This is a genomic window from Pseudomonas sp. Yb2C2 (assembly GCF_052112325.1).
GTDB classification, from domain to species: Bacteria; Pseudomonadota; Gammaproteobacteria; order Pseudomonadales; family Pseudomonadaceae; genus Aquipseudomonas; species Aquipseudomonas marginalis.
Map to the genome: position 1 here is coordinate 1 of NZ_JAVAJK010000027.1, position 88,777 is coordinate 88,777.

At 61.2% G+C, this 88,777-nt stretch carries 93 protein-coding genes and 2 pseudogenes; 46 read left to right on the forward strand and 49 right to left on the reverse strand.

The genetic code is table 11. The annotated features are described in order from the left end of the window. Positions 1–312: GlcG/HbpS family heme-binding protein (locus tag Q8X51_RS27855; protein WP_407694987.1), on the reverse strand; the 312-nt coding region annotated here is incomplete at its 3' end. A 256-nt stretch (positions 313–568) separates the two neighbouring features. Between Q8X51_RS27855 and gcl the strand changes: the two genes are divergently transcribed. The 8 genes and pseudogenes from gcl (at position 569) to Q8X51_RS27895 (ending at position 8,678) form a co-directional block, all read left to right on the forward strand. Continuing rightward, positions 569–2,344: a glyoxylate carboligase gene (gene gcl / locus Q8X51_RS27860; RefSeq protein WP_065924479.1), complete on the forward strand. Its 1,776-nt coding sequence runs from the start codon at positions 569–571 to the stop codon at positions 2,342–2,344. Positions 2,345–2,354: 10 nt separating this feature from the next. After that, entirely contained in the window at positions 2,355–3,137 is a 783-nt protein-coding gene (hyi, locus tag Q8X51_RS27865; RefSeq protein ID WP_074844700.1) for a hydroxypyruvate isomerase, read from the forward strand. A gap of 152 nt (positions 3,138–3,289) precedes the next feature. Further along, on the forward strand, positions 3,290–4,180 hold the full coding sequence (locus Q8X51_RS27870; RefSeq protein WP_074844696.1) for a 2-hydroxy-3-oxopropionate reductase: 891 nt from the start codon (positions 3,290–3,292) through the stop codon (positions 4,178–4,180). A gap of 55 nt (positions 4,181–4,235) precedes the next feature. Then, the gene (locus Q8X51_RS27875) at positions 4,236–5,516 is read left to right on the forward strand and encodes a glycerate kinase type-2 family protein (RefSeq protein ID WP_065924476.1); all 1,281 of its coding nucleotides are present in this window, start codon (positions 4,236–4,238) and stop codon (positions 5,514–5,516) included. Beyond that, positions 5,506–5,691: pseudogene (locus Q8X51_RS27880) on the forward strand (pyruvate kinase); the annotation flags it as partial. The gene Q8X51_RS27875 and the pseudogene Q8X51_RS27880, both read left to right, overlap by 11 nt. 154 nt (positions 5,692–5,845) lie before the next feature. Next, a complete protein-coding gene (locus Q8X51_RS27885; RefSeq protein WP_065924474.1) occupies positions 5,846–6,721 on the forward strand; it encodes an urea transporter in 876 nt (291 codons plus the stop codon). A gap of 31 nt (positions 6,722–6,752) precedes the next feature. Continuing rightward, complete coding sequence (locus Q8X51_RS27890) at positions 6,753–7,577, forward strand: ion transporter (RefSeq protein WP_065924473.1); 825 nt, start codon at positions 6,753–6,755, stop codon at positions 7,575–7,577. 96 nt (positions 7,578–7,673) lie between these two features. Next, positions 7,674–8,678 carry a sulfate ABC transporter substrate-binding protein gene (locus tag Q8X51_RS27895; protein WP_065947265.1) on the forward strand — a complete coding sequence of 335 codons (1,005 nt, stop codon included), beginning with the start codon at positions 7,674–7,676 and terminating at the stop codon, positions 8,676–8,678. A gap of 55 nt (positions 8,679–8,733) precedes the next feature. On the opposite strand, the gene Q8X51_RS27900 is transcribed toward Q8X51_RS27895, so the two are convergent. Beyond that, positions 8,734–9,348: a DUF5666 domain-containing protein gene (locus Q8X51_RS27900; protein ID WP_065947264.1), complete on the reverse strand. Its 615-nt coding sequence runs from the start codon at positions 9,346–9,348 to the stop codon at positions 8,734–8,736. A gap of 141 nt (positions 9,349–9,489) precedes the next feature. Between Q8X51_RS27900 and Q8X51_RS27905 the strand changes: the two genes are divergently transcribed. Further along, complete coding sequence (locus Q8X51_RS27905; RefSeq protein ID WP_407693947.1) at positions 9,490–10,686, forward strand: MFS transporter; 1,197 nt, start codon at positions 9,490–9,492, stop codon at positions 10,684–10,686. On the opposite strand, the gene Q8X51_RS27910 is transcribed toward Q8X51_RS27905, so the two are convergent. From Q8X51_RS27910 to ccmA, 14 genes are all read right to left on the reverse strand, one after another. Beyond that, positions 10,683–11,087, reverse strand: a complete 405-nt coding sequence (locus Q8X51_RS27910; RefSeq protein WP_407693946.1) for a type II toxin-antitoxin system HicB family antitoxin — start codon at positions 11,085–11,087, stop codon at positions 10,683–10,685. The genes Q8X51_RS27905 and Q8X51_RS27910 overlap by 4 nt on opposite strands. 11 nt (positions 11,088–11,098) lie before the next feature. Beyond that, positions 11,099–11,287 (reverse strand): type II toxin-antitoxin system HicA family toxin, encoded by a 189-nt coding sequence (locus Q8X51_RS27915; RefSeq protein ID WP_407693945.1) that lies wholly within the window; start codon positions 11,285–11,287, stop codon positions 11,099–11,101. A gap of 242 nt (positions 11,288–11,529) precedes the next feature. Continuing rightward, a complete protein-coding gene (locus Q8X51_RS27920; RefSeq protein WP_407693944.1) occupies positions 11,530–13,026 on the reverse strand; it encodes a M10 family metallopeptidase C-terminal domain-containing protein in 1,497 nt (498 codons plus the stop codon). Positions 13,027–13,390: 364 nt separating this feature from the next. Next, a complete protein-coding gene (phnN, locus tag Q8X51_RS27925; protein WP_065924466.1) occupies positions 13,391–13,963 on the reverse strand; it encodes a phosphonate metabolism protein/1,5-bisphosphokinase (PRPP-forming) PhnN in 573 nt (190 codons plus the stop codon). Positions 13,964–14,560: 597 nt separating this feature from the next. After that, a complete protein-coding gene (locus Q8X51_RS27930) occupies positions 14,561–14,956 on the reverse strand; it encodes a hypothetical protein (protein ID WP_065924465.1) in 396 nt (131 codons plus the stop codon). 16 nt (positions 14,957–14,972) lie between these two features. After that, positions 14,973–16,163, reverse strand: a complete 1,191-nt coding sequence (ccmI, locus tag Q8X51_RS27935; protein ID WP_407693943.1) for a c-type cytochrome biogenesis protein CcmI — start codon at positions 16,161–16,163, stop codon at positions 14,973–14,975. Next, complete coding sequence (locus tag Q8X51_RS27940; protein WP_065924463.1) at positions 16,156–16,629, reverse strand: cytochrome c-type biogenesis protein; 474 nt, start codon at positions 16,627–16,629, stop codon at positions 16,156–16,158. Before Q8X51_RS27940 ends, ccmI begins: the two co-directional genes overlap by 8 nt. Further along, positions 16,626–17,162: a DsbE family thiol:disulfide interchange protein gene (locus Q8X51_RS27945; RefSeq protein WP_407693942.1), complete on the reverse strand. Its 537-nt coding sequence runs from the start codon at positions 17,160–17,162 to the stop codon at positions 16,626–16,628. Before Q8X51_RS27945 ends, Q8X51_RS27940 begins: the two co-directional genes overlap by 4 nt. Continuing rightward, positions 17,159–19,147 carry a heme lyase CcmF/NrfE family subunit gene (locus Q8X51_RS27950; RefSeq protein ID WP_065947259.1) on the reverse strand — a complete coding sequence of 663 codons (1,989 nt, stop codon included), beginning with the start codon at positions 19,145–19,147 and terminating at the stop codon, positions 17,159–17,161. Before Q8X51_RS27950 ends, Q8X51_RS27945 begins: the two co-directional genes overlap by 4 nt. Positions 19,148–19,150: 3 nt before the next feature. Further along, positions 19,151–19,606, reverse strand: a complete 456-nt coding sequence (gene ccmE, locus Q8X51_RS27955) for a cytochrome c maturation protein CcmE (RefSeq protein ID WP_027607026.1) — start codon at positions 19,604–19,606, stop codon at positions 19,151–19,153. Further along, entirely contained in the window at positions 19,603–19,779 is a 177-nt protein-coding gene (ccmD, locus tag Q8X51_RS27960; RefSeq protein ID WP_065924460.1) for a heme exporter protein CcmD, read from the reverse strand. The genes ccmE and ccmD overlap by 4 nt, the downstream gene beginning before the upstream one ends. Continuing rightward, a complete protein-coding gene (locus tag Q8X51_RS27965; protein WP_027607025.1) occupies positions 19,776–20,531 on the reverse strand; it encodes a heme ABC transporter permease in 756 nt (251 codons plus the stop codon). The genes ccmD and Q8X51_RS27965 overlap by 4 nt, the downstream gene beginning before the upstream one ends. A gap of 86 nt (positions 20,532–20,617) precedes the next feature. After that, a complete protein-coding gene (gene ccmB, locus Q8X51_RS27970) occupies positions 20,618–21,286 on the reverse strand; it encodes a heme exporter protein CcmB (RefSeq protein WP_065924458.1) in 669 nt (222 codons plus the stop codon). Then, on the reverse strand, positions 21,283–21,918 hold the full coding sequence (gene ccmA, locus Q8X51_RS27975; RefSeq protein WP_065947258.1) for a cytochrome c biogenesis heme-transporting ATPase CcmA: 636 nt from the start codon (positions 21,916–21,918) through the stop codon (positions 21,283–21,285). The genes ccmB and ccmA overlap by 4 nt, the downstream gene beginning before the upstream one ends. A gap of 200 nt (positions 21,919–22,118) precedes the next feature. Between ccmA and fliK the strand changes: the two genes are divergently transcribed. Both fliK and Q8X51_RS27985 read left to right on the forward strand, forming a co-directional pair. After that, entirely contained in the window at positions 22,119–23,696 is a 1,578-nt protein-coding gene (fliK, locus tag Q8X51_RS27980) for a flagellar hook-length control protein FliK (protein ID WP_407693941.1), read from the forward strand. Continuing rightward, a complete protein-coding gene (locus Q8X51_RS27985; RefSeq protein ID WP_027607021.1) occupies positions 23,693–24,022 on the forward strand; it encodes an EscU/YscU/HrcU family type III secretion system export apparatus switch protein in 330 nt (109 codons plus the stop codon). Before fliK ends, Q8X51_RS27985 begins: the two co-directional genes overlap by 4 nt. A 34-nt stretch (positions 24,023–24,056) precedes the next feature. On the opposite strand, the gene Q8X51_RS27990 is transcribed toward Q8X51_RS27985, so the two are convergent. Next, positions 24,057–25,283 carry a molybdopterin molybdotransferase MoeA gene (locus tag Q8X51_RS27990; RefSeq protein ID WP_407693940.1) on the reverse strand — a complete coding sequence of 409 codons (1,227 nt, stop codon included), beginning with the start codon at positions 25,281–25,283 and terminating at the stop codon, positions 24,057–24,059. Beyond that, the gene (moaB, locus tag Q8X51_RS27995; protein WP_027607019.1) at positions 25,267–25,806 is read right to left on the reverse strand and encodes a molybdenum cofactor biosynthesis protein B; all 540 of its coding nucleotides are present in this window, start codon (positions 25,804–25,806) and stop codon (positions 25,267–25,269) included. Before moaB ends, Q8X51_RS27990 begins: the two co-directional genes overlap by 17 nt. 76 nt (positions 25,807–25,882) lie before the next feature. On the opposite strand from moaB, the gene mobA reads away from it, so the two are divergent. After that, on the forward strand, positions 25,883–26,485 hold the full coding sequence (gene mobA / locus Q8X51_RS28000; protein WP_065924550.1) for a molybdenum cofactor guanylyltransferase MobA: 603 nt from the start codon (positions 25,883–25,885) through the stop codon (positions 26,483–26,485). An 81-nt stretch (positions 26,486–26,566) separates the two neighbouring features. After that, entirely contained in the window at positions 26,567–26,788 is a 222-nt protein-coding gene (locus Q8X51_RS28005) for a YgdI/YgdR family lipoprotein (protein WP_010211805.1), read from the forward strand. Positions 26,789–26,843: 55 nt separating this feature from the next. Here Q8X51_RS28005 and Q8X51_RS28010 read toward each other — a convergent pair whose 3' ends face one another. The 3 genes from Q8X51_RS28010 to Q8X51_RS28020 form a co-directional block, all read right to left on the reverse strand. Then, positions 26,844–27,734, reverse strand: coding sequence for a pseudouridine synthase (locus Q8X51_RS28010; RefSeq protein ID WP_065924549.1), 891 nt, complete (start codon positions 27,732–27,734; stop codon positions 26,844–26,846). 67 nt (positions 27,735–27,801) lie between these two features. Continuing rightward, entirely contained in the window at positions 27,802–28,137 is a 336-nt protein-coding gene (locus tag Q8X51_RS28015) for a hypothetical protein (protein WP_010565034.1), read from the reverse strand. A 74-nt stretch (positions 28,138–28,211) separates the two neighbouring features. After that, entirely contained in the window at positions 28,212–28,448 is a 237-nt protein-coding gene (locus tag Q8X51_RS28020; protein ID WP_027607016.1) for a glutaredoxin family protein, read from the reverse strand. Between the two features lie 324 nt (positions 28,449–28,772). On the opposite strand from Q8X51_RS28020, the gene Q8X51_RS28025 reads away from it, so the two are divergent. Continuing rightward, positions 28,773–30,509, forward strand: a complete 1,737-nt coding sequence (locus tag Q8X51_RS28025) for a cation:proton antiporter (protein ID WP_137212966.1) — start codon at positions 28,773–28,775, stop codon at positions 30,507–30,509. On the opposite strand, the gene Q8X51_RS28030 is transcribed toward Q8X51_RS28025, so the two are convergent. Continuing rightward, positions 30,496–31,704, reverse strand: coding sequence for an ammonium transporter (locus tag Q8X51_RS28030; RefSeq protein ID WP_074844674.1), 1,209 nt, complete (start codon positions 31,702–31,704; stop codon positions 30,496–30,498). The two genes, Q8X51_RS28025 and Q8X51_RS28030, sit on opposite strands and share 14 nt — an antisense overlap. Before the next feature lie 345 nt (positions 31,705–32,049). Between Q8X51_RS28030 and Q8X51_RS28035 the strand changes: the two genes are divergently transcribed. From Q8X51_RS28035 to Q8X51_RS28070, 8 genes are all read left to right on the forward strand, one after another. Then, the gene (locus Q8X51_RS28035; RefSeq protein WP_012723021.1) at positions 32,050–32,364 is read left to right on the forward strand and encodes a DUF883 family protein; all 315 of its coding nucleotides are present in this window, start codon (positions 32,050–32,052) and stop codon (positions 32,362–32,364) included. Positions 32,365–32,366: 2 nt separating this feature from the next. Beyond that, positions 32,367–32,750 (forward strand): phage holin family protein, encoded by a 384-nt coding sequence (locus Q8X51_RS28040; protein ID WP_012723020.1) that lies wholly within the window; start codon positions 32,367–32,369, stop codon positions 32,748–32,750. Beyond that, a complete protein-coding gene (locus tag Q8X51_RS28045; protein WP_027607013.1) occupies positions 32,747–33,085 on the forward strand; it encodes a hypothetical protein in 339 nt (112 codons plus the stop codon). Before Q8X51_RS28040 ends, Q8X51_RS28045 begins: the two co-directional genes overlap by 4 nt. Before the next feature lie 89 nt (positions 33,086–33,174). Next, positions 33,175–34,338 carry an EAL domain-containing protein gene (locus Q8X51_RS28050; protein WP_027607012.1) on the forward strand — a complete coding sequence of 388 codons (1,164 nt, stop codon included), beginning with the start codon at positions 33,175–33,177 and terminating at the stop codon, positions 34,336–34,338. A 71-nt stretch (positions 34,339–34,409) separates the two neighbouring features. Next, entirely contained in the window at positions 34,410–35,741 is a 1,332-nt protein-coding gene (locus tag Q8X51_RS28055) for a deoxyguanosinetriphosphate triphosphohydrolase (RefSeq protein WP_065924453.1), read from the forward strand. A gap of 171 nt (positions 35,742–35,912) precedes the next feature. Continuing rightward, a complete protein-coding gene (locus Q8X51_RS28060) occupies positions 35,913–36,308 on the forward strand; it encodes a response regulator (protein ID WP_065924452.1) in 396 nt (131 codons plus the stop codon). Positions 36,309–36,564: 256 nt separating this feature from the next. Then, positions 36,565–37,185, forward strand: a complete 621-nt coding sequence (locus tag Q8X51_RS28065) for a response regulator transcription factor (RefSeq protein WP_065924451.1) — start codon at positions 36,565–36,567, stop codon at positions 37,183–37,185. Between the two features lie 8 nt (positions 37,186–37,193). Beyond that, positions 37,194–40,829, forward strand: a complete 3,636-nt coding sequence (locus tag Q8X51_RS28070) for a transporter substrate-binding domain-containing protein (RefSeq protein WP_074844672.1) — start codon at positions 37,194–37,196, stop codon at positions 40,827–40,829. A 26-nt stretch (positions 40,830–40,855) separates the two neighbouring features. On the opposite strand, the gene Q8X51_RS28075 is transcribed toward Q8X51_RS28070, so the two are convergent. Continuing rightward, entirely contained in the window at positions 40,856–41,338 is a 483-nt protein-coding gene (locus Q8X51_RS28075; protein WP_065924449.1) for a GAF domain-containing protein, read from the reverse strand. Beyond that, complete coding sequence (locus tag Q8X51_RS28080; RefSeq protein ID WP_027607006.1) at positions 41,335–42,225, reverse strand: ATP-binding protein; 891 nt, start codon at positions 42,223–42,225, stop codon at positions 41,335–41,337. Before Q8X51_RS28080 ends, Q8X51_RS28075 begins: the two co-directional genes overlap by 4 nt. Positions 42,226–42,388: 163 nt before the next feature. Here Q8X51_RS28080 and Q8X51_RS28085 point away from each other — a divergent pair, with 163 nt between their 5' ends. Further along, the gene (locus Q8X51_RS28085; RefSeq protein WP_065924448.1) at positions 42,389–44,698 is read left to right on the forward strand and encodes a hybrid sensor histidine kinase/response regulator; all 2,310 of its coding nucleotides are present in this window, start codon (positions 42,389–42,391) and stop codon (positions 44,696–44,698) included. Here the strand turns inward: Q8X51_RS28085 and Q8X51_RS28090 are convergent. The 3 genes from Q8X51_RS28090 to msrB form a co-directional block, all read right to left on the reverse strand. Continuing rightward, complete coding sequence (locus tag Q8X51_RS28090) at positions 44,652–45,143, reverse strand: MarR family winged helix-turn-helix transcriptional regulator (RefSeq protein ID WP_065947252.1); 492 nt, start codon at positions 45,141–45,143, stop codon at positions 44,652–44,654. The genes Q8X51_RS28085 and Q8X51_RS28090 overlap by 47 nt on opposite strands. Further along, entirely contained in the window at positions 45,140–45,625 is a 486-nt protein-coding gene (locus tag Q8X51_RS28095; RefSeq protein ID WP_027607003.1) for a glutathione peroxidase, read from the reverse strand. Before Q8X51_RS28095 ends, Q8X51_RS28090 begins: the two co-directional genes overlap by 4 nt. A 218-nt stretch (positions 45,626–45,843) precedes the next feature. Further along, a complete protein-coding gene (gene msrB / locus Q8X51_RS28100; RefSeq protein ID WP_065924446.1) occupies positions 45,844–46,236 on the reverse strand; it encodes a peptide-methionine (R)-S-oxide reductase MsrB in 393 nt (130 codons plus the stop codon). Between the two features lie 202 nt (positions 46,237–46,438). Here msrB and Q8X51_RS28105 point away from each other — a divergent pair, with 202 nt between their 5' ends. Next, positions 46,439–47,650 (forward strand): pyridoxal phosphate-dependent aminotransferase, encoded by a 1,212-nt coding sequence (locus Q8X51_RS28105; RefSeq protein WP_065924445.1) that lies wholly within the window; start codon positions 46,439–46,441, stop codon positions 47,648–47,650. A gap of 303 nt (positions 47,651–47,953) precedes the next feature. Continuing rightward, the gene (gene htpX, locus Q8X51_RS28110; protein WP_027607000.1) at positions 47,954–48,841 is read left to right on the forward strand and encodes a protease HtpX; all 888 of its coding nucleotides are present in this window, start codon (positions 47,954–47,956) and stop codon (positions 48,839–48,841) included. Positions 48,842–48,894: 53 nt separating this feature from the next. On the opposite strand, the gene Q8X51_RS28115 is transcribed toward htpX, so the two are convergent. Continuing rightward, a complete protein-coding gene (locus tag Q8X51_RS28115) occupies positions 48,895–49,551 on the reverse strand; it encodes a thiopurine S-methyltransferase (protein ID WP_407693939.1) in 657 nt (218 codons plus the stop codon). A 105-nt stretch (positions 49,552–49,656) separates the two neighbouring features. Here Q8X51_RS28115 and Q8X51_RS28120 point away from each other — a divergent pair, with 105 nt between their 5' ends. Then, positions 49,657–50,424, forward strand: coding sequence for a DODA-type extradiol aromatic ring-opening family dioxygenase (locus Q8X51_RS28120; protein WP_407693938.1), 768 nt, complete (start codon positions 49,657–49,659; stop codon positions 50,422–50,424). Between the two features lie 68 nt (positions 50,425–50,492). On the opposite strand, the gene Q8X51_RS28125 is transcribed toward Q8X51_RS28120, so the two are convergent. After that, a complete protein-coding gene (locus tag Q8X51_RS28125) occupies positions 50,493–52,166 on the reverse strand; it encodes a DEAD/DEAH box helicase (RefSeq protein ID WP_027606997.1) in 1,674 nt (557 codons plus the stop codon). A gap of 422 nt (positions 52,167–52,588) precedes the next feature. Between Q8X51_RS28125 and Q8X51_RS28130 the strand changes: the two genes are divergently transcribed. Next, complete coding sequence (locus Q8X51_RS28130; protein WP_065924442.1) at positions 52,589–53,380, forward strand: crotonase/enoyl-CoA hydratase family protein; 792 nt, start codon at positions 52,589–52,591, stop codon at positions 53,378–53,380. 1 nt (position 53,381) lies between these two features. Here the strand turns inward: Q8X51_RS28130 and Q8X51_RS28135 are convergent, their stop codons facing one another. Further along, a complete protein-coding gene (locus Q8X51_RS28135; protein WP_065939972.1) occupies positions 53,382–54,137 on the reverse strand; it encodes a spermidine synthase in 756 nt (251 codons plus the stop codon). A gap of 124 nt (positions 54,138–54,261) precedes the next feature. Between Q8X51_RS28135 and Q8X51_RS28140 the strand changes: the two genes are divergently transcribed. Further along, on the forward strand, positions 54,262–55,608 hold the full coding sequence (locus tag Q8X51_RS28140; RefSeq protein WP_027606994.1) for a class II 3-deoxy-7-phosphoheptulonate synthase: 1,347 nt from the start codon (positions 54,262–54,264) through the stop codon (positions 55,606–55,608). Here the strand turns inward: Q8X51_RS28140 and Q8X51_RS28145 are convergent. After that, entirely contained in the window at positions 55,598–56,818 is a 1,221-nt protein-coding gene (locus tag Q8X51_RS28145) for a winged helix-turn-helix domain-containing protein (RefSeq protein ID WP_315871336.1), read from the reverse strand. The two genes, Q8X51_RS28140 and Q8X51_RS28145, sit on opposite strands and share 11 nt — an antisense overlap. A gap of 45 nt (positions 56,819–56,863) precedes the next feature. After that, positions 56,864–57,070, reverse strand: a complete 207-nt coding sequence (locus Q8X51_RS28150; protein WP_407693937.1) for a DUF1127 domain-containing protein — start codon at positions 57,068–57,070, stop codon at positions 56,864–56,866. 70 nt (positions 57,071–57,140) lie between these two features. Between Q8X51_RS28150 and Q8X51_RS28155 the strand changes: the two genes are divergently transcribed. Next, on the forward strand, positions 57,141–58,022 hold the full coding sequence (locus Q8X51_RS28155; RefSeq protein ID WP_407693936.1) for a LysR family transcriptional regulator: 882 nt from the start codon (positions 57,141–57,143) through the stop codon (positions 58,020–58,022). Here the strand turns inward: Q8X51_RS28155 and Q8X51_RS28160 are convergent. Continuing rightward, on the reverse strand, positions 58,012–58,761 hold the full coding sequence (locus tag Q8X51_RS28160) for a sulfite exporter TauE/SafE family protein (RefSeq protein WP_074844663.1): 750 nt from the start codon (positions 58,759–58,761) through the stop codon (positions 58,012–58,014). The two genes, Q8X51_RS28155 and Q8X51_RS28160, sit on opposite strands and share 11 nt — an antisense overlap. Positions 58,762–58,869: 108 nt before the next feature. Between Q8X51_RS28160 and Q8X51_RS28165 the strand changes: the two genes are divergently transcribed. The 4 genes from Q8X51_RS28165 to Q8X51_RS28180 all read left to right on the forward strand — a co-directional run bounded on the left by Q8X51_RS28165 (position 58,870) and on the right by Q8X51_RS28180 (position 62,052). Next, a complete protein-coding gene (locus Q8X51_RS28165; protein WP_065924436.1) occupies positions 58,870–59,820 on the forward strand; it encodes a LysR family transcriptional regulator in 951 nt (316 codons plus the stop codon). Positions 59,821–59,899: 79 nt separating this feature from the next. Then, positions 59,900–60,352: a MarR family winged helix-turn-helix transcriptional regulator gene (locus tag Q8X51_RS28170; RefSeq protein WP_027606988.1), complete on the forward strand. Its 453-nt coding sequence runs from the start codon at positions 59,900–59,902 to the stop codon at positions 60,350–60,352. 236 nt (positions 60,353–60,588) lie between these two features. Beyond that, complete coding sequence (locus Q8X51_RS28175) at positions 60,589–61,008, forward strand: organic hydroperoxide resistance protein (RefSeq protein ID WP_027606987.1); 420 nt, start codon at positions 60,589–60,591, stop codon at positions 61,006–61,008. A 27-nt stretch (positions 61,009–61,035) separates the two neighbouring features. After that, complete coding sequence (locus tag Q8X51_RS28180; RefSeq protein ID WP_074844657.1) at positions 61,036–62,052, forward strand: alpha/beta hydrolase; 1,017 nt, start codon at positions 61,036–61,038, stop codon at positions 62,050–62,052. A 65-nt stretch (positions 62,053–62,117) separates the two neighbouring features. Here Q8X51_RS28180 and Q8X51_RS28185 read toward each other — a convergent pair whose 3' ends face one another. Both Q8X51_RS28185 and earP read right to left on the reverse strand, forming a co-directional pair. Further along, positions 62,118–62,690 carry an elongation factor P gene (locus tag Q8X51_RS28185; RefSeq protein ID WP_003172723.1) on the reverse strand — a complete coding sequence of 191 codons (573 nt, stop codon included), beginning with the start codon at positions 62,688–62,690 and terminating at the stop codon, positions 62,118–62,120. 48 nt (positions 62,691–62,738) lie between these two features. After that, positions 62,739–63,872 carry an elongation factor P maturation arginine rhamnosyltransferase EarP gene (earP, locus tag Q8X51_RS28190; protein WP_065924433.1) on the reverse strand — a complete coding sequence of 378 codons (1,134 nt, stop codon included), beginning with the start codon at positions 63,870–63,872 and terminating at the stop codon, positions 62,739–62,741. A 168-nt stretch (positions 63,873–64,040) separates the two neighbouring features. Between earP and Q8X51_RS28195 the strand changes: the two genes are divergently transcribed. Next, positions 64,041–64,412 carry a hypothetical protein gene (locus Q8X51_RS28195; protein ID WP_065947246.1) on the forward strand — a complete coding sequence of 124 codons (372 nt, stop codon included), beginning with the start codon at positions 64,041–64,043 and terminating at the stop codon, positions 64,410–64,412. A 5-nt stretch (positions 64,413–64,417) separates the two neighbouring features. Then, complete coding sequence (locus Q8X51_RS28200; protein ID WP_065924547.1) at positions 64,418–64,900, forward strand: GreA/GreB family elongation factor; 483 nt, start codon at positions 64,418–64,420, stop codon at positions 64,898–64,900. Positions 64,901–64,905: 5 nt separating this feature from the next. Here the strand turns inward: Q8X51_RS28200 and cysB are convergent, their stop codons facing one another. The 5 genes from cysB to Q8X51_RS28225 all read right to left on the reverse strand — a co-directional run bounded on the left by cysB (position 64,906) and on the right by Q8X51_RS28225 (position 68,808). Continuing rightward, complete coding sequence (gene cysB, locus Q8X51_RS28205) at positions 64,906–65,880, reverse strand: HTH-type transcriptional regulator CysB (protein WP_003189876.1); 975 nt, start codon at positions 65,878–65,880, stop codon at positions 64,906–64,908. 104 nt (positions 65,881–65,984) lie between these two features. Beyond that, entirely contained in the window at positions 65,985–66,485 is a 501-nt protein-coding gene (locus Q8X51_RS28210) for a universal stress protein (RefSeq protein ID WP_065924431.1), read from the reverse strand. A 53-nt stretch (positions 66,486–66,538) separates the two neighbouring features. After that, on the reverse strand, positions 66,539–67,456 hold the full coding sequence (locus Q8X51_RS28215) for a 5'-nucleotidase (RefSeq protein WP_027606981.1): 918 nt from the start codon (positions 67,454–67,456) through the stop codon (positions 66,539–66,541). Positions 67,457–67,471: 15 nt separating this feature from the next. Next, complete coding sequence (locus tag Q8X51_RS28220) at positions 67,472–68,425, reverse strand: putative 2-dehydropantoate 2-reductase (protein WP_074844648.1); 954 nt, start codon at positions 68,423–68,425, stop codon at positions 67,472–67,474. Beyond that, positions 68,422–68,808 carry a thioredoxin family protein gene (locus Q8X51_RS28225; RefSeq protein ID WP_027606979.1) on the reverse strand — a complete coding sequence of 129 codons (387 nt, stop codon included), beginning with the start codon at positions 68,806–68,808 and terminating at the stop codon, positions 68,422–68,424. Before Q8X51_RS28225 ends, Q8X51_RS28220 begins: the two co-directional genes overlap by 4 nt. Here Q8X51_RS28225 and Q8X51_RS28230 point away from each other — a divergent pair. After that, positions 68,807–69,241 carry a PilZ domain-containing protein gene (locus tag Q8X51_RS28230; protein ID WP_407693935.1) on the forward strand — a complete coding sequence of 145 codons (435 nt, stop codon included), beginning with the start codon at positions 68,807–68,809 and terminating at the stop codon, positions 69,239–69,241. The two genes, Q8X51_RS28225 and Q8X51_RS28230, sit on opposite strands and share 2 nt — an antisense overlap. Positions 69,242–69,371: 130 nt before the next feature. Continuing rightward, positions 69,372–70,448, forward strand: a complete 1,077-nt coding sequence (locus Q8X51_RS28235; protein ID WP_065947244.1) for a 3-deoxy-7-phosphoheptulonate synthase — start codon at positions 69,372–69,374, stop codon at positions 70,446–70,448. 77 nt (positions 70,449–70,525) lie between these two features. Here Q8X51_RS28235 and Q8X51_RS28240 read toward each other — a convergent pair whose 3' ends face one another. Continuing rightward, positions 70,526–70,807, reverse strand: coding sequence for a GNAT family N-acetyltransferase (locus Q8X51_RS28240; protein WP_027606976.1), 282 nt, complete (start codon positions 70,805–70,807; stop codon positions 70,526–70,528). Between the two features lie 611 nt (positions 70,808–71,418). Here Q8X51_RS28240 and oprI point away from each other — a divergent pair. Then, entirely contained in the window at positions 71,419–71,670 is a 252-nt protein-coding gene (gene oprI / locus Q8X51_RS28245; protein WP_003172710.1) for an outer membrane lipoprotei OprI, read from the forward strand. 137 nt (positions 71,671–71,807) lie between these two features. Here the strand turns inward: oprI and Q8X51_RS28250 are convergent, their stop codons facing one another. The 3 genes from Q8X51_RS28250 to Q8X51_RS28260 form a co-directional block, all read right to left on the reverse strand. Further along, on the reverse strand, positions 71,808–72,776 hold the full coding sequence (locus tag Q8X51_RS28250) for a L,D-transpeptidase family protein (protein WP_027606975.1): 969 nt from the start codon (positions 72,774–72,776) through the stop codon (positions 71,808–71,810). A 73-nt stretch (positions 72,777–72,849) separates the two neighbouring features. Then, positions 72,850–73,143, reverse strand: a complete 294-nt coding sequence (locus Q8X51_RS28255) for a hypothetical protein (RefSeq protein WP_003172705.1) — start codon at positions 73,141–73,143, stop codon at positions 72,850–72,852. Positions 73,144–73,201: 58 nt separating this feature from the next. Further along, the gene (locus Q8X51_RS28260) at positions 73,202–73,807 is read right to left on the reverse strand and encodes an arylesterase (RefSeq protein ID WP_027606974.1); all 606 of its coding nucleotides are present in this window, start codon (positions 73,805–73,807) and stop codon (positions 73,202–73,204) included. A gap of 10 nt (positions 73,808–73,817) precedes the next feature. Between Q8X51_RS28260 and Q8X51_RS28265 the strand changes: the two genes are divergently transcribed. Both Q8X51_RS28265 and Q8X51_RS28270 read left to right on the forward strand, forming a co-directional pair. Beyond that, a complete protein-coding gene (locus tag Q8X51_RS28265; protein ID WP_005786391.1) occupies positions 73,818–74,501 on the forward strand; it encodes an ABC transporter ATP-binding protein in 684 nt (227 codons plus the stop codon). Further along, positions 74,501–77,011 (forward strand): ABC transporter permease, encoded by a 2,511-nt coding sequence (locus Q8X51_RS28270; protein WP_407693934.1) that lies wholly within the window; start codon positions 74,501–74,503, stop codon positions 77,009–77,011. Before Q8X51_RS28265 ends, Q8X51_RS28270 begins: the two co-directional genes overlap by 1 nt. A gap of 45 nt (positions 77,012–77,056) precedes the next feature. On the opposite strand, the gene greB is transcribed toward Q8X51_RS28270, so the two are convergent. Next, the gene (gene greB, locus Q8X51_RS28275) at positions 77,057–77,530 is read right to left on the reverse strand and encodes a transcription elongation factor GreB (RefSeq protein ID WP_027606972.1); all 474 of its coding nucleotides are present in this window, start codon (positions 77,528–77,530) and stop codon (positions 77,057–77,059) included. A 113-nt stretch (positions 77,531–77,643) separates the two neighbouring features. Next, positions 77,644–78,627: a hypothetical protein gene (locus tag Q8X51_RS28280; protein ID WP_027606971.1), complete on the reverse strand. Its 984-nt coding sequence runs from the start codon at positions 78,625–78,627 to the stop codon at positions 77,644–77,646. A gap of 210 nt (positions 78,628–78,837) precedes the next feature. Between Q8X51_RS28280 and Q8X51_RS28285 the strand changes: the two genes are divergently transcribed. From Q8X51_RS28285 to Q8X51_RS28295, 3 genes are read left to right on the forward strand one after another with little or no spacing between them, the layout of a single operon-like run. Further along, positions 78,838–79,764 carry an ATP-binding cassette domain-containing protein gene (locus tag Q8X51_RS28285; RefSeq protein WP_407693933.1) on the forward strand — a complete coding sequence of 309 codons (927 nt, stop codon included), beginning with the start codon at positions 78,838–78,840 and terminating at the stop codon, positions 79,762–79,764. Beyond that, a complete protein-coding gene (locus tag Q8X51_RS28290) occupies positions 79,761–80,486 on the forward strand; it encodes an ABC transporter permease (protein ID WP_407693932.1) in 726 nt (241 codons plus the stop codon). Before Q8X51_RS28285 ends, Q8X51_RS28290 begins: the two co-directional genes overlap by 4 nt. Positions 80,487–80,501: 15 nt before the next feature. After that, positions 80,502–82,247 carry a Gldg family protein gene (locus Q8X51_RS28295; RefSeq protein ID WP_407693931.1) on the forward strand — a complete coding sequence of 582 codons (1,746 nt, stop codon included), beginning with the start codon at positions 80,502–80,504 and terminating at the stop codon, positions 82,245–82,247. Positions 82,248–82,249: 2 nt separating this feature from the next. Here Q8X51_RS28295 and Q8X51_RS28300 read toward each other — a convergent pair whose 3' ends face one another. The 3 genes from Q8X51_RS28300 to Q8X51_RS28310 all read right to left on the reverse strand — a co-directional run bounded on the left by Q8X51_RS28300 (position 82,250) and on the right by Q8X51_RS28310 (position 84,780). Further along, a complete protein-coding gene (locus Q8X51_RS28300; protein ID WP_065924423.1) occupies positions 82,250–82,558 on the reverse strand; it encodes a hypothetical protein in 309 nt (102 codons plus the stop codon). A gap of 264 nt (positions 82,559–82,822) precedes the next feature. Next, complete coding sequence (locus Q8X51_RS28305) at positions 82,823–83,257, reverse strand: DoxX family protein (RefSeq protein WP_027606966.1); 435 nt, start codon at positions 83,255–83,257, stop codon at positions 82,823–82,825. A gap of 104 nt (positions 83,258–83,361) precedes the next feature. Continuing rightward, complete coding sequence (locus tag Q8X51_RS28310) at positions 83,362–84,780, reverse strand: transglycosylase SLT domain-containing protein (RefSeq protein WP_407693930.1); 1,419 nt, start codon at positions 84,778–84,780, stop codon at positions 83,362–83,364. 236 nt (positions 84,781–85,016) lie between these two features. On the opposite strand from Q8X51_RS28310, the gene Q8X51_RS28315 reads away from it, so the two are divergent. From Q8X51_RS28315 to Q8X51_RS28325, 3 genes and pseudogenes are all read left to right on the forward strand, one after another. Beyond that, complete coding sequence (locus tag Q8X51_RS28315; protein ID WP_065947238.1) at positions 85,017–85,823, forward strand: TatD family hydrolase; 807 nt, start codon at positions 85,017–85,019, stop codon at positions 85,821–85,823. 96 nt (positions 85,824–85,919) lie between these two features. Beyond that, a complete protein-coding gene (locus tag Q8X51_RS28320) occupies positions 85,920–87,401 on the forward strand; it encodes a methyl-accepting chemotaxis protein (RefSeq protein WP_065947237.1) in 1,482 nt (493 codons plus the stop codon). 198 nt (positions 87,402–87,599) lie between these two features. Further along, a pseudogene (locus Q8X51_RS28325) lies at positions 87,600–88,777 on the forward strand (type IV secretion protein Rhs); the annotation flags it as partial.

Sequence of the window (88,777 nt, forward strand, 5' to 3'; positions counted from 1 at the left end):
AATCAACACCCCACCCGGCGCCGGCACCACACTGCCCTGCCCCAGGCTGTTCAACGCTGCGATAAACGCCGGCCGTTGCTGTGCGTCCAGCGCCAGCAAGCGCGAGCCCTTGCCCAGCGCAATCGCACCCCAGGCCTTGCCGATGGCAATCTGCGGGCGCAGCAGGCTGGCGCCGTCTTCGCGCTGCAGAGTGATCAAGTGGCCGCCGCAGTCGAGGACCGCAACGGTCAGCGGTGCGGCTGAGATCGTGCGCCCTGCGCTGAGGGCCTGGCCGGCCAGTTGGGTGGCAATCTTCAAGGTTAAAGCGCTCATGGTGCCGTCCTTCTTTTGTTATTGGGAAAGCGGTGGAAGTCTGTTTGATCAGATGCTCGACCAAACAAATAGAACACAATGACATTTATTTTTGTATACAATATTTTCAAACAAAGACTCCACACGTCGAAAAAAGCCGTTCCGACGAACGCAAAGACCAATCAACAAAATGGATTGACCTGCGCAGCCCGCCGTGAATACACTTTGGAAAGACACCACTTGTATACAATTACAAAACGCAAGAGGCACCAAAATCATGAGCAAAATGAGAGCAATCGAAGCCGCCGTCCTCGTCATGCGCCGTGAAGGCGTGGACACCGCCTTCGGTATCCCAGGCGCTGCGATCAACCCGCTGTACTCAGCCTTGCAGAAGGTGGGTGGCATCGATCACGTCCTTGCTCGCCACGTTGAAGGCGCCTCGCACATGGCCGAGGGTTACACCCGCACCAAGGCCGGCAATATCGGCGTGTGCATCGGCACCTCGGGCCCGGCGGGCACCGACATGGTCACCGGCCTCTACAGCGCCTCGGCCGACTCGATCCCGATCCTGTGCATCACCGGCCAGGCGCCACGGGCCCGCATGCACAAGGAAGACTTCCAGGCCGTGGACATCACCAGCATCGTCAAGCCGGTGACCAAGTGGGCGACCACCGTCCTCGAGCCGGGCCAAGTGCCGTACGCGTTCCAGAAAGCTTTCTATGAAATGCGCTCCGGCCGCCCTGGCCCGGTGCTGATCGACCTGCCGTTCGATGTGCAGATGGCCGAGATCGAATTCGACATCGACGCCTACCAGCCGCTGCCACTGGCCAAGCCACTGGCCACGCGCATCCAGGTCGAAAAGGCCCTGGCCCTGCTGGATCAGGCGGAACGCCCGTTGCTGGTGAGCGGCGGCGGCGTGATCAACGCCGATGCCAGCGAGCTGCTGGTGGAGTTCGCCGAACTGACCGGCATCCCGGTGATCCCGACGCTGATGGGCTGGGGCACCATTCCCGACGATCACCCCCAGATGGTCGGCATGGTCGGCCTGCAGACGTCCCACCGCTACGGCAACGCAACGCTGCTCAAGTCCGACGTGGTGCTGGGGATCGGTAACCGTTGGGCCAACCGCCACACCGGTTCAGTGGAGGTATACACCGAAGGGCGTAAATTCATTCACGTCGACATCGAACCAACCCAGATTGGTCGCGTATTCACCCCGGACCTGGGCATCGTGTCCGACGCCGGCTCCGCGCTGACGATGTTCATTGAAGTGGCCCGCGAGTGGAAAGCCGCCGGCAAGCTCAAGGACCGCAGTGCCTGGCTGCATGACTGCCAGCAGCGCAAGGCGACCCTGCAGCGCAAGACCCACTTCGACAACGTGCCGGTCAAGCCGCAACGGGTGTACGAAGAGATGAACCAGGTGTTCGGCAAAGACACCTGCTACGTCAGCACCATCGGCCTGTCGCAGATTGCCGGCGCGCAGTTCCTGCATGTGTACAAGCCCCGCCACTGGATCAACTGCGGCCAGGCCGGCCCGTTGGGCTGGACCATTCCGGCGGCGCTGGGCGTGGTCAAGGCCGACCCGAGCCGCAAGGTGGTGGCGCTGTCCGGCGACTATGACTTCCAGTTCATGATCGAAGAGCTGGCGGTGGGCGCACAGTTCAAGCTGCCGTACATCCATGTAGTGGTGAACAACTCCTACCTGGGGCTGATCCGCCAGGCCCAGCGCGGGTTTGAAATGGACTACTGCGTGCAGTTGTCTTTCGACAACCTCAACGCTCCCGAGCTGAACGGCTATGGCGTCGACCACGTCGCAGTTGCCGAAGGCCTGGGTTGCAAGGCCCTGCGCGTGTTCGAACCGGGACAGATCGCGCCGGCGTTGCGCAAGGCCGAACAAATGATCGAGGAGTTCAAGGTACCGGTGATCGTCGAGATCATTCTGGAGCGCGTGACCAATATTTCCATGGGCACCGAAATCAACGCCGTCAACGAATTCGAAGACCTGGCCCTGGTCGGCAACGATGCACCGACTGCCATTTCCCTGCTCGATTAAGGAGAACCCTATGCCGCGCTTTGCCGCCAACCTGTCCATGCTGTTTACCGAGCAGGACTTTCTCGCTCGCTTCAAAGCCGCTGCCGATGCCGGTTTCCAGGGTGTCGAGTACCTGTTCCCCTACGAATTCAGCTCGGCTGACATCAAGGCCCAGCTCGACGCCCACGGCCTGACCCAGGTGCTGTTCAACCTGCCGGCCGGTGACTGGGCCAAGGGCGAACGCGGCCTGGCGTGCCACCCGGACCGGGTCGAGGAATTCCGTGCTGGGGTCACGCTGGCCATCGCCTACGCCCAGGTGCTGGGCAATACCCAGATCAACTGCCTGGCGGGGATTCGGCCCCAGGGTGTGGATGATGAAACCGTGGAAAAGACCTTTGTCGCCAACCTCAAGTACGCCGCCGACAAGCTGCAGGCGGCGGGCATCAAGCTGGTGATGGAAGCGATCAACACCCGCGACATTCCGGGTTTCTACCTCAACAACACTGCACAGGCCCTGTCGATTCGCGAACAGGTGGGCAGTGACAACCTGTTCCTGCAGTACGACATCTACCACATGCAAATCATGGAAGGCGACCTGGCCCGGACCATGGCGGCGCACCTGGAGGAGATCAATCACATCCAGCTGGCGGACAACCCTGGGCGCAATGAGCCGGGAACCGGGGAGATCAACTACCGCTTCCTGTTCGAACATCTGGACCGCATCGGGTACGCGGGTTGGGTCGGCTGTGAATACAAGCCGCTGACCACCACCGAAGCGGGTTTGGGCTGGCTTAAAGCCCACAACACCATCTAACCGACACCACACAAAACCTTGTGGGAGGGGGCTTGCTGTGGTGAGGGGGGCTTTACCACTGACCCCATGGGGCTGCTACGCAGCCAGCGCGGGACAAGCCCGCTCACCACAGCAAGCCCAGCGCCCACAGAGAATAAAAAGAGGACTTCATCATGGCTAAAATCGGATTTATCGGCACCGGCATCATGGGCCAGCCCATGGCCGCGAACCTGCAGAAAGCCGGTCATCAACTGTTTCTTTCCGAACACCACGGCAAGGCGCCGGCCGAGCTGATCAGCGCCGGCGCCGTGGCCCTGGCCACCCCGCAGCAAGTGGCCCAGGAAGCCGAGTTCATTATCGTCATGGTCCCCGACACGCCGCAGGTCGACGACGTGCTGTTCCGTGCCGACGGTGTGGCGGCGGGCCTGTCGCCGAACAAGGTGGTGATCGACATGAGTTCGATCTCTCCCACGGCCACCAAGGCGTTTGCGGCGAAGATCAACGAGCACGGCGCGCAGTACCTCGACGCCCCGGTGTCCGGCGGAGAAGTCGGCGCCAAGGCCGGGACCTTGAGCATCATGGTCGGTGGCGAACCACAGGCCTTCGAACGCGCCCTGCCGCTGTTCCAGAGCATGGGCAAGAACATCACCCTGGTGGGCGGCAATGGCGATGGCCAGACCGCCAAAGTGGCCAACCAGATCATCGTCGCGCTGAATATCCAGGCGGTGGCCGAAGCGCTGCTGTTCGCCTCCAGGAACGGCGCCGACCCGGCCAAGGTGCGTGAAGCGCTGATGGGCGGCTTTGCCTCGTCGAAGATCCTCGAAGTGCATGGCGAACGCATGATCAAGGGCACCTTCGATCCGGGTTTCCGCATCAACCTGCACCAGAAGGACCTGAACCTGGCCCTGGCCGGTGCCAGGGAACTGGGGATCAACCTGCCGAACACCGCCGGCACCCAGCAGGTGTTCAGCACCTGCGCGGCGCTTGGTGGCGGGAATTGGGACCACTCGGCGCTGATCAAGGGATTGGAGCATATGGCGAACTTCTCGATTCGCGATAAGTAACCCCCCTTTGAAAGGGCTGCACCTCTAATAACAAAAATCCCCCGGGAGCCCGCTTATGTCGGTCGATCCGCAACACCTGCTTCGCGAGCTGTTTGCCACAGCCATCGACGCCGCCCACCCCCGGCACGTCCTCGAACCCTGCCTGCCCGCCGACCGCAGCGGCCGCGTGATCGTGATCGGCGCCGGCAAGGCGGCGGCCGCCATGGCGCTGGTCGTCGAGAATTGCTGGCAAGGCGAAGTCTCGGGCCTGGTGGTGACCCGCTACGGCCACGGCGCCCCTTGCCAGAAAATCGAAGTGGTCGAAGCCGCCCACCCGGTGCCCGATGCCGCCGGCCTGGCGGTGGCCAAGCGCGTGCTGGAATTGATCAGCAACCTGGGCGAAGACGACCGGGTGATCTTCCTGCTCTCCGGCGGCGGCTCGGCACTCCTGGCACTGCCTGCCGAAGGCATCAGCCTGGCCGACAAGCAGGCCATCAACAAAGCCCTGCTCAAATCCGGCGCCACCATTGGCGAGATGAACTGCGTACGCAAGCACCTCTCGGCGATCAAGGGCGGTCGCCTGGCCAAGGCGGCCTGGCCGGCGACGGTCTACACCTACGCGATTTCCGATGTGCCGGGCGACCAGGCCACGGTCATCGCCTCCGGCCCCACGGTCGGCGACCCCAGCACCTCGCAACAGGCCCTGGCGATCCTCAAGCGCTATGGCATCGACGCACCGGCCGCCGTGCGCAGCTGGTTGCAGAATCCAGCCTCGGAAACCGTCAAGCCCGGCGACCCGGTACTCGCCCGCAGCCACTTCCAACTGATCGCGCGCCCGCAACAATCCCTGGAAGCGGTGGCGGTGAAAGCGCGCCAGGCCGGTTTCAGCCCACTGATCCTCGGCGACCTGGAAGGCGAAGCGCGGGACGTGGCCAAAGTGCACGCCGGCATCGCGCGGCAAATCGTGCAGCACGGCCAGCCGCTGGCGGCGCCGTGCGTGATCCTTTCCGGCGGTGAAACCACCGTCACCGTGCGCGGCAACGGCCGTGGCGGGCGCAACGCCGAATTCCTGTTGAGCCTGACCGACAGCCTCAAAGGCCTGCCGGGCGTGTACGCCCTGGCCGGCGACACCGACGGCATCGACGGCTCGGAAGACAACGCCGGCGCAATCATGACCCCGTGCAGCTATGCGCGCGCCGAAGCTCTGGGCCTGTCGGCCAGCGACGAGCTGGATAACAACAACGGTTATGGCTACTTCGCCGCCCTCGACGGCTTGATCGTTACCGAGCCGACCCGCACCAATGTGAATGACGTGCGCGCCATCCTGATCCTTGAGACTGCCCGCCATGACGCCTGACAAGAAGGTCAAGATCCTCGCCACCCTGAGCCCGGCCACCGACGGTATCGACGACATCCGCGAGCTGGTGCAAGCCGGGGTGAATATCTTTCGCCTCAACTTCAGCCACGGTGAGCATGCCGATCACGCCCGGCGTTACCACTGGATTCGCCAGGTGGATGAAGTGTGTTCCACGGCGCGGGAGATTGCCCAGGCCCAGGGCATGGCGCAGCGCGGGCAGACGGGGTCGACCAACTCCTTGCGTATAGAGACGCTGATCTAGCGCCTGTAGAGGCCCCATCGGGGGCAAGCCCCCGATGGGAACAACTCGGTCTCACTGAATACCCATCATGCACACCCCAACCTGCCCCGACTGGGCCGAAGCCCTGCTCAACGGCTTCAGCCAGATCTTCCTGCAACGCCATCCGTTGTGCGGCCTGCTGTGCCTGTTGGCGATCCTGATCGGCGCCCCGGCCTTGCTCGGCGGTGCGCTGCTGGGTGGGGTCGCCGGGTTGCTCACGGCCCAGCGTCGCGACTATCCCAAGGCCGAGCGCCAGGCTGGACTCTATAGCTACAACGGCGTGCTGCTTGGTTTGCTGATCAGCCAGCATTTCGCCTGGTCGGCCTTGTTGCCACCGCTGATCCTCGCGTGCGGCGGCTTGAGCGCGATCCTCACGCGGCAGTGGCTGAAACACGCCAGTCGGCCGCACGACCTGCCCGCCTACACCGCGCCCTTTGTCGGCCTGGGCTGGCTGCTGCTGGGCAGCGTCCCACACAGTGCCTTCGCCCTCGGCGAGCCCGATACCCTGGCGGTGCTCGGCGCGCCGTTCACCGGCCTCGCGCAAATCATGCTGCTGGACCAGCCGCTGGCGGGCGCGCTGATTGCCCTCGGCCTGTGGCTGGCGAACCGACGTGCCGCGGTCTGGGCCGTGATCGGCGCCAGCAGCGGCGTAATGATCGCCTTGTTGCTGGACGACACCAGCGCCGCCCTCCTCGGCCTGCACAGCTACAACCCGGCTCTCGCGGCCCTGGCGCTGAGCCAGGCACGGCGCCAACCCTGGCTGCCGCTGCTCGGCATCCTGCTGGCGATCCTTCTCACACCGGGCTTTGCTGCCCTGCATCTGCCGGCACTCACCGCGCCGTTTGTCCTTGCCTGCTGGCTGGTACTCGCCGGCGCCCGAATACTCAGGAAACCCCGCATGGACAGCCCCTTCGAATCCCCCTAGGCTTGCTCGATATTCGATTCAGGCGGGCTTTATGGACAGCAACAACGACTGGCGTCAGCGGCTCTACGTCATGGTTTTTCAAAGCGACACCGTCGCCGGGCGGCGCTTTGACGGCATCCTGCTGTTGATCATCCTCGCCAGCCTGGTGATCGTGATGCTCGACAGCATCGACCAGGTCCACCAGAACTACGCCGATGTGCTGGCCTACATTGAATGGGGCTTCACCCTGATCTTCCTGATCGAGTACGGGTTGCGCCTGTACTGCTCGCCCAAGCCGTTGCGCTACGCCTTCAGCTTTTACGGGCTGGTGGATCTGCTCGCCATCGTGCCCGGCATCCTTGCGCTGTACTACAGCGACGCGCAGTACCTGCTGATCATCCGCATCATCCGGATGCTGCGGATTTTCCGCGTGCTCAAGCTCAGCCCGTACCTCAAGCAGGCCAACTACCTGATGGCGGCGCTGCGCGGCAGCAAGCAGAAGATCGTGGTGTTCCTGGTGAGCGTGTGCACCCTGGTCACGGTGTTCGGTACCTTGATGTATGTGATCGAAGGCCCGGAGCACGGCTTCACCAGTATCCCCAAGGGCATCTATTGGGCGATCGTGACGCTGACCACCGTGGGCTTTGGCGATATCGTGCCCAAGACGCCGTTGGGCCAGGTGATTTCGTCGCTGGTGATGATCACCGGTTACTCGATCATCGCCGTGCCCACGGGGATTTTTACTGCCGAGCTGGCCAGTGCCATGCGCGGTGAGCAACTGCAACACGACTGCCCGGTGTGCAGGAAAAACAGCCACGAGCCCAACGCGGCGTTCTGTTCGCGCTGCGGCAGCAATCTTTTTAAGAAAGTGGAATAAGCAAAGTTCTTTTTAATCTTTAAGCGACTAAGTGCCCCCGGCTATAGTCGCTGGCAATGTGCCTCCCCTCTTCTCCCGAACAACAAGGAATGAGCAGTGAAAAAACTCGTAAGCGCCTCTCTCCTGGCCGCCGGCCTTGCCCTGGCGGGCGCCGTCCAGGCCGCCCCGGTCACTCTGCTCAACGTCTCCTACGACGTGATGCGCGATTTCTACAAGGACTACAACGCCGCCTTCCAGAAGCACTGGGAGGCCGAGCACCCGAACGACAAGCTGACCCTGCAGATGTCCTTCGGCGGTTCCAGCAAACAAGCGCGCTCGGTGATCGACGGCCTGCCGGCTGACGTGATTACCATGAACATGGCCACCGACATCAACGCTCTGGTCGACAACGGCAAACTGGTGCCGGACGACTGGGTCACCCGCCTGCCGAACAACAGCGCGCCGTTTACCTCGGCCACCGTGTTCATCGTGCGCAAGGGCAACCCGAAAGCCCTGAAAGACTGGCCTGACCTGTTGAAAGATGGCGTGCAGGTGATCGTGCCCAACCCGAAAACCTCGGGTAACGGCCGCTACACCTACCTGTCGGCCTGGGGTTATGTGCTCAAGAACGGCGGCGATGAAGACAAGGCCAAGGCCTTTGTCGGCAAGCTGTTCAAACAGGCGCCCGTGCTGGACACCGGTGGCCGCGCCGCCACCACCACGTTCATGACCAACCAGATCGGCGACGTGCTGGTGACCTTCGAGAACGAAGCGGAAATGATCGCGCGTGAATTCGGCCGTGACCAGTTCGAAGTGATCTACCCAAGCGTCTCCGCCGAAGCCGAGCCGCCGGTGTCGGTGGTGGATAAAGTGGTCGAGAAGAAAGGCACCCGCGTGGCGGCTGAAGACTACCTGAAGTACCTGTGGTCGCCGCAAGGCCAGGAAATCGCCGCCAACAACTACCTGCGCCCGCGTGACCCGAAGGTGCTGGCCAAGTACACCGACCGCTTCCCGAAAGTCGACTTCCTGTCGGTGGAGAAGACCTTTGGTGACTGGCGCACCGTGCAGAAAACCCACTTCAATGATGGTGGGGTTTTCGACCAGATCTACTCCGGTCAGTAACTGACAAATGTGGGAGGAGGCTCGCCCCTCCCACATTTAGATCTGGGTTTTGCAGCTACATCGGCGGTGTCACGCCATCCTTGCCGGCTGAGATGGCTTGGGCCGTGATTTTCCCATCCGCCCCCTGCGCGGCAAACAACACCACCTTCACCCCCGGCTTGAGCAAGCTGCGGTCCCCCGGTTCCAGGTTGACGATCGGCACATCCTCCGGCACCACGATCTTCTGTTCGCCGCCTTTGTATTTCACGGTCAACGTCCGCCCTTTGCTGACCACCAGGTCGCCGACGGTGCCGTTGGTCATGCTGCTGCCTTCCTTCAGGTCAAACGCCCGATGCCCGTCCCCCGTGCCAGCCATGGCTGGCGGGAACACATGCACTTCCAGCGCCGTGAGAGTACCGTCGGCGTTGGGCATGGCGGCCGAGCCGATGTAGCTGCCGGGTTTTATTTCGTCGATCTTGGCCAGGGTAACGGCGCGCACCTGGGTATCCTTGGTCAGGTGCACGGTGACGTCTTCACCGCTGTTGACCTTGACCTGCATCGCATCCCCGTCCATCGCGGTGATTGCCCCGCGTACGCCTACGCGCGGGGCATCGGCGGCATTGGCCAGGCCCAGGGCCATTGCAGCAGCGAGGCTTGAAGCCAGGAGTATCTTGTTGAACGTGATTTTCATGGCGCTGGATTTCCTGTTTCAGCAGTTGTTTCTGAATGTATCATCACCCGGCATAAGTGATATCACCACAAACGGCCTACTCGCCGTTGAGCCTTGTCTTTACTCTCGCTCGCCATCTACCTTCGCTTTTATGAGAACACCATGAATGCTACCCCCCACGCTACGAGCACCATGACCCGCGCAATGGTGATGCTGTTTGCGTTTTGCTGCGGCGCCATCGTCGCCAACATCTACTACGCCCAGCCGATCATCGAACTGATCGCCCCCGACATCGGCCTCACCCCCGCGATGGCCAGCCTGATTGTGTCCCTGACGCAGATCGGCTATGCCCTCGGCCTGTTTTTCCTGGTCCCCCTGGGCGACCTGCTGGAAAACCGCAAGCTGATGATCATCACGACCGTGGTGGCGATTGCCAGCCTGTTGGGCGCGGCCTTTACCGAACAACCGAACCTGTTCCTGCTGGTGTCGTTGCTGATCGGCTTCAGTTCGGTGTCGGTACAGATCCTGATCCCCCTGGCCGCACACCTGGCGCCTGCCGAGTCTCGGGGCCGGGTGGTCGGCAGCATCATGGGTGGCCTGCTGCTGGGCATCCTGCTGGCGCGGCCAGTGTCCAGCGTCGTGGCTGACCATTTTGGCTGGCGCGCGATGTTCATGGCCGCCGCCGCGTTAATGGCGTTTATCAGCGTGGTGCTGATGCTGACCATCCCCAAGCGCCAGCCTGACCACAGCGCCAGCTACGGCCAATTGCTACGTTCTTTGGGCACCCTGCTGCGTGAACAACCGCTGCTGCGCCAACGCGCGTTTTACCAAGGTTGCATGTTCGCCACGTTCAGCTTGTTCTGGACCGCCGCCCCGCTGGAGCTGGTGCGCAACCACGGCCTGAGCCAGACCCAGATCGCGCTCTTCGCCCTGGTCGGTGCCATCGGCGCCATTGCCGCCCCCATCGCCGGGCGCCTGGCCGATGCCGGCCACACCCACCGCGCGTCGCTGCTGGCCATGGTCTTTGCGGTGTTGAGCTTCCTGCCGGCCTTCGTGCACCCGCTGTACAGCGTCATCGGCCTGGCGGTGACCGGCGTGGTCCTGGACTTCTGCGTGCAGATGAACATGGTCCTCGGCCAACGCGCCATCTACGCCCTCGACGCCAACAGCCGCAGCCGTTTGAACGCGCTGTACATGACCAGCATCTTCATCGGCGGTGCCTTCGGCTCGGCGATTGCCAGCAGCGTGTACGAACACGCTGGCTGGCTGGGTGTGATGCTGGTGGGCAGTGCGTTCCCACTGGTGGCGTTGTTGCGGTTCCTCAGTGCGTCGCGGCAAACGGCTGTCGCCACCGCCTAGGAACGCACCAACTTCTCCAAAGCCGCATCCGCCAGAAATGACGAGCGGCTTTTGACCTTGTGCTCGCGCACATAGCGGTCGATTCGCTGGATGACATAGCCGGGCAAGGTCACATTGACCTTCTCGGTCTTGCCCAGATACGGCGAGATGTCCAGCTCCAGCATGCCCCAGCCCATCCCGGCGTAGTCTTCGTGGGCGTGATGATCGGCCACCGACGTTGGCATCGGAATCACCCCACCCTCTGCGGCGATCTCCTGCAGCAGGATGTGCGCGACTTCCACAGCGGCGTTGTAGGCCTCTTCGAAACTGTCCCCGGCGGTGACTGCGCCTGGAATATCGGGGATCTGGATACCGGTGGCGGTGAAGTCATCGCCCCATTCGATACAGATTGGGTATTGCATGAATGCTCTCCTTAAAACTGAAACAGCCCGGCACGTTTCCTGATGCTTCTGATGCTGCCCAGCGGCAGATCCTTCTTCGGATGCGGCACCGGGATCGTGTACGGGTTATAGCGGTGGGTAAAAATAGGATGACTGCCCGTGACCCGATCCAGCACCCAACCCGCCTCTTGCAGCTCCTTGATCAATAGCCTGCCTTGCACCCCAGCCTCCTTGGCTCGGCCCAAATAAAAGCAACCCTAGAGTTATCTTTACTCAAGCACAAAATAGGTCAGGCTGACTGATGGTGGTTTTGCGCGATGTTGAAAACCGCCAACCGAATGACATGCCATGGGTATTCCCCACAGGCTTGTCTGTGCATGGCAAGGGCCAGGGCGCCGGCGTTTGCCGACTATGGCAGGCGCTGATCAAGGCCCGAGCCTGTCAGCGCCTCGTCATGGCAGTGTTATCTGCGGGCATCCGACGGCTGGACGATGTTTTGTATCCACTGCAACAAGGCTGAGAACGCCTTGATCATTACCTCGCGTAACGCTGCAAGCGGGTCCGTGCTGCTATCCGGCGGGGGCGCCGGCGGCGGCGCAGGGGCCGGTGTGGGGACAACCTTCGGTGCGGGTTTAACCTCCGGCTTTTGCCCCTGCCACTGCACATCGCCGGGTTTGATCTGGCCAATGCTCTTGACCACCAGGTCGGCGCTGCCGCTCCCCTTCAGATCTATCTCCAGGCTTGAACGCCCGGTGGCCGCGTCGTACCTGAGCAATGCCTCGCCGGCGCGACCAGAGAATCGATCAGTGAACGTCAGGGCACCGACGCGCGCCTCTTTCAATGCACCCGAGACGTCAATCTTGTCCGTCCCGCTGGTAAAGTCCTCGATCAGGTCAGGCTGCTGCGGTGTGGAGTCGCTGGCCTTGTCGTAGTCAAAAATATCCGCCCCGCCGCCGCCCCGCAGCCTGTCTGCACCCAAGCCGCCCTTGAGCCGATTGTCCGCCTCATTCCCCGTCAAGACATCACGTCCGGCCCCACCGATGGCGTTTTCAACCACGCAGCCCTTGGCGATGGAAACATTGCCCTTCAAGCCGCCCACATCGGAAAACGACTCGGCGTTCAAATTGATGTTCTGGTTCTGGGAAAACCCGGAACAATCCAGGGTGTCGTTACCGCCCCCATCCCATATGCAAAAGATAGCTTTATCCCTGGCACTGGTGAGGGTCATGGCGTCGCGGCCGGTATTGGAATTGAAACCGTAGGTGGTGTCGGTGTTGCGGGTTTTGTGATTGGCCCCATAGAGCCGCTGAACGGCTGCGATGTCATCCATCATCGGGGCAGAGGGATTCGAATACCGAAAATCATGGCCGGCCTGGTTCGTCTCCGACCAGTAGCTCATCACACTGCGTGCCTTTGTATCGCCGGCATACCTGGCACCATTGTTGTAATCAGCACCGCCGCCATTGTAGTCACCCGGATGCTGCAGGCCGATGGCGTGGCCGATTTCATGCACGGTAGTGACTGAAAAGTGACTGCCCTGCGCCGGCGAACTACTTTCTCGCAGTGTGCCGACCGTGGCCGTGGTGGTGGTAATGCCGCGGGAGGGTGAGCTGGCGACGCCACGGTCACCGCGCGGGTTGTTTTTGATGTGGACCGTGCCGTCGGCGCCGGCTGCCCGTTCCTTGAAACTGATGTTGGCCACGTCCTCCCAATATTGCACCGCCTGGCGCACTCGGCGTTGCTGCGCGACGCTGAACGTCGGGTCTACGGTATAGGAGAGGTCGATCCGCTTGTCGCCATTACGGTCGTGGAAATGCAGATTATTGCGGGTGATGTACTTTCCGGCCTGTTCCGTCGTGAAGGTTGGTTTGCGACCGGCGCCCACACCATAGGGGCCAGGATCGGAAGGCGGCAGGTTTTCAAGTGAGAAGTTGAGCCGAGAACGTTCAGAGCAAATCATGGGCAGTGCGCTCCCTATAGTAAGTTAATGAGTCGAGTCAATCAGAATCGACGCAATAAACTCCCATGCAGAAAACGCTCAGGACAGCGCTGATTTAGTTCGTACTGAAACACACTAAGGCGGCGCAACATGCGCTAAGACAGGCACTAAACCACTTGCAATTTAAACAACTGAACACACACTTTCGCGCAAAAAAACTTATTGGATTTTCAGGAAAAAAACATAATCCTACAAAACCGTGCTGATTTGACTACACCAAATCCGGCCTCACCCAGATACATGCACTTAAGGTTTTCCGCCGAATTCGCTGCATGTCAGGATCTCGCCGCTTGACATGCCCCGCACGTCCCCGGTGCAGGCAGGGTCAGGCCCATACGCAATGCCCCTGGTTCAGGCAACACAGCAGGCGCTCGACCGTGTGTTCCAGTGGCCCGGAGTTATCCAGCACAAACAACCCCGAGCCATTGCCGGCGATCAGTTCGGCGGTGAACCGTGCATTGCGCGCCAGACGCTCCTCGATATCCGCCTGGGCCTCACGCCCCCGCGCCACCAGGCGCTGGCGCAATACGGCTTGATCCACCGCCAGCAACAGCACCCACACATCCGGGTAGCGCTCGCGGGTCTGCGCCAGGTGCGCGCGAGAACCATTGACCAGCACGTCCTCCCCCGCTGCCAGCCATTCGTCGATGACCTTGGGGATGCCGTAGGACAACCCGTTGGCGTGCCAGCTGAGGGCAAACGCACCCTCGGCCTGCATCACGGCGAATTGCTCCGGGCTGACGCCCTGGGCCGCCTCGCCCACCGCTTCCGCCGAGCGCGTGATCACGCGGCGCACAATCCGGCAACCGCGCTCGGCCAACCGCGGGCGTGCAGCCTCCAGCAGGCTGTCCTTGCCCGAACCCGATGGCCCGATGAGATAGATCAACCTGCCCGCCATCAAAACATCCTCTTCGCTTGTTGCCAGATTGGTTGCACCACGGGTAGCCCTGCGCGACTCCTGGCTTGGACCTGGTCGGCGCGCAGGCCAATGGCGATTTTCCCCGCACTGGAAAGTATATCCAGCAATCCCTCGGCAGCGACCACGTTACTGAAGTGCGCGCCGCCTCAATATTTGCTGGGCGTAGTGCTTGCTCAACCCTGATGGGTTGGTGAGTTTTTTGAAAGTCGCCTGTGGCGGTGATTCAGTCCGTTTCAAAGGGCGAGACAGCCGGAAGTATCTTCAATTCAAAATCTTCCAGAGCCAACATCGCCCCATTTGAAGATGATTCAAGCCGCAAGCAGGTGCTAGCGGTGGTACGGATGGTTGAGATTGCGCAGTTGTTAGGGGGTGCGGCACTGGAGCGGGAGTGTACTGTGGCTTGATGGCCGAGGAGATCTCCTGTGGGAGGGGCCCCCCGATAGCGGGAGGTCAGTCAGGCATTAATCAACTGAAAGACCGCTATCGGGGGCAAGCCCCCCTCCTACATTTGCCCTCCAGTGTCTGGAAGAATGGGTTTCACAGGCATGAAGAAGGCGACTCGAAGGTCGCCTTTTGTCATTGCGCGTACTGCTTGCTCAATCCCGGCGGCACGCCTTGCACGTCGGTGTCTTCCCATGGCCCGTTGGGGCTGATGGAGCGGCTCCAGCCGTTGCTCCAGCGGTAGTAGGTGCGCTGGCGGTAGAAGGTGTCAGGCTGGTCGTCCAGCACATACACCTGCATCTTGCCGTCCCAGTGGCTGGCGGCGCCCGGTGGCGGGGCGAAGGTGGGGGATTTGGTCGGCAGTGGCTTCGGCGGCGGGGTCACCGGGCCCGAGGGCTTGGTGCTCGGCTGGGTCGAAGGGCCTGACGATGGGATAGTCGGGCCGGTCGGCGCAGGCGGTGGGCGGTGGACCGCACAGGCGCTCAGGCCCACTACCAGGCTGAGCAGGGTGATGCGTGCAAATGCGGTCATGGGCGTTTCCTCGAAATTACTTGTCCGGACTGTCGATGGTCAGCTGCTGCAGCGCAGTGGTACTGCTGGCCAGGGGTTGGCTGCGGCCGATCCACTCGCCAGTGGTCGGTTGACCGGCCCGGGATATGCGCGCAACCAGTTGGACTTCAGGGAAGTTGGACAGTTTCAACTGCGGCATCATCGCGTCGGCATCGCCGAGGTCGACGGTGACGGGCAACTCGGCAACGGTGACGCGCTTGGCCGCCAAGGGTGCCGGCGGGCCGCTGACGGCGCGGGCGAAGATAAATACGCTGTCGGTAGGCAGGGATTTGGCCTTCACATCCGCGGACAAATCCACACGCACTTTAAGAACCGCTCCAGGCGCCGGGGCGACGGTGCCGCCGCTCTCTTTCAACTTCTCGGCTGCGCGGTCGATGCCACCTTGCAACGCGACACGGGAACTGTCTTGCGGCGGCAACTGGGCCAGCAGACGCTTCCAGTAGTCGATTGCCTCTTGATAACGCTGGCCTTCGAACGCGGCGATACCGAGCAGGCCGAGGCTGGTGACTTCCTTCGGGTCAAGCTTCAAGGCTTCGTCGGTCAGCGCCTGGACCTTGGGCGACCACTGTTTGTTGTCGGCAAAGTACTGCGCCTGGGCCCACTGGCCGAGCAGTTCCGGCTGGCGCCCGGCCAGCGCCACGGTACGCTCGAAGACCTTGGCGGCATCGGCGGAACGATCCTGGGCCATATAGGCGCGACCGAGGAAGTACAGGCCTTCCGCCGAGTCCGGTTGGGCGGCGGCGGCGCGTTCCAGGCGCTGGGTCATGTCTTCCATGGACACCGGCGGTTGGGAAAACTCGCGGGTCAGTTCAACCTTGTCGCTGGCACCGAAATGCATATATAGGCCAAGGCCGAGCACCGGCACAAGGATGGCGGCGAGCAACGGCAGCGGCTTGCCCAGGCGCGATTCGCGGGGCTTTTCCACGCCTTCGGTGTCGGCCAGCAGCTCGCGGGCGGCTTCGGCGCGGCCGCTGTCGAGCTGCGCGGCGTCGAGCACACCTTCGTCCTGCTGCACTTGCAGCTCGGCCACACGTTCTTGGTAAAGCGCCACGTTCAGCGCGGTGCGATCCTCTTCACGCTGGGCGCGGCGGCCACGCAACACAGGGATCAACAGGAAACTCAGGGCAATCAGAAGCAGCAAGCCGGCTGCGAGCCAGAAATCAATCATCAGTCTTGGTGTCCAGCAATTGGTCGAGGCGTTTACGCTCTTCGGGGGATAGCGCGTCGGAACCATCGGTAGGCGCGGCGCGGCGACGGCGGACGATCACGGCCATCACCACCACGCCGGCCAGCAGCAGCCCGGCGGGGCCGAACCAGAGCAACGCGGTCTTGCCGGTGAGGGCCGGTTTGTAGCGCACGAAATCACCGTAGCGGTCGACCATGAAGTCGATGATCTGCTGGTTGTCCTTGCCCTCCCCCAGCATGCGGAAGATTTCCTTGCGCAGGTCGGCGGCGATGGGCGCGTTGGAGTCGGCGATGTCCTGGTTCTGGCACTTGGGGCAGCGCAGCTCCTTGGTCAGTTCGCGGAAACGCTCGCGGTCACTGTCCTTGGCGAATTCGTAAGTGTCGATGGCAGCGTGGGCCACCCCGGCCAAGCCCAGCGCCAGCACGGCAGCGGCTAACAGGCGCTTCATGGCTTGGCCTCGTCGACCAGCGCCTGATACTTGGCGGCCAGTTGCTCGCGCCACACCACGTCGTCGATCACGCCGACGTATTTGTCGCGGATCACACCCTTGGCATCGATGAAGAAGGTTTCCGGGGCGCCATACACGCCGAGGTTCAAACCAAGGTTGCCGTCTTCATCACGGATATCCAGCTGGTAGGGATTGTGGAACTCCGCCAGCCACTTCAAGGCCGCCGCGTTGTCGTCCTTGTAGTTGATGCCGTAGATCACCACGCCCTTCTCGGCCAGCTTGTTCAGCACCGGGTGCTCGACGCGGCAGGAGATGCACCAGGTGCCCCACACGTTGACCAGCGCCGGTTTGCCGAGCAGGTCGGCCTGGGTCAGGGTCTTGTCACCCTGCACGGTCGGCAGGCTGAACGCGGGGAACGGCTTGCCGATCATCGCCGAGGGCAGCTCGGCCGGGTCCAGGTACAAGCCGCGATACAGGAATACCGCCACTACCAGAAACAGGGCCAGCGGCACGACCATCAACCAACGCTTCATACCGCCGCTCCTTGCAGGCCCAGCGCTTCACGCACCCGGCTCTTGACCTTGACCCGATACCGGCGATCCAGCGCCGCGAGCAAACCACCAAAGCCGGTGAGCAAGCCGCCGAACCAGATCCAGCGCACGAACGGTTTCACATGCACGCGCACGGCCCAGGCGCCATCGCCCAAGGGTTCACCCAGGGCCACGTAGAGGTCACGGGTGAAACCGGCGTCGATACCGGCTTCGGTCATCATCGAACTCTGCACGGTGTACAGGCGTTTTTCCGGGTGCAGCACGGCGATCTCTTTACCGTTACGCACTACGCGCACGGTGCCTTTGTCTGACGTGAAGTTCGGCCCTTCGAAGTGCTTGGCGCCTTCGAAGATGAACTGGTAACCGGCCAGGTCCATGGACTCGCCCGGCGCCAGGCGCAGGTCGCGCTCGGCGCTGTTCTGGCTGGAGAGCACCACGCCGAGGGCGCACACGGCGATGCCGATGTGAGCGATCTGCATGCCCCAGTAGCTGCGGGTGAGGGTCGGCAGGCCTTTGACCAGGCCTTTGTGGCGGGTCTTGTCGACGATGTCACGCACACCGGCCAGCAGTACCCAGGCGGCGAGCAGGAAGGTGGCGAGCACCGCCCAGTTGAAGTCGCCATAGGCGATACCGGCGACCACGGCCAGGGCCACGCTGCCGAGCAGCACCGGCATCAACATGCCGGCCAGCCATTTGACCGGGGTGTCCTTCCAGCGCACCAGTACACCGACCGCCATCACCCCCATCAACAGGCCCATCAACGGAATAAACAACGCGTTGAAGTACGGCGGGCCGACGGACAGCTTGGCGCCGCTCAGGGCATCCAGCACCAAGGGGTACAAGGTGCCGAGCAGGATCATCGACGCGGCCACCACCAGCACCAGGTTATTGCCCAGCAGCAGGGTTTCCCGCGACCACAGGTTGAAGCCGACCTGGCTCTTGACCACCGGTGCGCGCAGGGCGAACAGGGTGAGGGAGCCGCCGACCACAAACAGCAGGAAGATCAGGATGAACACACCGCGCTCCGGGTCGGAGGCAAACGCATGCACCGAGGTCAACACGCCCGAACGCACGAGGAAGGTGCCGAGCAGGCTGAGGGAAAATGCCGCGATGGCCAGCAACACGGTCCAGCTCTTGAACACGCCGCGTTTTTCGGTGACGGCCAACGAGTGAATCAGTGCAGTGCCGACCAGCCATGGCATGAAGGACGCGTTTTCCACCGGGTCCCAGAACCACCAGCCGCCCCAGCCGAGTTCGTAGTAGGCCCACCACGAACCGAGGGTGATGCCGATGCCGAGGAACGCCCAGGCGACGATGGTCCACGGCCGCGACCAGCGCGCCCAGGCCGCATCAAGGCGCCCGCCGAGCAAGGCGGCGATGGCGAAGGCAAAGGCTACGGAAAAACCCACGTAGCCCATGTAGAGCATCGGCGGGTGCACGATCAGGCCGATGTCCTGCAGCAGCGGGTTGAGGTCGTGACCGTCCGCCGGGATCTGCGGCAGGATGCGGGTGAACGGGTTGGAGGTCATGATCAGGAACAGCAGGAAGCCGATGCTGATCATGCCCATCACCGCCAGCACCCGTGCGAGCATGACTTGCGGCAACTGGCGCGAGAACACCGACACCGCGAAGGTCCAGCCGCCGAGGATCAACGCCCACAGCAGCAGCGAGCCTTCGTGGGCGCCCCACACCGCGCTGAACTTGTAGTACCAGGGCAAGGCGCTGTTGGAGTTATTCGCTACATAGGCGACGGAAAAGTCGTCGGTCATAAAGGCGTAGGTCAGGCAGCCGAACGCGAACACCAGGAACGCACACTGGCCCCAGGCCGCCGGCTGCGCCAGGCTCATCCACAGGCGGTCACCGCGCCAGGCACCGAGCAACGGCACCACCGCCTGGACGATGGCAAAGCACAGGGCGAGGATCATCGCCAACTGGCCCAGTTCCGGAATAAACAATGCAGACGTCATCACTTAGCCCTCCTTGGCGGGGGTGGGTGCGGACTGGCCGCTGTCTTTCAAGGCCTTGGTGACTTCCGGCGGCATGTATTTCTCATCGTGCTTGGCCAGCACTTCATCGGCCACCACCACGCCGTCGGCGTTGAGCTTGCCCAGGGCGACGATGCCCTGGCCTTCGCGGAACAGGTCCGGGAGGATGCCGCGGTAGGTGATGGTCACGGCCTTGTTGAAATCGGTAACCACGAAGGTGACGTCGAGGGAATCGCCGGAACGCTTCAGCGAGCCCTTCTCCACCATGCCGCCGGCACGGATGCGCGTGTCCAGCGGCGCTTCGCCGTTGGCGATCTGGGTCGGGGTGTAGAACAGGTTGATGTTCTCCCGCAGGGCGCTCATCGCCAGGCCCACGGCAATACTGACGCCGGCCAGGATGGCAAGGATGATCAACAGACGCTTTCTACGCAGCGGATTCACTTTTCGGTCTCCCGGCGCAGACGACGCGCCTCTTGTTGCAGGTAACGCTTGCGGGCCAGGATCGGCGCGACGACGTTGAGGGCCAGCACGGCCAGGCAGATGCCATAGGCCGTCCAGACATACAGGCCGTGGTGGCCCATGGCGAGAAAATCACTGAAAGAAGCAAAACTCATCCGCGCGCTCCCAGGCAGCTTTGCACTTCGGCCTTGACCCAGCTGGCGCGGGCTTCACGCTTGAGCACTTCGAGGCGCATGCGCATCAGCAGCACGGCGCCGAAGAAGCAGTAGAACCCCAGCACCATCAGCAGCAACGGTGCCCACATTTCCACGGGCATTGCCGGTTTTTCGGTGAGGGTGAAGGTGGCGCCCTGGTGCAGGGTGTTCCACCACTCCACCGAGTACTTGATGATCGGGATGTTGATCACGCCGACAATCGCCAGCACCGCGCAGGCCTTGGCGGCGCTGTCACGATTGCTGATCGCGTTGCCCAGGGCAATAAGACCGAAGTACAGGAACAGCAGGATCAGCATCGACGTTAGTCGCGCATCCCACACCCACCACGAGCCCCAGGTGGGTTTGCCCCAGATCGCACCGGTGACCAGCGCCACGGCGGTCATCCACGCCCCGATGGGCGCGGCGCATTGCAGGGCGACGTCCGCGAGTTTCATCTTCCACACCAGGCCGACGACGCCGCACACCGCCAGCATCACGTAGCAGGACTGGGCCAGCATCGCGGCAGGCACGTGGATGTAGATGATGCGAAAGCTGTTGCCTTGCTGGTAGTCCGGCGGTGCAAAGGCCAGGCCCCAGACCAGGCCGATGCCGATCAGCAACACGGCGGCGAGGCTGAACCAGGGCAGCAGTCTGCCACTGATGCCGTAGAACCATTTGGGCGAGCCGAGCTTGTGAAACCAGGTCCAGTTCATTGCTGTTTCCATCACGGTTGCTTCTTGTCTTGGCAAGAAGCGTAGGGTCTTTACTGACTATGCGTATACCGCCCAGTCAGACCTCATTATTCACCGACGCTGATCTTCAGGCCGGCGGCTATAGCAAAGGGTGTCAGGGTTACCGCCAGGGCGGTCAGGCTGCCAAGCCACAGGAGGTAACCGGTCGCCGGCATGCCCATGAGCGCGGCTTGCAACGCGCCGCTGCCCAGGATCAGTACCGGGATGTACAAAGGCAGAATCAACAGGGCCAGTAACAGGCCACCCCGTTTCAAGCCGACGGTCAACGCGGCACCCACCGCCCCCAACAGGCTGAGTACCGGGGTGCCGAGCAGCAGGCTCAGCAGCAGGATCGGCAGGCATTCGCCGGGCAATCCGAGCATCATCGCCAGCAGTGGCGAGAGCAAGACTAGCGCCAGGCCGGAAAAAGCCCAGTGTGCCAGTACCTTGGCCAGGACCAGAAGTGGCAGGGGGTGCGACGAAAGGACCCACTGCTCGAGGGAACCGTCTTCGAAATCACTGCGAAACAGCCCGTCCAGCGAGAGCAGGACGGACAAAAGCGCCGCGACCCACACCAGTCCCGGAGACAAGGTTTGCAACAGTTTAGTCTCCGGGCCGACCGCCAACGGGAACAATGCGATCACGATGGCAAAGAACACCAGCGGGTTGGCCAATTCGGCCGGGCGGCGGCACAGCAACCGCGCTTCGCGGGCGACCAACAGGGCAAACACACTCATACCGACCACCGCCCCAGGTCGAGGTCGCGGTAACCGACGGGCATGCGCGCCAGGGTGTGGTGGGTGGTGAGCACCACCTGGCCGCCCTGCTCGCAGTGCTGCGCCAGGTGCTGTTCCAATTGGGTGACGCCTTGTTTGTCGAGGGCGGTGAAGGGTTCGTCGAGAATCCACAGCGGCGGGCCAGGCAGGTACAGGCGCGCCAGGGCCACGCGGCGCTGCTGGCCGGCGGACAGGGTGTGGCAGGGAACGTCTTCGAACCCCTTGAGGCCGACGGCGGCCAGGGCCTGCCAGATGGCGTCGCGGGTCGCGGGATGATGCAGGGCGCTGAGCCAGCTGAGGTTTTCTTCGGCGGTGAGCACGTCCTTGATGCCGGCGGCGTGGCCGATCCAGATCAGGTTGCGTGCCAGTTCGGTGCGTTGTTCGTTGAGCGGCCTGCCGTTCAGTCGGACTTCACCGGCCGTGGGCTGCATCAAGCCGGCCAGCAGGCGCAGCAAACTGGTCTTGCCGCTGCCGTTGGGGCCGCTGATCTGCACCATGTCGCCGCCCGCCACCCGCAGGTCGAGGTGCTCGAACAGCAGGCGCAGGTCGCGTTCACAGGAGAGCGCTACGGCTTCAAGAAGAGGGCTGGTCAAGAGATCGCGGGCCTTTACGGTTCAAGTCGGCGGTGCAGCGGCCGTTATAGAAAGAAGCACAATAACGGCTTTGGCGACCGATTTTAGAGAGCTGGATCAAATAGTTGTGAGGTTTTTACCGCTCTCTTTGCAGACGCGCGGCATTATACATGCGATGCCCTACGCTAAAGAGGGCTATTTCCCCAGAGACGATGCGCACGATGACCGGCGAGATCAACCTTCCTACGCTTCCTCCCACCCCGGCAACCGGGCAAAGCCCTGCGCCTGCGCCTGGGGCGCTGCTGAAACTGCTGGAGCCGCAGATCGGGCTGATCGACCCGGGCAAAACCGTGAATGCCGAGGTGCTCGCCCTGAAACAAGGCGGCGAGGCGTTTCAGCTGTTGCTCAAGCTGACCCTTGAAGGCGGCCGCCAGACGCTGGTGCAAGCCAGCAGCCCACAACCCTTGCCGTTGGGCAGCAATGTGGCTGTGAGCCAGACGCCCGCAGGCAACCTGGCCATCAGCCTGCAACAAGCCCTGAGCGCCAACGTTGCCGCCCTCACCCGTATCGATACGGCCAGGATGCCGGAAGGCGCCCTGCTGCAGGCCAAGGTGCTGACCACCCAGGCCCTGCCCCAAGGCACCGCGCAGCCGGCGATCTACCGTTCGTTGGTGACCGTACTCAATAGCGCCCTGGCCGGCGCGACCCTGACACTGGAAAGCCCGCAACCGTTGCGCGTGGGCAGCTTGCTCAGCGCCGTGGTGCAGAACGCGCAAACCCTGAATTTTGTGCCGTTGAGCGGGCTCAAGGATCAACTGGCCGTCACCCAGCAATTGTCGACCCAGCAAAGTCGCCAGGGCTCCCTGGATGCGGTGTTCAAGGCGTTGCAAAATCTGCCCCGCGGCGACAGCACCTCCGCCGACCTGCGCGCCGCCGCCGACCGTTTGCTGGCGGCCTTGCCCGACCTGGCACAGGTGAGCAACCCCAAGGTGCTGGCCCAGGTGATCCAGAACAGCGGCGCCTTTCTTGAAGCCAAGTTACTCGCCGGGCAAAACCCGCAGGTGCCACCGCTGGATATGAAGGGCGCGCTGCTGCGCCTGGTCGCCGACCTGCTGCCTGCCTTGCCCGCCAGCACCAACCTGAATGCCATTCTTGCCGCCAACACCCTGGCCCAGGTGCTGCCCAACTTCGTGCGCAGCCCGTTGGGCACACTCGGGCAGGTCGGCGCGCGGCAAGCACCGGTCAGCTTCCCACTGCCGGAGCGGCTGATGGCAAAACTGGAGGGCGAAGGCGACCTGGAAAACCTGCTGCGCCTGGCCGCCGGGGCCATTTCCCGCTTGCAGAGCCACCAGCTGTCGAGCCTGGAGCAAACCGGCACCACCGCCGATGGCCGCCTGCAAACCACCTGGCAGTTGGAGATCCCCCTGCGCACCCTGCAGGACATCGTGCCGTTGCAGGTCAAGTTCCAGCGCGAAGAGCCGGCGCCGGACAAGGACCAGCCCGAACGCAAGGATTCCAAGGAGCCCAAACAGATGCTCTGGCGCGTCGAACTGGCCTTCGACATGGAGCCCCTGGGGCCGTTGCAGGTCCAGGCGCAGCTGACTCAGGGCAAGCTGTCCAGCCAACTGTGGGCAACCCGACCTTTCACTGCCAGCCTGATCGAAAGCCATTTGGGCAGCCTGCGCGAGCGCCTGGTGTCGTCAGGGCTGAATGTCGGCGACCTGGACTGCCACCTCGGCACCCCGCCACGCGGGCCGAAAACCGGACTGGAACAACGCTGGGTGGATGAAACCGCATGAACAACGCCAACCCGCCACGCCAGGCGATTGCCCTCAAGTACGACGGCCAGCAAGCGCCGACCCTGACCGCCAAGGGCGACGATGCCCTGGCCGAAGCCATCCTCAAGTTGGCGCGGGAAAATGAAGTGCCGATCTATGAAAATGCCGAGCTGGTGAAACTGCTGGCACGCATGGAACTGGGCGACAGTATTCCGGAGGAGTTGTACCGCACCATCGCCGAGATCATTGCATTTGCCTGGACGTTGAAGGGCAAGTTCCCGGTGGGCTATGACCCGGATGCGCGCCCGGTGGAGCGGGATGTCACGGAGCGTGGCGACGATTACTGAATAGCCACCGCCCCTCCCACATTTGGATCTACGGTCAGTTGAGGACTTCGCTTAGCGGAATGAAATTGACCCGATCACCCACCTCCAGCGTCGTCCCTTCCAACACCTCCACCAACCCCTCCGCCCACGCCGCGCTGCGCAGCACGCCGGAGCTCTGGTTGCGGTAGATGATCGCCTTGCCCTGTTCGATGCGCCCGCGCAGATACTCGCGGCGGTTGCCCGGCTTGGGCCAGGTGAACCCCACCGGCACGTCGAAACGCAGCGGTTCCACGTCCGCCACACCCTGGCGGCGCAGCAAGTAGGGGCGCGCCAACAGCGCAAAGGTCACCAGGGTCGAGGCCGGATTGCCCGGCAGGCCGATCACCGGCACGCCACGGAAATGACCAAAAGTCAGGGGTTTGCCCGGCTTGATCGCCAGCTTCCATAACGCCAGCTCACCCTCTTCGCGCAGGGCAATACCAAGGAAATCCGCCTCGCCCACCGACACACCGCCCGTGGACAAAATCAGATCAACCGCCCTCAAGCCTGTCAGTCGCGAACGGGTCTGCTCCAGGTCGTCCGGCAGGATGCCTGCGTCGATGACTTCGCAACCCATGCGCTCAAGCCAGGAACACAACACGCGGCGATTGCTGTTGTAGATCTGGCCCGGACCGAGGGGCAAACCGGGCTCGATCAGCTCATCGCCGGTGGACAACACCGCGACACGCGGGCGGCGGATCACGTCCAGCCGATCACGGCCAAGGGAAGCCGCCAGGCCCAGCTCGATCGGGCCCAGGCGCGTACCGGCCATGAGCACCCGCTCGCCGACGGTGGTTTCCTGGCCTTGGGGGCGGATGTTCTGGTTGGGCTGCAACGGTTCGCTGAAGCTCACGCGCTCATCGGCGTGGACCACGGCGTTTTCCTGCATTTCCACGCAGTCCGCGCCTTCCGGTACCGGCGCCCCGGTGAAGATGCGCGCACAGGTGCCGGCCGCCAGCGGCTGCGGCGCCTGGCCAGCGAAAATACGCTGGCTGACGGGCAAGGGTTCACCGGTCCAATCCGCCAGGCGCACGGCGTAACCGTCCATGGCGCTGTTGGGCCAGGGCGGCAGGTCGAGGGTGGAGACCAGATCCTGGGCCAATACACGGCCGTCGCACTCGGCCAGGGGCAGCACGTGCTGCTCGCGGATCGGCGCGGCTTCGGCCATCGCCAGCAGCTGTTGCAGGGCGTGTTCTACCGGCATCAGGGCGCCGGTCTTGCCGGGCTTACCCACGGGATTCACAGGGTTCGGCCAGCTTCAGGTGCGGCACGAAGTTGCAGGGGCGATGACGGTTATCCAGTTGTTCGGCGAGGATGCCATCCCAACCGGTGCGCACGGCATTGGTGGAGCCCGGCAGGCAGCACACCAGGGTGCCGTTGGCCAGGCCGGCCAGGGCGCGGGATTGCACGGTGGAGGTGCCGATGTCGGCCACGGAGATCTGGCGGAACAGTTCGCCAAAGCCGTCGACCTGTTTGTCGAGCAGGCAGCCGACCGCTTCGGGGGTGCTGTCGCGGCCGGTGAAGCCGGTGCCGCCGGTGATCAACACCACTTGCACCACGTCTTCGGCAATCCAGTGGGCGACCTGGGCGCGGATCTTGTAGAGGTCGTCCTTGAGCAGCACGCGCTCGGCCAGGTGGTGGCCGGCGGCGGTGAGGCGGTCGACGAAGACCTGGCCCGAGGTGTCGGTGTCCAGGGTGCGGGTGTCGCTGACGGTCAATACCGCGATATTCAGGGGTACGAAGGGTGCATCGGCCTTGGCTTTCATGGCACGGTCCGGTTGTCGAAGGAACGGCCCGATGTTATATCACAGGCCCCTGTTCAGCTGCCTGCGCGGAACCCACATGCCACTCGACTCAATCCCCCTGCCCTGTTCGATCCTGCTGTTGGCCGGTGGCCGCGGCCAGCGCATGGGCGGCCAGGACAAAGGCCTGCTGGACTGGCACGGCCTGCCCTTGATCGCACACGTGCAGCGCCTGGTACGGCCACTGACCGATGACCTGATCATCTCGTGCAACCGCAACCAGGCGCAGTACGCCGCCTATGCCGACCAGTTGGTAAGCGACGACAGCCCGGATTTTCCCGGGCCGCTGGCGGGTATCCGCGCAGGACTGGCCGCCGCGCGCCATGGGCACCTGCTGATCCTGCCGTGCGATGTGCCCCATATCGACGCTCGACTCCTCGCCGACCTGCGTGAAACCGCACAACGCCATCCGTTGTTGCCGGTGATGGTGCGCCACGGTGAATTCTGGGAACCCTTGATCTGCATCATCCCCATCGGCCTGCGAACCGAGGTAGAACAGGCCTGGCATGCCGGTGAACGCAGCCCGCGAAAGATCCTCCTGCAATTGGGCGGCGTGGGCGTGGAATGCCCAACCGATGACCCGCGCCTGGCCAACCTGAATACACCAGAGCTGTTGCGCCCAAGGTCTGACGTGTCAGAATGAACCTTCGCACAAGGAACTTTGGCGACGTCTCACACGTCTCAAGGTCAGCAATCAAAAAGTATTCTCTTGGAGACAACACCCATGACTCAACGGACCATCGCCGCTCTCATGCTTGCACTGGGCCTGGCTACCCTCGCCGGTTGCGCCTCGCCGACAGTGATCACCCTGAATGACGGTCGCGAAATCCAGGCCGTCGACACCCCGAAATACAACGAAGATTCGGGTTTCTACGAATTCGAACAGCTTGATGGCAAGCGAACCCGCATCAACAAAGATCAGGTTCGCACCGTTAAAGACCTGTAAGCCTCAGCGCTTGCACACAAGGCCCGCCTCGCGCGGGCCTTGTCGTTTCCGGGGGTTACCAGTCGAGGGTGATGAGGCTTCGAAACCGGCGTTCTTCAGCGGTGACCGGGTCGATAAACCGCACGCCCTGGGCCAGCAGCTTGAGGGGATTGGCGTAATCATCGACCGCATCCTTGATCACGTCCGGATAGAACGGATCGTTGCAGATGCTCGCCCCCAGCGCGGTCATGTGTACACGCAGCTGGTGTTTCTTGCCGGTCACGGGAAACAGGCCGTAGCGCCATAAGTCGCCGTTCTTTTCCCGCACCTCCACCGCTGTTTCGGTGTTGCTGGCACCGGGGCCTTCCTGCATGCGGAAGAAAGGTTCGCCATCCACCAGGCGGCTTTTGTGTACCAACGGGAACGTCAGGCCAGGCAAAGCCGGGGCGATGGCTTCGTAGAATTTATCGATCCGGCGCGTGGGAAACAGCTGCTGATAGGCCGAACGGCTGGCCGGGTTGGCCGAGAACAGCACCAGCCCGGCGGTGTGTCGGTCAATGCGGTGCAGGGGCACCAGCGCCGGGTTGTCCAGGCGGCGAATCAGGCGGCGCAGCAGGGTTTGCTCGACGTACTCGCCGGCCGGGGTCACGGGCAGGAAGTGCGGTTTGTCCGCCACCACCAGGTGCTCATCGGCGTAGAGGATGCTTTCCTGCACCGGGATGACTTTTTCGTTGGGGACTTCACGGAAGTAATAGATGCACAGGCCTTCCCTGTAGGCCAGGTCCAGGGGGATCGGGGTGCCAGTGACATCCAGCACCCGCCCACGGGCGATGCGGTCCAGCCACTGTTCGCGACTGATCGCCGCAAAGTGCTCGCACAGGCACTCCAGCACCGTCGCCCAGGGGCCAGGTGGCAGGTACAGGGTGCTGGCTTGGTGCTGGGACGCGGAAAAAGCGGATGTGGACATGCTCGAAGCCTTGAAAAAACAGGCGGGCATTATCCCGCATCAAGCGGGATGAAACCTAGGGCGGATCTCAGGCCTTGGCCAATTCCGCGCGCAGGATCGGCGAAGCACTCGCCGCCTCGGTGAACTCCTTGAGCCAGCGCAGCACGTCCACCGCTTCCCAGCGGCCGGGATCGTAAAGCGCGTACAACAGGCCCTGGTAACCCACCACATCGAGCTGCTTGTGATAACCGGCGCGCTGGAACAACGCCTCGATCTCGGCAAAGCAGGTATTGAAATGCACTTTGTTAAACGGCGTCTTGCCTTCCGTGACCAGGCCGTCGAGGCGCAGCTCGTTCACCGCGTCGCGCACGACATCGGCAGACATGCGATTGACGCTGCTTTTCAGTTGTTCAACATTCACCACGGGCGTTCCCTCTCTTCAATCGCTGTACAAACATACAGTAACGTAATATTCGGAAACCCGCCATCGCATAAACGTCAGCGCAGGAAGGCGACAACCTGATCCGCATCGAAGGGCCAATCCAGTTCAGCCCCCGTGTCCACCCGCCGAAGCACCGGAATCCTTAGGCCATAGGCGTCGGTCAGGTCGTCGGGGTCGGTGATATCAACCAACTCGACCAGCAACCCGCGTTCGACGAGCGGCATGATTTCGGCTTCGGCAATTTCACAAAGATGGCAACCCAGGGTGCCGAACAACTGGCATTCAGGAAGCATGACGAATGGCCCTGATCAGTAAGTAGACAAGCATTCTAATCCTCACAAAAACCTGTGGCGAGCGGGCTTGTTGTGGCGAGCGGGCTTGCCCCGCGTTGGGGCGCGAAGCGGCCCCGGTAGTGCCACCGCGCTCCTTCAGACAGAAATACGGTGCTTGTTTTGGGGCCGCTTCGCAGCCCAACGCGGGGCAAGCCCGCTCGCCACAGGTACAGCGTTCGCTCCCCGGAAACCTGCCGGCCACAATAAACCCTGACCCAGATCACCATGGCCTATAACTGATTCAGCGATTCTCGCGGCTTTTTGCCCGCTCACCCTGCAACGGAGATGCTTGTGTTCGCCAACCTGCTGATCATTCTGGCCTCATCCCTGGTGGTGATTGCGCTGTTTCGCCGGCTGCAACTACCACCCGTGCTGGGCTACCTGTGCGTGGGCCTGGCCGTAGGGCCGACTGCCCTGGACTGGGTGAATGACAGCGAAGAGCTGCCCGACCTTGCCGAACTGGGCGTGGTGTTCCTGCTGTTTTCCCTGGGCCTGGAGTTTTCCCTGACCAGGATGCTCGCCCTGCGCCGCGTGGTGTTTGGCCTCGGCAGCTTGCAGGTGCTGGGGTGCAGCGTGCTGCTGGGGGGCCTGTTGATGGCCTTCGGTGTGGCACCGGGCATCGCCTTGTTGCTGGGTGCGGGGCTGGCGCTGTCGTCCACGGCGATCGTCAGCAAGGAACTGACCAGCCTCGGCGAAATCTTCAGCAGCCATGGCCAGAACGCGATCGGCGTGTTGCTGTTCCAGGATGTGGTGGCGGTGTTGCTGCTGACGCTGGTGCCGGTGTTCGCCGGCAGCAGCGAACAGGCCTGGTACTGGGCGTTGCCGCTGACGCTGGGCAAAACCGTGGTGTTGTTCGTGGGCCTGTTGCTCGCCAGCCGCTGGTTATTGCCGCGCTTGTTTCATGAGGTCGCCGCTTCCCATTCGGCGGAGCTGTTTGTGCTGCTGGCGCTGGTGATCGTCTTGCTGACCGCCTGGCTCACGCATCTGCTGGGCCTCTCCCCTGCCCTCGGTGCCTTCCTGGCCGGCATGCTGCTGGGCGAAAGCCATTACCGCCATCAGATCGAAGCGGATATCCGGCCCTTCCGCGACATCCTGCTGGGGCTGTTTTTCGTCAGCATCGGCATGCTTATCGACCTGCAGTTGTTCGTCAGCCACAGTCTGTTGATCCTCGGCATGACCCTCGCGCTGATGCTGATCAAAGGCAGTGTGGTGGCTGCGCTGGTCAAGCTGCGCGGCAGCGACAGTGAAACCGCCTGGCGCAGCGGCCTGGCCCTGGCCCAGGGCGGTGAGTTCTGCTTTGCGCTGATGGCGCAGATGCAACAGAGCCGGCTGATACCCGATGAATTCAACGGTCTGCTGCTCGCCGCCACGTTCTGTTCGATGCTGTTGACGCCACTGCTGTTGCGCGCCGCGCCGGCGATTGCCCTGCGCCTGCATCGTAAGCCCAACCAACAGGTACAACTTGAAGAAATTGCCGCCCTCAACGCCCAATTACACGGGCATGCGGTCATCTGCGGCTATGGCCGGGTCGGGCAATCCATCGGGCGCTTTCTGCGCAATGAGCAACAGGCGTTTATCGCCCTGGATGACGACCCGGAACGGGTCCAGGAAGCCGCCACCGAAGACAGCAGCGTGCATTACGGCGACTGTCGCCGTGGCGCCTTGCTCAGTGCCGTGGGCCTGGAACGGGCGCGCCTGGTGGTGATTGCCGTGGACAACAGTGATGTGGCCCTGGCGGTGCTCAAGGAAGCCCGCCATATCAACCCCGACGTGCCGATCCTGGTGCGCACCCGCGATGACAGCCAGTGGGCTGAATTGAAAGCCGCGGGCGCCAGCGAAGTGGTGCCCGAGCTGCTGGAGTCAAGCCTGATGCTCGCCTCCCACGCCTTGATCCTGCTGGGCCTGCCGGACCAACAGGTGCAGGCGCGGGTCGATGAAGTCCGGCATAACCGCTATCGCCTGCTGCACGGTTTCTACACGCACCCGAGCACCGACGAAGAGGCGCCTATCAATCCTGACTGACCGCACCGATCTTGTGGATCGACAGATCTGCGCCGTAATACTCCTCCTCCTGGCTCAGGCGCAGCCCCTGTACGCGCTTGATCACGCCATACACCAGCAGGCCGCCGCCGAACGCGACGACCACACCGAGCCCCGTACCGATCAATTGGCTGATCAGACTCACGCCGCCCAATCCCCCCAGCGCCTTTTGCCCAAAGATGCCGCAGGCAATCCCGCCCCATACACCGCACAGGCCATGCAGTGGCCACACCCCCAGCACATCGTCGATCTTCCAGCGGTCCTGGGCGGCGATAAAGCACCACACAAACAGCCCGCCCGCAACCACACCGGTGACCAGCGCGCCCACCGGATGCATCAGGTCGGAACCCGCGCAGATCGCCACCAGCCCGGCCAACGGACCGTTATGCAGGAAGCCTGGGTCGTTGCGGCCGATCACCAGGGCGGCGACGGTGCCGCCGACCATGGCCATCAGCGAGTTCACCGCCACCAGGCCGCTGACGCCGTCCAGGGTCTGCGCGCTCATCACGTTAAAGCCGAACCAGCCGACAATCAGGATCCACGAGCCCAACGCCAGGAACGGAATGCTCGACGGCGCAAACGCCACCAGGCGCCCTTCCCGGTAGCGCCCATTGCGCGGGCCCAGCAGCAGCACCGCCGCCAGCGCCAGCCAGCCGCCCATGGCATGCACCACCACCGAGCCGGCAAAGTCATGGAAGCTGGCGCCGAACGTCTTGAGCAACCAGGCCTGCAAACCGAAATTGCCGTTCCACACCATGCCTTCGAAAAACGGATAGATAAACGCCACGATCAACGCGGTGGCGCACAACTGCGGAGCGAACTTTGCACGCTCCGCAATACCGCCGGAGATGATCGCCGGGATCGCTGCCGCAAACGTCAGCAGGAAGAAGAACTTCACCAGGCCATAACCATGGTCGGCGCTGATCACGGCCGCCGGTTGCATGAAGCTCACCCCGTAGGAGATCCAATAGCCTATAAAGAAATAGGCCAGGGTGGAGATGGCGAAGTCGCTGAGGATCTTCGACAGGGCGTTGACCTGGTTTTTCTGGCGCACCGTCCCGACTTCCAGAAACGCGAAGCCGGCGTGCATGGCCAGGACCATGACCGCACCGATCAGGATAAACAGGGTATTGGAGCTGTGGACCAGAGTGTCCACCGCACTTTGCAGATTTTCCATTGAAGTTGGCAGGCCTGTGTAAGGCAAAAAGCACCAAAGCGGTTCAAGCCAGGGGTTGCGCGCACTAAATTGGCACCTCCGGCACCACCCCTCTTCAGAGGGCGTGAACCGCTTTAGCGCAGCGTTCAACACAACCGGCCGTTGCCGACAGGGTTTTTCCGCGAGTTTGAGTTATTTAGGGTAAGGTTTTTCGAGACCTGAGCCCCGACCGCCCGGATTCAGCGCAAGCCACGGGGCGTGCGCACCAAGGCAAAGCAAAAGCTGTACCAGACAATTGCACTGAACCTTCACCGATACCGGTGACTCGAAACCACACGTACCGATCAGCCAATCACGGAGATAACCATGGCCAGAAGAACTGCAAAGACTGCTCAAGAAATACTGATGGCGGATTTTCAAACCCTGGTGACTGACACCGAAAGGTTGCTGGACGACACCAAGGTGCTTGCGGGCGACCAGGCCGATGAGCTGCGCGCCAAGATTCATGACACGCTGTTGCAGGCCCGCGAAACCCTCAAGCAAACCGAAGACTCCCTGCGCGAACGCGGCCAGGCGGCGGTCACCGCGACCGAAGATTACGTGCAGGCCAACCCTTGGCAGTCGGTAGGCATTGCCGCCGGCGTGGGCTTTCTGATCGGCCTGCTGGCCACAAGGCGCTAATCATGTCTATCGGCGAAACTGGCTCGTCCACGGGTACCACCTCACGACGCCTGGGCGCGGCCGTTCTTGGCTTGCTGCACAGCCACGTCGAACTGTTTGGCATCGAATTGCAGGAGCAGAAGGCCCGTACCGTCAGCCTGCTGCTGTTTGCCGGCCTGGCGCTGGTATTTGCCCTGTTGTTGCTGGTGGGGTTGTCGACACTGGTGATGATCCTGGTATGGGACACCGGCTACCGCCTGACCGGGATCATCTGCCTCTGCGTGTTCTACAGCCTGGCCGCTGCCTTCTGCGGGGTGCGCTTGAAAGCGGCGGTGTTCGATGAGTCCACGCCGTTCCACGCCACCCTTGAAGAGCTGGCCAATGATCGGGAGCGCCTGCTGCCATGAGCTCGAATGAAATCCAGCAAACCTCCCGCCGGGAAATGCGCAAGGCTTTGATCCGCCTGCGCATGGAGATGCACCGCCAGGAGATACGCCACGAATCCCAGCAATTGATGGCGCCGCTGAACAAGGTGCGCAACCTGGGCCAAAACTTTCAGGGCGGCCTGGGCATCAAGCACGCGCCGCTGTGGGGCGTGGCCGCTGTAACCCTGATCGGTTTCTTCACCGGCAAGGGCGCCAAGGGCGGCGGTATCAGCAGTGTGACGCGCCTGGTGCGCCTCGGTGCCGGCCTGATCCCGCTGATCAAACTGGCCATGCAGGGCAATTCACGCAAAGGTTGAGCCTGCTGGCTGCATTCTTGCTAACAGAATGGCCCGGTCCTCGTTTCGAGGGCCGGGTCTTTTTTCGCCAGTGTTTTTAAGGAGGCCCCGTGATCGACGGGCAACCGCTCGCCTGCTTCCAACCGTTTATCGATACCGCCACCGGGCGCATTGCCGGCGTCGAGGCCTTGGGGCGTCTACGCCAGGCTGATGGCCGCCTGCAGTCCGTTGGCCCGCTGTTCGCCGACCCACGCACGCCAGGCGCGAGCTTGCGCCGTCTCGACCGGCAGATTCGCGACAACGCGTTAAGCCGCCTGCATGAAGCCCCCGAAGACTGGTTCCTCAGCCTGAATATCTCGCCGCGCTGGATCAACCAATTGCGTCCGGGCCAGGCGCTGCCGAGCCTCAAACAGATCCACAGCCATGGCGTCGACCCGCAGCGCATCGTGTTCGAGATCACCGAACTGGGCGGCGACATCCAGCGCCTGGCCGAGGTGGTGGCACGTTATCGCGAGGCCGGTGCGCGCATCGCCATCGATGATTTCGGCGCCGGCTATTCCCAGCTTGACCGGGTATTGGCGCTGCAGCCGGACATCCTCAAGCTGGACATGCGCCTGTTCCAGCAAGCCGCCAGGGGCGGACCGAGCAGTGACGTCGTGCGGGCGCTGGCGCAGATGGCGGAAAAGACCGGCTGCTGGATCATTGCCGAAGGCGTGGAAACCGAGGCGCAGCTGAGCTTCGCCCTGGAATGCGGTTCGCGCTACGTGCAGGGCTATCTGTTTGCCCAGGCGCAATTGGACTGGTTCGCCACCGACGCCTTCGTGCCGCGCTTTGACCAACTGCGCGCGGCGTATGTCCAGCAGAAGCTGGCCGAACGCGGGCGCATCATGCAACTGCGCCAGCAATTGACCGAACTGATGAAGATCCTGCAATCCTGGGCACAGGCCCAAGCCCCGCTGGATCACTTGCCCCAACTGCCGGCCTTCCCCTGGCTGCTGCGTTTTTACCAATGCGACCGGCATGGCACCCAGTTGACCCCCAACTTCGAATGGCGCCAGGACGCCTGGCAGGCCGACAGCCGCTACCTGGGCCACAACTGGTCATGGCGCCCGTACTTCTATCACCTGCTGGCCGAAGGTTGGGAGGAGCGTCGCCTGACGCTGTCCTCGACCTACCGCGATGCCACCACCAACCAGTACTGCCTCACCGCCGGACAATTCTTCGATAACGGTCAGCGCTTGCTGTTAATCGATATCGACGCGGCCGGCCTGTAGATTTTCGCTTGCCCCGCCAAGGCGGAACCGGGAAGCTGGGCGGGTCATTCACCGTACGGAGAGTACCCGCCTTGGATTGGCCCACCCTGCTTACCCGCGAACGCCTTGGAAAACCCCTGCACAGCCCGGAAGAACTAGGCCGCAGCCCGTTTCACAAAGACCATGACCGCATTATCTTCTCCGGCGCGTTTCGCCGCCTGGGCCGCAAGACCCAAGTGCACCCGGTGTCCAGCAACGACCATATCCACACACGCCTGACCCACTCCCTGGAAGTCAGTTGCGTAGGCCGCTCCCTCGGCATGCGCGTGGGCGAAACCCTGCGCAGCGCCCTGCCCGACTGGTGTGACCCGAGCGACCTGGGCATGGTGGTGCAATCGGCCTGCCTGGCCCATGACATCGGCAACCCGCCGTTCGGGCATTCAGGCGAAGACGCCATCCGCCACTGGTTCCAACAGGCAGCGGGGCGCGGCTGGCTGGACGACATGAGCAGCGCCGAGCGCAATGACTTCCTCAACTTCGAAGGCAATGCCCAAGGCTTCCGGGTACTGACCCAACTGGAATACCACCAGTTCGACGGCGGCACGCGCCTGACCTACGCGACCTTGGGCACGTACCTCAAGTACCCCTGGACCGCCCGCCACGCCGATTCCCTGGGTTACAAGAAACACAAGTTCGGCTGCTACCAGAGCGAACTGCCGATCCTCGAACAGATCGCCAGCAAGCTCGGCCTGCCGCAACTCGAGGAACAACGCTGGGCTCGCCACCCACTGGTCTATCTGATGGAGGCGGCAGACGACATCTGCTACGCCTTGATCGACCTGGAGGACGGCCTGGAAATGGACCTGCTGGAGTACACCGAAGTCGAGTCACTGCTGCTCGACCTGGTGGGCGACGACCTGCCGCAGACCTACCGGCAACTGGGCGCCCAGGACTCGCGCCGACGCAAGCTGGCGATCCTGCGCGGCAAGGCCATCGAGCACTTGACCAACGCCGCGGCGCGCGCCTTCGTCGAACAACAGGAGGCCTTGCTTGCCGGCACCCTGCCCGGCGACCTGGTGGAGCACATGCACGGCCCCGCCAAACGCTGCGTGCTGGATGCCAAGGACATGGCGCGCAAGAAAATCTTCCAGGACAAGCGCAAGACCCTCCACGAGATCGGCGCCTACACCACCCTGGAAATCCTGTTGAACGCCTTCTGCGGCGCGGCCCTGGAGCAGCACGGCGGACGCACGCCGTCGTTCAAGAACCGGCGCATTCTCGACCTGTTGGGCAACAACGCGCCGGACCCTGCATGGCCGCTGCACAGGTCGTTCCTGCGGATGATCGACTTCATCGCCGGCATGACCGACAGCTACGCCACCGAGATGGCACGGGAGATGACCGGGCGCTCCAGTCCTCAATAACCTGGCTGATCACGCCGCCTGTTCACTGAACAGAATCTGCCTACGATGGGAACAGAGCGGCCTGATCGAATTCGCACAAGCGCCCGAAGAATAATCGCGCACGCTCCGGGCAGGTCTGGCGAACAGTTCCTACGTGCCCCCTATCGACGCTTGACTCACCGTGTGCCTTCTATGCCCCACTACCCCTTTCGGATCCTGTTGGTGGAGGACCATCCCTTTCAGCTCCTCGCCACCCAATGCCTGCTGAGAAGCTTCGGCTTCGAGCACCTGGCCCCGGCCGAAAACGCCGAGCAGGCAATCCGTTTGATGACCCAGGCCGAGGCTCCCTTCGACATCATCCTCTGTGACCAGTGCCTGCCCGACCTGCCCGGTCTTGAGTTGATTGAAATCGCCAGTCGCCAATGCTTTATCAAGGCCGCCATCTTGCTCAGCGGACTTCCCGAGGCAGAACTTTCAGCGTTGCAAACCCAAGCCCTCAAACGTGGCCTGCCATTGCTCGGTTACTTGCCAAAGCCGTTGAATAAAGATGAGCTTGCACGTTTGACCCATACATTACTCACGTTATAAATGTAGGACTTTAAACAGATCGACCGGTCGGAAAAATCGCGCATAACCACCGTAAAGTCCTTGCCATGTTCCTTCGGCCCATGCCCCTGCGGAACCTTGGCCTCTTGCGTTACAGCTCCTTAGAGACAGGTAGGCTTTTACCTTTTTTAATGTAGGAACTTTCCTGTTTTATACCTGCCACCCCCCAAGTTCATGCTTATCCATCGGCTTCTGAGCTAATGTGCCCGCTTTATTTGTACTTGCATGGAATATGATCATGAATACAGTTTTTATTATTGACGACCATCCGGTTATAAGACTTGCCATACGAATGTTGTTGGAACACGAAGAAAATTTCAAAGTAGTCGGCGAAACGGATAACGGATGCGACGCCATCCAAATGGTCCGCGAATGCATGCCGGACCTGATCATCCTCGACATCAGCATTCCAAAACTCGACGGGCTGGAAGTGCTTTGCCGATTCAACGCCATGAACGCGTCGATGAAAACCCTGGTGCTGACGGCTCAATCCCCCACCCTGTTTGCCACGCGTTGCATGCGTTCGGGAGCCGATGGCTACGTGTGCAAGGAAGGTGACCTGAGCGAGCTGATGAGCGCCATCCGCGCTGTACTGTCCGGTTATAACTACTTCCCCAGCCAAGCCTTGAACACCAACGATGAGGCCTGCAAGGAACTTGAACTGTTCAAGGCGGTTAACGATCGGGAGTTGATGGTATTGCAACTTTTCGCACAAGGCCGCACCAACAAGGAAATAGCCAAAGGTATGTTCTTGAGCAACAAAACAGTAAGCACTTATAAAAAGAGGCTGATGCAGAAACTTCAAGCCAAGTCCTTGGTAGAACTTATCGAGATGGCAAAACGGAACGCGCTAGTGTGAGAAACAGGATGCCCAGACGTATAAAGGACTATTTGATTATATTGAGTGCCGGTTTGTGCTTCAGCACCGCCGTGCCTGCCACCCCTCCAGCGAGCCCGGAGCATTTCAACCTTTTGAGTCGTGCGAGCTCCGTGCAGCTGGAACCCTACCTGAACAAGGCCCAGCGCCAATGGCTCCAGAACAAACGCGAACTGGTACTGGGCGCGGCGTTTCCTGACTACCCGCCTTTTGACCTCACCTCCAGCGGGCGTGACTATGAGGGACTCACCGCCGACTACGCCGGCTTGCTGGCAATGGCGCTGGACGTGCCGGTAAAAGTGTTGCGCTACCCCTCCCGAGAGGCCGCCATTCATGCCCTCGAAGCGGGTGAAATCGATTTACTGGGTTCCTCCAACAGCTTTGAAGCGGCAAATCCCAACCTGACCCTGTCGGAGCCGTACGCCGTGGACCGGCCAGTGCTGGTGACCCGCGAAGGCGAAACCCGCAGCCTGGCTGATGGGCTGGCCGGCATGCGCCTGGCACTGGTCTATCACTATCTGCCACTGCACGAAGTGGAAAGGCTCTACCCCAAGGCAATCATCCGTGCCTACCCTTCTTATCAAAACGCCTTGAATGCAGTGGCCTTCGACCAGGCAGACGTCTTTCTCGGCGATACCATTTCCACCCACTACATGATCAACAAGGGTTACCTGAAAAACATTCGCATGGCGAACTTCGGCAAACATGAAGCCTATGGATTCAGCTTTGCCATGCCCCAGGAACAGCAGACGCTGTTGAGCATCGTCGACGCCGTCCTGAGGGCCGTGCCCGCTGCCGAACGGGAAACCATTGCCAAACGCTGGAGTGCCGGCAGCGACATCCTCCTGACCGACCAAAAGCTGCAACTGACCCTTCGCGAAGAACGTTGGCTGAGGGAGAACCCGGTCGTCAAAGTGATCGTGAACCCTACCTTTGCGCCGCTGACCTTCTTCGACGCCGATGGCAATTTTCGCGGCATTACCGCCGACCTGCTGGAACTGATTCGCCTACGCACCGGGCTGCGCTTCGAGATCCAGCGCGGGCGTGATGTGAACACCATGATCGAGCATGTAGAGAGCGGCAAAGCGGACATCGTCGGCGCAATCATCCCCAGCGTCGAGCGAGAAGCCCAACTGAACTTCAGTCGTCCCTACCTGGAAAACTCCTACGTGATGCTGACACGCAAGGACGGCCAGGCCCCTACGGGCCTGGAGGAAATGGAGGGCAAGCGCCTGGCAATCACGCAGGGCAGTCCGCTGAAAAAATTCCTGCGTGAGCACTTCCCAAAGATTCAGCTGGTAGATACCGGCGATACGTTCAAGTCAGCCGAACTGCTGGTACAAGGCCATGTAGAGGGCGCGGTGAATACCCTGGTGGTCGCCAATTACTTCCTGTCCTCGCAGATACTCCAGGACAAGATCCAAATCAGCTTCAGCATTGGCACGATGCCGGCCACCTTCGGGCTGGCGACATCCCGCAGCGCCACCGAACTCAGCTCGATTCTCGACAAGGCGTTGCTCAGCATCGCCCCGGACGAACTGGGCGTGATCAACAGTCGTTGGCGCGGTTATACCGCGGCCTCGGACAGTTACTGGCGCGACTATCACCAACTGATTGCGCGCATCGTCATCGGGACCGGCCTGCTGCTGCTGATTTCCCTGAGCTGGAACGCGTACATGCGCCGCCAGATCAAGCACCGCAAAATGGCCGAGCGCGCCCTCAATGATCAGTTCGAGTTCATGCGCGCCCTGGTCAATGAAACCCCACACCCGATCTACGTGCGTGACAACAAGGGGCTGCTGCAGACCTGCAACGACAGTTACCTGCAGGCGTTCGACGTCAAGCGCGAGGACGTGATAGGTAAAAGCGCGGTCCAGATCAGCACAGCCCTCGCAGTCGAGGCGGCGCAATACCATGCCGACTATCAGCGCGTGGTGGCCGAGGGCAACCCGTTGATCCTGGACCGCACCCTGCATATTCGCGGAAAAAAACTGACGATCTACCACTGGATCCTGCCGTACCGCGACTCCGTCGGTGAAGTCCAGGGCATCATCGGTGGCTGGATCGATATCAGTGAGCGACGCCAGTTGTTCGACGAACTCCGCACCGCCAAGGAGCGAGCCGACGAAGCCAATCGGGCCAAGAGCACGTTCCTCGCCACCATGAGCCACGAAATCCGCACACCGATGAACGCGGTGATCGGCATGCTCGAGCTGACCCTCAAGCGGGCGGACCAGGGCCACCTCGACCGCCCGGCCATCGAAGTCGCCTACAACTCGGCCAAGGATCTGCTGGAGCTTATCGGCGACATCCTGGACATCGCGCGGATTGAATCCGGTCGCCTCAGCCTGGCACCGGAACGCGTCAACCTGAGGGAGGTGATCGAGTCGGTGGTGCGTGTCTTCGACGGCCTGGCACGCCAGAAGACCCTTAGCCTGTTGCTGGAGTTCACGCCTGATCTGGAACACACCGAAGTGCTGATCGACCCGCTGCGCTTCAAGCAGGTGCTGTCCAACCTGATCAGCAACGCCATCAAGTTCACCGAACGTGGCCAGGTAAAGATCAAGGTGGAAGTATCGGCCACCGAACTGCCGCAGCAGGTCGAGATGAAACTGGTGGTGGAGGACACCGGCATCGGTATCAGCCGGGACGACCAGATGCGCCTGTTCGAACCCTTTGCCCAGGCGGACAACTCAGGACAGCTGGCCAGGAGCGGTGCGGGCCTCGGGCTGGTGATCTGTCGCAGCCTGTGCGCGATGATGGGCGGGCAACTGAGCCTGAGCAGCGTGCCCATGGTGGGCACCCAGGTGCATGTGAGCCTGAAGATGAATCGCCTGCAGGCGCTGCAGGTGGCCGAAGAACCCAAGCCCGCCGAGACCTCGAACGTGCCGGTGCTCAATGTGCTGGTGGTGGACGATCATCCGGCGAATCGCCTGTTGATGTGCCAGCAGCTCGGCTACCTGGGCCATCAGTACACCGCCGCCCGGAACGGCGCCTCCGGCTTCCAGGCCTGGCGCCAGGAGCACTTTGACCTGGTGATCGCCGATTGCAACATGCCGATCATGAATGGCTACGAACTGAGTCGTTCGATCCGCGAATACGAGGAGCGCGAACAACTGACGCCTTGCGTGGTACTGGGTTTTACCGCCAATGCCCAGCCCGAAGAGAAACAACGCTGTGCGCAGGCGGGCATGAATGACTGCCTGTTCAAACCCATCAATCTTACGGCGCTGGAGCTGCAACTGGCGAAAATCAGTCCTCAACCCAGCGGCATGACCCTGGACATCGGCAACTTCGAGGCCCTCACCGGTGGCGATCCGCACATGAGCCGTCTCTTGCTGGAGGAGTTGCTGAGCAGCAGTCGCCAGGATCGCCAGGAGTTGGTTGCACTGATCGCTGCGCAGGCCTTGCCCGAAGAGATCATCGAACAGGCTCACAAGATCAAGGGGGCCGCGCGCATCGTTCAAGCCTCTGCGCTGGCCTCGCAATGCGAAGCCGTCGAACAGGCCTGTGCCCGGGGCGATGATCGGCCCCTGATCGAAGCGGGGGTGAAATCCCTGGAGAAGCTGATGCTGGAGTTGGAGAGGATGCTGCAAGTGCGGCTTGACGAACTGGATGGCCGATAAGGGGCGGGGCTGCGCCCCTATTTCGATCAGCAGTCGGTCAAACGCAGGAAAATCGCCGCCAGCTGTTCGATACCGGCCTGATCCTGGGGGGTAAAGCGGGCCAACGACGGGCTATCGAGGTCAAGGACACCAATCAATGTGCCGTCCTTGACCAGTGGCACCACCAGTTCGCTGTTGGACGCGCTGTCACAGGCGATATGCCCGGGGAACGCGTGCACATCGTCTACTCGCTGGGTTTGCCGCGAGGCCGCGGCCGCGCCGCACACCCCACGGCCGAACGGAATACGCACACAGGCGATCTGCCCCTGGAACGGGCCAAGCACCAGCTCTTCATTGCGGTTGAGGTAAAAGCCCGCCCAGTTCAGGTCATCCAGCTGGCTGAACAGGAAAGCCGAAAACTGGGCGCTGTTGGCGATGAAATCACGCTCATCGGCCAGCAGCGACTCCAGCTGGGCACTCAGCAAGGCATAGCCACCGAGGCCGGTGCCGGCCTGTTGTAAATCGATCATGGTTGACGCTCCAGCAATTTGAGACCCACCCAGTAACGGGCGAATTGATACGCGCAACGACCGTTGCGGTTGCCGCGCCCGGTGGCCCAGCGCACGGCGAGAATGTCGAGGTCCTCATCACGCTGCCACTGCAAACCCGCCTTGTTCGCCAGCTCGCCGATCCAGTGCTCGACCACGTCCAGGAAATGTTCCTGGGTGAACGGGTAGAACGACAGCCACAAGCCAAAGCGGTCGGACAAGGCAATCTTGTCTTCCACCGCCTCGCTCGGGTGCAACTCACCGTCCACGCGCTTCCAGTTATCGTTGTCGCTCTGGTTTTCCGGCACCAGGTGGCGGCGGTTGGACGTGGCATACAGCAGCACGTTTTCAGGGGCCTGTTCCAGGGAGCCATCCAGCACGCTCTTGAGCACCCGATAGTCGCCTTCGCCGGCTTCGAACGACAAGTCGTCGCAGAACAGGATGAAACGTTGCGGCAACTTGAGCAGTTGCTCGACCACCCGCGGCAGGTCGGCCAAGTGGTCACGCTCGATTTCGATCAGGCGCAGACCGGCCTTGGCGTGTTGAGCGAGCAAAGCGCGCACCATGGACGATTTACCGGTGCCCCGCGACCCCCACAGCAACGCATGGTTGGCAGGCAGGCCATCCAGGAACTGCTGGGTGTTGCGCGCCAGGGTTTCACGTTGCTTGTCCACGCCGATCAGGTCGGACAAGCGCATGTCCAGGCTCACGTCCAGCGGCAACAGGAAGCCACTGCGGCCCTCACGCTGCCAGCGGGCGGCCAGGCACTGGTTCCAGTCGATGGTTTGGCGCGGCGCGGGCAACAAGGGTTCCAGGCGGGCGAGCACGGCATCGGCTCGCTCCAGAAAGGCACTCAATCGAGAATCCACGATTATTCCTCTGGCAAGTTCTTGCAAAAGATGGCGTATTGGCAACCCTGCGACAGACCGCTTGGGGCTGCGTAAAAAACGTTTCATGCCGGGCAGGCCTGGGCGTGTGGATGTTCAGCTATGCTTGCCGGGCGAAGGGAAACGTGAAGTGGTTCAACACTCAATGGATATCAAGTTCGCCCACCGCTTGTCTTATAAACAAGCCAGATTGACGGTGCTGGTCGGTTTCGTCTTGGGAACCTTGCTCAGCCTGATCCAAATCGGCATTGATTATGCCAGCGAAGACGCATCCATCAACCGCGAAATACGTTCGCTGATCGAAATCAGCCATAACCCCGCGTCACGTATCGCCTACAACATCGATGCCGAACTGGCCCAGGAACTGACCCTGGGCCTGCTGCACTCCCCCGCCATCATTCGCGCGCAGTTGATCGACAACAACGGCGTGGTGCTGGCCGATGTCGACCGGCCACGCAAGGAAAGCACCTACCGGCCTATCAGTGACTTCATGTTTGGCGCCAACCGCCAGTTCGAAGACCAACTGTTCCTGAGCCACATGCCCAACGAGTCACTTGGCGTACTGCGCCTGGACGTCGACACCTACGCCTTTGGCAGCCGGTTCCTGCGCCGCGCCGAGATCACCCTGCTCAACGGGTTCGCGCGTAGCCTGCTGCTGACCGGGATTCTGCTGGGCCTGTTCTACGTCATGCTGACCCAACCGCTGGTGCGCATTATTCGTGAGCTGAGTACCCGCAAGCAGGCACGCCTGGACTGCCCGCCAGGGCATGAGCACGATGAAATCGGCGTGCTGGTGGACGTCGCCAACCAGCAATTCGAAAACATGGAAACCGAAATCCAGCAGCGCCGCCACGCCGAGGATCGGCTGACCGAATACCTGGGGCAACTGGAACATATCGTGTCCGCGCGCACCCTTGAACTCAAGGCCAGCAACCAGCGGCTGACCCAGTCCAACGATGAGCTGGAAGCCGCCAAGATGCATGCATTGGGCATGGCACAGGCCCGGGCGGCCTTCCTGGCGAACATGAGCCACGAAATCCGCACCCCGCTCAACGGCCTGCTGGGCATGATCGCACTGTCGCTGGACAGCCCGTTGAACGCCGAACAACGCCAGCAACTGTCTATCGCCCATGACTCCGGCAAAGTGCTGGTGGAACTGCTCAACGATATTCTCGACCTGTCCAAGTTCGACGCCGGCCAGTTGGAGCTGGAGCGCATCCCCTTCGACCTCGGCGCGCTGGTGGAAGACACCGCCAACCTGTTATCGCAGAACGCCGCACCGAGCGTGGAGCTGAGCTGCCTGATCGACCCGCAGTTCCCGGCCCAGGTGCTCGGTGACCCGACCCGTGTGCGGCAGATTGTCAGCAACTTGCTCTCCAACGCCTTGAAGTTCACCCGCTTTGGTCGGGTTGATGTGCGCCTGGGTACCCACGACGGCGGCGTACGCATTGAAGTCTGCGATACCGGCATCGGTATTGCGCAGGAAGCGCAGGTGAAAATCTTCCAACCGTTCACCCAGGCCGGCGCCGGCATCACTCGCCAGTATGGCGGGACGGGCCTGGGCCTGGCACTGACGCACAACCTGTGCGAAGCGATGAAGGGGCGCTTGAGTATCAGCTCGGAAGTGGGCTTTGGCAGCCAGTTCTGCGCAGACCTGCCACTGCCCGCCCATTTGCCCGCAGTGCAGCCAGCGCCTCTCAAAGGCGAGGTCATCGCCATCACCAACGCCGGCAGCGGCCTGACAGAGTTGCTCACGACCCTGCTGCCCTGCTGGGGACTGTCCCTGCGTTGTTTCACCATGGATGACGATTTGAGCGGGCAAACCCCCGACCTGCTGATTACCGACTGCCCGGAATGCCTGTTCCGCATACGGCCGGGCATTACCGCGCCCATCCTGCTGGTGACCGCCTATGGCAACTTCATGCCCAGCGAAGAAGTGGCGGCACTGGCGCCGTTGCACCAACAGGCACGCCCCTTGAGCCGCAACGCGCTGTACCAGATCCTGCAACGCAACTTACGCACCGACGCGCACCTGGTGCTTGACCCCGTCCAAGTGGATGCCGCACCGCTCGCACATCGGGCGCGCATCCTGCTGGTGGAGGACAACCCGGTCAACCAACTGGTGGCCAAGGGCATGCTCAGCAAACTGGGCTGCGAAGTGATCGTGGCCGCCCACGGTGGCGAAGCGCTCAAGTTTCTTGAAGAACAGCGCTTCGATATGGTGCTGATGGACTGCAACATGCCGGTGATGGATGGCTATGAGGCCAGCCGGCAGATTCGGCGCAGCGGACGCTGGCCGGACCTGCCGATTGTCGCGTTGACCGCCAATGCCCTGTCCGAAGAGCGCGAGCGCTGCCGTGCGGCGGGGATGAATGATTACCTGGCCAAGCCGTTCCGCCGCGAAGAACTCAATGCCCTGCTGGACTTGTGGGTGCCTGGGACGACAAGTCTTTAAGTTGCACAAGCAACTGGTCGAGACCATCGCGCAAGGCATCGGCTTGATTCAGGTCGATGCCGCGATCACACAACAGGCGGGTCTTCAGGCCATGGGCCTGGTCCCGCAGTTGCACACCGGCCTCGGTCAGGCTCAAGTGCACTTCACGCTCATCCCTGGCACTGCGCCGACGCGTCACTAACTCAAGCTGTTCAAGGCGCTTGAGCAGCGGCGTCAGCGTGCCTGAGTCGAGCATCAGGCGCTCCCCCAGGGCCTTGACCGTCGGCTGCAGCGCAGGCGTGGCGTGCCACTCCCACAACACCAGCATCACCACATATTGCGGGTAGGTCAGACCCAACTGGTCGAGCATCGGCTTATAGGCACGGGTGACAGCGCGTGACGCAGCGTAGAGCTTGAAACACAGCTGGTTGTCCAGGGCCAGGGACACACTGGGCAAGTCGGTCATTTGAGCAAGGCTTCGATCTCTTGGGTCAAGTCCTGCGGCTTGGTGGCAGGACCGAAGCGCTTGACCACCTGGCCGTCGCGGCCGATGAGGAACTTGGTGAAGTTCCACTTGATGCCCTTGGACCCCAGCAGCCCCGGCGCCTGTTTTTTCAGTTGCACGAACAGTGGATGGGCATCGCTGCCATTGACGTCGATCTTCTTGAACAACGGGAAGCTGACACCGAAGTTCAGCTCGCAGAATTCGGAAATCGCACCTTCGTCACCGGGCTCCTGCTTGCCGAACTGGTTGCAAGGAAAGCCCAATACCACCAGGCCCTGGTCCTTGTACTGCTGCCAGAGTTGCTCCAGGCCCTTGTACTGCGGGGTGAAGCCGCATTTGCTGGCAGTGTTGACCACGAGGACGGCCTTGCCGGCGAAATCGGCCAAGGTCTTTTGCTCACCCTTGATGGTGGTGCAAGGGATGCTCAGCAGGTTGTTGCTCATGGCAGTGCCTCGATAAGGAAGAAAGAGGATGAAACATAGTAGGCAATTCAATTGCGTGCAATTTAATTGACCACACTGATGACACCTCATCAGCACTCTGTAGGAGCGAGCTTGCTCGCGAAAAACTCAAGGACACCGGGCTGAACCAGAATGCCCGTGTAATCGTTGACGACTTTCGCGAGCAAGCTCGCTCCTACAGGCGCCCGCCGTCAGTCTAGTTAACGGGGTACAAGCTCCAGGCACACCGAGTTGATGCAATACCGCAGCCCCGTCGGCGGCGGACCGTCCGGGAACACATGGCCCAGATGCGCATCGCATTTGGCGCAGGTGACTTCGGTGCGGATCATGCCGTGGCTGACGTCACGGATCTCGATCATTGCACTGTCGGCGATCGGCGCGTAGAAACTCGGCCAGCCGCAGCCGGAGTCAAACTTGGTGGTCGAATCGAACAGTGGCGCATTGCAGCAGATACAGTGATACACGCCATCGGTCCGGGTCTCATTGTACTTGCCGCTGAAAGGACGCTCGGTGCCCTTGAGACGGCACACGTTGTACTGCTCCGGATCGAGCATTGCCTTCCATTCTTCAACGGTTTTCTGCAACTTTTCCATCGGTACACCTCGGCAACTGAAAAAGCCTGATCTGTATCTTTTCCACGGATCAGGCGGCACGTATGATTGCGCCTCTTCAAAACGCCAGTCTGGCACCCGCGCTACCGGCATTCAAACGTATTTATGGGTGCGGACCTTGCAGCATTCACAGTACGGTAGTGCCCACACCGTCTGGATCGTTCATTTTCAGGATCACATCGCCATGCAGGTCAGCAAATCGAACAAGCTCGCCAACGTCTGCTACGACATTCGCGGCCCGGTGCTCAAGCACGCCAAGCGCCTGGAAGAGGAAGGCCATCGCATCCTCAAGCTGAACATCGGCAACCCGGCGCCCTTTGGTTTCGAAGCGCCGGATGAAATCCTCCAGGATGTGATCCGCAACCTGCCCACCGCCCAGGGCTACAGCGACTCCAAGGGCCTGTTCAGCGCGCGCAAGGCCGTGATGCAGTACTACCAGCAGAAGCAGGTCGAAGGCGTCGGCATCGAAGACATCTACCTGGGTAATGGTGTGTCCGAGCTGATCGTGATGTCCATGCAGGCCCTGCTCAACAACGGCGACGAAGTGCTGGTGCCAGCACCGGACTACCCACTGTGGACCGCCGCCGTGACCCTGGCCGGCGGCCACCCGGTGCATTACCTGTGCGACGAGGGCGCCGACTGGTTCCCGGACCTGGCCGACATCAAGGCCAAGATCACGCCGAACACCAAGGCCCTGGTGATCATCAACCCGAACAACCCCACCGGTGCGGTGTACTCCAGGGAAGTGCTGCTGGGCATGCTCGAGCTGGCACGCCAGCACAACCTGGTGGTGTTCTCCGACGAGATCTACGACAAGATCCTCTACGACGATGCGGTGCATATCTGCACCGGTTCCCTGGCGCCGGACCTGCTGTGCCTGACCTTCAACGGCCTCTCCAAGTCCTACCGCGTGGCGGGCTTCCGCTCCGGCTGGATCGCGATTTCCGGGCCCAAGCACAATGCCCAGAGCTACATCGAAGGCATCGACATGCTGGCCAACATGCGCCTGTGCGCCAACGTGCCGAGCCAGCACGCAATCCAGACCGCCCTCGGCGGCTACCAGAGCATCAATGACCTGATCCTGCCCCAGGGCCGCCTGCTGGAACAGCGCAACCGTACCTGGGAGCTGCTCAATGCAATCCCGGGCGTGAGCTGCGTCAAGCCCATGGGCGCGCTGTACGCCTTCCCGAGGATCGACCCGAAGGTCTGCCCGATCCTCAACGACGAGAAATTCGTGCTCGACCTGCTGCTCTCGGAAAAGCTGCTGGTGGTCCAGGGCACGGCGTTCAACTGGCCGTGGCCGGATCACTTCCGAGTGGTGACCCTGCCCCGCGTGGATGACCTGGACATGGCCATTGGCCGTATCGGCAATTTCCTCAAGTCCTATCGCCAGTAACCGACGTGGCGCTGTACGACCGGCATTCGGTCGTACAGCGATTATCTGGCAACACTTCTCTGGCTGTGCACTTTCCCCGTACTGCATTTGCGTTTCTACATCCACAAGCCCCTGTGGTTACGGGGCCGCAAGGCAAAAAATAGCTTTTCACGGATAACATTCGTCATCGGAAAATCCCTTCAAGGCTCTACATTCAGGCTGTAGGACACAGTTTGAAATAGTCGCTCGGTTGAATCACCCCAAGCCGCACCTTATATACCCCGCAGTACGCGACATATTAAGCATGAGGAGAACTCTACAACCATGATGCGCATCCTGCTGTTCTTGGCCACCAACCTGGCGGTCGTGCTGATTGCCAGCATCACCCTGAGCCTTTTCGGCTTCAACGGGTTCATGGCGGCCAACGGGGTTGATCTGAACCTCAATCAGCTGCTGATTTTCTGTGCGGTCTTTGGTTTTGCCGGTTCGCTGTTCTCGCTGTTCATCTCCAAGTGGATGGCGAAGATGAGCACCAGCACCCAGATCATCACTCAACCACGCACCCGCCATGAACAATGGCTGATGCAGACCGTGGAGCAGTTGTCTCAAGAAGCAGGTATAAAAATGCCCGAGGTCGGGATTTTCCCTGCTTACGAGGCCAACGCCTTTGCGACGGGCTGGAACAAGAACGACGCCCTCGTGGCGGTCAGCCAAGGGCTGCTCGAGCGCTTTTCACCCGATGAGGTGAAGGCGGTCCTCGCGCACGAGATCGGCCACGTAGCCAACGGCGACATGATTACCCTTGCGCTGGTGCAGGGCGTGGTGAACACCTTCGTGATGTTCTTTGCGCGGATCATCGGCAACTTTGTCGACAAGGTGATCTTCAAGAACGAAGGCGGCCGCGGAATCGCCTACTTCGTAGCGACCATCTTTGCCGAAGTGGTACTGGGCTTCCTGGCCAGCGCGATTGTGATGTGGTTCTCGCGCAAACGAGAGTTCCGTGCAGACGAAGCCGGCGCGCGCCTGGCTGGCACCAGTGCAATGATCAGTGCGCTGCAGCGCCTGCGCTCCGAACAGGGCCTGCCGGTGCATATGCCCGACAGCCTGACCGCCTTTGGCATCAACGGTGGTGTCAAGCAGGGCCTGGCTCGCATGTTCATGAGCCACCCGCCGCTGGAAGAGCGTATCGACGCGCTGCGTCGTCGGGGCTGATACCCGGTAATGCAAAAGGGGCGATTGGATTGCCCCTTTTTTGCGCGCGGGTTTTACCCCTTGGTGAGCCGATAAACGCGCTCTTCAAGACACGTGACACCGTCCTGCACGAACTTCCAGCTCTCACCCAGGATATCCTGGGCTTCGAGCACCTCCAGGCTCCACTGCAAACCCAGCAGCACCTTCACCTCATCATCCGGCACCGCAAAGGGCGGGCCGGCTTTTTGCGTCTGGTCGTAGTCCAGGGTGATCAGTATTCCCTGGCAGCCTGGCCGCAACAGGCTGTTCAACTGCTCGGCGTACTGCGCGCGCATCAGCGGCGGCAGGGCGATCAGTGCGGCACGGTCGTAGAGCGCAGTGCAGTCAGCCAGTGCCCCGGCGTCCAAGGCAAAGAAATCGCCGCACCATATTTCGATCAAATCAGCCTGGTACACCTTGAACACGCCGTGCCGAGTGATGCGCGGCGTCAGGTTCTGCTCGCTGAAAAAGGCTTCTACCGCCTGCTCCGACAGTTCAACGCCGAATACGTGATAGCCGTTGCTGGTCAGCCACATCAGGTCCAGGCTTTTACCACACAGCGGCACCAGCACCTTGGCGCCCTGGGCAAGGCCCAGCGCAGGCCAATACCGCAGCAGGTAAGGATTGACCTCGGGCAGGTGAAAGCCAATCTGATTGCGCGCCCAGCGCTCCTGCCAGAATTTGGGCTCCATGGAATCACCTCCGAAAATTCGATCAAAAAGCGCTAAAACTTATATTAGATTTAGATCAATGATCTGATTGAAGATGGGCCCATGTTAAACCTCAGGACCTTCCTTATGTTGCCCAGCCTGTTTATCTCCCACGGATCGCCCATGCTTGCCCTGCAACCCGGCGCCAGCGGCCCCGCCCTGCAGCGCCTGGCCGCTGAACTGCCGCGGCCGAAGGCAATTGTGGTGGTGTCGGCACATTGGGAAAGTCAGGAACTGCTGGTCAGCGGCAGTGCTGCGCCCGAGACCTGGCACGACTTCGGCGGTTTCCCCCGGGAGCTGTTCACCGTGCAGTACCCGGCACCGGGCGACTTGCAATTGGCCAACGAAATTGTCGAACTGCTTCATGCCGACGGCTTGAATGCGCGGATCGATGAGCGCCGCCCTTTTGACCATGGCACCTGGGTGCCGCTCTCGCTGATGTACCCGGCAGCGGATATTCCAGTGGTGCAAGTCTCCTTGCCCAGTCACATGGGCCCTGCCCTGCAAACCCGCGTCGGGCATGCCTTGGCCAGCTTGCGCGAACAGGGCGTACTGTTGATCGGCTCCGGCAGCATCACCCATAACCTGGGCGAGCTGAACTGGCAGGCCGGACCTGAGAGTATCGAGCCTTGGGCACGCGACTTCCGTGACTGGATGGTGGAGACACTCGCCGCCAACGACGAGGCGGCCTTGCATGATTACCGTCGCCAGGCGCCCCACGCCGTGCGCAATCATCCCAGCGATGAACATTTGTTGCCGCTGTACTTTGCGCGCGGCGCCGGGGGTGACTTCAGCGTTGCACACCAGGGGTTCACCATGGGCGCGCTGGGTATGGACATCTACCGCTTCGGTTAACAGCGGACAAAAAAATCCCCGAACCAGTCGGGGATTTTTTATGTGCGATCAATCAGCCCAAGGGCGGATCAATCTTCGCGGTAGCGACGCAGCTTCAATTGCTTGCCGGCAACGCGGGTGTCTTTCAGCTTGGTCAGCAGTTTTTCCAGACCGTCTTCCGGCAGCTCCACCAGGGAGAAGCTGTCACGGACCTGGATGCGACCGATGGCTTCACGTGCCAGGCCACCCTCGTTGAGGATAGCGCCCAGCAGGTTCTTGGCAGCGATACCATCACGTGCGCCCAGCGCGGTACGGCAACGAGCACGGCCTTCAGCCAATGGAACCGGAGCGCGACGCTCACGATCACCACGGTCCGGACGGTCGCCGGTACGCTCTGGACGATCACCGCGTGGCGCGTTGTTCGGCACCAGTGGGCGCTCTTTCTCGATGGCCGCCAGGGTCAGGGCCTGACCGTTGGTAGCCTTGCGCAGCAGGGCTGCAGCCAGGGCACGCGGGGTGCAACCGATATCGGCGGTCAGGCGGTCCAGCAGGTCGCCGTGGGTCGATTCAGCGTCAGCCACCAGCGGCGACAGGCTGTTGGTCAGTTTCTTGATGCGGGCATCGAGAACAGCCTGGGCATCCGGCAGGCGGACTTCGGCGACTTTCTGACCGGTTACACGCTCGATCACTTGCAGCATGCGGCGCTCACGTGGCGTCACCAGCAGCAGTGCACGACCTTCGCGACCGGCACGGCCGGTACGGCCGATACGGTGAACGTAGGATTCCGGATCGTAAGGCATGTCAACGTTGAACACGTGGGTGATACGCGGCACGTCGAGACCACGAGCCGCTACGTCGGTCGCCACAACGATGTCCAGGCGGCCATCCTTGAGGGAGTCGATCACGCGCTCACGTTGGTTCTGGGCGATGTCACCGTTCAGCGCAGCGGCTTTGTAGCCTTTGGCTTCCAGGGCACTGGCCAGGTCCAGGGTCGCTTGCTTGGTACGCACGAACATGATCAGGGCGTCGAAGTCTTCGACTTCCAGCAGGCTCAATACAGCCGAGGTCTTCTGGTCAGCGTGAACCAACAGGTGAGCCTGTTCGATCGCGGTAACGGTCTGAGTCTTGGTCTGGATCTTCACGTGTTGCGGATCGCGCAGATGGCGTTCGGCAATGGCACGGATCGACTGTGGCAGGGTAGCCGAGAACAGGACGGTCTGACGGGTCGGAGGCAGTGCCTTGAAGATGACTTCCAGGTCATCCATGAAGCCCAGCTTCAACATTTCGTCAGCTTCGTCCAGAACCAGGTGGTTCACGGTCGACAGGACTTTCTCGTCGCGACGCAGGTGGTCGCACAGACGGCCCGGGGTGGCAACAACAATCTGAGCGCCATTACGGATGGCTTTCAGTTGCGGGCCCATCGGCGCGCCGCCATAGACGGCAACAACGGTAACGCCTGGCATTTGCTTGGCGTAGGTTTCGAAAGCGGTTGCTACTTGCAGCGCCAACTCACGCGTTGGCGCCAGGATCAGGGCTTGCGGTTCGCGCTTGGCAGGATCGATGCAGTGTAGGATAGGCAGGGCGAACGCGGCGGTTTTACCGGTACCGGTTTGCGCCTGGCCAATCATGTCCTGGCCGGCCATGATGATCGGGATCGATTGCTGCTGAATCGCCGAAGGTTCTTCGTAGCCGGTCGCGATGACGGCAGCGAGAATGTTCGGGTTAAGATTAAAAGCGGCGAAGCCGCCGGTTTCCTGGGTCATGGGTCTGCCTCTAAGTGCATCCGCAAAGACCCATGCTCCAAAGCTGCGCATGCCGTGTTGAGACTCAAGAGTCGCCCTGGCTGCTTTGTCGGCGGGGATTTGCGAAAACGAATGAATGAAAAAGATTCGTCAAGGGAGAGTCCGCTGTGCGGACGTGCAGCCGAAGCTGACTTCGGGGAATTGCGCTACCTAAACGCGGCCCGGTTAAAGGCCGGCGCGCACTATACCGGAAATACCTGAAAAAGGGAGCTTTTTTTATCGCCAGGCGCCGATAAACCGCGCTGCATCACAGTCTTTGCAGATAAGCGCGGCAGGGTCTATTTTTCAAAGGCCCGGCCCTGCTGGTCATAACGCTTAAACGGTTCACCTTGCATCGAGACCCTTTGGTCTGAAACCCTTCATTGCGCCCGAGGGAACACCCGATGAATCAAGCCAGCAGCAGCCGCGTCAGCCGTGAACTCCAGGGCCATGTCCTGCTGTTGGGCCTGGATCGGGTCGCCAAGCGCAACGCCTTTGACCTGGACTTGCTCAATGAACTGAGCCTGGCTTATGGCGAATTTGATCGAAATGACGAAGCACGGGTGGCCGTAGTATTTGCCCACGGCGACCACTTCACCGCGGGCCTGGACCTGGCCAATGTCAGCGCTGTGATGGCTGGAGGCTGGCAACCGCCCCTGGGCGGTTGCGATCCCTGGGGCGTTTTCGCCGGCCCCAGGGTCAGCAAACCGGTGATCGTCGCGGCCCAGGGCTATTGCCTGACCATCGGTATCGAGTTGATGCTCGCGGCGGATATCAACCTGTGCGCGAGCAATACCCGCTTTGCGCAGATGGAAGTGCAACGTGGGATTTTTCCGTTTGGAGGCGCGACATTGCGCTTTCATCAGATCGCCGGCTGGGGCAACGCCATGCGCTGGCTGCTCACCGGCGATGAATTCGACGCCCATGAAGCCCTGCGCCTGGGCCTGGTGCAGGAAGTCATGGCCAGTGAAGACCTGCTGCCCCGCGCCATCGAACTCGCCAGCCGCATCGCGCGCCAGGCCCCGCTTGGCGTCCAGGCCACCTTGATGTCGGCCCGCCTGGCACACATGGAAGGCGAAACCGTTGCCGCCGCCGCGCTGCCGCCGATGGTGGATAAATTGCTGAACAGCGAGGATGCCAAGGAAGGCGTGCGGGCGATGGTCGAGAAGCGGCCGGGGGTGTTCAAGGGCATCTAGCTTATGTAGCCGGACGAATCGCCTTGATCAACGGCTGCAACGAATAACCCAGACGCGGCGCCAACAACTCAGCCCGAGTAGAAAGCGCATCCAGATCCAGCGCCTGGTCCAGCTCCGAAGGCACCAACAGGATCACATTGCCCTCCTTCACCGGCAGTTCCCAATAATGCCGGTGGTACAAACCACGCAGCAACGCCGCGCCCAAAGGTTTGCCATCATCGGTCGCCCACTGGTTGATCACCAGCCAACCGCCGGGGTTGAGTTTCTTCTGGCAGTTTTCCAGGAAGGTCCAGGCCAGGTGTCCGACGCCGGGACCGACATCCGTGTAGAGGTCGACGAAAATCAGGTCCGCCGATTCAGCGCTCTCCAACAATTCCAAGGCGTCGCCGATGCGGATATACAGGCGCGGATCATCATCCAGCCCCAGGTATTCGATGGCCAGGCGCGGCACATCGGGGCGCAGCTCGATGGCTTCGACATCCTCCAGCGGCAGGAACTTGAGGCACGCCTGGGTCAAGGTGCCAGCTCCCAGGCCGAGGAACAGTGCGCTCTCCGGCTGCTCATGGCACAACGCGCCGATCAGCATCGCGCGGGTGTAGTCGTATTCCAGCCAGCTCGGGTCAGCGGTGAACACGCAGCTTTGCTCGATGGCGTCGCCAAACTCGAGAAACCGGTAATCGGCCACCTCGAGTACACGAATCATGCCGAAATCATCATGGACTTCGGCCAGCAGGCGCTCGACACGCTCCTCGCTCATCACTACTCCTAAAGGGTCTACCCCACGGCAAAGGCGCGATTGTCGGCCAACCGGCGGCAACAGGTCACGCACTAATTGCTGATAACATTGGCGCCCGACCGTCAACCACCCAATCGAGTTCATGATGAGCCAACCCTGGAGCCCCGACAGCTGGCGCGCCCTGCCAATCCAGCAACAACCCCAGTACCCGGACGCTGCGCACTTGTTGCAAGTGGAGCAGAGCCTGGCCAGCTATCCGCCGCTGGTGTTTGCCGGGGAAGCCCGCGAGTTGCGCCGTCAGTTTGCCGAGGTGACCCAGGGTCGCGCGTTCCTGCTGCAAGGTGGCGACTGCGCCGAGAGCTTTGCCGAGTTCTCCGCCGCAAAAATCCGCGACACCTTCAAGGTGCTGCTGCAGATGGCCATCGTGATGACCTTCGCCGCCGGCTGCCCGGTGGTGAAAGTCGGGCGCATGGCCGGCCAGTTCGCCAAGCCGCGCTCGGCCAACGATGAGACCCTCGACGGCATCACCCTGCCCGCCTACCGTGGCGACATCGTCAACGGCATTGGTTTCGACGAAAAAAGCCGCGTGCCGGACCCGGACCGCCTGCTGCAGTCCTACCACCAGTCCACCGCCACCCTCAACCTGCTGCGCGCCTTTGCCCAGGGCGGTTTTGCCGACCTGCACCAGGTGCACAAGTGGAACCTGGACTTTATCGCCAACTCCGCCCTGGCGGAAAAATACAGCCAGTTGGCCGACCGCATCGACGAAACCCTGGCCTTCATGCGCGCCTGCGGCATGGACAGCTCGCCGCAGTTGCGCGAAACCAGCTTCTTCACCGCCCATGAAGCGCTGCTGCTCAACTACGAACAAGCCTTCGTGCGCCGCGACAGCCTGACCAACGACTACTACGACTGCTCGGCCCACATGCTGTGGATCGGCGACCGCACCCGTCAGTTGGATGGCGCCCATGTCGAATTCCTGCGCGGGGTGAACAACCCGATCGGCGTGAAGGTCGGCCCGAGCATGAACCCGGACGACCTGATCCGCCTGATCGACATCCTCAACCCCGACAACGACCCCGGCCGCCTCAACCTGATCGCGCGCATGGGTGCAGGCAAAGTCGGCGACCACCTGCCCAAGCTGATTCGCGCGGTGCAGCGCGAAGGCAAGCAGGTGCTGTGGAGCTCCGACCCGATGCACGGCAACACCATCAAGGCCAGCAGCGGCTACAAGACCCGCGACTTTGCGCAGATCCTCGGCGAGGTCAAGGAGTTCTTCCAGGTGCACCAGGCCGAGGGCACCTATGCCGGCGGGATTCATATCGAAATGACCGGGCAGAACGTCACCGAGTGCATCGGCGGCGCACGGCCGATCACCGAAGATGGCTTGTCGGACCGCTATCACACCCATTGCGACCCGCGGATGAACGCTGATCAGTCTCTGGAGTTGGCATTCCTGATTGCCGAGACATTGAAGCAGGTCAAACGCTGATCATCGCAGCCCGCAACCGGTCGGCACTCGGCCGCTGGCAATTGAGCTGGATATGTTCCAGCCCCAGCCAGTCGGCCATTTGCCGCAGGTTCAGGGCCAGCGCCTGCATCCCCTCATCATCCAGCCCCGACTCCTCTTCGTGCACCCCATGCACGGCCAGGCGCCCGTTGGCGCGTTCGGCCCGCAGGTCGATACGTGCAGCGATCCGCTCGTTGTGCAAAAACGGCAGCACGTAGTAGCCGTACACCCGCTTGTGTTGCGGGGTGTAGATCTCCAGGCGGTAGCGGAAATCGAACAGGCGCTCGGTGCGGCTGCGCTCCCAGACCAGCGAGTCGAAGGGCGACAGCAGTGCGCTGGCCGACACCTTGCGTGGCATTTTGGGCTCGGGCAGGCAGTAGGCTGCCTGCTTCCAGCCTTGCACCTGGCACACCTGCAATTGCCCGTCCTCGACCAATTCCGCCAGGCGACTGCGACTGTCGGCGGGGTCAAGACGGAAGTAGTCGCGCAAGTCTTTTTCGGTGCCTACACCTAAGGCGGTGGCGCTGTGCAGCAACAGGCCACGCTGGGCCTCGGCCTCGGTCAACGGCGCCTGCTGGAGGATATCGCCAGGGATGACGCGCTCGGGCAAGTCATAGAGCCGCTCGAAGCCACGCCTGCCGGCAACGGTAACCAGGCCGGCGGCGAACAGCCATTCAAGCGCATGCTTTTCATCGCTCCAGTCCCACCAGGGACCGGCTCGCTCTTCGCGGGTCGACAAACTGCCCGCGCCCAGCGCGCCCTGCTGTTCGACAGTCTGCAAAACGCGCTGGATCGTGGCCTGTTGCTCACGACCGAAGCGCGCCATCTGCGAATAGATTCCCCGTCCCTGCCGCGCCCGCTCCATACGCCAACGCATCAAGGGATACAACGCCATCGGCAGCAACGAGGCCTCGTGCCCCCAATACTCAAACAGCGAACGCCGCCGGCCCTGGCTCCAGGCCGCCTGTTCAAGCATCAACGGCGAGTAACCGCCCAGGCGGGAAAACAGCGGCAAGTAATGAGAGCGCACCAGCGCATTGACCGAGTCAATCTGCAACACGCCCAAGCGCTCGATCACGCGGTTGATGTGCGCAGCTTTTATCAGTACGGGCGCCTGGCGCCCGGAAAATCCCTGGGCCGCCAGCGCCATGCGCCGAGCTTGCTTGAGGGAAAAAGACAGGTCGGCGGCCATGAGGTTCTCCATGTGGGCTCGCCAACCACCCTACTGCATCCGGCGTCATTTTCGCAGCGGGTCTTGCCAGAAATGCAGATAGCGATCCTGCTCAACGTCGCCGCGATTGAGCCCGATGTCCTTGAGCGCATCATCGCTCAAGCTGGCCAGGACCTGACGCTCCCCATGCAGCGCCTGCCAACGGGCAATCCTGTGAAACAGCCCGGAAAACGGACGTTTTGCCATCAACACAAAGCCTCTTTGACCTTTCATCTTCTCGCCCTCCAATGGGGATGACGCGAGTGTGTGCCTGGCCTTAAGATCAATCCAACGAATGTTTCTTATGCAATACATCTCGGAGATTGATCAATTGTCCGGCTACCCGAGCATCGACACTGAGGTACTGCGCACTTTCGTCGCCATCGCCGACCAGGGCGGTTTCACCCGCGCCGGTGAACGGGTCAACCGCACCCAATCGGCGGTGAGCATGCAGATGAAGCGCCTGGAAGAAGACGTGCTGCAGCGCAAACTGTTCGAGCGCGATGGCCGGCAAGTGCGGCTTACCCCCGAGGGCCAAGTGCTGCTGGGCTATGCGCGGCGTATCTTGAAATTGCACAGCGAAGTCTTCAACACCCTGCGCGAGCCACATATGGTGGGGCTGGTACGCATCGGTACACCGGATGACTACGTGATGCGCTTCCTGCCGGGGATTCTCCAGCGGTTTTCCAAGGCATACCCGCTGATCCAGATTGAGATGCACTGCGAGGCGTCCACGGTGCTGATGCAGCGCCGGGACCTGGCCCTGACCGTGATCAGCCGAGAGCCCGGGAATGATGTCGGGGAGCTGTTGCGTTCCGAACGCATGGTATGGGCCGCAGCACCGTGCTTTTGCGTAGACGAGCACGACGCCCTGCCCCTGGCGATTTCCGGTGCTGACTGCCTTTATACCCAGTGGGCCCTTGGGGCACTGGATTCGGTCGAGCGCAATTATCGCCTTGCCTATCACAGCACCAATGGGGCGGCGATCCAGGCAGTCGTCAGCGCGGGCTTGGCGGCCATGGTCAGCATGGAAAGCCTGGTGACTGCAGACCTGCGCATACTCGGCAGCGAGGAAGGGTTACCGCCCTTGCCGTCAATGAACCTGCGTTTGCTGCGTAACCCCCTGATGGCCTCACCGATCACCGATTGCCTGGCCGAGTACATTCTCGAAGGCTTCAGACTTTAAAGGTCAGCATTACCGCACACAGCACCAGGAAGCCGCAGAACAGGCCGCGCAACAGCCTTTCCGGCAGGGCGTGGGCGACTTTCACGCCCCAACTGATACTGAGCAGGCCACCGACGGCCAGGGGGATGCCGATCAGCCAGTCCACTTCGTGGTGCCAGGCATAGGTGACCAGGGTCACCCCGGTACTGGGCAGGGCCAAGGCCAGGGACAAGCCCTGGGCGACCACCTGGGTGGTGCCGAACACACTGGTCAGTACCGGCGTGGCCACCACCGCGCCGCCCACCCCAAACAAACCGCCCATGGAACCGGACGCCGCGCCCAACACGCCAAGCCAGGGCCAGGCATAACGCATGTGTGCCGTCGGCGGTGCATTTCGCGTGAACATGCGCAGCAGGTTGTAAGCCGAAAGCGTCAGCAGGAACACGATAAAGCCGATGCGCATGGCGCCTGCGTCCAGCCCCACGGCCCAGATCGAGCCGAGCCAGGCAAAGCTGAAGCCCATGATGCCCAACGGCAGGGCGTGGCGCAGTTCGATGCGATTGCGCTGGTGGTAACGCCACAGGGCGAGCATCACGTTGGGCACCACCATCACCAGCGCCGTGCCTTGGGCAAGTTGTTGGTCCAGGCCGAACCATACGCCGAGGACCGGGATCGCAATCAGCCCACCGCCAATACCAAACAGGCCACCGACCGTGCCGAGGGCCACGCCCAATACCAGGTAAACCGCTAAATCCAACACCGCTCGCTACTCCACATTCCCAGGCCCTGCATGCTACGCAGTCGACCCTGGCGCGGAAACGCACAGCAACGCACAATGGCTGTGCCAATCTCGCATAAGCGCGCATCGATGAATCCCAACACGCTGACCGATCAACTGAGCCTGTTTCTCGATGTACTGGAAACCGGCAGCTTTTCTGCCGCAGCCCGTCGCCATCCGCTGACCCCTTCGGCGGTGGCGCGGCGCATCGACAGTCTGGAAAGCTCCGTGGGCAGCCGCCTGTTCCAGCGCAGCACTCACGCGGTGGTGCCGACCCCGGCGGGCCTGGCCTTCGCCGAGCGGGCACGACGGATTGTCAGCGAGCTGCAACTGGCGCGGGCGGAAGCGGTCTCCTTGAGCCATGCCCCCGAAGGCTTGATCCGCGTGGACGCACCGGCAGCGTTTGGTCGACGGCATCTGGCACCCGTGATCGCCGACTTTCTGAATGTGTACCCGGGGCTGGATGTGCACCTGCATCTGATCGACAGCTTTGTCGATATGCAGGGCGCGCATCTGGGCAAGGTCGACCTGGTGCTGCGCGCCGGGCATATCGTCGATACACGGCTGATCGCCACGCCCCTGGCCAGTATCGTGCGCATCGCCTGCGCCAGTCCGGCCTACCTGAAAAGCCGTGGCACCCCGGCCCACCCTCGCGAATTGAGCGAGCATGACGGCCTGGACTGGGACGGCCTGGCGCCGATGTTCGCGTGGCGCTTCGAGTTGGACGGGCGACGTGCAACGCATCGCCCGCGGCGCATCCGCATGAGCGCCAACAACGCTGAAGCGTTGTTATCGGGCGCCCTCGCCGGGCTGGGGATCGCCCACCTCCCCACCTGGCTGGCCAGTGAGTACCTGGTGCGCGGCGAGTTACTGCCGCTGTTTTGCCAAGACGGCCTGCCCAACCCGGAGACCACCGGGATCTATGCACTGCGCCTGGAACAGCAGCCCAATGCGCGCAGCCGGTTGCTGCTGGAATACCTCAAGTCCCGATTCAGCCCCGTGCCGCCTTGGGATCTGGCCCTGCAAAGCGGACTGGTCTGACCACCCGCACAAAATTATCTGGCGCATTAAAGATTTGCCCGCTAGATTCCAGGCAGACACGCTTTTTTGAGGCACCACCATGAGCAAAAATCCCGCCCCGTGCGAATCCCTGTTGCTGGACAACCAACTGTGTTTCGCCCTGCACTCCACGTCGCTGCTGATGACCAAGGTCTACAAACCGCTGCTGCAAGCCCTCGGCCTGACCTACCCGCAGTATCTGGCCATGATGGTGCTGTGGGAAGAAGATGGTTTGACCGTCGGAGAAATCAGCAGCCGCCTGCTGACCGACCCGGGCTCCCTGACACCACTGCTCAAGCGCCTGGAAGCCGAAGGCCTGCTCAGCCGCACCCGCAGCCGTGAAGATGAGCGCGTGGTGGTGGTGGAACTGACCGGCGCCGGGCGCGCCTTGCAGGAAAAGGCCATGGGTATTCCACAGTGCATTCTCGGCGCCAGCGGTTTGGAGCTGGACCAATTGCGCAAGCTGCAGGCTGACTTGCTTGCGTTGCGGGGCAACCTGCAGAACGCGATCTGAACACGGCAAAACACTCAACCTGTGGGAGGAGGCTTGATCCCGATGACGGTTTATCAGTCGACGAATCTTTTGACTGAAACACCGCTATCGGGAGCGAGCCCCCTCCCACATTGGTTTGCAGCGACTGAAAAATATTTATACATTTATCTTGCGCACTAAACATTAGCGCTATACATTTACCTCACCAACTACTTAGCGCGCAAAATTTTAGCGCTAAAAACCAAGAGGACGACACCATGCAAACGCTCTATACCGCAGTAGCCACCGCCACCGGCGGCCGTGATGGTCGCGCTGTTTCCAGCGACAATATCCTCGACGTCAAACTCTCCACCCCCAAGGAATTGGGCGGCGCCGGCGGCCAGGCCACCAACCCGGAACAACTGTTTGCCGCCGGTTACTCGGCCTGCTTTATCGGCGCCCTGAAATTCGTCGCCAGCCAGACCAAACGCAAAATCCCGGATGATGCCTCGATCACTGCCCACGTCGGCATCGGCCAGATCCCTGGCGGTTTCGGCCTGGATATCGACCTGCACGTCAGCCTGCCAGGCCTGGCCGAGGACGATGCGCAAAGCCTGGTCGACGCTGCGCACCAAGTCTGCCCGTACTCCAACGCCACCCGTGGCAACGTCGATGTGCGCCTGCACGTAACCGTCTAACCACTGCCGCTGTCACTGGAGAAGAACATGAACACATTTGCCAACGTGCTGACCGGCAGCCTGCTCGCCCTGTCCGTCACTCACGCGTTTGCCGCCAATGGCGACGTTGAACACAGTACCCAGGCCTTCCTGGATGTGTTGAACGCCGGCACTGGCAAACCGATGGAACAACTGACACCCACACAAGCCCGTGCCGTACTGACGGGTGCCCAGGCCGGTGTGAAGTTGACCCTGCCCAAGGCGGACGTGAGCCAGAAGACCATTCAGGTCGATGGCCAGCCGCTGGACCTGACCATCGTGCGGCCAGCCGGGGTCAAGGGCACATTGCCGGTGTTCATGTTCTTCCACGGCGGCGGCTGGGTGCTGGGGGACTACCCGACTCACGAGCGCCTGGTGCGCGATCTGGTGGTGGGTTCGGGGGCCGTGGCGGTCTTCGTCAACTACACGCCTTCACCGGAAGCCCGCTATCCGGTGGCGATCAACCAAGCCTACGGCGCAACCAAGTGGGTCGCCGAGCATGGCAAGGACATCAACGTCGACGGCAAACGCCTAGCGGTCGCGGGTAATAGTGTCGGCGGCAATATGGCAGCCGTCGTCAGCCTGATGGCCAAGGACAAGGGCACACCTGCGATCAAGTTCCAACTGCTGTTATGGCCGGTGACCGATGCCAATTTCGAGACGGCGTCCTACAACCAGTACGCCGAAGGGCACTTCCTCACCAGGAACATGATGAAGTGGTTCTGGGACAACTACACCACCGACGCCAATCAGCGCGCCGAGATCTACGCCTCGCCGCTGCGGGCGACCGCGGATCAGCTCAAGGGCTTGCCGCCCGCGCTGATTCAGACCGCCGGTGCCGACGTGTTGCGTGACGAAGGCGAAGCCTATGCGCGCAAGCTGGACCAGGCCGGGGTTCCAGTGACGGCCGTGCGCTACAACGGCATGATCCACGACTACGGCTTGCTCAATGTGGTCAGCCAGGTACCAGCGGTGCGTTCGGCCTTGCTGCAGGCATCCGACGAGCTCAAGCAACACCTGAAGTAAAAAAGCAGCGCCCACGAAAAAGCCCGACGCTAGGTCGGGCTTTTTTCGTATCGGCGGGGCCAGAATTACTTCTTGGCGCGACCTTTGTACGAACCACCTTCGCGGGTGTCGATCTCGATCAGGTCGTCGATTTCGATGAAATCGGCTACTTGCAGTTCGGTACCGTTGCTCAGCTTGGCAGGCTTCATTACTTTGCCCGAAGTGTCACCGCGAGCGGAACCTTCGGTGTAGGCAACCTTACGCACGATAGTGGTCGGCAGCTCTACGGAAACCAGGCGCTCTTCGAAGAAAATAGCTTCGCAGACGTCTTCCATGCCTTCTTCGATGAACGGCAGAACAGCTTCGATATCTTCAGCGTTCAGCTCGTACATGGTGTAGTCGGTGGTGTCCATGAACGTGTAGGTGTCGCCGCTGATGAAGGACAGGGTCGCTTCCTTGCGGTCGAGGATCACGTCGTCCAGTTTGTCATCGGCGCTGTAGACGATCTCGGTCTTGTAACCGGTCAGCAGGTTCTTCAGCTTGGTCTTCATGATTGCGCTGTTACGACCAGACTTGGTGAACTCAGCTTTCTGAACCAGCCAAGGGTCGTTTTCGAGACGGATCACTGTACCGGGTTTCAGTTCTTTACCAGTTTTCATTGCGTATATCCGAAATTTGGATGGGATTACAAAAATCAAGGTCGCGTATCATATCCAACTTTCATAAAACTGTACCAGCGCCGTCGCAAGATCGGCCTGCAAGCCTTGTTCCAGACACCACGTCTGCGCGTGCTGGCTTAACTCAGGCCAGTGCGCCAGCAGCATTTTCCACGCTTGTGCCATATCGCCATCAGTGTTCCAGGCTTGCCAGAGCTCGACCAGGGCAGCCTTTGCGGCCGGTGACAGCGCGGCGGTGTACAGGTCCAGGAAGGCGTCGAGCTTGTCCAGGTGGATGTCTTCGTCCTGGCGATAGATGTGCCACAGCAGCGGCCGCCCGGCCCATTGGGCGCGCACGAACGAGTCTTCGCCGCGCACGGCGTTGAAGTCGCAACACCACAGCAGGCGGTCATATTGCTCCTGGCGCACAAACGGCAGCACCTGCACGGTCAGGGCGTTGCGTTGATGGACGTCCCCCACCGCCAGGCCTTCGACACCGAGCCAATGCTGTACATCACCGAGGATGCGCCCTTCCGGCACCAAGAGATGAGTGGTGTGCCCGTCGGTCGAAAGTGCATCCAGCCAACTGGCCAGCCCGGCGTTTTCGTAGGCGAACAACGAGATCAGCCGCGCACCAGCTGCCGGAAACACACCCAAGGCTTGCAGGAATTGCCGCTGCGCAGCGGCATCCTGCTGAAACGCCTGACGCTGCTCCAGCAACCCTGCCTCGCGTAACAGCCCCCCGGTGCCGGGTCGGAAACCCGGAAAAAAGAAGTACTTCTGCACACCCTTGAACTTCACCGACGGCAACCGATGGCACCCCACTACCCAGTCTTCGGCACTGAGGTAATCCAGGTTCATCCACAACGGCGTGCGTTCACGCGCGGCCATGGCTTCCATGTAGTCAGGCGGCAACTGGCAGGCGAAGGCGGCGATCACCACATCGGCTGCCGGTGCGCTCGACCACACGGCCGGCCAATGGCGCACATCGACACCCTCTTGCCATTGCTGGTCCAGGCGCACATCAATCTCCGGACACATACGCTCGAAGGCGCGCAGGTCGTCGACCCACAAGCGCACCTCGCAGCCCTGCTCCGCCACCAATTGCCGGGCCAGGCGCCAGGTCACGCCGATGTCGCCATAGTTATCGACGACGCTGCAAAAAATATCCCAGCGGGCTTTCATTCCGCGCTCCAACGCTCAAAGGCTCGATTGTCCGCATAAATGCGCCAATGCAGAAGGCTTGATCGCGATTATTCTGCACAGTGGCTGTGCGACAATCGCCATCAACACCCCCGGATTTGCGTGGGGGTGGATAAGACGGTACCTACGTTGTCCTTCAAGGAGCTCATCATGTCCTCTAGCGCGCCTATGTCGCTGCCCAAGCTCACGCTCGCCGTTGCCCTGGGGCTGTGGCTGGGATTTATCGCCATTGCGCTGACCAGTTGGCTGGCGTCGCGCTATCTGTTCCCGCAGAGCCTGGCGCCTGTAGCCCAGGCCGTTCAGCAACTGGGCAAACCTGCAGCGGTTGCGCCGGAGCCGCCGAACCGTATGTTCGAGCAGTACCAACAGAACCTGCAGAAGCAGGAACAACAGCAGGCCCTGGACCAGGCCCGCAATAACGCACGCAACCTGTCCAACCCAAAATGCCAGTTCTGGCTGCAGCAGGACCAGAACGCACCGAATGAAAAGACCCGGGCCAATGTCCTGCAATTCTGCGATTGATGACCATGAATAAACACGCCGTTCACCAGCTGATCCTGGAAAAACTCACGGTCGACCTCGACATCGCCCAGCGCGCCGCGCAGACCGCCTACGAAACCGCGACCCACGAAGAAAATATCGCCGAAAACAAATACGACACCCTCGGGCTGGAGGCGTCTTACCTGGCAGCCGGGCAAGCCAGGCGCGTCGAGGAAATCAAGCAGGCGCTGGCGCTGTGCCAGAACCTGCCACTGCGTGCGTACGATGATCAACGTGGCATAGAAGTCGGCACATTGCTGGGCCTGGAAGACGAGAACGGCCGCCAGCAGTGGCTGTTCCTGGCACCGGATGCGGCGGGTTTGAAGGTGGACGTGGTCGGGCAACCGGTGACCGTCATCACCCCGCGTTCACCCTTGGGCAAAAGCCTGCTGGGCAAGTACGAAGGTGATGAGGTGGAGATTCTGGTGGCAGGCGCCCGGCAACACTTTACGGTTACCGAGGCCAAATAACCCCCTTAATGGACGGGCAATTCCACGCCGTCGAACAGCTCTTCCAGTTCCTGCTTGTTGTGGCACTGGATCGCCTTGGCCATGACTTCGCGGGTCAGGTGCGGGGCGAACTTCTCGATAAAGTCGCACATGAAGCCCCGCAGGAAGGTGCCACGGCGGAAGCCGATCTTGGTCACACTGGACTCAAACAGCTCGCTGGCATCCAGCACCACCAGGTCTTTATCGAGGTTGGTATCGACGGCCATCTTGGCGACGATGCCCACGCCCAGGCCCAGGCGCACATAGGTCTTGATGACGTCGGCGTCGGCGGCGGTGAACACCACTTTCGGCGTGAGGCCACGATGGCTGAAGGCTTCGTCGAGCTTGGAGCGGCCGGTGAAACCGAAGACGTAGGTGACGATCGGGTATTCGGCCAGGGCTTCCAGGGTCAGCTTCGGCAACTTGGCCAATGGGTGGCCCTGGGGCACGACGACGCAACGGTTCCAGCGGTAGCACGGCATCATCACCAGGTCACCGAACAGCTCCAGGGCTTCGGTGGCGATGGCAAAGTCGACGGTGCCATCGGCGGCCATCTCGGCGATCTGCATCGGCGAGCCTTGATGCATGTGCAGCGCCACGTCCGGGTATTGCTTGATGAAATCGCGGATCACCGGCGGCAATGCGTAACGCGCCTGGGTGTGGGTCGTGGCAATCGACAAGGTGCCTTTCTTCTCGTTGGAGAATTCCTGGGCGATCTGCTTGATGCTCTCGACTTTGCGCAGGATCTCGCCGGCGGTAGTGATGATGCGTTCACCGGCCGGGGTGACACGGGTGAGGTGCTTGCCGCTGCGCGCGAACACTTCGACGCCCAGCTCGTCTTCGAGCAGGCGGATCTGCTTGCTGATACCGGGTTGGGAGGTGTAAAGGCTTTGAGCGGTAGCGGAAACGTTGAGGTCGTGGTGCGCCACTTCCCAGATGTAGCGCAGTTGTTGAAGCTTCATATGTGTCCCTCAAAGCAGATAGACGCCACGGGTATCAGCGACGGTATATAACTATATTAAAGGTTTGACGGATAAATCTAGAACTTTTTATCGTTTTTTACCCATCACACGTCATCACTGCGTCGACGCTGTAACGCAGGCACCAGGTAAACCGGCACGCTAGACAACTGCAGCACCCGTGCGGCGGTACGCCCAAGCGGTGTGGCGGCCGCCGTGGCATGGCTGTGGCTGCCGACGACCAACAGGTCTACGGACAGTTTGCGCAACTGCTCGAGTATCACTTCGCACGGGTCGCCCTGGATCACCCGTACCGAGCGAATCAGTTCCAGGTCTTGCCCCCCGTCCCCCAACTCTTCGCGAAAACTGTCCAGCACCCGCTGCTCGATGGTCGCCATGACAGTGCTCAGCCCCTGGCTCTGCCATTCACTCAAGGCCTTCTCATCAAGGTAGCTCTGCAACACCGATTCGGCGAACAACCCGATGGGCTCGACCACATGAATCACATCCAGGTCAGCCTTGAACGTCCGCGCCAGCGCCAGCGCATGTTGCATCACATACGGCGCGTACAGACCAAGGTCCGTGGCGTACAGCATCGAACGAATCATAAAACCTCCCGGACGGCCAGGATGGAGGAGATTGAATGAGCTTAGCAGCGCCCCTAAGTCTCGGCCTGAATCCTCACCTCGTTACTGATGCCATGGGGCACATGCCCGGTGGCCACCACCTCCCTGGCTTTCTCGCAGTGACCGGCCTGGTCATCGAAAAACACATCCGCGGCAAACGCCTCCAGGAATGCGGACTTTTCCAGGCCGCCGAGAAACAGTGACTCATCCAGGCGGATGTCCCACTCACGCAAGGTCCGGATCACCCGCTCGTGGGAAGGCGCCGAACGGGCGGTGACCAAGGCTGTGCGGATCGGACAGGCCTCGTCTGGAAACTCGCGCTGCAACAAGTTGAGTGCCGCCAGGAAACCCTTGAAGGGGCCACCGTGCAAAGGCTGGCGTGCCGACTCGCGCTCGCTGGCCTGGAACGCCTCCAGCCCGCCGGCCTGGTACACGCGCTCCGATTCATCGGAGAACAGCACCGCGTCACCGTCAAAGGCAATCCGCAGCTCTTCGCTGGACGCCCGGCGCGGACCGCCCGACAGAATCGTCGCGGCGGCAAAGCCGGCATCGAGGGCACTGCGTACATCTTCAGCATGGGTGGAAAGAAACAGGTGACAGCCAAACGCCGCCAAATAAGGATAAGGACTACGCCCACCGACAAAGGCTGCGCGGGAAATATCCAGGCCGTAATGCTGGATGGAGTTGAACACGCGCAAGCCGGTGTCGGCACTGTTGCGCGATACCAGTACCACCTCGACCCGAGCACGGCCCAGGCTGGCATTGAGGCTCAGCAGCTTCTTGACCAGCGGAAAGGCGTCACCGGGCTCGAGGATCTCTTCCTCGTGTTCGATCTGGTATTTACGGTAGGCCTCCACCCCTTGGGCCAGGTAGACCTTGTGGCTGTCGCTCAGGTCGAACAGTGCCCGCGAGGAAATCGCCAGCACCAGTTTGTCGCCCAATCCCTTTGCCATGGTACGTCCCCCGAATCAGCGGTTATGCCGATCAATAAAGCTCAAGGCCTGGTACAGCGCCTGCATTCGTGGCAATTCGCAACCCGCGGCCTTGGCGGCAGCAAGCGGTCGCCCATAGATCGCCGCCAGTTCCAGCGGGCGTTTGTGTATATGGTCGTGGTACATGCTGGGCAGGTAATCGTCCATGGTTTCCGTCATGGCGAACATCTGCTCGGCGTAACTGGCGGGGATTTCATGGCCGCAGGCATGGGCGCCCTGCACCACTTCGGCCATCAGCGCCTGGATCAGCTCGCGGCTGGATTCGTCCGCCATCATTGCCGTGGTACCCGTGCCCAGCAACACCGAGAGGCCGTTGTAGGGCACGTTCCACACCAGCTTGTGCCAGCGGGCCTGATGCACATTGGCCATGGCCTGGGACTCGATGCCGGCCTTATGAAACAACGCGGCACCGGCTTCGACAATAGCCTTCTGGCGGGCCTCATCGTTGGCGGCCGTGCCGCTGTGGTAGCCCAGGTTGACCCGGCCCAACGCCTGATGCTCGACGACGCCAGGCGCGGAGCGGTGTACGCCGATGTAGCACAGCCCGCCCAGTAGATGCAGGGATGGCGGCAGGTGTTCACGCAGACTGTCTTCGACATCCAGGCCGTTTTGCAGCAACACCACCTTGGCGTCCGGCGCCGCGACTTGGGCGAGGGTCGGGGCCAGCTCGACATTGCCGGTGGACTTGGTGCCCACCAGCAACCAATCGCACGGCGGCATGTCCGCGGCATGGGCGTAGGCCTGCACCGGGCGCAGTTGCAGGTTGCCATGCACACTGCTATTGACGCGCAGGCCGTGCTCGCTGACCGCCGCGTATTCGCTGCGCAGCAGGAAGTGCACGTCGAAGCCCGCGCGTGCCAGCATCACGCCATAGAAGCCACCGATGGCGCCGGTGCCGATAATACCGATACGTGGCGACTGTACTGTCATGGCAGTTCCTCCGGAGTGCGGCTAAGTGCTTGGTCAATGGTTTCGGTCAGGTCAGAAAGCGTAAGACGTGTCTGTATTTGCCCGAGGAACTGACCCTCGCACACCACGAACAACGCCGGCAAATGAAAGATCTGGTAGCGTTCGACCGCACCGCCATTGTGCCCGGCATCCACCCAGCACACGCGGTCCACCGGCAAACGCCAGCCCGGCAACTGCTGGCGTGCCCAACGGCAACTGGAACACCCCACGCTGGTGAACACCACCAGCGAAATACCTGGCAATCCCAGCAATTGCTGGTCAATATCCAGGTCGGTCAATTCCAGTTCCTTCACTATACTGCTGCCACCGCCGTCAACTGGACGGTGCTCGGAGTCCGTGTACATGGGTCGTTTTTTACCTCACCCTGATGATGTCGCTGTCGAGTTAATCCAACGCCCCTCTCCCGCCATCCCCCACCAACGCCTGCACACTATCGGCCTGGGCGGCGTTGCCTGCAATTGGCCCCGCGCATGGCGCCAGGGCACGGCCGTTGACCTGCACATTCCCTCCCTGGGCGCCACGGCCCGATATCCGGGGTATGTGGCGTGGTGTCGCAAGGTGGAAAACGGCTACCGCGTGGGCATTTCGTTTACCGATGAACATGCGTTGTTCGGTGCGCGAATGGGTGAGCAAGCATGCCGGATAGAGCGCTACTGCCGCCAGCACGAAGATGCCGAGCCGACCCCGCAGCAACTCGAAGCCCTGGCCCGAGAGTGGGTGGCGCGCCATGCCGGCGAGTTCGCCCATGAGACGTTTGTGCGGCCAGCGCTGGATTAAAGCGGGCTTTGCCCATTGTCGCGGGCCCGTGTTACGCGCTAAGGTTCCTCCCCCCTGCATTCAAATCATGCTGTGCCCGCCGCACGGGGATGGCTGGCGGCCGGCACCCGTGACCCTGGCGAGTAACACGATGGCTGATTTACCGATCAATGACCTAAACGTCGAATCCAACGAGACCCTGATCACACCCGATCAGCTCAAGCGCGAAATCCCTCTGAGCGACGCTGCCCTGCAGACCGTCACCAAAGGCCGCGAAGTCATCCGTGACATTCTCGATGGCACCGACCACCGCCTCTTCGTCGTGATCGGGCCATGCTCGATCCACGACCTCAAGGCTGCCCACGAATACGCCGAGCGCCTCAAAGTGCTGGCGGCAGAAGTGTCCGACACCTTGTACCTGGTGATGCGCGTGTATTTCGAGAAGCCGCGTACCACCGTGGGCTGGAAAGGCTTGATCAACGACCCGTACCTGGACGACTCGTTCAAGATCCAGGACGGTTTGCACATCGGTCGTAAATTGCTGCTGGACCTGGCCGAAATGGGCCTGCCCACCGCCACCGAAGCCCTCGACCCGATCTCCCCGCAGTACCTGCAGGACCTGATCAGCTGGTCGGCCATCGGCGCGCGCACCACCGAGTCGCAGACCCACCGCGAAATGGCATCCGGCCTGTCTTCGGCCGTAGGCTTCAAGAACGGCACCGACGGCGGCCTGACCGTGGCGATCAACGCGCTGCAATCGGTCTCCAGTCCTCACCGTTTCCTGGGTATCAACCAGGAAGGCGGCGTCTCCATCGTCACCACCAAGGGCAATGCCTACGGTCACGTGGTGTTGCGCGGCGGCAATGGCAAGCCCAACTATGACTCGGTCAGCGTTGCGCTCTGCGAGCAGGCGCTGAACAAGGCCAGGATCAAGCCGAACATCATGGTCGACTGCAGCCACGCCAACTCCAACAAGGACCCGGCGCTGCAGCCGCTGGTGATGGAAAACGTCGCCAACCAGATCCTCGAAGGCAACCAGTCGATTATCGGCCTGATGGTCGAGAGCCACCTGAACTGGGGCTGCCAGGCGATTCCAAAGGACCTGGCCGACTTGCAGTACGGCGTGTCGATCACCGATGCCTGCATCGACTGGCCCGCCACCGAGAACACCCTGCGCAGCATGCACGCCAAGCTCAAGGACGTATTGCCGAAACGCAAACGCAGCTGAACCTGTATTTGAAAGATGCGCACACAAAAACGCCGGGCTGAGCCCGGCGTTTTTCATGCTGCGTTTTATGTTGTGCGTTATAGCTTCGCGGCATGGCGCTGGTGGCGCTCCATGTAGCGTTCGACATAGGAGCATGACGGGATCACCGTGTAGCCTTGCTCTTCGGCAAACTTCAACGCTTCCTCGGTCAACGCAGCTGCAATGCCACGGCCGCGCAGTGCGTTGGGCACGAAGGTCCGATAGATGTCCAGGGTCTGCTTCCCGAGGTCCATATAGGTCAGATAGGCACGATGACCGTCCACATTGGTCTCGAACTGATGACCAGCCTGGTCATGGTGGATGGACAACGCCTCGCTCATCACTACTCCTCGCGGGTCTTGGATTCTGACCCCTACCTTACCGATGTTTTTCCGGCGAAGGAACATCTACGCCACCCCGTGCCGGTTTCGACAACGAGAAAACCTTGAGCGCTCACAACCAGCACGTAGGGAATAGTAGGCACCAATCCTGTAATTGCTCAAGGCGCGCCCGTCATCCCTGCCGCTGGCGGATATAGAAAGGGCCTCGATCAACCGGTGATCGAAGGCCTGAACATTGCCGGCAGTTGAACCTTGAGACGAACAGACGCTCTTAAAGTCACCTCTACATGCACAAAAGATGCGGGGCGTGGTAAAGGCCAGCCAAACGAAAGTGTCAGCCTCGATATATAAAATTTCATCTATTTACAAGGCTTAACACATGCGGGCCGGCCTTCTCAGCCTGGATCCAATCTCCATCAGACTGCAAAAAACTGTACGGTTTTTATACGAATGTCCAAAAGATTAGCCAAAATAGATTCGGCACAAGAATTTTTTTTGCTTCTTGCGCTACGTCAGTTTACTTACTACAAGTAATGGGTAGTATGTACGCCGGCTATTAGCTCACTCTGAGAAAGTAGCCATTTAATAGAAAGTCCTTGAAGGGGAACACGATGAACAACGTTCTGAAATTCTCTGCTCTGGCTCTGGCCGCAGTTCTGGCTACCGGTTGCAGCAGCGTCTCCAAAGAAACCGAAGCTCGTCTGACTGCAACTGAAGACGCAGCAGCTCGCTCCCAGGCCCGTGCAGACGAAGCCTACCGTAAAGCTGATGAAGCTCTGGCTGCTGCCCAAAAAGCACAACAGACTGCTGACGAAGCTAACGAGCGCGCTCTGCGTATGCTTGAGAAAGCTAGCCGCAAGTAATAATCCCTCGGGATTGTTATCAAGCCGATCCATTCTTGGATCGGCTTTTTATTGCCTGCGATTCGGCCCAGAACCCCGCGCAATAAAAAGCCCGCCGCAGCGCAAGGCCGTGGCGGGCTCAGCAGCGGACCGGACGCTTATTGCTGCAGGTCGATCGGCGCGCTGGAAGCTATCGGTGCAGCACCTGGCACACCGATCTCGGTGGGCAGGCCATCTTCGGCCGCGACGACATCACGCACCTGATCCCAGTTCACCCGCAGGTTATTGGCCAGGTCTTCACGCTTGAGCAAGGCATTGATCACCGCTGTGTGCTTATCGACCACCGACGGCGTGCCATCGTCGTTCAAGGGCGTATGCGCCTCGAGATAGACCTTGCCGCCGCTGCTGCCGAACTTGTAGGCATCGTTGATGATGCGCACCGACGTCCCCACCGGGACCATGCCGGCCATTTCCAGTACGTTGTTGTTGAACATGCGGAAGCAACCGTGGCTGGTACGGGTACCGATGCCGAACTTCATGTTGGAACCGTGGATGAGGTAACCCGGCGTCCCCAGGGTGAACTTGAACGGCCCCAGGGGATTGTCCGGGCCGGCCGGCACCACATTGGGCAACGGGTCGCCGTTGGCGGCGTGCTCGGCCTTGATCGAGGCCGGCGGCGTCCAGGTCGGATTCGGCGTCTTGGCGATGATGCTGGTGTGCGCAATGGGCGAGCCCCAGCCTTCACGGCCAATCCCAAGCGGGAAGGTGTAGACCACATCCTGCCCCTTGGGGAAGTAGTAGAGCCGGTATTCCGCCAGGTTGATCACGATGCCCTCACGGGGGCCCGGCGGCAGGATGAAGCGTGTCGGCAGGACGATCTCGGTCCCCGCCCCCGGCAACCAGGCATCGACGCCCGGATTGGCCGCTACCATTTCCGAATAGCCCAGGTCGTAGGTGGTACCCAGGTCGGCAAAGGTGTCTTCGTACTTGGCCTTGATCACCTGGACCTGCCCGACGATGTCTTCGCCGGGTGGCGGCAGGGGCAACTGCAAGGCGGCGGCAGGACCGGCCGCACACAAGGCAGCAAGAGACAGGCAGCAGGTGACGACGGAAAGGCGCGACAACATCCGGAAAATCCTTCGCAGAACGACGGGTAGGTAAAAATCGATTGTATACGTGAAGCGGACTTCTAGCTGCCCCCTACAACTCGAAACGCAACTCGGGCCAGATTGGCGGCGTGCCACGCTTCTGCGACTCCAGGATCGCCCGGCACAAAGGGCACAGGCGCTGGTCCTGGAAAATCGAACGGTCGACCAGGGACCAACGCGGCTGCGCCGGCAATAACGTACCGCACAGGGTGCGATCGATGGAGCCGCCCAGTTCCAATTGACGCGTCACCAGATGCACCCGCACTTCCTGGCAGGCGAACAGATCCAGCTGCTCGTCCGGCTCGATCAGTTGGTAGTTAAACAGGGACCAGGCAGGACGCGACATCGGGGGCTCCAGATCGGGGGGGCGCCACCTTAGCCGAAAGCCTGCCGGTAGAAAAGCGTCATAGCAGCGGTTTTAGCGTCGGCCAGACATTTTCCAGCAATTTGCCCTGGGCGCCGACAGCCGGGTGCAGTCCATCAGCCTGCATCAACGCCGGGTTGCCACCGATACCCTCCAGGAAAAATGGCACCAACGGCACCTTTTTAGCCGTTGCGACGTCATTGAATACCTTGGCGAATGCATCGACATAGCGCTTCCCGTAATTGGGCGGAATCTGCATGCCCAGCAACAGTACCTTCGCACCGCTGGCCTGGGACTGCTCGATCATCGACGCAAGATTTTGTTGCAATTGCGCCGGCGGCTGCCCGCGCAAGCCGTCGTTACCACCCAATTCGATCACCACCACGTCCGGCTTATGCGCTGCGAGCGCCGCCGGCAGGCGCGCGAGGCCTCCGGCACTGGTGTCGCCGCTGATGGAGGCATTGACCACTTTATCGTCGAAACCTTCCTTCTTGAGCCGTTGCTGCAGCAATGCGACCCACCCTTTGCTGGTATCCAGGCCGAAACCGGCACTGATACTATCGCCAACGATCAGGACTGTACCCGCCGCTGCGTTCTGGGCCATGCACATCAAGGCCAGGCCAGCACTCAAAAACCACATTCGCATCGGATTCTCCATGGGCGCAAGCATTCTCACCGCGCGGAACCTCAGCAAAGTGGTTCCCAGCGCGGAAGGTGAACTGACTATCCTGCACGAACTGAGCCTGGAACTGAACAAGGGCGATAGCCTGGCTATCGTCGGCAGCTCCGGTTCCGGTAAATCCACCCTCCTCGGTCTGCTCGCCGGCCTCGACCTGCCCAGCAGCGGTGAAGTCACCCTCGCCGGCCAGGCGCTCAGCACCCTCGACGAAGACCAGCGCGCGCGCATCCGTGCCGAACACGTGGGCTTTGTGTTCCAGTCGTTCCAACTGCTCGACAGCCTCAATGCGCTGGAGAACGTCATGCTGCCGCTGGAGCTGGATGGCCGCAAGGACGCCCGCGAACGCGCCAGACACCTGCTGGAGCGCGTGGGCCTCGGCCAGCGCCTGACCCACTCCCCACGCCAGCTTTCCGGGGGCGAACAGCAACGGGTAGCGATTGCCCGCGCCTTTGCCGCCGAACCGGACGTGCTGTTTGCCGATGAGCCCACCGGCAACCTCGACAGCCACACCGGCGAGCGCATCAGCGACCTGCTGTTCGAGCTCAATAAAGAAAGCGGCACGACCCTGGTGCTGGTTACCCATGACGAGCGCCTGGCTCATCGTTGCCGACGCCTGATCCGCCTTGAAGCCGGCCTGATGGTCGCCCCCCTGGAGCCTTGATGGCACGTTTGCCGCTGTTGCGCCTGTTCAGCCTTGCCCTGCGCCAATTACTGCGTGATGCCCGCGCCGGCGAATTGCGTGTGTTGTTCTTCGCCCTGTTGGTGGCCGTGGCCGCCAGCACCGCCATCGGTTATTTCGGCGCCCGCCTCAACGGCGCCATGCTGTTGCGCGCCACGGAGTTCCTCGGCGCCGACCTGGTACTCGAAGGCAGCTCACCGGCCCGCCCCGAACAAATCAGATCCGGGACCGAACTGGGCCTGGATCACGCCCGTGTGGTTGAGTTTTCCAGCGTCATTGCCACCGATAATGGTATCCAGCTCTCCAGCATCAAGGCGGTCAACGAGCAGTATCCGCTACGCGGTCAACTCAAGAGCGCAGCAGCCCCCTTTGGGGACGAAACCCCGGGCGGCGGGCCGAAACCCGGTGAAGCCTGGGTCGAGTCGCGGCTGCTGACGGCACTGGACCTGAACGTCGGCGACACTATCGATGTGGGTATGAAGACCTTGCGCCTGGCACGCGTACTGACCTACGAGCCGGATCGCGCCGGCAACTTCTATAGCCTGACGCCCAGGGTGATGATCAACCTGGCGGACCTGGACGCCACCGGCGTAGTCCAGCCAGGCAGTCGCGTCAGCTACCGCGAGTTGTGGCGTGGCCCGCAGGCCAGCACCGCGCTGCAAACCTATCGTGACCTGATCAAGCCGGGGCTCGCTGCCAATCAGCGTCTTCAGGATTCACGGGACGGCAACCAGCAGATCGGCGGCGCCCTGGGCAAAGCCGAGCGCTACCTGAACATGGCCAGCCTGGTGGCCGTGCTGTTGGCCGGCGTCGCCGTGGCCCTGTCGGCCAACCGCTTTGCCACCCGCCGTTTCGACGCCAGTGCGTTGCTACGTTGCCTTGGGTTATCGCGATTCGAGGCCATGTTGCTGTTCAGCCTGCAATTGAGCGTACTGGGGTTGCTGGCGAGCCTGGCCGGCGCCCTGCTCGGTTGGCTGGCACAGTTTGGCCTGTTCTATTTCCTGCACGACCTGTTGCCGGCGGATGTTCCGCCTGGTGGACTGTTGCCGGCCATTGCCGGGATCGGCACCGGGCTGGTTGCTCTCGCGGGATTCGCGCTGCCACCGTTGGCCGCCCTCGGTCGCGTACCGCCGCTGCGAGTGCTGAGGCGCGACCTGCTGCCTATCCCGTCCAGCACCTGGATGGTCTACGGCGCCGCGTTGTTCGCCCTGGGCCTGATCATGTGGCGCCTGAGCCTCGACCTGGTGCTGACCTTCGCCCTGCTGGGCGGCGGCGTGGTCGCCGCGCTGGTTCTGGGGGGCTTGCTTCTGCTGCTGTTGCAAAGCCTGCGACGCCTGTTGGCCCGGGCGTCCCTGCCGTGGCGCCTGGGCCTGGGCCAATTGCTGCGCCACCCGCTGGCGGCGGCGGGCCAGTCCCTGGCGTTCGGCCTGATCCTGTTGTCCATGGGCTTGATCGCCCTGCTGCGTGGCGAATTGCTGGACACCTGGCAAAACCAGCTGCCCAAGGACGCCCCCAACTATTTCGCCCTGAATATCCTGCCGGCCGATAAGGACGCCTTTGGTGCCCGCCTGCTGGAAGTGCAGGCGCAATCCGCGCCGCTGTACCCGGTCGTGCCAGGTCGGTTGATCAGTATCAATGGTGAGCCGGTACAGGAAATAGTCAGCAAGGACTCCAGCGGTGACCGCGCCGTACAACGCGACTTGAGCCTGACCTGGGCCGCCGACCTGCCGCCGGGCAATACCCTGACCGAAGGCTCATGGTGGTCGCAACAACCCCCCGATGGAATGCCCGGAGTCTCGGTAGAAGCCAAGGTCGCGCAGAGCCTCAAGCTCAAGTTGAACGATCACCTGGTGTTCACCATCGCCGGGGAAAACCGTGAGGCGCGGGTTGCCAGCCTGCGAACCATCAACTGGGATAACTTCCAGCCGAACTTCTTCATGATTTTCCAACCGGGAACCTTGACGGACCTGCCGGCCACCTACCTGACCAGCTTCTACCTCGCGCCAGGGCATGATCAGCAGATCGTTGATCTGTCCCGCGCCTTCCCGGCGGTGACCATCCTGCAGGTCGAGGCGCTGCTGGAGCAACTGCGCAGCATCCTCGCCCAAGTGACACTGGCGGTGGAGTACGTGTTGTTGTTTGTGCTGGCCGCTGGGATGGCGGTGCTGTTCTCCGGCCTGCAAGCCACCTTGGATGAGCGTATTCGCCAAGGTGCACTGCTCCGGGCACTGGGCGCGGAGCGCAAGCTGCTGGTCAAGGCGCGGCGCATCGAGTTTGGCTTGCTGGGCGCAGTCAGCGGCTTGCTGGCGGCACTGGGTACCGAGTTGGTGACGTGGGTGCTGTACCGCTATGCCTTCGACCTGGCCTGGCAACCGCACCCCTGGCTGTTGCTGCTGCCTGTGATCGGCGCCGCATTGATCGGCGGTGCCGGGGTGTTCGGCACGCGCCGTGCGCTGAATGCCAGCCCGCTGACGGTTTTGCGCGAGGGCTGAGCGGTCCATGACCCGCCTGCCTCACGGGGGGCGGGTCAATGTCGCTTACTTCACGTACTCGATAGCGGTGATCCACCAGCACACCTCACCTCCCGGGGTCTGCACAATGGCCTCATCGTCGACTTCCTTGCGCAGCAGCGCACGGGCCATTGGTGAATCGATGGAAATATAGTCCATCCGATCATAAATCTCGTCATAGCCGACGATACGAAAACGCTTGGTCTCGCCCTGTTCGTTTTCAATCTCGACCCAGGCGCCGAAAAACACCTTCCCTTCCTGCTCGGGCATGTACTCCACCACACGCATGTCTTCCAGGCGCTTGCGCAAGTAACGCACCCGCCGGTCGATTTCGCGCAGCAGCTTCTTGTTGTACTGGTAGTCGGCGTTCTCGCTGCGATCCCCCAGGGAAGCAGCCCATGTCACCTTGCGCGTGGTATCCGGGCGCTTTTCGCGCCACAGGTAATCCAACTCTTTCTTCAGCGCTTCATGACCTTCTTTGGTTATCAGCTTGGTACTCAAACGCATGCATCCCCAGGCAATGTCCATAGGTACCGATAAGGCAGGAAATCACATCCAGGCGTCGGTTCGCTGGCGCTGATGATAAATGAACCCAGGAAAGTAGCCAGGCCTGTCTAGCTATCCAACGTCTGATCCAGTTCAAGCAGCACGCCCCGCAAGCTCTGGCGTAAACTCGAGACTTGCGAGGTCATCACCTTCAGGGCTTCGGTCCGCTGACTGACTGCCAGGGACTGGTCATGCAGTTGAGCGGTGCGCTGCTCCAGATCCCGGACCCTTTCATCCAACTGGGTTTGCTCCTGCTGCAAGCGGGCCTGCCATTGATCAAGCGCGGTTTCCCTCTCCGACGCAGCGAGTTTCTGTTGGGCCAGCTCCTGAGCAACACGAGCCAGGTTGGTCAGCGTACTGCCTACTTCAAACAAGTGGTCGTCGTCCGCGGGCGCCGAAAGCTTCGGCTGCGCCGGGGCGCTTGGCTCATTCAGGACAACAGGTACATCCTGGACAATGGCCACAGGCGCGTCGACCAACATCTGCCGGGGCTCTTCTACGACAGGTTCAGGTACGGGAAGCGGAGTAGGCTCGGGTGGATTCGCCCCCCTGACAGATGAACTCATTTTCGATGAGAAACGAATGGAAGGCACAATTAATGAAGCACTTTCGATTGCCGGCAGCACCGGCGCAGACATTCCCAGGGAGATCACTTTCATCACCAGGGCCTTCTTGATGATCACCGAATGATGCTCTTCGGGCCTCGCAGGCGGCAGCTTGCAGCCTTTTAAATCGATAAAATGATAAGGCACCTGAGTTTCGGTAACACCCGCTTTAGTGCCTGCCGCCGCCGAGGTGAGAATTTGCTTGAAAACATGCATTGCCACATGCAGGTCCTCCTTGGACTCCACTCCCCCCAGAAAATACCGATCAAGTTTTTTGCGCAAGGCTGCGACATACACCCTGGAACTCGCCGGCTCAACCTCTTCATCCAAGCTATAAACAAGAAAGTTGGAGGCAATCTGGCCTACAGCAAACCCACAGAGCAATGCACCGTTAACCGGAGCATCTTGACCATCGCGTTCAAGAACAAGGGTACGTAGAAGCATCATGGTGATCGGGCCTCATTACAAAATTCGAAAAGTCTCTATAACCTTCAGACCATCACTCAATAATTAAAGGTTAAAAACACAAAACAATTGTTTCAGCGACGTGCCTAGCGCGCACGTAGGACTTTTCCTATTAATGCTGAGCGGCGTTCCCAAAAACAGATATTGCTCGTACCCTTTTCAAACTCTCCCTCCACGACCACACCACGCTAAATGATCGAAATCATCAACCTGACAAAACATTTAAACAATAATAAAATAATCAGCGATTTTTCATTCAGCGCAAACAAACAGGAATGCCTGGGACTATTCGGAGAAAATCCTACAGTTAAAACGGCCCTTCTCGACGTAATATCGGGCTCGACCACGCCTTCCAGCGGGCATATAAACATCCAAGGCTTCAATACTAAAGCCCATCCATTAAGAGCAAAAAAACTTATCGGCTACCAACTTCACAGATGCGTCAGTCATCCTACGATGTCGGTTAAAGAATTCCTTGACTACATCGCGGCCATTCGCGGACTGCGCGGCACCGAAAAACGCGCACAGGTGGACTATGCCGCTACGCAACTGGAGTTGTTGCCGGTGCTCAACGCTCCCCTCGAGGCTCTCTCCATCGGTTTGAAGCGCAAAGTCACCATTGCCCAGGCCATCCTGCACACCCCTGCCTTGCTATTACTGGATGAACCGACCGAGGGGCTGGCACCTGATCAGAAATACAAATTCAGGAGCCTCATCCAGTCATTGACGCAAGAAATGACCGTGATCGTCGCTTCCCGACACTGCGATGAATTATCCGAACTCTGTACGCGCGCCCTGGTTATCGCAGGTGATCGCCTGGTGGCCGATACGCCCATGCCAGATCTGCAACGCGACTCTCGCCATTTCCAGGCGGTCACCCTCGCCGCAGATGCCCCCTTGGACCTGCTGGCTCTCGCCGTACTGCCGGGGGTGGCAGGCATCGAAGAACATCGGCATGCACCCGGCACGGTGACCGTCCTGGCCATGCCGGGGCACACCATCTACCCCCATATCAATACGCTCATTGCCAATCGTCGCTGGAAAATCAACTCACTGAGCCTGGAGCCTGGTCGCCTCAGCGACGTAGTTCATTATCTGAGCCGAGAGACCCCCCTTTGAAACTGCTGCCCGTCATATTCAAGCGTCAACTCGTCCACTATGCCGGTACACCCGGCACCTATCTGAGCATTGCCATTTTTTCAGTACTGTCCGTGGCATTGGGGTTGCACATGAGCGCCTGGCCAGAACAGGACAGCAGTCACTTGCAGGTTTTCTTCCAGCTACACCCCTGGCTCTATTTATTGCTGATTCCAGTACTGGCGGCACAACTCTGGTCGGACGAGTCCAATGCCGGTTTTCTCGACCTGATGAAAACATTACCCATCACCACGTTTGAATGGGTTATCGGCAAATTTCTAGCAGCCTGGGTCGTGGCGGCCACAGCCCTGATATTGACCTTCCCTCTCGTGATCATTGCCAACTACCTGGGAGTGGCGGACAACAGCGTTATTGCCTCGCAATTTATATCGAGCTGGCTGCTGGCGGGCAGTTATCTAGCCGTCGGCTGTTTTATTTTCACACTGGTGCGGCAACGCACTGCCCTTTTCATACTGACTGTGGGCTTTATGCTTATCGTCAGCGCACTCTCTTATTTACTCGATGCACTTGAACATCAAGCCCCCACCTGGGCGGTGGACAGTCTGGTCTCCCTCAGCCCTTTTTCGAGGTACAGCGCTATCGACAATGGAAAGTTCACGCTTGGTGACATGCTTTACTTCATCAGCATGATCTTGGCCTTTCTCGCAGCGACGACCGTCACTCTCAACTATAGACACAGCTGAGAAGGAAAGCCCTCCATGCGACCTACTCTGCGCACCGGCATGACACTCACTGTTATCCTGTTACTATTCCTGGCGTTTAACTTAGTTTGGGTAGGAAAAATTCCAAATATCCGATGGGACTTCTCACAAGGAAAAACGCATACCCTATCGCCTCAAGTACGACAGTTACTCGCGTCATTGGAAAACCCTGTGGATTTGTATTATTTCAATGCCCATGACAGCCCTGGACGAAGCTACACCTTGAAACGCTATGGCAAGCGCATCGAAGACCGGTTGATGGAGTACGAAAAAGCAGCAAAAGGCATGATCAACCTGCACCTTATTGATCCCATACCTTTTTCAGAGGACGCCTACAAAGCCAGATTGTTTGGCCTCGACGACAATGCGGGATTCATGGGCCTGATCGGCACCCGAGCCGGCTATGGAGCGCAACGCATCGAATCATTCAGCCTGGATCGTGAGCCATTGCTCGAATATGAAATCAGTCATTTGATCTACAAGTTGCAGCATCCGGAGCGCCCCGCTATCGGACTGCTGTCAGGGCTGGCGATGGGAGAATCCGCGGACCGATTGTTGAAGGAACTGCAGCGACATTTCAATCTGGTCAATCTGGGAGCAACCACCGAGCGCGTGCCGGAACAGGTCAAGACGCTCATGGTCGTGCATCCACAGGCGCTGCCTGAGCAATCGTTATATGCGGTTGAACAATTTGTCTTAAAGGGCGGTAAATTGATGGCATTTATCGACCCGTTTAGCGAGCAAAGCTCGAACACCCCATCCGCCAATACCCGACTGACTGATTTGCTTGCCGCTTGGGGAATACAGATGCCGGCGAACAAGTTTCTGCTCGATCACCGCTACGCGGCGTCGCACACACCAGTGAAAGGGAAGTTCACAGTGCAGCATCCGGGCAGGTTGATCCTGCCCCGGCAGGCAATGAACACAGGCGATCCGAGCACCTGGAAATTGAATAACGTGACGGTATCAAGCAGCGGCGTGCTGTTTCGCCGCCAGAAAGGCCGCACGACCCTGACCCCTCTCCTGCAAAGCTCCCTGCAATCCGAGTTGCAGGAAACCGACCGGCTTGCCTCAGCAACCGAGCTTGATTCAACGGCCGATGAGGCCTCCAGCCAAACACAACGCCATGTGATTGCAGCCCGTATAGAGGGGCCTGCCTATTCAGCATTCCTCGATGGCGTGGAAGGACAGCCGGCAGCTGTGCAAAAAGCGGCGCAGATCCATGTGGTGGTAGTCGCCGACACTGATTTGCTCACGGATCAAGTCAATAGCCCAGCGCCCGACAGCAACACATTGTTTATCTTGAATACGCTGGATAACTTGTCCGCCGGTGATGTACTGACCAATATTCGCCCGCACGCGTCGGCGCAAAGATCGCCAAACAGGCTGGAACGGATGCGCGACAGCGCCGTACACGCCTACACGCAGAAGGCGACTGAATTGGAACAACGCCTGCTACGGACAGAACATGAATGGCAAATGCTGCGCCCAACGGAGGTGCAGCTCGGCTCCCAGACCGTGGACACCACCACCCAATTGGTTGCACTCAACAAGGAGCGACTGCGCTTGCCAATGGAATTACATGCCTTGAAAGCCGAGGCATACGCGCAGGTACATCGCCTGGAGTTCGCCATAAAAATGCTCGTGGCACTGGCGATACCCCTGATGCTATGCCTGGTTGCCTGGGTGGTTTTCCTGTGCAATCGACGGCGTCGACTACAGGCGGGAGTCGCGCTCTACTGAGTTCAACGCCTGGCAATCAGCCCCTGCCGGGCAATGCGGGTCAATTGTCGGATGACTTCCTGCGCGTCGCTCGCGCTGGGGGCCTGGATAACCGCAAGATCGAAGCTGTTATTCGCAAACCGGGCAAGAGAATCGCCATCTTCCACAAACTGAATCAAGAATGCCGATGGCCGCCCGCTGCGACGTGGCCACCCGTCCAGATAACGTAAGAGCGTAGGCTGATGCTTGCCGCCCAGGAGGATTTTTGGATTGCGTTGGGTGAGGTCCGCGGTGATCGGGGCCAGGCGTATCAGGGGGCGTAGTGCATTCATCGTGTCGTGTCTCTGCCTCAAAAGTCTGCGGGCAGGTGAGAGGCAACACCGAACCAGCGCTTTAGCGGTATTTCGAAGTTGCCTCCCCAGGGGAGAACAGGCTTCTGTCGGGCCCTATTGATGAGACCCAGTGGCGCCCCGCAATTAGCTGTTTAAATCGGCGCATGGGCAGCATCCTAGAGAAGCCGGTGGGGCGGTGTCAAGAATCCCGAGCAACGAAAAGGCCCACACAGTGGTGGGCCTTTTCAGAGTTTTGTGCCGGTGTCAGTTGGCGATGGCGCGGTCGGCAGACAGTTTGCCAGCACCTTCCAGCAGCACCGCCAGGGAGCCGCCCAGCAGGGCCAGTGCGAACTCATAACCGTTGTTGGCCATGAACAAGCCGTTATGGATATGCACCGAGAAGATCGCCACCAGCGACAGAATGGTCAGGCCCAATGCCGCCGGGCGTACCAGCAAACCGATGATCAGTGCCAGGCCGGCAAAGAACTCGGTTCCGCCCGACAGCAGCGCCATCAGGGTACCCGGCGCCAGGCCAATGCTTTCCATCCACTGGGCGGTGCCCGCCAGGCCATAGCCGCCAAACCAACCGAAGAGTTTTTGCGAACCATGGGCGGCAAAGATGATGCCGACGACGATGCGCAGGATGGTCAGGCCGTAGCCGGCACGAGTGGACAGTACGCTTTTGATCATTGGGCTCATGGGGGTGGATCCTTTTCGAAGTAGGGGTTGGTTGGCCGCTATATTAATCAGTTTAAGTAATGATAAAAGCCGAAAAAATGCCTGATTAACATCGAAAAAATAGATTATTTCGAGGCGATTTTCGGCGCCGGCGGTTCCAGGGACTCTCGCTCCCGATCAAACGCCAAGTAGTACTTGTTGACGCTATTAACATAGCTGACGCCCCCCATCCCCACCTGCTCCATGGCGATGCGCTCCACCTGGAAGAACCATTGATTGGGGTTCAGTCCCCGGCGCCTGGCCTCGGTGCGCATGCCCTGCACCCGCTCCGGCCCCATGTTGTATGCAGCCAATACGAAGGCCATGCGCTCGCGCTCGTTGAGCTTGGGGCTGGCGAAGAATTTGCGACGGATCAACGCCAGGTAACGCGCGCCGGCCTGCACATTGCTGTCGAGACTTTCGATGTTGTTGACGCCCACCCGCTGCGCTGCCGAAGGGGTGATCTGCATCAGGCCGGTAGGGCCGCCGCTGTTGCGCGCACCCGGGTCAAAAGCCGACTCCTTGAACGCCAGCGCCGCGAGGTTCAGCCAGTCCATGCCTTGCTCACGGGCGTGCTTTTGCAATACCGGGCGCAGCTTTTCGAGGCGCTGGCGGTCGACACGGGCCAGTGGGTTGCGCACCTGGTAGAGGCGCCGATAGATGCGTTGGAATGCCACATCCTGGTCGGACGGCGTGCGATAGGTCTTGAGAAATCGATCAATACTGGCCCGCAGCATCGAGGCGTCCTGGCGCACAAACCAGTACTCGTCGCCCGGTTCGCTGATTGCCACCTGCTTGTCGAAGCGCAACTTGGGCAGGATCTTCGACCAGCGCTCAGCAATCGGCTTCTCGACAATAGTCAGGTGAAAAATACCCGCCTGGACCATCTCCAGCACATCCTCCACCGCCAGGGTCGGGTCCACCCATTCCACCTTGACCGGCGGCTGTTTGTGCAAGGCCAGTTTCTGGTTGACCTGGCTGATGGCATCCGCCGCCGCGCTGCCGGTGGTCAGCGCCAGGGTGCGCCCGGATAGCTGCTCCAGCTTGGTAAACCGCCGCTCACCCTTCACCCCCACCAGCCATAACGGCACACCGCTGGCGATCGGATCGCTGGTGCTGATCTTGTGTGCGGCCTTCACATCCAGCAATTCACCGGGGGCCACCAGGTCGCCTTCGCCACGGGCGAGTGCGCCGAGCAGTTGGTCCTTGGCCTTGGGAATGATCTTGAGGTTGATTTCCTGGCCATCACGGGCGTGGCCATTGAGGTATTGCTCGAACGCACGCAGGCGATGGTATTCGACACCGATGGCCTGGCCCTGGACCTCGCCGGAACTGTTACGGCTCTGGTTGACCAATACACGCAGGGTGCGACTCGAGCGAATCTCCGCCAGGTCGCGCACCTTGCCGGGCCTGGTCACTTCCAGCGGCCCGTCCAGACGCGCGAACGCCGCCGCGGGCAGCAGCAGCGTCAGGCACAACATAAGCAACGCCGAGGGTCGGATCATCCGCTCTCCGGAAAGAATACTGGCCAACACCCTCGCGAAAAACGAGGCGTTGGGGGTCAGAAACAGAGCGCTTTAAGCGCTGGCAAGACGCGCAACGGTGGCACAGTGCAAGGCGTGCAGCCAATCACGATGTCACTTGCGACGTTCAAAGACAGCTATAACTCGTTGTAGTTCTTCGTTTTTCTTATAAATCTACAGCTCTGATATGCTTTCCGGCCGCAGGCGGAGATAGCACCATGCAACTCATTGATATCGGCGTCAACCTGACCAACCCCAGTTTCGACGAGAAGCACCAGGCCGTTCTCGACCGCGCCTATGCCGCCGGGGTGCAACAATTGGTGCTCACCGGCACCAGCGTCGACGGCAGCGAACAGGCCTTGGAACTGTGCGTCAACCTCGATGACAGCGGCCAACGCCTGTTCAGCACGGCCGGCATTCACCCCCACTCCGCCAGCGATTGGAACGGCGATAGCGCCAGGCGCCTGCGCGGTTTACTCAGCGAAAGCCGCGTACGTGCGGTGGGCGAATGCGGGCTGGATTTCAATCGGGATTTCTCTCCGCGCCCGCAACAGGAAAAAGTCCTCGAAGAGCACTTGGCTCTGGCGGTTGAGCTCAAACTGCCGGTGTTTCTCCATGAGCGCGACGCCAACCAGCGTCTGCTGGAGATCCTCAAGGACTACCGCGACCACCTGAGCGCCGCCGTGGTGCATTGCTTCACCGGCGAACAACCGGCGCTGTTCAGCTACCTCGATCTCGATTTGCACATTGGCATTACCGGCTGGATCTGTGATGAACGCCGTGGGACGCACCTGCATCCGTTGGTCAGGGAAATTCCCCGTGGTCGTCTGATGCTGGAGAGCGATGCGCCCTACCTGCTGCCGCGCACCCTGCGTCCAAAGCCGAAAAACGGCCGTAACGAACCCGCCTACCTACCGGAAGTGCTGCGCGAAGTCGCCCTGCACCGCAACGAAACGGCCGAGGACCTGGCTCAGCACAGCACCGCCTGTGCCCGCGCGTTTTTTGGGCTGCCTGCCGTGGATTGATGCGGTGCATTGACCCATGTCAAAACCGCTTTGCTGAGTAGCGGCACAATAATGGCACCTTGCCAATGCTGTTTCCGCTATCAGAGAAAACCTTCCATGGGTGCCTGGCTTAGCAATATCTCGCTGAAATACAAATTCTGGGCCGTCAACGCGGTCGCCTTTATCACGACCCTGCTCCTGGTGCTGTACGCCGTGCATCTCGAACAGCAATCGCGCAGCCATGCGTCCCAGGCCTCGGCACAGGCCCAGGCGCAATTGCTCGGAGCCTGGCCGGCCGACAAGGCCCTGCCCAAGAGCGAGCACTGGCTGACGTTTGCCCGCGGCCAAGTCCCACAGCTGGCCGATCAGAATCTGTCAGCCCTGAGCAGCAACACGGGTTGGGTCGAACTCAACCCCATGCCGCTGTTCGGCGAAAACACGCTGATGGGCGCAGAAGTGATCGCCCGCCCTGATGGGCAATACATCGCCGTGCTCGCCCACGCCCCCAGCCTGAGCCAGGTATTCAGTGAACGCTTCGCCAACTATGCCGTGGCGGTGCTGATCCTGATGCTGGCGATGCTCTGCGCCTCCCAATTGCTGATCCGCTTCCTGCTCAGCCAACTCAACACCCTCAAGGACGTGATGCTGCACGTGGAGAAAACCGGCGACCTGTCGGCCCGCGTGCCGTTGGCCTGCAAGGATGAAGTCGGCCAGATGGCCAGCGCCTTCAATGCCATGCAAGCCGGTTATCAGCGCGTGGTCAGCACCGTGGCGCGCACCGCCAAGCTTCTGGACGAGGGTGCCGCTCGATTGGCCAGCAGCATGAACGAGGTACAACACGGCATGCTTGGCCAGCAAAGCGAGACCGACCAGGCCGCCACCGCCATCAACGAAATGACCGCCACCGTCTACCACATCGCCCAACATGCCGGTGCCACCCGCGACTTGTCCCAGGCCGCCGACACCCTCGCTGGCAGCGGTCAGGACGTGGTCACCCGCGTACAGCACTCAATCGCCGGCCTGTCTTCCGGCGTGCAACAGACCGCCGAAATGATCCAGAAACTGGCCGAGGACAGCCAGAAAATCAACAGCGTGGTCAGTGTGATCCACAGCATCGCCGAACAGACCAACCTGCTCGCCCTCAACGCCGCCATCGAAGCGGCTCGCGCCGGGGAAATGGGCCGTGGGTTTGCCGTGGTCGCCGACGAAGTGCGCAACCTGGCCAAGCGCGTGCAAAGCTCCACCGACGAAATCACCCGCATGGTCTCGGCTCTGCAGGCCGGCACCCGCGACGCGGTGGACTTCATGCAGGAAAGCTCGTTCAAGGCCGACGACTGCGTACAACAAGCCCTGGAAGCCGGCACAGCGCTCGCCGAAATCACCAGCGCCGTGGCGCAAATGCGTGAAAGCAACACCCAGATCGCCGTCGCCGCCGAACAGCAAAGCCACGTGGCCGAAGAGATGAACCGCGCAGTGGTGAGCATTCGTGATGTGACCGAGAACACCGTGCAACAGACTGTGGATTCGGCGACCACCAGCAATGAGCTGGCAACGTTGGCTGGTGAGTTGAGCAAGGCGATTGGGCAACTGAAGCTGTAGGGCTTCTCCACCTGTAATCCGACTCCTACGATCGACTCTGCGTTTACCCGAAGTCTTGGCGAACCCTCCTAGCCGTCCTGGCGAATAGCGCCGACTTCTTTACCTGACGAACCTCTCCAAAGTCTCTCGCCTGATCATTCAGTGCGAGGGACCGCCGATGCACCTACCCGTTAATGCCCTGGTTGTCGGGGCTGCCTCTTGATTCCCGTCATTGCCAGCTTTGTCCTGGCCCCCATGGATGCCAAGGCGCCGGACGTTGAGCGCGTCTTTCGTGACTTTCGCGGTTGCCTGAATACCTTTGATGAGTGGGCCGAGGGGTTCTTGAGCGCTTCGGCACTGGAAGTGGATCAGGTGTTCAAAGTTGGGGAAGAGGTGGCGCTGGTGGCGCCGGCTTCCTCCAAAACCCCCAGTAACACCGTCGCCAGGTGCGATGCCCAGGGATCGCTGACCCTGGTGCATATGTTCGAAAGCACTCGGTTTGTACCGATCGGCAATACGCCGGTGATGCTGCAAGCCATTGCCCAGGACGGCAGCCCGCTCGGCGCACCACTCCATCGGACCATCGGTCCCAGCGGCATCCTCGAAATCACCGAGTGTGATCGCAACCAGCCGTACCGAATCAGTTTCTACCCCAACGTTTCCAGGGATCACGTCAAGGCGCTGTATGGGTCTTATCAATCGGTGATCGCGGGGTTGGAAAGTCGCCTGCGTGACGAATGGACCAAGACCTTCCAGCCCCAATGGGACGACTTCGCCAACGCCACGCCGCCCGAACGTAGCGCGATGCAAGGTTTGGCGTTTTCAAGCGGGATGGCCAAGGCGCTCTACAACCTGTGGGACAACGTTACGCAGCTGTATGACTTGCTGGCGGACCTCAAGGCCAACAGCCAGAAGTTGTTGGCCTACATCTCCCAGACTGAACTCGATGAACTGCTGAGGCTGGGCAACGACGCCATCGCAAAGGGGCTGTTGGTGCTCAGCGATGAGCCGCTGCTGTTTATCTACATGTCAGCCATGGTCAGTTGGCTACGCCTGCTACCGCCGCCCGAGATGTATGAAGTGCTGGGCGAGATCACCGGTGAGGTACTGATCAATCTATTTCTGATCTGGGCGACCCGTGGCATGGGCGTGCAGATTCGCCTGGGCGCTCAGGTGCTGGGACATATCAAATCCGGACGAGCGCACAAGTGGCTGGAGAGGCTGGCTGATCAGTTGGTGGGGCCGACGTTGGACGCGCATGTCGAGGCGGTGAAGCCTTTGCTGCTCGGTGGCCCCGCGACAGCGATCAAGACTGTACCGGTTGCGCCGTTGAAGGTTGGGGAGCATGTGGTTTCGAACCCGGTGCCGGCGGTTCGCAGGAAGACTCAGCAGACGGT

Coding starts and splice junctions, on each gene's coding strand:
- moaB (WP_027607019.1), bottom strand. CDS start 25,806: ATGAAAGCCAAGGCCGATGCACCCTTCGTACCCCTGAATATCGCGGTA.
- Q8X51_RS28140 (WP_027606994.1), top strand. CDS start 54,262: ATGAGCCAACCCTGGAGCCCCGACAGCTGGCGCGCCCTGCCAATCCAG.
- ccmI (WP_407693943.1), bottom strand. CDS start 16,163: ATGATTGATTTCTGGCTCGCAGCCGGCTTGCTGCTTCTGATTGCCCTG.
- Q8X51_RS28225 (WP_027606979.1), bottom strand. CDS start 68,808: ATGTACACGGACTCCGAGCACCGTCCAGTTGACGGCGGTGGCAGCAGT.
- Q8X51_RS27930 (WP_065924465.1), bottom strand. CDS start 14,956: ATGACCGCATTTGCACGCATCACCCTGCTCAGCCTGGTAGTGGGCCTG.
- Q8X51_RS28215 (WP_027606981.1), bottom strand. CDS start 67,456: ATGGCAAAGGGATTGGGCGACAAACTGGTGCTGGCGATTTCCTCGCGG.
- mobA (WP_065924550.1), top strand. CDS start 25,883: ATGCCACTCGACTCAATCCCCCTGCCCTGTTCGATCCTGCTGTTGGCC.
- Q8X51_RS28285 (WP_407693933.1), top strand. CDS start 78,838: ATGATCGAAATCATCAACCTGACAAAACATTTAAACAATAATAAAATA.
- Q8X51_RS28065 (WP_065924451.1), top strand. CDS start 36,565: ATGAATACAGTTTTTATTATTGACGACCATCCGGTTATAAGACTTGCC.
- Q8X51_RS28295 (WP_407693931.1), top strand. CDS start 80,502: ATGCGACCTACTCTGCGCACCGGCATGACACTCACTGTTATCCTGTTA.
- Q8X51_RS28250 (WP_027606975.1), bottom strand. CDS start 72,776: ATGTTGTCGCGCCTTTCCGTCGTCACCTGCTGCCTGTCTCTTGCTGCC.
- Q8X51_RS28280 (WP_027606971.1), bottom strand. CDS start 78,627: ATGATGCTTCTACGTACCCTTGTTCTTGAACGCGATGGTCAAGATGCT.
- Q8X51_RS27870 (WP_074844696.1), top strand. CDS start 3,290: ATGGCTAAAATCGGATTTATCGGCACCGGCATCATGGGCCAGCCCATG.
- Q8X51_RS28095 (WP_027607003.1), bottom strand. CDS start 45,625: ATGAGCAACAACCTGCTGAGCATCCCTTGCACCACCATCAAGGGTGAG.
- Q8X51_RS28115 (WP_407693939.1), bottom strand. CDS start 49,551: ATGGAGCCCAAATTCTGGCAGGAGCGCTGGGCGCGCAATCAGATTGGC.
- Q8X51_RS28240 (WP_027606976.1), bottom strand. CDS start 70,807: ATGAGCGAGGCGTTGTCCATCCACCATGACCAGGCTGGTCATCAGTTC.
- Q8X51_RS28070 (WP_074844672.1), top strand. CDS start 37,194: ATGCCCAGACGTATAAAGGACTATTTGATTATATTGAGTGCCGGTTTG.
- Q8X51_RS28175 (WP_027606987.1), top strand. CDS start 60,589: ATGCAAACGCTCTATACCGCAGTAGCCACCGCCACCGGCGGCCGTGAT.
- Q8X51_RS28120 (WP_407693938.1), top strand. CDS start 49,657: ATGTTGCCCAGCCTGTTTATCTCCCACGGATCGCCCATGCTTGCCCTG.
- Q8X51_RS28075 (WP_065924449.1), bottom strand. CDS start 41,338: ATGATCGATTTACAACAGGCCGGCACCGGCCTCGGTGGCTATGCCTTG.
- Q8X51_RS27965 (WP_027607025.1), bottom strand. CDS start 20,531: ATGAACTGGACCTGGTTTCACAAGCTCGGCTCGCCCAAATGGTTCTAC.
- Q8X51_RS28030 (WP_074844674.1), bottom strand. CDS start 31,704: ATGGAAAATCTGCAAAGTGCGGTGGACACTCTGGTCCACAGCTCCAAT.
- Q8X51_RS27910 (WP_407693946.1), bottom strand. CDS start 11,087: ATGCAATACCCAATCTGTATCGAATGGGGCGATGACTTCACCGCCACC.
- Q8X51_RS27945 (WP_407693942.1), bottom strand. CDS start 17,162: ATGAAGCGTTGGTTGATGGTCGTGCCGCTGGCCCTGTTTCTGGTAGTG.
- Q8X51_RS28270 (WP_407693934.1), top strand. CDS start 74,501: ATGGCACGTTTGCCGCTGTTGCGCCTGTTCAGCCTTGCCCTGCGCCAA.
- ccmD (WP_065924460.1), bottom strand. CDS start 19,779: ATGAGTTTTGCTTCTTTCAGTGATTTTCTCGCCATGGGCCACCACGGC.
- Q8X51_RS28130 (WP_065924442.1), top strand. CDS start 52,589: ATGAATCAAGCCAGCAGCAGCCGCGTCAGCCGTGAACTCCAGGGCCAT.
- Q8X51_RS28010 (WP_065924549.1), bottom strand. CDS start 27,734: ATGTCCACATCCGCTTTTTCCGCGTCCCAGCACCAAGCCAGCACCCTG.
- Q8X51_RS28020 (WP_027607016.1), bottom strand. CDS start 28,448: ATGCTTCCTGAATGCCAGTTGTTCGGCACCCTGGGTTGCCATCTTTGT.
- Q8X51_RS28155 (WP_407693936.1), top strand. CDS start 57,141: ATGCAATACATCTCGGAGATTGATCAATTGTCCGGCTACCCGAGCATC.
- Q8X51_RS28210 (WP_065924431.1), bottom strand. CDS start 66,485: ATGATTCGTTCGATGCTGTACGCCACGGACCTTGGTCTGTACGCGCCG.
- Q8X51_RS28320 (WP_065947237.1), top strand. CDS start 85,920: ATGGGTGCCTGGCTTAGCAATATCTCGCTGAAATACAAATTCTGGGCC.
- Q8X51_RS27985 (WP_027607021.1), top strand. CDS start 23,693: ATGAACAACGCCAACCCGCCACGCCAGGCGATTGCCCTCAAGTACGAC.
- Q8X51_RS28185 (WP_003172723.1), bottom strand. CDS start 62,690: ATGAAAACTGGTAAAGAACTGAAACCCGGTACAGTGATCCGTCTCGAA.
- Q8X51_RS28090 (WP_065947252.1), bottom strand. CDS start 45,143: ATGACCGACTTGCCCAGTGTGTCCCTGGCCCTGGACAACCAGCTGTGT.
- Q8X51_RS28305 (WP_027606966.1), bottom strand. CDS start 83,257: ATGAGCCCAATGATCAAAAGCGTACTGTCCACTCGTGCCGGCTACGGC.
- Q8X51_RS28085 (WP_065924448.1), top strand. CDS start 42,389: ATGGATATCAAGTTCGCCCACCGCTTGTCTTATAAACAAGCCAGATTG.
- Q8X51_RS28105 (WP_065924445.1), top strand. CDS start 46,439: ATGCAGGTCAGCAAATCGAACAAGCTCGCCAACGTCTGCTACGACATT.
- Q8X51_RS28300 (WP_065924423.1), bottom strand. CDS start 82,558: ATGAATGCACTACGCCCCCTGATACGCCTGGCCCCGATCACCGCGGAC.
- msrB (WP_065924446.1), bottom strand. CDS start 46,236: ATGGAAAAGTTGCAGAAAACCGTTGAAGAATGGAAGGCAATGCTCGAT.
- Q8X51_RS28005 (WP_010211805.1), top strand. CDS start 26,567: ATGACTCAACGGACCATCGCCGCTCTCATGCTTGCACTGGGCCTGGCT.
- Q8X51_RS27875 (WP_065924476.1), top strand. CDS start 4,236: ATGTCGGTCGATCCGCAACACCTGCTTCGCGAGCTGTTTGCCACAGCC.
- Q8X51_RS28260 (WP_027606974.1), bottom strand. CDS start 73,807: ATGCGAATGTGGTTTTTGAGTGCTGGCCTGGCCTTGATGTGCATGGCC.
- Q8X51_RS27905 (WP_407693947.1), top strand. CDS start 9,490: ATGAATGCTACCCCCCACGCTACGAGCACCATGACCCGCGCAATGGTG.
- Q8X51_RS28170 (WP_027606988.1), top strand. CDS start 59,900: ATGAGCAAAAATCCCGCCCCGTGCGAATCCCTGTTGCTGGACAACCAA.
- Q8X51_RS27940 (WP_065924463.1), bottom strand. CDS start 16,629: ATGAAGCGCCTGTTAGCCGCTGCCGTGCTGGCGCTGGGCTTGGCCGGG.
- Q8X51_RS28040 (WP_012723020.1), top strand. CDS start 32,367: ATGTCTATCGGCGAAACTGGCTCGTCCACGGGTACCACCTCACGACGC.
- Q8X51_RS27890 (WP_065924473.1), top strand. CDS start 6,753: ATGGACAGCAACAACGACTGGCGTCAGCGGCTCTACGTCATGGTTTTT.
- Q8X51_RS28135 (WP_065939972.1), bottom strand. CDS start 54,137: ATGAGCGAGGAGCGTGTCGAGCGCCTGCTGGCCGAAGTCCATGATGAT.
- htpX (WP_027607000.1), top strand. CDS start 47,954: ATGATGCGCATCCTGCTGTTCTTGGCCACCAACCTGGCGGTCGTGCTG.
- Q8X51_RS28255 (WP_003172705.1), bottom strand. CDS start 73,143: ATGTCGCGTCCTGCCTGGTCCCTGTTTAACTACCAACTGATCGAGCCG.
- Q8X51_RS28145 (WP_315871336.1), bottom strand. CDS start 56,818: ATGGCCGCCGACCTGTCTTTTTCCCTCAAGCAAGCTCGGCGCATGGCG.
- Q8X51_RS28235 (WP_065947244.1), top strand. CDS start 69,372: ATGGCTGATTTACCGATCAATGACCTAAACGTCGAATCCAACGAGACC.
- Q8X51_RS28220 (WP_074844648.1), bottom strand. CDS start 68,425: ATGACAGTACAGTCGCCACGTATCGGTATTATCGGCACCGGCGCCATC.
- earP (WP_065924433.1), bottom strand. CDS start 63,872: ATGAAAGCCCGCTGGGATATTTTTTGCAGCGTCGTCGATAACTATGGC.
- Q8X51_RS27885 (WP_065924474.1), top strand. CDS start 5,846: ATGCACACCCCAACCTGCCCCGACTGGGCCGAAGCCCTGCTCAACGGC.
- Q8X51_RS28265 (WP_005786391.1), top strand. CDS start 73,818: ATGGGCGCAAGCATTCTCACCGCGCGGAACCTCAGCAAAGTGGTTCCC.
- Q8X51_RS28035 (WP_012723021.1), top strand. CDS start 32,050: ATGGCCAGAAGAACTGCAAAGACTGCTCAAGAAATACTGATGGCGGAT.
- fliK (WP_407693941.1), top strand. CDS start 22,119: ATGACCGGCGAGATCAACCTTCCTACGCTTCCTCCCACCCCGGCAACC.
- Q8X51_RS28200 (WP_065924547.1), top strand. CDS start 64,418: ATGAATAAACACGCCGTTCACCAGCTGATCCTGGAAAAACTCACGGTC.
- Q8X51_RS28125 (WP_027606997.1), bottom strand. CDS start 52,166: ATGACCCAGGAAACCGGCGGCTTCGCCGCTTTTAATCTTAACCCGAAC.
- Q8X51_RS28310 (WP_407693930.1), bottom strand. CDS start 84,780: ATGATCCGACCCTCGGCGTTGCTTATGTTGTGCCTGACGCTGCTGCTG.
- hyi (WP_074844700.1), top strand. CDS start 2,355: ATGCCGCGCTTTGCCGCCAACCTGTCCATGCTGTTTACCGAGCAGGAC.
- Q8X51_RS28315 (WP_065947238.1), top strand. CDS start 85,017: ATGCAACTCATTGATATCGGCGTCAACCTGACCAACCCCAGTTTCGAC.
- cysB (WP_003189876.1), bottom strand. CDS start 65,880: ATGAAGCTTCAACAACTGCGCTACATCTGGGAAGTGGCGCACCACGAC.
- Q8X51_RS27920 (WP_407693944.1), bottom strand. CDS start 13,026: ATGATTTGCTCTGAACGTTCTCGGCTCAACTTCTCACTTGAAAACCTG.
- Q8X51_RS28195 (WP_065947246.1), top strand. CDS start 64,041: ATGTCCTCTAGCGCGCCTATGTCGCTGCCCAAGCTCACGCTCGCCGTT.
- Q8X51_RS28150 (WP_407693937.1), bottom strand. CDS start 57,070: ATGAAAGGTCAAAGAGGCTTTGTGTTGATGGCAAAACGTCCGTTTTCC.
- Q8X51_RS28165 (WP_065924436.1), top strand. CDS start 58,870: ATGAATCCCAACACGCTGACCGATCAACTGAGCCTGTTTCTCGATGTA.
- oprI (WP_003172710.1), top strand. CDS start 71,419: ATGAACAACGTTCTGAAATTCTCTGCTCTGGCTCTGGCCGCAGTTCTG.
- Q8X51_RS28230 (WP_407693935.1), top strand. CDS start 68,807: ATGGGTCGTTTTTTACCTCACCCTGATGATGTCGCTGTCGAGTTAATC.
- phnN (WP_065924466.1), bottom strand. CDS start 13,963: ATGGCGGGCAGGTTGATCTATCTCATCGGGCCATCGGGTTCGGGCAAG.
- Q8X51_RS27950 (WP_065947259.1), bottom strand. CDS start 19,147: ATGACGTCTGCATTGTTTATTCCGGAACTGGGCCAGTTGGCGATGATC.
- Q8X51_RS27900 (WP_065947264.1), bottom strand. CDS start 9,348: ATGAAAATCACGTTCAACAAGATACTCCTGGCTTCAAGCCTCGCTGCT.
- Q8X51_RS28045 (WP_027607013.1), top strand. CDS start 32,747: ATGAGCTCGAATGAAATCCAGCAAACCTCCCGCCGGGAAATGCGCAAG.
- gcl (WP_065924479.1), top strand. CDS start 569: ATGAGCAAAATGAGAGCAATCGAAGCCGCCGTCCTCGTCATGCGCCGT.
- Q8X51_RS28025 (WP_137212966.1), top strand. CDS start 28,773: ATGCTTGTGTTCGCCAACCTGCTGATCATTCTGGCCTCATCCCTGGTG.
- Q8X51_RS28060 (WP_065924452.1), top strand. CDS start 35,913: ATGCCCCACTACCCCTTTCGGATCCTGTTGGTGGAGGACCATCCCTTT.
- Q8X51_RS28180 (WP_074844657.1), top strand. CDS start 61,036: ATGAACACATTTGCCAACGTGCTGACCGGCAGCCTGCTCGCCCTGTCC.
- ccmB (WP_065924458.1), bottom strand. CDS start 21,286: ATGAGTGTGTTTGCCCTGTTGGTCGCCCGCGAAGCGCGGTTGCTGTGC.